The 115,343-nt window shown below is 60.2% G+C and carries 100 protein-coding genes, 3 tRNA genes and 3 pseudogenes (2 of these 106 only partly in view); 58 read left to right on the forward strand and 48 right to left on the reverse strand.

Translation table 11 applies throughout. The features are described 5' to 3' along the window. The 7 genes and pseudogenes from GQA94_RS16025 to GQA94_RS16055 form a co-directional block, all read right to left on the reverse strand. Positions 1–439, reverse strand: partial view of a hypothetical protein gene (locus GQA94_RS16025; RefSeq protein ID WP_199270056.1) — the 5' portion only. Its footprint begins 17 nt before the window's first position; only the first 439 of its 456 coding nucleotides appear in the window; it begins with the start codon at positions 437–439; its stop codon lies beyond the left edge, outside the window. After that, on the reverse strand, positions 430–639 hold the full coding sequence (locus tag GQA94_RS16030; RefSeq protein WP_158188960.1) for a tail protein X: 210 nt from the start codon (positions 637–639) through the stop codon (positions 430–432). The genes GQA94_RS16025 and GQA94_RS16030 overlap by 10 nt, the downstream gene beginning before the upstream one ends. Next, positions 639–827 (reverse strand): DUF7415 domain-containing protein, encoded by a 189-nt coding sequence (locus GQA94_RS16035; protein WP_158188961.1) that lies wholly within the window; start codon positions 825–827, stop codon positions 639–641. The genes GQA94_RS16030 and GQA94_RS16035 overlap by 1 nt, the downstream gene beginning before the upstream one ends. Continuing rightward, entirely contained in the window at positions 827–1,291 is a 465-nt protein-coding gene (locus tag GQA94_RS16040; protein ID WP_158188962.1) for a head completion/stabilization protein, read from the reverse strand. Before GQA94_RS16040 ends, GQA94_RS16035 begins: the two co-directional genes overlap by 1 nt. A gap of 237 nt (positions 1,292–1,528) precedes the next feature. After that, positions 1,529–2,215, reverse strand: a pseudogene (gene gpM / locus GQA94_RS16045) (phage terminase small subunit); the annotation flags it as partial. Between the two features lie 5 nt (positions 2,216–2,220). After that, the gene (locus GQA94_RS16050; RefSeq protein WP_158188964.1) at positions 2,221–3,237 is read right to left on the reverse strand and encodes a phage major capsid protein, P2 family; all 1,017 of its coding nucleotides are present in this window, start codon (positions 3,235–3,237) and stop codon (positions 2,221–2,223) included. A gap of 43 nt (positions 3,238–3,280) precedes the next feature. Then, positions 3,281–4,099, reverse strand: a complete 819-nt coding sequence (locus GQA94_RS16055; RefSeq protein WP_158188965.1) for a GPO family capsid scaffolding protein — start codon at positions 4,097–4,099, stop codon at positions 3,281–3,283. A 156-nt stretch (positions 4,100–4,255) separates the two neighbouring features. On the opposite strand from GQA94_RS16055, the gene GQA94_RS16060 reads away from it, so the two are divergent. Next, complete coding sequence (locus GQA94_RS16060) at positions 4,256–6,019, forward strand: terminase ATPase subunit family protein (protein ID WP_158190136.1); 1,764 nt, start codon at positions 4,256–4,258, stop codon at positions 6,017–6,019. Next, positions 6,019–7,011 carry a phage portal protein gene (locus GQA94_RS16065; protein ID WP_158188966.1) on the forward strand — a complete coding sequence of 331 codons (993 nt, stop codon included), beginning with the start codon at positions 6,019–6,021 and terminating at the stop codon, positions 7,009–7,011. The genes GQA94_RS16060 and GQA94_RS16065 overlap by 1 nt, the downstream gene beginning before the upstream one ends. Here the strand turns inward: GQA94_RS16065 and GQA94_RS16070 are convergent. From GQA94_RS16070 to GQA94_RS16085, 4 genes are all read right to left on the reverse strand, one after another. Then, entirely contained in the window at positions 6,989–7,900 is a 912-nt protein-coding gene (locus GQA94_RS16070; protein ID WP_158188967.1) for an AbiJ-NTD4 domain-containing protein, read from the reverse strand. The genes GQA94_RS16065 and GQA94_RS16070 overlap by 23 nt on opposite strands. Before the next feature lie 696 nt (positions 7,901–8,596). Beyond that, positions 8,597–8,681, reverse strand: a tRNA-Leu gene (locus GQA94_RS16075). A 46-nt stretch (positions 8,682–8,727) separates the two neighbouring features. Further along, positions 8,728–8,803, reverse strand: a tRNA-His gene (locus GQA94_RS16080). Between the two features lie 45 nt (positions 8,804–8,848). Beyond that, a tRNA-Arg gene (locus GQA94_RS16085) sits at positions 8,849–8,925 on the reverse strand. Positions 8,926–9,196: 271 nt separating this feature from the next. On the opposite strand from GQA94_RS16085, the gene folD reads away from it, so the two are divergent. After that, on the forward strand, positions 9,197–10,051 hold the full coding sequence (gene folD / locus GQA94_RS16090) for a bifunctional methylenetetrahydrofolate dehydrogenase/methenyltetrahydrofolate cyclohydrolase FolD (RefSeq protein WP_158188968.1): 855 nt from the start codon (positions 9,197–9,199) through the stop codon (positions 10,049–10,051). Positions 10,052–10,135: 84 nt separating this feature from the next. Here folD and GQA94_RS16095 read toward each other — a convergent pair whose 3' ends face one another. From GQA94_RS16095 to GQA94_RS16120, 6 genes are read right to left on the reverse strand one after another with little or no spacing between them, the layout of a single operon-like run. After that, positions 10,136–11,875 (reverse strand): ABC transporter substrate-binding protein, encoded by a 1,740-nt coding sequence (locus GQA94_RS16095; protein WP_158188969.1) that lies wholly within the window; start codon positions 11,873–11,875, stop codon positions 10,136–10,138. Between the two features lie 43 nt (positions 11,876–11,918). Further along, on the reverse strand, positions 11,919–12,191 hold the full coding sequence (locus GQA94_RS16100) for a DUF2160 domain-containing protein (RefSeq protein WP_158188970.1): 273 nt from the start codon (positions 12,189–12,191) through the stop codon (positions 11,919–11,921). A gap of 10 nt (positions 12,192–12,201) precedes the next feature. Further along, positions 12,202–13,002 (reverse strand): carbohydrate ABC transporter permease, encoded by an 801-nt coding sequence (locus tag GQA94_RS16105; protein WP_158188971.1) that lies wholly within the window; start codon positions 13,000–13,002, stop codon positions 12,202–12,204. Positions 13,003–13,016: 14 nt separating this feature from the next. Further along, positions 13,017–13,880, reverse strand: a complete 864-nt coding sequence (locus GQA94_RS16110) for a carbohydrate ABC transporter permease (protein ID WP_158188972.1) — start codon at positions 13,878–13,880, stop codon at positions 13,017–13,019. Then, positions 13,877–14,974, reverse strand: a complete 1,098-nt coding sequence (locus GQA94_RS16115) for an ABC transporter ATP-binding protein (RefSeq protein ID WP_158188973.1) — start codon at positions 14,972–14,974, stop codon at positions 13,877–13,879. The genes GQA94_RS16110 and GQA94_RS16115 overlap by 4 nt, the downstream gene beginning before the upstream one ends. Before the next feature lie 10 nt (positions 14,975–14,984). Beyond that, entirely contained in the window at positions 14,985–16,067 is a 1,083-nt protein-coding gene (locus tag GQA94_RS16120) for an ABC transporter ATP-binding protein (protein ID WP_158188974.1), read from the reverse strand. 219 nt (positions 16,068–16,286) lie between these two features. Here GQA94_RS16120 and GQA94_RS16125 point away from each other — a divergent pair, with 219 nt between their 5' ends. Continuing rightward, the gene (locus GQA94_RS16125) at positions 16,287–18,155 is read left to right on the forward strand and encodes a sigma-54-dependent Fis family transcriptional regulator (protein WP_158188975.1); all 1,869 of its coding nucleotides are present in this window, start codon (positions 16,287–16,289) and stop codon (positions 18,153–18,155) included. An 83-nt stretch (positions 18,156–18,238) separates the two neighbouring features. On the opposite strand, the gene cysS is transcribed toward GQA94_RS16125, so the two are convergent. Together cysS and GQA94_RS16135 are read right to left on the reverse strand one after the other, a co-directional pair. Beyond that, complete coding sequence (gene cysS / locus GQA94_RS16130) at positions 18,239–19,624, reverse strand: cysteine--tRNA ligase (RefSeq protein WP_158188976.1); 1,386 nt, start codon at positions 19,622–19,624, stop codon at positions 18,239–18,241. Then, entirely contained in the window at positions 19,624–21,294 is a 1,671-nt protein-coding gene (locus GQA94_RS16135) for a glutamine--tRNA ligase/YqeY domain fusion protein (RefSeq protein ID WP_158188977.1), read from the reverse strand. The genes cysS and GQA94_RS16135 overlap by 1 nt, the downstream gene beginning before the upstream one ends. A gap of 346 nt (positions 21,295–21,640) precedes the next feature. Between GQA94_RS16135 and GQA94_RS16140 the strand changes: the two genes are divergently transcribed. Together GQA94_RS16140 and lpxH are read left to right on the forward strand one after the other, a co-directional pair. Then, a complete protein-coding gene (locus GQA94_RS16140; RefSeq protein WP_158188978.1) occupies positions 21,641–22,135 on the forward strand; it encodes a peptidylprolyl isomerase in 495 nt (164 codons plus the stop codon). A 5-nt stretch (positions 22,136–22,140) separates the two neighbouring features. Further along, entirely contained in the window at positions 22,141–22,863 is a 723-nt protein-coding gene (lpxH, locus tag GQA94_RS16145; RefSeq protein WP_158188979.1) for a UDP-2,3-diacylglucosamine diphosphatase, read from the forward strand. A 1-nt stretch (position 22,864) separates the two neighbouring features. Here the strand turns inward: lpxH and GQA94_RS16150 are convergent, their stop codons facing one another. Then, on the reverse strand, positions 22,865–23,470 hold the full coding sequence (locus GQA94_RS16150) for a tRNA-(ms[2]io[6]A)-hydroxylase (RefSeq protein WP_158188980.1): 606 nt from the start codon (positions 23,468–23,470) through the stop codon (positions 22,865–22,867). 172 nt (positions 23,471–23,642) lie between these two features. On the opposite strand from GQA94_RS16150, the gene GQA94_RS16155 reads away from it, so the two are divergent. Next, on the forward strand, positions 23,643–24,503 hold the full coding sequence (locus GQA94_RS16155; RefSeq protein WP_158188981.1) for a universal stress protein: 861 nt from the start codon (positions 23,643–23,645) through the stop codon (positions 24,501–24,503). Between the two features lie 52 nt (positions 24,504–24,555). Here the strand turns inward: GQA94_RS16155 and GQA94_RS16160 are convergent, their stop codons facing one another. Continuing rightward, a complete protein-coding gene (locus tag GQA94_RS16160; protein ID WP_158188982.1) occupies positions 24,556–25,023 on the reverse strand; it encodes a DUF1289 domain-containing protein in 468 nt (155 codons plus the stop codon). A 402-nt stretch (positions 25,024–25,425) separates the two neighbouring features. Between GQA94_RS16160 and acnB the strand changes: the two are divergent. Beyond that, positions 25,426–28,034, forward strand: a pseudogene (gene acnB / locus GQA94_RS16165) (bifunctional aconitate hydratase 2/2-methylisocitrate dehydratase). A 335-nt stretch (positions 28,035–28,369) separates the two neighbouring features. Continuing rightward, positions 28,370–29,956, forward strand: a complete 1,587-nt coding sequence (locus GQA94_RS16170; protein WP_158188983.1) for an ABC-F family ATPase — start codon at positions 28,370–28,372, stop codon at positions 29,954–29,956. Between the two features lie 64 nt (positions 29,957–30,020). On the opposite strand, the pseudogene GQA94_RS16175 reads toward GQA94_RS16170, so the two are convergent. Next, positions 30,021–30,398: pseudogene (locus GQA94_RS16175) on the reverse strand (DUF1294 domain-containing protein); the annotation flags it as partial. A gap of 144 nt (positions 30,399–30,542) precedes the next feature. Next, positions 30,543–31,373, reverse strand: a complete 831-nt coding sequence (locus GQA94_RS16180; protein ID WP_158188984.1) for an undecaprenyl-diphosphate phosphatase — start codon at positions 31,371–31,373, stop codon at positions 30,543–30,545. Between the two features lie 289 nt (positions 31,374–31,662). Between GQA94_RS16180 and GQA94_RS16185 the strand changes: the two genes are divergently transcribed. From GQA94_RS16185 to GQA94_RS16210, 7 genes are all read left to right on the forward strand, one after another. Beyond that, entirely contained in the window at positions 31,663–33,297 is a 1,635-nt protein-coding gene (locus GQA94_RS16185; RefSeq protein WP_158188985.1) for a methyl-accepting chemotaxis protein, read from the forward strand. Positions 33,298–33,671: 374 nt separating this feature from the next. Further along, positions 33,672–33,941, forward strand: a complete 270-nt coding sequence (locus tag GQA94_RS16190) for a hypothetical protein (RefSeq protein WP_158188986.1) — start codon at positions 33,672–33,674, stop codon at positions 33,939–33,941. 150 nt (positions 33,942–34,091) lie between these two features. Beyond that, positions 34,092–34,373: a hypothetical protein gene (locus GQA94_RS16195; RefSeq protein ID WP_158188987.1), complete on the forward strand. Its 282-nt coding sequence runs from the start codon at positions 34,092–34,094 to the stop codon at positions 34,371–34,373. 24 nt (positions 34,374–34,397) lie between these two features. Further along, positions 34,398–34,685: a hypothetical protein gene (locus tag GQA94_RS16200; protein ID WP_158188988.1), complete on the forward strand. Its 288-nt coding sequence runs from the start codon at positions 34,398–34,400 to the stop codon at positions 34,683–34,685. A 20-nt stretch (positions 34,686–34,705) separates the two neighbouring features. Continuing rightward, positions 34,706–35,398, forward strand: coding sequence for a YetF domain-containing protein (locus GQA94_RS16205; protein ID WP_158188989.1), 693 nt, complete (start codon positions 34,706–34,708; stop codon positions 35,396–35,398). Between the two features lie 102 nt (positions 35,399–35,500). Beyond that, positions 35,501–35,665 (forward strand): hypothetical protein, encoded by a 165-nt coding sequence (locus GQA94_RS23270; protein WP_199270057.1) that lies wholly within the window; start codon positions 35,501–35,503, stop codon positions 35,663–35,665. A gap of 115 nt (positions 35,666–35,780) precedes the next feature. After that, positions 35,781–36,884, forward strand: a complete 1,104-nt coding sequence (locus GQA94_RS16210) for a DNA topoisomerase IB (protein ID WP_158188990.1) — start codon at positions 35,781–35,783, stop codon at positions 36,882–36,884. Positions 36,885–36,893: 9 nt separating this feature from the next. On the opposite strand, the gene GQA94_RS16215 is transcribed toward GQA94_RS16210, so the two are convergent. The 4 genes from GQA94_RS16215 to GQA94_RS16230 form a co-directional block, all read right to left on the reverse strand. Then, positions 36,894–37,847 (reverse strand): sensor domain-containing diguanylate cyclase, encoded by a 954-nt coding sequence (locus GQA94_RS16215; protein ID WP_158188991.1) that lies wholly within the window; start codon positions 37,845–37,847, stop codon positions 36,894–36,896. 2 nt (positions 37,848–37,849) lie between these two features. Beyond that, positions 37,850–38,833, reverse strand: a complete 984-nt coding sequence (locus GQA94_RS16220; RefSeq protein WP_158188992.1) for a response regulator — start codon at positions 38,831–38,833, stop codon at positions 37,850–37,852. A 141-nt stretch (positions 38,834–38,974) separates the two neighbouring features. Then, entirely contained in the window at positions 38,975–39,559 is a 585-nt protein-coding gene (gene nfuA / locus GQA94_RS16225; protein ID WP_158188993.1) for a Fe-S biogenesis protein NfuA, read from the reverse strand. An 88-nt stretch (positions 39,560–39,647) separates the two neighbouring features. Further along, positions 39,648–41,924 (reverse strand): fatty acid cis/trans isomerase, encoded by a 2,277-nt coding sequence (locus GQA94_RS16230; protein ID WP_158188994.1) that lies wholly within the window; start codon positions 41,922–41,924, stop codon positions 39,648–39,650. A gap of 243 nt (positions 41,925–42,167) precedes the next feature. On the opposite strand from GQA94_RS16230, the gene metH reads away from it, so the two are divergent. After that, the gene (gene metH, locus GQA94_RS16235) at positions 42,168–45,860 is read left to right on the forward strand and encodes a methionine synthase (RefSeq protein ID WP_158188995.1); all 3,693 of its coding nucleotides are present in this window, start codon (positions 42,168–42,170) and stop codon (positions 45,858–45,860) included. 76 nt (positions 45,861–45,936) lie between these two features. Then, the gene (locus GQA94_RS16240; protein ID WP_158188996.1) at positions 45,937–46,269 is read left to right on the forward strand and encodes a DUF5629 family protein; all 333 of its coding nucleotides are present in this window, start codon (positions 45,937–45,939) and stop codon (positions 46,267–46,269) included. A 6-nt stretch (positions 46,270–46,275) separates the two neighbouring features. Here GQA94_RS16240 and GQA94_RS16245 read toward each other — a convergent pair whose 3' ends face one another. Then, positions 46,276–47,187 (reverse strand): DMT family transporter, encoded by a 912-nt coding sequence (locus GQA94_RS16245; RefSeq protein ID WP_233270173.1) that lies wholly within the window; start codon positions 47,185–47,187, stop codon positions 46,276–46,278. Continuing rightward, a complete protein-coding gene (locus GQA94_RS16250; protein WP_158188998.1) occupies positions 47,180–47,695 on the reverse strand; it encodes a MarR family winged helix-turn-helix transcriptional regulator in 516 nt (171 codons plus the stop codon). The genes GQA94_RS16245 and GQA94_RS16250 overlap by 8 nt, the downstream gene beginning before the upstream one ends. Before the next feature lie 439 nt (positions 47,696–48,134). Here GQA94_RS16250 and GQA94_RS16255 point away from each other — a divergent pair, with 439 nt between their 5' ends. Further along, positions 48,135–50,090 (forward strand): methyl-accepting chemotaxis protein, encoded by a 1,956-nt coding sequence (locus GQA94_RS16255; RefSeq protein ID WP_158188999.1) that lies wholly within the window; start codon positions 48,135–48,137, stop codon positions 50,088–50,090. Between the two features lie 13 nt (positions 50,091–50,103). Here the strand turns inward: GQA94_RS16255 and GQA94_RS16260 are convergent, their stop codons facing one another. Further along, on the reverse strand, positions 50,104–50,406 hold the full coding sequence (locus tag GQA94_RS16260; RefSeq protein ID WP_158189000.1) for a DUF1883 domain-containing protein: 303 nt from the start codon (positions 50,404–50,406) through the stop codon (positions 50,104–50,106). 163 nt (positions 50,407–50,569) lie between these two features. Between GQA94_RS16260 and GQA94_RS16265 the strand changes: the two genes are divergently transcribed. The 7 genes from GQA94_RS16265 (at position 50,570) to GQA94_RS16295 (ending at position 57,610) form a co-directional block, all read left to right on the forward strand. Further along, positions 50,570–51,718 carry an MFS transporter gene (locus tag GQA94_RS16265; RefSeq protein WP_158189001.1) on the forward strand — a complete coding sequence of 383 codons (1,149 nt, stop codon included), beginning with the start codon at positions 50,570–50,572 and terminating at the stop codon, positions 51,716–51,718. Between the two features lie 84 nt (positions 51,719–51,802). Further along, complete coding sequence (locus GQA94_RS16270) at positions 51,803–52,849, forward strand: RNA methyltransferase (protein WP_158189002.1); 1,047 nt, start codon at positions 51,803–51,805, stop codon at positions 52,847–52,849. Positions 52,850–52,950: 101 nt separating this feature from the next. Beyond that, positions 52,951–54,294 (forward strand): leucine-rich repeat-containing protein kinase family protein, encoded by a 1,344-nt coding sequence (locus GQA94_RS16275; RefSeq protein WP_158189003.1) that lies wholly within the window; start codon positions 52,951–52,953, stop codon positions 54,292–54,294. Positions 54,295–54,342: 48 nt separating this feature from the next. Further along, the gene (locus GQA94_RS16280; protein ID WP_158189004.1) at positions 54,343–54,795 is read left to right on the forward strand and encodes a 3-phosphoshikimate 1-carboxyvinyltransferase; all 453 of its coding nucleotides are present in this window, start codon (positions 54,343–54,345) and stop codon (positions 54,793–54,795) included. A gap of 101 nt (positions 54,796–54,896) precedes the next feature. Beyond that, positions 54,897–55,115 (forward strand): DUF2970 domain-containing protein, encoded by a 219-nt coding sequence (locus GQA94_RS16285; RefSeq protein ID WP_158189005.1) that lies wholly within the window; start codon positions 54,897–54,899, stop codon positions 55,113–55,115. Positions 55,116–55,467: 352 nt separating this feature from the next. Beyond that, complete coding sequence (locus GQA94_RS16290) at positions 55,468–57,126, forward strand: nitrite/sulfite reductase (protein WP_158189006.1); 1,659 nt, start codon at positions 55,468–55,470, stop codon at positions 57,124–57,126. Next, complete coding sequence (locus tag GQA94_RS16295; RefSeq protein ID WP_158189007.1) at positions 57,110–57,610, forward strand: DUF934 domain-containing protein; 501 nt, start codon at positions 57,110–57,112, stop codon at positions 57,608–57,610. The genes GQA94_RS16290 and GQA94_RS16295 overlap by 17 nt, the downstream gene beginning before the upstream one ends. A 273-nt stretch (positions 57,611–57,883) precedes the next feature. Here GQA94_RS16295 and GQA94_RS16300 read toward each other — a convergent pair whose 3' ends face one another. After that, a complete protein-coding gene (locus GQA94_RS16300) occupies positions 57,884–58,876 on the reverse strand; it encodes a YhdH/YhfP family quinone oxidoreductase (protein ID WP_158189008.1) in 993 nt (330 codons plus the stop codon). Between the two features lie 10 nt (positions 58,877–58,886). After that, positions 58,887–59,912, reverse strand: coding sequence for a protease SohB (sohB, locus tag GQA94_RS16305; protein WP_158189009.1), 1,026 nt, complete (start codon positions 59,910–59,912; stop codon positions 58,887–58,889). Positions 59,913–60,096: 184 nt separating this feature from the next. On the opposite strand from sohB, the gene GQA94_RS16310 reads away from it, so the two are divergent. From GQA94_RS16310 to GQA94_RS16325, 4 genes are all read left to right on the forward strand, one after another. Further along, complete coding sequence (locus GQA94_RS16310) at positions 60,097–60,810, forward strand: histidine phosphatase family protein (protein WP_158189010.1); 714 nt, start codon at positions 60,097–60,099, stop codon at positions 60,808–60,810. 58 nt (positions 60,811–60,868) lie between these two features. Then, positions 60,869–61,183, forward strand: coding sequence for an SCP2 sterol-binding domain-containing protein (locus tag GQA94_RS16315; protein ID WP_019339209.1), 315 nt, complete (start codon positions 60,869–60,871; stop codon positions 61,181–61,183). 247 nt (positions 61,184–61,430) lie between these two features. Further along, on the forward strand, positions 61,431–62,498 hold the full coding sequence (locus GQA94_RS16320) for a phosphotransferase family protein (RefSeq protein ID WP_158189011.1): 1,068 nt from the start codon (positions 61,431–61,433) through the stop codon (positions 62,496–62,498). A 25-nt stretch (positions 62,499–62,523) separates the two neighbouring features. Beyond that, positions 62,524–63,291: an SDR family oxidoreductase gene (locus GQA94_RS16325; protein ID WP_158189012.1), complete on the forward strand. Its 768-nt coding sequence runs from the start codon at positions 62,524–62,526 to the stop codon at positions 63,289–63,291. A gap of 56 nt (positions 63,292–63,347) precedes the next feature. On the opposite strand, the gene GQA94_RS16330 is transcribed toward GQA94_RS16325, so the two are convergent. Further along, positions 63,348–63,995 (reverse strand): hypothetical protein, encoded by a 648-nt coding sequence (locus GQA94_RS16330; RefSeq protein ID WP_158189013.1) that lies wholly within the window; start codon positions 63,993–63,995, stop codon positions 63,348–63,350. Between the two features lie 208 nt (positions 63,996–64,203). Between GQA94_RS16330 and GQA94_RS16335 the strand changes: the two genes are divergently transcribed. Beyond that, entirely contained in the window at positions 64,204–64,986 is a 783-nt protein-coding gene (locus GQA94_RS16335; protein WP_158189014.1) for a TSUP family transporter, read from the forward strand. Here GQA94_RS16335 and nudC read toward each other — a convergent pair. The 5 genes from nudC to dnaQ all read right to left on the reverse strand — a co-directional run bounded on the left by nudC (position 64,954) and on the right by dnaQ (position 71,667). Beyond that, on the reverse strand, positions 64,954–65,787 hold the full coding sequence (nudC, locus tag GQA94_RS16340; protein WP_158189015.1) for an NAD(+) diphosphatase: 834 nt from the start codon (positions 65,785–65,787) through the stop codon (positions 64,954–64,956). The two genes, GQA94_RS16335 and nudC, sit on opposite strands and share 33 nt — an antisense overlap. Further along, positions 65,787–67,472: a ferrous iron transporter B gene (locus GQA94_RS16345; RefSeq protein WP_158189016.1), complete on the reverse strand. Its 1,686-nt coding sequence runs from the start codon at positions 67,470–67,472 to the stop codon at positions 65,787–65,789. The genes nudC and GQA94_RS16345 overlap by 1 nt, the downstream gene beginning before the upstream one ends. Positions 67,473–67,509: 37 nt before the next feature. Next, the gene (locus GQA94_RS16350) at positions 67,510–68,322 is read right to left on the reverse strand and encodes a crotonase/enoyl-CoA hydratase family protein (protein ID WP_158189017.1); all 813 of its coding nucleotides are present in this window, start codon (positions 68,320–68,322) and stop codon (positions 67,510–67,512) included. 191 nt (positions 68,323–68,513) lie between these two features. Next, the gene (locus tag GQA94_RS16355; protein ID WP_158189018.1) at positions 68,514–70,766 is read right to left on the reverse strand and encodes an Orn/Lys/Arg decarboxylase N-terminal domain-containing protein; all 2,253 of its coding nucleotides are present in this window, start codon (positions 70,764–70,766) and stop codon (positions 68,514–68,516) included. Positions 70,767–70,881: 115 nt separating this feature from the next. Then, positions 70,882–71,667: a DNA polymerase III subunit epsilon gene (gene dnaQ / locus GQA94_RS16360; protein WP_158189019.1), complete on the reverse strand. Its 786-nt coding sequence runs from the start codon at positions 71,665–71,667 to the stop codon at positions 70,882–70,884. A 119-nt stretch (positions 71,668–71,786) separates the two neighbouring features. Between dnaQ and GQA94_RS16365 the strand changes: the two genes are divergently transcribed. The 13 genes from GQA94_RS16365 to GQA94_RS16425 all read left to right on the forward strand — a co-directional run bounded on the left by GQA94_RS16365 (position 71,787) and on the right by GQA94_RS16425 (position 87,848). Then, a complete protein-coding gene (locus GQA94_RS16365; protein ID WP_003300466.1) occupies positions 71,787–72,995 on the forward strand; it encodes a site-specific integrase in 1,209 nt (402 codons plus the stop codon). Further along, the gene (locus GQA94_RS16370) at positions 72,992–74,503 is read left to right on the forward strand and encodes a site-specific integrase (protein ID WP_158189020.1); all 1,512 of its coding nucleotides are present in this window, start codon (positions 72,992–72,994) and stop codon (positions 74,501–74,503) included. The genes GQA94_RS16365 and GQA94_RS16370 overlap by 4 nt, the downstream gene beginning before the upstream one ends. Positions 74,504–74,657: 154 nt before the next feature. Further along, entirely contained in the window at positions 74,658–75,050 is a 393-nt protein-coding gene (locus GQA94_RS16375; RefSeq protein WP_158189021.1) for a hypothetical protein, read from the forward strand. Positions 75,051–76,077: 1,027 nt separating this feature from the next. Continuing rightward, entirely contained in the window at positions 76,078–76,713 is a 636-nt protein-coding gene (locus GQA94_RS16380; RefSeq protein ID WP_158189022.1) for a hypothetical protein, read from the forward strand. Continuing rightward, positions 76,706–77,146 carry a hypothetical protein gene (locus tag GQA94_RS16385; RefSeq protein ID WP_082041292.1) on the forward strand — a complete coding sequence of 147 codons (441 nt, stop codon included), beginning with the start codon at positions 76,706–76,708 and terminating at the stop codon, positions 77,144–77,146. The genes GQA94_RS16380 and GQA94_RS16385 overlap by 8 nt, the downstream gene beginning before the upstream one ends. 284 nt (positions 77,147–77,430) lie before the next feature. Next, positions 77,431–79,383 carry an ABC-three component system protein gene (locus GQA94_RS16390; RefSeq protein ID WP_041013717.1) on the forward strand — a complete coding sequence of 651 codons (1,953 nt, stop codon included), beginning with the start codon at positions 77,431–77,433 and terminating at the stop codon, positions 79,381–79,383. Between the two features lie 2 nt (positions 79,384–79,385). Continuing rightward, positions 79,386–79,979, forward strand: coding sequence for an ABC-three component system middle component 1 (locus tag GQA94_RS16395; protein WP_003298911.1), 594 nt, complete (start codon positions 79,386–79,388; stop codon positions 79,977–79,979). Then, on the forward strand, positions 79,976–82,969 hold the full coding sequence (locus tag GQA94_RS16400) for an AAA family ATPase (protein ID WP_003298909.1): 2,994 nt from the start codon (positions 79,976–79,978) through the stop codon (positions 82,967–82,969). Before GQA94_RS16395 ends, GQA94_RS16400 begins: the two co-directional genes overlap by 4 nt. 428 nt (positions 82,970–83,397) lie before the next feature. Then, positions 83,398–84,225 carry a phosphonate ABC transporter ATP-binding protein gene (phnC, locus tag GQA94_RS16405; RefSeq protein ID WP_003117867.1) on the forward strand — a complete coding sequence of 276 codons (828 nt, stop codon included), beginning with the start codon at positions 83,398–83,400 and terminating at the stop codon, positions 84,223–84,225. Then, positions 84,222–85,085 carry a phosphate/phosphite/phosphonate ABC transporter substrate-binding protein gene (phnD, locus tag GQA94_RS16410; RefSeq protein WP_003117866.1) on the forward strand — a complete coding sequence of 288 codons (864 nt, stop codon included), beginning with the start codon at positions 84,222–84,224 and terminating at the stop codon, positions 85,083–85,085. Before phnC ends, phnD begins: the two co-directional genes overlap by 4 nt. An 8-nt stretch (positions 85,086–85,093) precedes the next feature. Beyond that, the gene (gene phnE / locus GQA94_RS16415; RefSeq protein ID WP_003298907.1) at positions 85,094–85,921 is read left to right on the forward strand and encodes a phosphonate ABC transporter, permease protein PhnE; all 828 of its coding nucleotides are present in this window, start codon (positions 85,094–85,096) and stop codon (positions 85,919–85,921) included. A gap of 8 nt (positions 85,922–85,929) precedes the next feature. Beyond that, positions 85,930–86,940 (forward strand): phosphonate dehydrogenase PtxD, encoded by a 1,011-nt coding sequence (ptxD, locus tag GQA94_RS16420; protein ID WP_003152798.1) that lies wholly within the window; start codon positions 85,930–85,932, stop codon positions 86,938–86,940. Further along, a complete protein-coding gene (locus GQA94_RS16425; RefSeq protein WP_003298906.1) occupies positions 86,934–87,848 on the forward strand; it encodes a LysR family transcriptional regulator in 915 nt (304 codons plus the stop codon). The genes ptxD and GQA94_RS16425 overlap by 7 nt, the downstream gene beginning before the upstream one ends. Here GQA94_RS16425 and GQA94_RS16430 read toward each other — a convergent pair. Beyond that, positions 87,845–88,666, reverse strand: coding sequence for an inositol monophosphatase family protein (locus GQA94_RS16430; protein WP_336507998.1), 822 nt, complete (start codon positions 88,664–88,666; stop codon positions 87,845–87,847). The genes GQA94_RS16425 and GQA94_RS16430 overlap by 4 nt on opposite strands. Before the next feature lie 553 nt (positions 88,667–89,219). On the opposite strand from GQA94_RS16430, the gene GQA94_RS16435 reads away from it, so the two are divergent. Next, positions 89,220–89,510: a helix-turn-helix domain-containing protein gene (locus GQA94_RS16435; RefSeq protein ID WP_036998697.1), complete on the forward strand. Its 291-nt coding sequence runs from the start codon at positions 89,220–89,222 to the stop codon at positions 89,508–89,510. Between the two features lie 413 nt (positions 89,511–89,923). On the opposite strand, the gene rnhA is transcribed toward GQA94_RS16435, so the two are convergent. Beyond that, on the reverse strand, positions 89,924–90,376 hold the full coding sequence (gene rnhA, locus GQA94_RS16440; RefSeq protein ID WP_158189024.1) for a ribonuclease HI: 453 nt from the start codon (positions 90,374–90,376) through the stop codon (positions 89,924–89,926). A 17-nt stretch (positions 90,377–90,393) separates the two neighbouring features. Next, positions 90,394–91,149, reverse strand: a complete 756-nt coding sequence (locus tag GQA94_RS16445; RefSeq protein WP_158189025.1) for a class I SAM-dependent methyltransferase — start codon at positions 91,147–91,149, stop codon at positions 90,394–90,396. A 113-nt stretch (positions 91,150–91,262) separates the two neighbouring features. Here GQA94_RS16445 and gloB point away from each other — a divergent pair, with 113 nt between their 5' ends. Both gloB and GQA94_RS16455 read left to right on the forward strand, forming a co-directional pair. Beyond that, a complete protein-coding gene (gene gloB / locus GQA94_RS16450; protein WP_158189026.1) occupies positions 91,263–92,042 on the forward strand; it encodes a hydroxyacylglutathione hydrolase in 780 nt (259 codons plus the stop codon). Between the two features lie 100 nt (positions 92,043–92,142). Further along, positions 92,143–93,693 carry a LysM peptidoglycan-binding domain-containing protein gene (locus tag GQA94_RS16455; RefSeq protein WP_158189027.1) on the forward strand — a complete coding sequence of 517 codons (1,551 nt, stop codon included), beginning with the start codon at positions 92,143–92,145 and terminating at the stop codon, positions 93,691–93,693. 23 nt (positions 93,694–93,716) lie between these two features. Here the strand turns inward: GQA94_RS16455 and GQA94_RS16460 are convergent, their stop codons facing one another. Next, the gene (locus tag GQA94_RS16460; RefSeq protein ID WP_233270174.1) at positions 93,717–95,162 is read right to left on the reverse strand and encodes an HDOD domain-containing protein; all 1,446 of its coding nucleotides are present in this window, start codon (positions 95,160–95,162) and stop codon (positions 93,717–93,719) included. A gap of 140 nt (positions 95,163–95,302) precedes the next feature. Between GQA94_RS16460 and GQA94_RS16465 the strand changes: the two genes are divergently transcribed. Genes GQA94_RS16465 through fabI form a run of 6 tightly spaced genes read left to right on the forward strand, consistent with a single transcriptional unit; the run spans position 95,303 to position 103,532 of the window. Then, positions 95,303–97,132, forward strand: a complete 1,830-nt coding sequence (locus GQA94_RS16465) for an extracellular solute-binding protein (RefSeq protein WP_158189028.1) — start codon at positions 95,303–95,305, stop codon at positions 97,130–97,132. Beyond that, positions 97,129–99,009, forward strand: coding sequence for an extracellular solute-binding protein (locus GQA94_RS16470; protein WP_158189029.1), 1,881 nt, complete (start codon positions 97,129–97,131; stop codon positions 99,007–99,009). Before GQA94_RS16465 ends, GQA94_RS16470 begins: the two co-directional genes overlap by 4 nt. A gap of 2 nt (positions 99,010–99,011) precedes the next feature. After that, on the forward strand, positions 99,012–100,085 hold the full coding sequence (locus GQA94_RS16475; RefSeq protein ID WP_158189030.1) for a microcin C ABC transporter permease YejB: 1,074 nt from the start codon (positions 99,012–99,014) through the stop codon (positions 100,083–100,085). A gap of 1 nt (position 100,086) precedes the next feature. Continuing rightward, the gene (locus GQA94_RS16480; RefSeq protein ID WP_158189031.1) at positions 100,087–101,106 is read left to right on the forward strand and encodes an ABC transporter permease; all 1,020 of its coding nucleotides are present in this window, start codon (positions 100,087–100,089) and stop codon (positions 101,104–101,106) included. Position 101,107: 1 nt separating this feature from the next. Then, positions 101,108–102,757, forward strand: coding sequence for an ABC transporter ATP-binding protein (locus GQA94_RS16485; RefSeq protein WP_158189032.1), 1,650 nt, complete (start codon positions 101,108–101,110; stop codon positions 102,755–102,757). Further along, the gene (gene fabI / locus GQA94_RS16490; RefSeq protein WP_158189033.1) at positions 102,738–103,532 is read left to right on the forward strand and encodes an enoyl-ACP reductase FabI; all 795 of its coding nucleotides are present in this window, start codon (positions 102,738–102,740) and stop codon (positions 103,530–103,532) included. The genes GQA94_RS16485 and fabI overlap by 20 nt, the downstream gene beginning before the upstream one ends. Before the next feature lie 67 nt (positions 103,533–103,599). Here the strand turns inward: fabI and GQA94_RS16495 are convergent, their stop codons facing one another. From GQA94_RS16495 to tig, 6 genes are all read right to left on the reverse strand, one after another. Beyond that, on the reverse strand, positions 103,600–105,453 hold the full coding sequence (locus GQA94_RS16495) for a SurA N-terminal domain-containing protein (RefSeq protein ID WP_158189034.1): 1,854 nt from the start codon (positions 105,451–105,453) through the stop codon (positions 103,600–103,602). Between the two features lie 207 nt (positions 105,454–105,660). Beyond that, positions 105,661–105,933 (reverse strand): nucleoid-associated protein HU-beta, encoded by a 273-nt coding sequence (hupB, locus tag GQA94_RS16500; RefSeq protein WP_003282502.1) that lies wholly within the window; start codon positions 105,931–105,933, stop codon positions 105,661–105,663. Positions 105,934–106,065: 132 nt separating this feature from the next. Next, positions 106,066–108,462: an endopeptidase La gene (gene lon / locus GQA94_RS16505; protein WP_158189035.1), complete on the reverse strand. Its 2,397-nt coding sequence runs from the start codon at positions 108,460–108,462 to the stop codon at positions 106,066–106,068. A 125-nt stretch (positions 108,463–108,587) separates the two neighbouring features. Then, positions 108,588–109,868, reverse strand: a complete 1,281-nt coding sequence (gene clpX / locus GQA94_RS16510) for an ATP-dependent Clp protease ATP-binding subunit ClpX (RefSeq protein WP_158189036.1) — start codon at positions 109,866–109,868, stop codon at positions 108,588–108,590. A 98-nt stretch (positions 109,869–109,966) separates the two neighbouring features. After that, a complete protein-coding gene (clpP, locus tag GQA94_RS16515) occupies positions 109,967–110,605 on the reverse strand; it encodes an ATP-dependent Clp endopeptidase proteolytic subunit ClpP (protein WP_158189037.1) in 639 nt (212 codons plus the stop codon). An 87-nt stretch (positions 110,606–110,692) separates the two neighbouring features. Beyond that, positions 110,693–112,003, reverse strand: a complete 1,311-nt coding sequence (tig, locus tag GQA94_RS16520) for a trigger factor (protein WP_158189038.1) — start codon at positions 112,001–112,003, stop codon at positions 110,693–110,695. Between the two features lie 310 nt (positions 112,004–112,313). Between tig and GQA94_RS16525 the strand changes: the two genes are divergently transcribed. The 5 genes from GQA94_RS16525 to GQA94_RS16545 all read left to right on the forward strand — a co-directional run. Then, entirely contained in the window at positions 112,314–112,712 is a 399-nt protein-coding gene (locus GQA94_RS16525) for a DoxX family protein (protein WP_158189039.1), read from the forward strand. A 200-nt stretch (positions 112,713–112,912) separates the two neighbouring features. Further along, on the forward strand, positions 112,913–113,314 hold the full coding sequence (locus GQA94_RS16530) for a hypothetical protein (RefSeq protein WP_158189040.1): 402 nt from the start codon (positions 112,913–112,915) through the stop codon (positions 113,312–113,314). Positions 113,315–113,599: 285 nt separating this feature from the next. Beyond that, positions 113,600–114,595, forward strand: a complete 996-nt coding sequence (locus GQA94_RS16535; protein ID WP_158189041.1) for a DctP family TRAP transporter solute-binding subunit — start codon at positions 113,600–113,602, stop codon at positions 114,593–114,595. Positions 114,596–114,642: 47 nt separating this feature from the next. Then, positions 114,643–115,119, forward strand: coding sequence for a TRAP transporter small permease (locus GQA94_RS16540; RefSeq protein WP_158189042.1), 477 nt, complete (start codon positions 114,643–114,645; stop codon positions 115,117–115,119). Further along, positions 115,109–115,343 carry the 5' end (the start) of a TRAP transporter large permease gene (locus GQA94_RS16545; RefSeq protein WP_158189043.1) on the forward strand. It continues 1,061 nt past the right edge of the window, so only the first 235 of its 1,296 coding nucleotides appear in the window; it begins with the start codon at positions 115,109–115,111; its stop codon lies off the right edge, out of view. The genes GQA94_RS16540 and GQA94_RS16545 overlap by 11 nt, the downstream gene beginning before the upstream one ends.

A 115,343-nucleotide genomic window follows, 5' to 3' on the forward strand; every position in this document is an offset into this window, starting at 1 on the left:
TCCGATGTCCAAGGTTGAGGTTGTGGACGTGCCGGACGACTTCGCCCAGCAAGGCCGGGCTGTACCGCTGCGGCAGCGGATAGCCCAGCCCGGCGGCGCAGAATTCGCTGCAGAACATCCGGCGTTTGTTGTCGAGGGTGATGGGCAGAACCTGGCTGCCGAGCAGGCCGAGCCAGTCGTAACCGCGGCCACGGTTGGCAATGAACAGTTGCTCGATGTGGTTGGCATCTGCCCAGGGCACCGGGATCAGGTCCCAGTGGGCCAGGTCGACCTCGATGCGCTTGGCGCGCACGCCGCCATCCATCGCGGATGCCGATAGCCAGCGGCCGTCCGGCATGACCAGTTCGCAGTGGCTGTAGATCGAACGCGTCCAGAGGCGGATCAAGCGGTTGAACAACGTGCCGCGGCCCTTGTAGAGCGCGAGATAGATCAATCCCATAGGTTCACCAGCTGGCGTTGTTCAGCCTGTACGGCTGCGTCTGGCAGCGCGATAAGCGTGCCGTTGGGGATGACCGGGCCGAGGTCGGCCAGGCCGGGGTTCGCTTCGAGGACTTGCTCGACCACGCCGGCGGTGCGCCCGTAGTGCCGCCAGCAGATGGCGTCGACGGTGTCGCCCTGGACGGCGCGAAGGCTGGCCATCACTCATCGCCCTCGGCGTTGGCAATATCCGGATAGACGAATGGGCCGTTGTCAGAAACCAGTGCACCAGGCGAGACGCCCGTTTCGACTTCGCGGCAAATGGCCAAGCCAAGCGGGTGCATGATTTCTCGGTTGATCCGCTCCAGTAGCCCGCGACGGCTGATTTCGTTCCAGTCGATCGTTTCCATCAGATGAGCTCCACGGTGGTATGCACGCGACCGAGGATTGAGCGGATCGCCCAGCGGGCATCGCGGCGGTATTCGTCTGCGGTGGGCGTGAGGGCTTCGGCGCGTTCGGCACCGTCGCCGGTGGCGCTGTAATCGCGGTAACGCTCGGCCAGCTCGGCGCCGGCGCTGCAGTAGATCGCACGGCGATAGAGGTGCAGCAGCTCGGACTCGTTCTGGATCTGGTCAGCGGGCACGTCGGCCAAGCTTTCATGGTCGGCGGCGAGGTTGGCGAACTTGAAGCGCTTGAGCTCGCGGTTGACCTCGATCACGGCGTTGACCGCCGCGGTTTCCAGGCGGGCATCGGTGATGCTGCCGTCAAGGCGCAGCGCTTCGCGCATGTGCTGGCCGTCCAGGGGCGGAAACCAGCCATCGTTGGTGATGGGGTGCGGCGCTTGGCTGCCCCCTGTTGCGATGAATGCGCTCATGAATTCTTCCCTGGTTCGGCGGTGGTCGGGGCGTCACGACAAGGCAAGGAGAAAACCTGTCGATCAGCCCCGAGCCGCCGAGTGCGTGGGGGACGCTCAGTTAGCGGGTGGCTCGCTGGGGCCGGTGTCGGTGCCCTGCTCGCCTTCGTCGGTTTGGTCGCCTTTGCCCTGTTCAGGCTTGGGCGTCTCGTCGTCGACGGGTGGCGCGCCGGTACCGGTCTCGGCTGGCTTGCATTCCGCGTGTTTCTTCAGGAGGCGGTCAACCCGCTCCAGATCCTTTTTGCCGCCGCAGCTGCTGTGCAGGTCGATGGCCTTGGCCAGTTGTGCCTTGGCTTGCTCGAGCAATCGGCCGTCGAGCTGCTGCTCGTCGACTTTGCCCAGCATCGCCTTGCCTGTTGCCAGGTGCAGCTTGGCGCGGGCTTCGTCGGGCATGTCATGCGCGGCGGTGATGGTTTGGGCCTGCTCGAGCACGTACAGCGGGAAGTCGCCGCCGGCCTTCTGCACCTTGAGCGCACCGTTGGCCACCTCCTCGGCCAGCAGGCAACCGGTGGTGCGAGCGAAGCGGTCAGGCATCTTCAGGTTGTGTTTGAGCACATAGGCGCCGATATCGAGCGCATTGGCGAAGTAACCCGCATCGATGCACCAGACCATGAGGGTAGTGAGCACGTCGTCCTCGACCCCGTTGCCGGCAGACAGGACGCCTTCGATGTAAGGCGCGTACTCCGGGATCAGCGTGCGCTTGAGTTCAGCCTTGCCCTGCTCCGACTGCACCTGCTTGAGGCGCAATCGGTCCTGGTTGAGCTGCAGCAGTTGCTGTTCGTAGGCGGTAGCGCCGGCCATGGACTGCTCGGGACCGGCAACGGCCGCCGCGGCGATGGCCGCGGAGACGCGCTGGAAATGGCGCTTGGCTGGGCTCATGGCCATCGCGGTCAGGCCTCCAGCTCGATGTTTTCGATGAGGCAGCCGAGGCCGTAGTCCTCGACGACGTAATCATCGTTGCTGGACTCGAAGTTCTCGATGCGGTTCTTGCTCGGATTCTCCTGGACGTGACGGCGGCGACCACCGGTCTGCCAGTAGATGGCCAGATTTTCCAGGCTTGTGATCAGCATGGCGCTATCCGGCACGTAGGGCACTTCGACCGGCTGCTTACCGCCCATGCGCTTCTGGGAAATGATCATGTCGGTGGCCAGCTTCTCGGAAGCGGGCTGTTCCTTGTTGATCAGTGGGAAGTATTTGTCGTGGACCAGGTTGCTGCCGAGGATGACGACGATGCCGGGGTCCTTGCGATGCCACGGGTCAATCAGGTTGGCGATAGCATCGAAGACCAAGGCGTCGAGGTTGTTGTAGTCGGCGAGTTCACTGGTGCCGATGACGATCTTGCCGGCAGTTTTTCCGTCCTTCAGGACGCGGGCCGCTGCATTGGTGCGGTATTTCTGCAGCCAGCCGATGTTGACGTCCTGCAACAGCGGGTTAGCGCCGCGGTCAGTAGTTGCGGCCGCGCTGGTACCGTTGAAGCCGATCATGATCCGGTCAAGCGCCTGGCGCTTGAGGATGGCGTCGCGCAGACGGCTTTGGAAATCAGGAAACTTTGCCCAGGCGTCGAGCTGGGCATAGCGCACGGCGGTATCGAAGTCCGTCTGGCGGCACTCGTAGCCGTCCTTGGTCAGGTCGGAAACGTCGCGCGGCACACGCACGCCCGCGCCGGTGGTGTCAGTGCGACCGGCAATGGTGCTGCTGACTCCAAGGCCGACTTTCTCACCCTTGAGCTCGTCGACACCGATCATGCCGATGCGGCTCAGGAATTCGCTGGATTCCTGCATGCGGGTTTCCAGCCTCTGCTGGACAGTGGGGTCGACGGCAAAGGTTTTGGTTGCGTCGGATACGCCGCTGAGCTTGGCGAGCTGGCTCAGGTAGGCGTCGAAGTGGTGGCGGGTATCGTTGCGCATTGGATTCTCCGGTATTCGTGGCTATGGCGTGACCGTCAGTCGATCAGCAGTCAGTAAGTGCAGCGGGGTCGCCGCCGCCAACCGGCGGGCGCTTGAACTGTTTGGGGTCGGGGGTTTTCTCGAGCTGCTCTTTGAGCGCCTGTAGGTCGCTGGTCAGCGTGCTGAACTTGGCCTCCAGTCCTTTCCGTGCTGACTGCTCAGCTGAAAGCGCTTCGGCCTGGTCTGCTGAGTGCTTGGCAATGGCTTCGAGGGTTTCGGCCAGTTCGCTGAACTGCTCCTCGTTCTGCTTGCCCTTACCGAGCAGCTCGCTGACCTTCTTGAACAGCCCGGCAACTTTGGATGGGGTGTCGTCAACTTCCTCGAACGTCAACTCAGCCTCTTCCGCAGCAGAGAACAAATTCTCTTTGTCCTGCTTGCGGCTAGTCAGCGTGCCGTGCTGCGCGCTGAACTCCAGCGCTTCGGTGCCCAGGCTCGCCGGGCTGTCGGTGACGGCCAGTCCGACCAGATAGGCCTTACCGGTGTCGGAAAACTTGGGCTGGATCTCCATGGAGGTGTAAATCTTCTGGCCCTTCTTGTTCAGGGCCTGCAGCGCCTCGTTGGGCTGAATCTGTGCGAACAGGGCGAGTTTCTTTTCGCCACCAACTTCGACCTCGTCGACCTTCAGCGCGAGCACGTCGCCATAGGCGCCGAACTGCGAATCAGGCGACAGGCCTTTGATGTGCTCGACGTTGATGCGAGCGCCGTAGGTGTCGCGGTTGTAACTGGCGGCCATTTCTTCGAGCCAGCTGCGTTCGATCTTGCGGCCGTCGGTGGTCGCGCCTTCGACGCCGATGCGGAACCAACGGGAGCGGAATTTCTTCATGGGGGCATGTCCTCAGGCTGGCCGCAGCGGGCGGCGTTAGCGTTGAGGGCATGGTCGGCAGCGGGCGGTGCGCGGGCAATCGCCCCGCTGTGTATGCGCGGCAGGTACAGGGCGCGGCGCTAACGGGCCTCACGCGTGCGCGACACCATCTGCGCCATGAACGCAGCCACCGAACTCCCCGCCCAACGTGATAACCGCCGCCAGGCCAAGTTTTTGTACTGGACGGGTTGGCGCATCACCGATATCGCCGACTACCTGGACGAGAAGGAAAAGACCGTCCACAGCTGGAAGACCCGGGATGAATGGGACCGGGCCGACAACGTCGAACGCATCGGCGGCGCGCTGGAAGCCCGATTGGTTCAGCTGATCCTGAAGGACGGCAAGACCGGCGGCGACTTCAAGGAAATTGACCTGCTGCACCGTCAGCTGGAGCGGCAGTCTCGCATTCAGCGGTACCAGAGCGGCGGTACCGAAACGGACCTCAACCCGAACCTGGCCAAGCGCAACGAGGGGCCGAAGGCAGCGCCTAAACGTAACGAGTTCAGTGAAGAGCAAATCGAAACGCTCGAGGAAGCGTTCAGAGATGGGTGTTTCGATTACCAGTTGGACTGGTACCGCGCGGGTAATCAGCGGACCAGGATGCTTCTCAAGTCTCGGCAGATCGGAGCGACCTATTATTTCGCTCGCGAGGCGCTAATCGATGCGATCACCACTGGCCGAAACCAAATTTTCCTTTCTGCCAGCAAAGCCCAAGCCCACCAATTCAAGACCTACATGCAGGCTTTCGTTAACGAAGTCTTGGGCGTCAAGCTTTCCGGCGATCCCATCGTGCTTTGGAACAATGCGGAGCTGCACTTTCTAGGAACCAACTACCGCACCGCGCAGGGCCGTAGCGGCAACTTCTACTTCGACGAATTTTTCTGGGTACACAAATTCAAGGAGATCAACAAGGTCGCCTCTGGTATGGCCTTGCATAAGAAGTGGCGGAAAACCTACTTCAGTACACCCAGCTCTATGGCTCACGAGGCATACAGCTATTGGACCGGGGAGCGCCGCAACAAGAAGCTGCCCAAAAGCCAGCAAGTCACGATCGATGTCAGTCACGAAACCCTTCATGGGGGCCGATTGTGCGAGGACCGTGTCTGGCGCCAGATCGTCACGATCATGGATGCCGAATCCAGAGGCTGTGACCTTTTCGACCTGGACGAACTTCGTGAAGAGTACGACGCAGAGGCCTTTCAGAACCTGCTGATGTGCCAGTTCGTCGATGACGGCGCGAGCATCTTCCCGCTGAACATGCTGCAGCCCTGCATGGTGGACAGCTGGATCGAGTGGAACGAGGACTACAAGCCGTTCGCCGATCGGCCCTTCGGTGACCGCCAGGTGTGGGTGGGTTACGACCCGGCCGAAACCGGTGACAGCGCCGGCCTGATCGTGGTTGCGCCGCCGTTGGTACCGGGCGGCAAGTTCCGCGTGCTCGAGCGTCATCAGTTCCGCGGGATGGACTTCGCCGCCCAGGCCGAGGCGATCCGCCGGGTGACGCTTCGCTATTGGGTGACGTATATCGGCATCGACATGACCGGCATGGGTTCGGGCGTGGCGCAGTTGGTGAAGCAGTTCTTCCCGAACCTGACCACCTTCAGCTACTCGCCAGAGGTGAAAACCCGCCTGGTGCTGAAGGCTTACGACGTGATCCACAAGGGCCGGCTGGAATTCGACGCCGGCTGGACGGACCTCGCCTCCTCGCTGATGGCGATCCGCAAGACCACCACGGCGAGCGGCCGGCAGATGACCTACACCGCTGGCCGCACCGACGACACCGGCCATGCCGATCTGGCGTGGGCGCTGTTCCATGCCCTGCACAACGAGCCGCTCGAGGGCATGACCGCCCAGAACACCAGCTTTATGGAGATCTACTGATGACCACCGACATTGCCGCCGCACCCGCCCCAGGTATCGAGGCCTTCACGTTCGGCGACCCGATGCCGGTGCTCGACGGACGCGAGCTCCTGGACTATCTCGAATGCTGGCTTAACGGGCGTTGGTACGAACCGCCGCTGTCACTGGATGGGCTGGCGAAGTCGACCAGGGCGAGCGTGTTCCTGCAGAGCGGGCTGAACTTCAAGCGCAACATGCTCGAGCGGACGTTCATTCCGCACAAGCTGCTGAGCCGGCAAGCGTTCGGCCAGTTCGCCCTGGACTGGCTGTGGTGTGGCAATGCGTACCTGGAACGACGCCAGAACATGCTGGGCCAGGCGCTGAGCCTGCAGCCGACGCTGGCCAAGTACATGCGCCGCGGCGCCAATCTGGAAACCTACTACCAGGTGCGCGGGTGGAAGGATGAACACCAATTCGCCGCCGGCACCATCTGCCACTTGCGCGAGGCGGATATCAACCAGGAGGTGTACGGGTTGCCGGAATGGTTGTCCGCGCTGCAGAGCGCGCTGCTCAACGAGTCGGCCACCCTCTTCCGGCGCCGGTATTACCAGAACGGGTCGCATGCCGGCTTCATCATGTACATGACCGACGCGGCGCAGAAGGAAGAAGACGTCGACGCCCTGCGCACTGCGCTCAAATCAGCCAAGGGGCCGGGCAACTTCCGCAACCTGTTCATGTACGCACCGGGTGGAAAGAAGGACGGCATCCAGCTGCTGCCGGTGAGCGAAGTGGCGGCGAAGGACGAGTTCGGTTCGATCAAGAACATCAGCCGCGACGATCTACTCGCCGCGCTGCGCATCCCGCCCCAGCTGATGGGTATCGTGCCGCAGAACGCTGGGGGGTTCGGCTCGCTGCGCGAGGCCGCCGAGGTCTGGGCGGTCAACGAACTTGAGCCGATCCAGGCAAGGCTGGCTCAGGTGAATGAGTGGGTTGGGGAAGAGGTGGTGCGGTTCAGGGAACTTCATCAGGCTTGACCTTGTTCCGCTTGACTTCGAGCGTGTACCGAATGAAAGCCGCACTTAGATGCAACGCTAGTTCGGCGTCTAGCGCGTGAGCTCTAGACGGTACGCGAGCCCCGTGCCGAACCGCTGGCTCATCGTTGCAGTAGTCGTAAAACTTCTCAAACACTGAGATCAAGCGGGGCGGATAATGGCCTTCAGATTTCATCTGAGCCAGGGCTTTGCCTAGTGTCGAAGCCTTCGGATAAAGCACCCTGCACACGCTCTCAAGTGCGCTTATCGACTCTTTGATAGAGTTTTCGGTGTCCTTGCTAGTACCAAGGATGTACTGCTTGGCTTTCAAATAATGCACACGAGCTGGTTGAAACTCGTCTTTCAACTGGCTTACCGCCGCGTCTATTCTTTCCGAAAGATCCTTGGGAAGGGCCATTTCAAAGCTACCGGTAGAATTTAGCCGCCACGCTACTAGATGCTTTTCAAACAGCCGATTCACCTTCGCTTGGTAAGCGGGATACTTAAAAACTTCGAACGAACTTGCGAAATCAATGGACTCATAGTTCGACTCAGCTAGCCGGAGCTGCTCACCAATCAGCTCGACGCAATCGTAAAACTGCCACCACTCAGCGGTATTTAGCGAAAACCGCAGCCCTTCCCAGCATGTCCAAGAATCCCAGTCGCTATCGTCCATTCTTCGGCGAACGATGAAGCACAGCCGCTCATTCAGCTCCTTCATTCCCAACGGCCGAAGCTCATCATTCTTGATACGCGAGTCTTGGTCGACGTAGACCAGTTTCTGAAGTACGTCTAAAGCGAACTCCTCCCGTAACCAGTCGGGCGCATCCTCAACGATCTGCTCTCCGCTCTTACGTGCGGGGTCGTAGCCATACCGGTGCGAAAACCTCATCACGATCCATCCTTGTCAAAGAACGCCGATTCTGTATCGAAGCGCGGCGTCGAAGCCACCCCGGCGCGCGCCGTTGTCCCCCCACCACACCTGCGGGCTTTAGGTGGCTTTTTTTCTGCACACCTGCAGCACGCCACTGCCGGCCCACTGCGACGGCTGGCGAGACGATCACGGCGTAATGAATACCTGCGGAACCCTGCAAGGGTACCCCTCTCAGGCAGGCCCTTAGAGGCCAGAATTCTGAAGCGATTTTGCAAACAGGTAATTTTGGTAAGGCGCCCGTCTGAAAAGGCTAGAGGCCACGTATTTTCTGGGCTTGACCAATTACCTCGAAAGGTAATTTTAGGTAAGGGAAAAGGTAATTTTTTTGCAAGTGCTTGAATTTAAAGGGATTCAGTTTTCAATCACATAACCAGTACTAGAGGTAAGTCGCTTACCTATTTATTACCCTATTATTACCTTTAACAACATATCCTATGGAACTGAAAAACAAGGTGTTTTTGCAAATCAGAAACACACCTTACCAAAATTACCCGTTTTCGATGAGTCAACCAAAATCGCGGGATTCGCCCGGGCGGGGTTGTTTCGGTCTGCCGTCTCTCTTTCCATGGGAACGCACTGGGAACAAACACCCACACCTTCACGCTGCCCCAGAAACGCGAAAGCCCCGGAATCCGGGGCTTTCAGCTTCTTACATGGTGCGGACGGAGAGACTCGAACTCTCACACCTTGCGGCGCCAGAACCTAAATCTGGTGTGTCTACCAATTTCACCACGTCCGCTTGTTGCCAAACGAAAACGCCAGGCAATGCCTGGCGCTTCAGAATATGGGGTGGACGATGGGGTTCGAACCCACGACCGCAGGAGCCACAATCCTGTGCTCTACCAACTGAGCTACGCCCACCATATTGCATGTTGCATGTTGCATTGCTTGTGCCAGAGCCCGAAATGGCGCACCCGGCAGGACTCGAACCTGCGACCATCCGCTTAGAAGGCGGATGCTCTATCCAGCTGAGCTACGGGCGCTTTTATCTGCAACCTATCCGAGCGCAGACTTCAAGCTTCAGCCATTGAAGACCTGGGCCTTCAAAAGCCGTCTTACCCAGCAGCAAGCTGTGCTCGACAAGCGGGGCGAATCTTAATGGCCTGCCTGCATGTCGTCAACAGCAATACCGAAAAAAAATCAGTCTGGTAAAGGAGTTACAGGAATCGATGACCGCATTGCCTTTGCCGGACGATGCCACCGTGCGAGAATGCGCCTCCTTTTTCAATCCTTCTCGATGGTTAATCAAGCGTCATGACCGCAAAACTGATCGACGGTAAAAAGATCGCTGCCAATATCCGCCAACAGATTGCCGGCAGAGTGTCCGAGCGCTCCCAGCAGGGCCTCAGGGTTCCCGGCCTGGCAGTGATCCTCGTGGGCACCGATCCGGCCTCTCAAGTCTATGTGGCCCACAAGCGCAAGGATTGCGAGGAAGTAGGATTCAAGTCCACCGCCCATGACCTTCCGGCGACGACCAGCCAGACGGAGCTGCTGGCACTGATCGATCAGCTCAATGATGATCCGCTTATCGATGGCATTCTCGTCCAGCTGCCCTTGCCCAGGCACCTGGACGCCTCCCAGTTGCTCGAACGCATTCGCCCGGACAAGGACGTCGATGGCTTCCACCCATACAACATCGGCCGACTCGCTCAGCGTATGCCCCTGCTCCGTCCATGCACGCCCAAGGGCATCATGGCGCTGCTCGAAAGCACTGGCGTCGACTTGCACGGGCTCAATGCGGTGGTCGTAGGCGCGTCCAACATCGTGGGTCGCCCCATGGCGCTGGAACTGCTGCTGGCAGGCTGCACCACCACCGTCACCCACCGGTTTACCCATGACCTGGCCGAGCACGTCAAGCGCGCCGACCTCATCGTGGTGGCCACGGGTATCACCGGACTGGTGAAGGGCGAGTGGATCAAGGAAGGCGCCATCGTCATAGACGTCGGTATCAACAGGCAGGCCGACGGCAAGCTGGTCGGCGATGTCGAGTTCGAAGTGGCGGCACAACGGGCGAGCTGGATCACCCCGGTGCCGGGCGGTGTAGGCCCGATGACCCGCGCCTGCCTGCTGGAAAACACCTTGCACGCGGCCGAGCATTTGCATGGCTGAGCGCGCGGGCGTTTGAGTCTGCGAGGCAAAACAACGGCACCCGAGGGTGCCGTTTTTCGTTGCGAGTGCGCGGCGCACCCTGCCTCAGCGCGCCTGCTCCCATGATTTGATCAGTTCGTCATAGCTGACGGTCTGGCCCTGGGGCTTTTCGTTCTCAAGCTTCGGTTTCGGCGCTCCGGGCTGGCTCAGCCAGTATTCCGGATCCCGTGGCTCGTTGAGTTTGGGACCGCACTTGGGCTGTACATTGGCGCGCTCCAACCGCGCCATCATGGTGTCCTGCGCTTCGGCAAGACCATCCAGCGCTTGCTGAGGGGTCTTGTCTCCGCTGGCCGCTTCGGCGATGTATTGCCACCAGAGCTGCGCCAGCCGTGGGTAATCCGGCACGTTGGTCCCGGTCGGCGTCCATTGCACCCGCGCCGGACTGCGATAGAACTCGATCAGGCCACCCAGCTTCGGCGCCGCCTCGGTCATGGCATCGGAATTGACATCGGAGTCACGGATGGGCGTCAGGCCGACGAGCGTCTTTTTCAGCGACACGGTTTTGGAGACGGTGAACTGTGCGTAGAGCCACGCGGCCAGACGCCGTTTCTCGGGTGTCGAGTCGAGGAAGGTCCACGAACCGGCGTCCTGATAGCCGAGCTTCATGCCCTCCTCCCAGTACGGCCCCTTGGGTGACGGCGCCATCCGCCATTTCGGCGTGCCATCTTCGTTGACGACCGGCAGGCCGGGCTTGGTCATGTCCGCGGTAAAGGCGGTGTACCAGAATATCTGCTGGGCGATGTTGCCTTGCGCCGGCACCGGCCCGGATTCGGAAAAGGTCATGCCCTGCGCTTCTGGCGGTGCGTATTCGCGCATCCAGTCGACGTATTTCTGGGTCGCATAGACCGCCGCAGGCCCATTGGTGGCGCCGCCGCGCGCAACGCTCGACCCGACCGGATGACAATCCTCGACGCGGATGCCCCACTCATCAACCGGCAAGCCGTTCGGCAGTCCTTTGTCCCCCGCGCCGGCCATGGAGAACCAGGCATCGGTGAAACGCCAGCCAAGCGATGGGTCCTTCTTGCCGTAATCCATGTGGCCGTACACGCGTTGGCCATCGATCTGCTTGACGTGCTTGCTGAAAAACTCGGCGATGTCTTCATACGCCGACCAATTCACCGGAACGCCGAGTTCGTACCCGTAGCGCTCCTTGAACTGTTGTTTCAGATCGTCCCGCTCGAACCAGTCGGCGCGAAACCAGTAGAGATTGGCGAATTGCTGAACGGGCAATTGGTAGATCTTGCCGTCCGGCCCGGTGGTGAACGAAATACCGATGAAGTCGTCCAGATCGAGCGTCGGCAGCGTGTAGTCCTTGGCTTCGCCTTCGATCATGTCGCTGATGGCAACCGCCTTGCCGTAGCGGAAATGCGTGCCGATCAAGTCGGAGTCGTTGATGTAGCCGTCATAAATGTTCTTGCCGGACTGCATCTGGGTCTGCAGTTTCTCGACGACGTCGCCCTCCTGCATCAGATCGTGGCGCAGACGGATTCCGGTGATTTCGCTGAATGCTCGAGCGAGGGTCTTGGATTCGTATTCATGGGTGGTGATGGTTTCCGACGCGACGTTGATCTCCATCCCGCGAAATGGCTCGGCCGCCTTGATGAACCAGCGCAACTCCTCCATTTGCTGCTCCGGCGAGAGCGTCGAGGGATTGAATTCCGACTCGACCCATTTCTTCGCCGCGTCTTCATAGGCGTCGGCCCATGTCGTTCCCGCAATGCCGGACAACGTCAGCAGGGCCGTGAGCGCCATGCCATGTCGGGTGTTGTTTTTATTGTCGAACATAAACACCTCCTTTGGGTTACTCGGAGGGATGAACCCGGTAGGCTCACCCCCAGCGCATCACTGCAAACAACCAGACGAGAGACAGCGCGGACGCTATCCAGATGCTCCAGTCGGTCAGCCCTATCAGCAGCAGATGCCAATAAGCGCTGCCCAGCAGTCCAATGAACAGGCGATCGCCACGGGTGGTGACGATAGGCAGCACGCCTCGACGTGGCACGCAGGGACGTTTCAACTCCCAGACGCTCATGAATGCCAGCATCAGGCCGATCGCCGCGAAGAACACCGCCGTTGGCAGGGTCCAGGCCATCCAGTTCATAGGCTGTCTCCTATACCCGGCCGAGGGCGAAGCCCTTGGCGACGTGATTACGCACGAACCAGATCACCAGCATGCCGGGCAGAATGGTCAGCACGCCGGCGGCGGCGAGCACACCCCAGTCGATGCCCGAGGCCGAGACGGTCCGCGTCATCACGGAAACGATGGGTTTCGCGTCCACCGACGTCAGCGTGCGCGCCAGCAACAGCTCGACCCAGGAAAACATGAAGCAGAAGAAGGCCGTCACGCCGATGCCCGAGCCGATCAGCGGAATGAAAATCTTCACGAAGAACCTGGGGAAGCTATAACCGTCGATGTACGCCGTCTCGTCGATCTCCTTGGGCACGCCTGACATGAAGCCTTCGAGAATCCACACCGCCAGGGGCACGTTGAACAGACAGTGCGCCAGGGCCACCGCGATGTGCGTGTCAAACAGCCCGATCGATGAGTAGAGCTGAAAGAACGGCAGCAGGAACACTGCCGGCGGCGCCATTCGATTGGTCAGCAGCCAGAAGAACAGGTGCTTGTCGCCGAGAAAGCGGAAACGGGAAAAGGCATAGGCGGCCGGCAGCGCCACGGTCAGCGAAATGACGGTGTTCAGGCAGACGTAATACAGCGAATTGATGTAGCCGCTGTACCAGCTGCGATCGGTGAAGATCACCCGATAGTTGTCCAGCGTGAAACCCTGTGGCCAGAGCGTAAGCCCGCCGAGAATCTCCGTGTTGCTCTTGAACGACATATTGACCAGCCAATAGATCGGCACCATCAGAAACACGATGTAGAGGATCAATACGACTCGCTTGCGCAGGTTCATCGGCGCCCTCCTCGTCATTTCGGGTCGCCATGGGTCATGGCCGTATAGAACAGCCAGGACACCAGCAGGATGATCAGGAAATAGATCAGTGAGAACGCCGCCGCCGGGCCGAGATCGAACTGCCCCACCGCCATCTTGGTCAGCGTCTGGCTGAGAAAGGTGGTGGCATTGCCCGGCCCGCCGCCGGTGAGGACGAAAGGCTCGGTGTAGATCATGAAGCTGTCCATGAAGCGCAGCATCACCGCGATCAACAGAACGCTCTTGAGCTTGGGCAACTGGATGTAGCGAAACACGGCCCAGGCCGACGCCCGGTCGATCCGCGCGGCCTGGTAGTAGGCGTCCGGGATCGCCCGCAACCCCGAATAGCACAGCAGCGCGACCAACGAGGTCCAGTGCCACACATCCATCACCAGCACCGTCACCCAGGCATCGCGGGTATTGGACGCATAGTTGTAGTCGATGCCCAGCTCACGGAGGCCGTAGCCGAGCAGGCCGATATCCGCGCGCCCGAAGATCTGCCAGATCGTCCCGACCACGTTCCACGGGATCAGCAGCGGAATCGCCATCACGATCAGGCAAAGCGACGCCCAGCGGCCACGGGTCGGCATGGTCAGCGCGACCGCGATGCCCAACGGGATTTCGATCAACAGGACGCAACCGGAGAAGACGAACTGCCGCAGCAGCGAGTCGTGCAGCCGGGGATCGTGCAGGATCTGTCGGTACCAGTCCGCGCCGACGAAAAACCGCGTCGAAGAATCGAAGATGTCCTGAACCGAATAATTCACGACCGTCATCATCGGCAGGATGGCGCTGAATGCCACCAGCAGGAACACCGGCAGCACCAGCCACCAGGCGCGGTTGTCCTGGATTTTGTTCATGATTCGACCTCCACCAGGCGGTCGTCGGCATAGAGCATCAACCACTGGGCCGGGAAGCCCAGCCATGCCGTGTCTTTCGGGACGGTCTGGTCTTCCGGCAATCGAGCCTTGATCAGATGGCCCTGCAGGCGAAACGCGACGATCTTGTAGGTTCCCAGGTCCTCGACCCGCACGACCTCGGCCTGCATGCCGCCAGGTGTCGCGTCCTCGGCGACCTGAACGAACTCCGGGCGGATGCCGATCTGCAGGCGGCACGCTGCGAGGTCCGGTAGCCGTGCAACCAACGGACTGGAAAGCGGCAGGTGCAGATCGCCGAATCCAATACCTCCCTGCTCGCCACGCACCTCGATCAGGTTCATGCCCGGACTGCCCACGAAGAAGCCGACGAAGGTGTGCTGTGGCCTTTCGAACAGCTCCCTCGGGGTCCCGAACTGAACGATCTGCCCACCGTGCATCACTGCGATCTTGTCGGCGAAGGTGGACGCTTCCAGCTGATCGTGAGTGACGTAGATCATGGTGATATTGAACTGCTCATGGATCTGCTTGAGCTTGCGCCGCAGTTTCCATTTCAGGTGCGGATCGATGACCGTCAGCGGCTCGTCGAAGAGAATCGCCGATACGTCGTCGCGCACCAGGCCGCGGCCCATGGAGACTTTCTGTTTCTCGTCCGCTGTCAGGTTACGGGCTTTGCGCGCAAGCAATGGATGCAGATCGAGCACCTCGGCGATCTCATGCACCTTGCTGGCAACCCGTGCCTCCGTCACGCCCTGATTGCGCAACGGGAACGCCAGGTTGTCGAACACGGTCATGGTGTCGTAGACGACCGGAAACTGGAAAACCTGCGCGATGTTGCGCGCCTGCGGCGAGAGGCTGTTCACTTCGCGCGCGTCGAACAGGACCTTCCCCTGGGAGGGGCTGAGCAACCCGGAAATGATGTTGAGCAAGGTCGACTTGCCGCAGCCGGACGGACCAAGCAGCGCGTAGGCCCCGCCCTGCTCCCAGACGTGGTCCAGCTCGCGAATGGCATAGTCCGCCGCCCCGCTCGGTTGCGAGCTGTAGCTGTGGGCAAGGTTCTGCAAACGAATCTCCGCCATGGCGCTTTCCTCAGACACGTCGGGCCGGCGCCTGAGCCAACTGCCCGGCCGCATCGAACACAAACAGCTTGTGGGTCGGGATGTACACCCGGATGGGCGAATCCACCGCATAGTCGTGCACGCCTTGCAGGTGCAGCACCAGGCCGAAATGGTCGTTGCGTACGTGCAGGAAGGTTTCCGATCCGCTGATCTCCGCCAGCTCGACCCGGCCTGAAACCTCCAGGTCATCGTCATTGGACGGCACCAGGCCAATGTGGCTGGGGCGAATACCGAACCGGTATTGGCCTTCACCCAGCCCGCGCAGGTCCGCATTGAGCGGAAAATGCATGCAGTCCAGCAAGCTCACTTCATTGGCGCCCATGCGCCCCGCCAGCAGGTTGATCGGTGGCTCGGAGAACAGCTCGGCGCTGAGCATCTGGCTGGGACGGTGATAGACCTCCGATGTCGGCCCACTCTGTATCACGCGGCCTTCATGCAGAACGGTTGCCGTTCCGCCTAGTGCCAGTGCCTCGTTGGGCTCGGTAGTGGCGTAGACGGCAATGCTGCGCCGCGTCCTGAACAGCGCGCGCATTTCCTGGCGCAGTTCCTCGCGCAGCTTGTAGTCGAGATTGACCAGCGGCTCATCGAACAGGATCAGGTCCGCGTCCTTGACCAGCGCGCGGGCCATCGCGGTACGTTGCTGCTGCCCGCCGGACAACTCCAGCGGATAGCGCTCGAGAAACCCCTCTATATGCAGCATCTCGGCTGTTTCACGGACCTTGCGCTCGATGTCCACCGGGCTCAGGCGCGCCTGCCGCAGAGGCGAGGCGATGTTCTCGAAGACGGTCAGCGTCGGGTAATTGATGAACTGCTGGTAAACCATCGACACGTTGCGCTTGCGCACCGGCACGCCCGTCACATCGGCGCCGTTCATCAGGATCCGCCCGGAGTCCGGTGTGTCGAGCCCCGCCATCAATCGCATCAACGAGGTCTTGCCCGACAACGTTCGGCCGATCAGAACGTTGAACGAGCCTGGCTCGAACGACAGGCTGACGTCGTCGACATGAAGGCTGCCATCGACGGATCGGGTGACGTGTTCCAAGGTAATGGACATGCCGCATCCTTGTCTTTTTAGGCAAGGAGCCGAGCGATATCCGTGCCAGGGGCGGCAATGGCGCTAGGCCGGGCGTCCGCTGCGAAACGCCCTGGCTTGAAGTGTTCAAAATGAACAATTGTGAACATTGACAGTGAACAGAAATGAACAAGACTGTTCAAGGCGCGGGCCGTAGCGACAGCGCAATAACAATAAGCACTGCTCGTTCAGAGAGGCAACATGGCCGACCCAGCCCAGCCCATCTCACATCAGGCTCTGGTAGAGGACTCCTGGAGTCGCTGCGAACGCTACGGGCTGAGTCAGCTCAGCATGCCCAGCTTCGGCCAGCCTGAAGAGCAGGAGATCAACGCCCTGCTGGACCGCCAACGCAGCCTGGTGCAGACCACCCAGCGCGAAGTCCTGCCGTACTACGAGAATATCCTTTCGAATTCGAGCTGCCTGATTCTCCTGGCCGACAGTGGCGGTCAGTTGCTGGAGTCCTGGGGTGATCGGCGCTTCGTCGAGCCGGCCCAGCGACGCGGTTTCAAGCCTGGCGCGAGCTGGATGGAACGTGACACCGGCACCAATGCGATCGGCACCGCCCTGGCCAGCGGTCAGGCCGTTCATATCCAGCGCGACGAGCATTTCCTGAAGGCGAACCGCTATCTGTCCGGTGCGGCGTCACCGATCTTCGACGCCGAGCGCCGGCTGATCGCGGTGCTCGATGTCTCCAGCGACAGCTATCTGCCGCCTTCGCATACCCTGGGCATGGTGAAGATGATGAGCCAGTCGGTGGAGAACCGGCTGATTCTCAACCTGTTCCATGACGACTATTTCCAGCTGACCTTCAACACCGGACAGGACAATCTCGACAGCCAGTGGGCCGGTTTGCTGGTATTCGATGAATCGGGGCTGATCGTCTCGGCCAACCGACGCGCGGACAACCTGCTCGGCGTAACGCTGACGCGCAGCCGCATCGACGATCTGTTCGGCGTCCCGCTGCTGCAGTTGCTCAATCAGCCGGAAGATCAGCCCCTGCCACTGCGCGCCATGGGCCGTCACCGCTTTCAGGGCCTGGTGCGACGGCCGCTAACCCCCCGCATCCGGCCGCGTGACTTGCGTACTGCAAACCGCCCGGAACGACTGATCGACCTGGCCAGCATCGACCAGGGCGATGCGCAGGTGCGCAAACTGATCCATCAAGCCCGGATCATGCTGGAAAAGGACGTCCCGATTCTGCTTCACGGTGAAACGGGCGTCGGCAAGGAAGTCGTGGTCAGGGCGTTGCACGCCGCCAGTTCACGCGCCACGGCACCGTTGATCGCCGTGAACTGCGCCGCGATTCCGGGCGAGCTGATCGAATCCGAACTGTTCGGCTATGAGAAGGGCGCCTTCACTGGAGCCCACCAGAAAGGTAGCGTGGGGCTGATCCGCAAGGCTGACCGAGGCGTACTGTTTCTCGACGAAATCGGTGACATGCCGCTGAGCCTTCAGGCCCGGCTGTTGCGCGTGTTGCAGGACCGTAGCGTCCAGCCACTCGGAGGCGGCGAGCCCTTTGCGGTCGATTTTCGCCTGGTCTGCGCGACGAACCGCTCGCTGCGCCATGAAGTCCAGACCGGCCGTTTTCGCCAGGACCTGTTCTACCGCGTCAGCGGCCTGAGCGTCGAGCTACCGCCACTGCGCGCCCGCCGCGACAAGCAGGCGCTGGTCCAACGTCTCTGGGAGCAGCATCGCGAGCCCCAGCAATGGGCGGGTCTAAGTGCCGAGGTGCTGCGGCTGTTCGAGTGTCATCCCTGGCCAGGCAACATCCGTCAACTGAGCAGCGTGATCAAGGTCGCCCTGGCCCTGGCGGGTGATCAGCCGATACGCCCCGAGCACCTGCCAGACGATTTTTTCATGGATATGGAAGGCCATCCGCAAGCGCGCGGGTGCGCAGAATCATCGCCTGAGATCGACGAGGCGTCGCCGAACACAGCGGCGGCTCACCAGCCGCTCCGATCACAGTACGAGGCTTGTCGCGGCAACGTTTCACACCTGGCAAGGCATCTGGGCGTCAGCCGCAACACCCTCTATAAACGCTTGCGCGCCGAAGGGTTGTGGCCGGGTTGACGTGAAGGACACCCTGAGCCGCCGGTGTCGGCCGGCTCATATGAACAAGGCCGCACGAGGCGGCCTGGAGTGAACGGTGCGATTTACTCGCCGAGGCGCCACGTCGTGCCGCCTTTGCCATCCTCCAACACCACACCCATGTCAGTCAGTTGATCGCGAATGCGGTCGGACTCTGCCCAGTTCTTCTCGGCACGCGCCTGCAGACGCGCGGCAATCAGCGCCTCTACTTGCGCAGCATCGACCTTGCCCTCGGCACCGGCCTGCAGGAACGCGTCAGGCTCCATCTGCAACACGCCAAGCACGCCGGCCAGCTCTTTCAGCCGGGCCGCCAGCGCAGCAGCAGCCGGAATGTCCGTGTCACGCAGGCGATTGATCTCGCGGACCATCTCGAACATGACCGCACAGGCTTCGGGTGAATTGAAATCGTCATCCATGGCCTCGCCGAAGCGAGCGACGAACGTTTCGCCGCCCTCGGCGGGCACCTCAGGCAAGCCCCGCAGTGCGGTATAGAAGCGTTCGAGCGCGCCCCGGGCTTCTTTCAGGCTGTCTTCGGAATAATTGATCGGGCTGCGATAGTGGCTCGACACCAACAGGTAGCGCACCACTTCGGGCTGGTACTTTTCCAATACCTCGCGAATGGTGAAGAAGTTGCCCAGCGATTTGGACATCTTTTCCCCATCGACACGTACCGCGCCGGCGTGCATCCAGCTATTGGCGTAGCGCTTGCCGGTCGCCGCTTCGCTCTGCGCGATCTCGTTCTCATGGTGCGGGAACACCAGGTCCGGGCCGCCGCCGTGGATGTCGAAGGTCTCGCCCAGGCAACAGGTGGACATCACCGAGCATTCGATATGCCAGCCCGGCCGCCCTGCGCCCCAGGGCGACTCCCAGCTTGGCTCGCCCGGCTTGGCGGCTTTCCAGAGCACGAAGTCCAGCGGGTCTTCCTTGGCTTCGTCGACTTCGATACGCGCACCGATCTTCAAATCTTCGATCTTGCGCCGCGAGAGCTTGCCGTACCCGACGAACTTGCCGACCCGGTAATAGACGTCGCCATTGCCCGGCGCATAGGCGAAACCCTTGTCGATCAGGGTCTGGATCATGCCGTGCATACCGGCGATGTGCTCGGTAGCGCGCGGTTCGATATCCGGACGCAGCACGTTGAGCCGCGCCTCGTCTTCATGCATCGCGGCAATCATGCGCCCGGTCAGGGCCTCGAAGGACTCGCCGTTTTCCTGAGCACGACGGATGATCTTGTCGTCGATATCGGTGATGTTACGCACATAGGTCAGCGCGTAACCGCGCTGGCGCAACCAGCGCGAGACGACGTCGAACGCCACCATGACCCGCGCATGGCCGATGTGGCAGAAGTCATAGACCGTCATGCCGCAGACGTACATGCGCACCTGATTGTCCATCAGCGGCTTGAGCGGTTCCTTGGTCTTGCTCAGCGTGTTGTAGATCGACAACGCCATCACTGGCCTCCCCAGGAGTCGCGCAAGGTCACGGTACGGTTGAACACCATGGCGTCCGGCCGGCTGTCTTTGCTGTCGACGCAGAAATAACCCTCGCGCTCGAACTGGAAGCGATCCTCGGCTTCGGCAGTAGCCAGCGACGGCTCGGCGCGGCAGCCTTTGAGCACGACCAGCGATTCGGGGTTGATATTGTCGAGGAAGCTGCCGCCCTCCTCGTCCTTGTCAGGGTTGGCCGAACGGAACAGGCGGTCGTACAGACGCACCTCGCACTCGACGCTTTCCGCCGCCGGAACCCAGTGGATGACGCCTTTGACCTTGCGGCCTTCAGGGTTCTTGCCCAGCGTTTGCGGGTCGTAGGAGCAGCGCAGTTCGACCACATTGCCGTCGGCATCCTTGATCGCCTCATCGGCACGGATCACGTAGCTGCCACGCAGCCGGACTTCGCCATTGGGCTCGAGCCGCTTGAATCCCTTCGGCGGACTCTCCTCGTAGTCGCCCGCATCGATATAGATTTCCCGCGCGAACGGCAACTGGCGCACGCCCATGTCCTGCTTGGGATGGCGAGGCAGCTCAAGGGTCTCGACCTGACCTTCGGGGTAGTTGGTGATGACCACCTTCAACGGCTTGAGCACGCACATGGCGCGTGGCGCATTGGCGTCCAGGTCTTCGCGAATGGCGAATTCGAGCATGCCGATATCGACCACGCCGCCCGCGCGGTTCACCCCGATCATGTCGCAGAAGGTGCGAATCGAGGCCGGTGTATAACCGCGCCGGCGGTAGCCGCTGAGCGTCGACATCCGTGGGTCATCCCAGCCGCTGACATGCCGTTCATCGACCAGTTGCTTGAGCTTGCGCTTGCTGGTGATGGTGTAGTTCAGATTGAGGCGCGCGAATTCGTACTGGCGTGGGTGCGCCGGGACCGGCAGGTTCGCAAGGAACCACTCATAAAGGGGCCGATGGTCCTCGAACTCCAGGGTGCAAATGGAGTGCGTGATCCCCTCGATGGCATCCGACTGGCCGTGGGTAAAGTCATAGCTCGGGTAGATGCACCAGGCATTACCCGTCTGGTGGTGATGCGCGTGGCGAATGCGATAAAGAATCGGGTCGCGCAGGTTCATGTTCGGCGACGCCATGTCGATCTTCGCCCGCAGTGCCTTGGCGCCATCGGGAAACTCGCCCGCCTTCATCCGGGCGAACAGGTCGAGGTTTTCCTCCACCGAACGGTCGCGGAACGGGCTGTTCTTGCCCGGCTCAGTCAGGCTGCCGCGGTATTCGCGGGCCTGCTCAGGCGTCAGGTCGCAGACGTAGGCCTTGCCCGCTTTGATGAGCTCGACCGCCCACTCATGCAATTGCGCAAAGTAGTTGGAGGCGTAACGCACCTCGCCCGCCCATTCGAACCCGAGCCATCGGACGTCGCTTTTGATCGCGTCGATGTATTCCTGGTCTTCCTTCGCCGGGTTGGTGTCGTCGAAACGAAGGTTGCACTCGCCGCCAAACTCCTTCGCGAGGCCGAAATTCAGGCATATCGACTTGGCGTGGCCGATGTGCAGATACCCGTTCGGCTCAGGCGGAAAACGCGTCACGATCCTGGCATGCTTGCCGGATTCCAGGTCGGCCTGGACGATCGGGCGGAGAAAATTGGTGGCTGCGGTAGTCTCAGGCTTGCTCATGGTGTCCTTAACGATCTGCGAGTGTGCGGCTCAGAGCGGTTTACAAAAATTGCGAGCGATGGTCAGGCAAAGCGGAATCAGCCGGAAAAAGCGAAATGCACAGTGCGACATGAACATTTCGAGGCGGATTTCAACGCGGCATGGCCGAGCGCAGTAATCGGTAAACACGCTCCCAGGGTAGGCCGGCCAAATCAAAGCGCCTATCATAGCGGACCCGTCAACCCCCTGACAGAGCAAAGCGCCCAGCCGCGCAACGCATTGCAGCCGTGACGTCCACTTTCGTCATCGCGCCATCCACGTTCGCGGCGCGATGGCACCCCTCTTCTTATTCAAGGAAGCCTTTCGAATGATCAAGCTCCATACCAACCATGGCGTCATCACCGTCAAGCTGTACGAAGACAAGGCCCCGGAAACGACCGCAAACTTCAAGGAATACGTCAAAAGCGGTCACTACGACGGCACCGTCTTCCACCGCGTGATCAGCAATTTCATGATCCAGGGCGGCGGCTTCGAGCCCGGCATGAAGCAGAAAGCCACCCGCGCGCAGATCAAGAACGAAGCCAACAACGGCCTCTCCAACAAGACCGGCACGCTGGCCATGGCGCGCACCATGGAGCCGCATTCGGCGTCCGCGCAGTTCTTCATCAACGTCAAGGACAACGACTTCCTCGACCACACCGCGCCAACCGTGCAGGGCTGGGGCTACGCCGTGTTCGGCGAAGTGGTCGAGGGCATGGATGTGGTCGAAAAGATCAAGGCCGTCCCCACCACTATGAAGTCCGGGCACCAGGACGTACCGGTAGAAGACGTCGTCATCGAAAAAGCCGAGATCGTCGAGTAACCACGTTGATCCTGCTGATCTCCGATCTTCACCTGGAAGAACAACGCCCGGATATCACCCGGGCGTTTCTTCGTTTTCTCCAGGCCCGAGCGCCCCAGGCCGAGGCGCTCTACATTCTCGGCGATTTTTTCGAAGTCTGGGTCGGCGACGATGCGATGACGCCCTTCCAGCACCAGATTGCCGGCGCACTGTATGCACTGAGCCAAGCGGGTACGCGCATCTATCTGATGCACGGTAACCGCGACTTCATGATCGGCAACGCATTCTGCCGCGAGGCGGGCTGCACGCTGCTGTCCGATCCGCACGTGACCCAGCTCGGCGGAGAACGCACGCTGCTGATGCACGGGGACAGTCTCTGCACCCGAGACGAGGGTTACATGCGCCTGCGGCGGTGGCTGCGCAATCCGATCAGCCTGTTCGTTCTGCAACACCTGCCGCTCGCCACGCGTCAGAAGCTGGCGCAGAAACTGCGGTCGAGCAGCAAAGAACAGACGCGCATGAAAGCCAGCGACATCGTCGACGTGACCCCGAGCGAGGTTCCAAGGGTCATGCAGCGCCATGGCGTTTCCACGCTGATCCATGGCCATACTCACCGCCCGGCCACTCATTCGCTACAGATCGGCGCAGCGCCGGCCACGCGTATCGTGCTGGGCGATTGGGATCGCCAGGGATGGGCCTTGCAGGTCGACGAGTCAGGCTTTCATCAGGCCCCGTTCGACCTTGACTGAATCAGGCGGCGACCGGCACGCCGCTGTGAAAACGAAACTCAGGGTCCGGGCTTTCGATCAGCTCACACTCACGCTCACGCACCCGAACGATCGTCGCGTCGATATCGCCCGCATCGCCATACAGATACGCCAGCTTCAGGTAGTCCTGGAAGTGACGCGCCTCGGACTTGAGCAACCCGTGGTAGAACCTGCCCAGTTCGTCGTCCAGATGCGGCACCAGCATGGCGAAACGCTCGCATGAGCGCGCCTCTATAAAGGCCCCGATCACCAGTGTATCGGTCAGCCGGTATGGCTCGTGGTTGCGCACCAGCTCTCGCAGCCCGGCGGCGTAACGGGATGATCCGATATTGCGCAGGCCGATGTCGCGCTTGCGAATGATCGACAGGACCTGCTCGAAGTGCCGCAATTCTTCCCTGGCCAGACGTGACATCTTGTTCTGCAGATCGGGCTTGTCAACGTAGCGGAACATGAGCTGAAAAGCTGCTCCAGCGGCCTTCTTTTCACAATTGCCGTGATCGATGAGCATCACGTCCTGGTTGCGCAGTGCAACATCGACCCAGGCCGCAGGGGTTACACAGCCCAGAAATTCATTCAATTCGGGAAGCATGGTGGCGTATTCGCAAAAGTGGAGAACGGCAGTGTCGCCGCGATTCGTAAGTCGCGGGCGGAGCATTATACGAGGCGCACGCCGGACGGCCAGCACGGTTTGACGCGCATCACGACCTTCCGGTTTGCCTTGGCTATAGTGAAGTCATACGAAAACCGGAGCGGAGCCGATCATGCAAGCCATTCGCTGTATCCTCGTGGTCATCGACCCGAGGCTGTCTGAAAACCTGGCGCTGAAACGTGCACGCCTGATCGCCAGCGTCAGCCAGTCGCATCTGCATCTGCTGGTCTGTGACGGCAAGCACGATCATGGCCAGTACCTTGCCAACCTGCGCACGGAGCTCGAGGGGCAAGGTCATGCGGTAGCCACGCATCAGGCCTGGCATGACAGCCTCCACCAGACCATCATCGCCGTACAACAAGCCGAAGGCTGTGGGCTGGTCATCAAGCAACATGTCGCCGACAACCCGCTCAAGCGCGCACTGCTGACACCCGATGACTGGAAGCTACTGCGTTACTGCCCCTGCCCCGTCCTGATGGTCAAGACCGAAGCGCCCTGGACCGGCGGCAAGGTGCTCGCGGCTGTCGATGTCGGCAATGCGGATATCGAGCACCGTACGCTGCATGCCAGCATCGTCAACCATGGCCACGAAATCGCTTCCCTTGCCGAGGGTAGCCTGCACGTGATCAGTGCCCACCCTTCGGCCATGCTGTCGGCCGCGGACCCCACCTTCCAGCTTAAGGAAACCATCGAGGCGCGTTACCGTGCGGCCTGTAAACAGTTCCAGGCCGACTTCGACATCCCCGACAGCCATCTCCATATCGAGGAGGGCCCGGCAGATGCCTTGATTCCTCGCGTCTGCCATGAACTCAAGGCCGTGGTTACGGTTATCGGCACGGTTGCCCGCACCGGTTTTTCGGGCGCGCTGATGGGCAATACGGCGGAGGTGATACTGGATGTCCTGGAGAGCGACGTGCTGGTACTCAAACCCGACGATATGATCGACCACCTCGAGACGCTGGCCCGTCGATAAGGGGGCGCGGCGTCTCGCGGCGAGCAAAGCAATTCGACGCTTGCGCGCCGCGCTAGGCCTTCGGCTCGCTCGCAAACCCCGGTGCGATATAGCGGTGGTAGTGGGCCTCCGAGAGAAGAAAGAACTCCCGGTCGATGGCATCGCGCAGCTCCGACAGAGACCAGTCACGAAATTCCGGAAGCAGCGCGACGCCATAGGCGTCGAGCTGCTGGATCACCCGCGCGCCCCTGGCGATAAGCTGATAGGCCCAACAGTAAGGCGACTGCTCGACGACGAAGCGGATCTGCCGACTTTCCAGTTGGCGCCGCAACAGTTGCGCATCGAAGACTTCCAGCTTGGCCGCCATCACCTGCGCCAGTAGCAGCTCCAGACGTCGCCAGACCGAGCGCTTACCCTCCTCGTCATAGGCATTCCAGCTCACCACCTCATGGTGGAAACGCTTGCAGCCGCGACAGACGAGATCACCGTAAACAGTGGAACACAGGCCCACACAGGGGGTTTTGATGCGCTGATTGGACATAAGGGGCGGTGGATCGAAGGACAGCGCCGCATCTTAGACTTTTGTCCAAGCCGGGTCACGGAGCAATCCATCCAATCGACGCCACTTGGCCATACAACCCCCGCCGCGCGCGGGACGGAACCACCCGCCAGGGTCGCTTCCGGCAACCGACGGGTTTCGACCGCCACGGCGTTTCACTTAACTTTACCGGCCCGTTCCAGTAGAATCGCTCCGCCGTTTTCGGCGCCACAATCCGTACGAAGCTGTTTTCAAAGCGTCACGAGCACAGTTGATCCGGTCATCGCCGGATGCGCAGATCCCTCTCTCCTGCGCATCCGGTATCCACCGGCGTAAAACTTTGAAAACAGCTTCCGGATGCGCGTCCCGAGACACCCAAGGGACCAATGATGAGGGTATATAACTGTGCTTGAAGCCTATCGCAAACACGTAGAAGAGCGTGCCGCCCAGGGCGTCGTGCCCCAGCCGCTGAACGCCGAGCAGACCGCAGGCCTGGTCGAACTTCTGAAGAACCCGCCAGCCGGCGAAGAACAATTCCTCCTCGACCTGATCACCAACCGCGTTCCCGCCGGTGTGGATGAAGCGGCCTACGTCAAGGCCGGTTTCCTCGCCGCCATCGCCAAAGGCGAAGCCACCTCGCCGCTGATCAGCAAGCAGCACGCCGTCGAGCTGCTGGGCACCATGCAGGGCGGTTACAACATCGTCACGCTGGTCGAACTGCTGGACAATCCGGAACTGTCCGACGTCACCGCCAAACAACTGAAGCACACCCTGCTGATGTTCGATGCCTTCCATGACGTCGCAGAGAAAGCCAAGGCCGGCAATGCCAATGCCAAGGCCGTCATGCAGTCCTGGGCCGAGGGCGAGTGGTTCAAGAACCGCGCCCCGCTTGCCGAAAAAATCACCCTGACCGTATTCAAGGTCACAGGCGAAACCAACACCGACGACCTGTCGCCGGCACCTGACGCCTGGTCGCGCCCGGACATCCCGCTGCACGCCCTGGCCATGCTGAAAATGGCCCGCGACGGCATCACGCCTGACGTGCCCGGCTCCGTTGGCCCGCTCAAGCAAATGGAAGAACTGAAAGCCAAGGGCTTCCCGGTCGCCTACGTCGGTGACGTGGTCGGTACCGGTTCCTCGCGTAAATCAGCGACCAACTCGGTGCTGTGGTTCTTCGGTGACGACATCCCGAACGTGCCGAACAAGCGCGCGGCGGCTTCTGCTTCGGCACCAAGATCGCGCCGATCTTCTACAACACCATGGAAGATGCCGGCGCCCTGCCGGTCGAGTTCGACTGCTCCGACCTGGCCATGGGCGACGTGATCGACGTCTATCCCTACAAGGGCGAAGTCCGCCGTCATGGCAGCGATGAGCTGGTCACTACCTTCCAGCTGAAAACCGACGTCCTGCTCGACGAAGTTCGCGCTGGCGGCCGTATTCCGCTGATCATCGGTCGCGGCCTGACCGAGAAGGCCCGCGCTGAACTGGGCATGGGTCCATCCGACCTGTTCAAGAAGCCGGAAGCCCCTGCCGAAAGCACCAAGGGCTTCACCCTGGCCCAGAAAATGGTCGGTCGCGCCTGCGGCCTGCCGGAAGGCAAAGGCGTCCGTCCGGGCACCTACTGCGAGCCGAAGATGACCACCGTCGGTTCCCAGGACACCACGGGCCCGATGACCCGTGACGAACTGAAGGACCTGGCTTGCCTGGGCTTCTCCGCCGATCTGGTGATGCAGTCGTTCTGCCACACCGCCGCCTATCCGAAGCCGATCGACGTCACCACGCACCACACCCTGCCGGACTTCATCATGACCCGCGGCGGTGTTTCCCTGCGTCCGGGCGATGGCATCATCCACAGCTGGCTGAACCGCATGCTGCTGCCCGACACCGTCGGTACTGGCGGTGACTCGCACACCCGCTTCCCGATGGGCATCTCCTTCCCGGCCGGTTCCGGTCTGGTCGCCTTTGCTGCCGCCACCGGCGTGATGCCGCTGGACATGCCGGAGTCGGTCCTGGTTCGCTTCAAGGGCAAGATGCAGCCTGGCATCACCTTGCGCGACCTGGTGCATGCGATCCCCTACTACGCCATCCAGAAGGGCCTGCTGACCGTCGAGAAGAAGGGCAAGAAGAACATCTTCTCTGGCCGCATCCTCGAGATCGAAGGGCTGAACGAGCTGACCGTCGAGCAAGCGTTCGAACTGTCCGACGCCTCCGCCGAGCGTTCCGCCGCAGGTTGCACGATCAAGCTGCCGGAAGAAGCAATCGCCGAATACCTGAAGTCGAACATCACCCTGCTGCGTTGGATGATCAGCGAAGGCTACGGCGATGCCCGCACCCTGGAGCGTCGTGCTCAGGCGATGGAAGCCTGGCTGGCCGATCCGAAGCTGATGAGCGCCGACGCCGACGCCGAGTACGCCGAAGTCATCGAAATCGATCTGTCCGAAGTCACCGAGCCGGTTCTTTGCGCGCCGAACGACCCGGACGATGCCCGTCTGCTTTCCAGCGTACAGGGCGAGAAGATCGATGAAGTCTTCATCGGTTCCTGCATGACCAACATCGGCCACTTCCGCGCCGCCGGCAAGCTGCTGGACAAGGTCGAAGGCTCGCTGCCGACTCGTCTGTGGCTGTCGCCGCCGACCAAGATGGACCAGCACCAGCTGACCGAGGAAGGCTACTACGGCATCTACGGTCGCGCCGGTGCGCGTCTGGAAATGCCGGGCTGCTCGCTGTGCATGGGTAACCAGGCCCGGGTCGAAACCGGTTCGACGGTGGTTTCCACCTCGACCCGTAACTTCCCGAACCGCCTGGGCGACGCGACCAACGTGTACCTGGCGTCTGCCGAACTGGCAGCCGTCGCCTCGATCCTGGGTCGCCTGCCGACCGTCGAGGAGTACATGGTCTACGCCGCGCAGATCGACACCATGGCGGCGGACGTGTACCGCTACCTGAGCTTCGATCAGATCGCCGAGTTCCGCGAATCAGCGGCCAAGGCCAGGATCGACGTCGTCGCTGTTTGACGCCGTGACGCTCCGGTAGAAATGCCCGCCTCGCCGGCTGTTCAGAACAGCCCGAACGATGCGATGGCCTGAAAAGCGACGCCCCGACTGGTTCGGGGCGTTTGCTTTGGTGCACTGCCATACACCTGCAAACGCACCTATGCGACAATAGCCGCACTGTCCGGCATGAATCCCCGCATTCGCCCCAACAGCTCGGCCCTGGTGCACTGATGCTGATGTCAACGCATGCCCGCTGGAACACACTCGACTCGGACCGGAGGTTAACCCCGAGCCGGGCTCGATCGCACTGCTTTCACCCGCACCAGCAAGCCCCACGTTATTGATAGGTAAACTCTTTGATCTCCACCGCTAATATCACCATGCAGTTTGGCGCCAAGCCGCTGTTCGAGAACGTTTCCGTGAAGTTCGGCAACGGCAATCGCTACGGCCTGATCGGCGCCAACGGCTGCGGCAAGTCGACCTTCATGAAAATTCTCGGTGGTGATCTCGAACCGTCCGCCGGTCAGGTCATGCTCGAACCCAACGTGCGCCTCGGCAAGCTGCGCCAGGATCAGTTCGCCTACGAAGACTTCAATGTCATCGACGCCGTGATCATGGGTCACGAAGAACTGTGGAAGGTCAAGGCCGAGCGCGAACGCATCTACTCGCTGCCGGAAATGAGCGAAGAAGACGGCATGGCCGTTGCCGAACTGGAAACCGAGTTCGCCGAGATGGACGGCTATACCGCCGAATCGCGCGCTGGCGAGCTGCTGCTGGGCCTGGGTATCCCGCTCGAACAGCACTTCGGGCCGATGAGCGAGGTGGCGCCGGGCTGGAAACTGCGTGTGCTGCTGGCGCAGGCGCTGTTCTCCGATCCGGAAGTGCTGCTGCTGGACGAGCCGACCAACCACCTGGATATCAACACCATCCGCTGGCTGGAAAACATCCTCACGGCGCGCAACAGCACCATGATCATCATTTCCCACGACCGGCACTTCCTCAACAGCGTGTGCACGCACATGGCCGACCTCGACTACGGCGAGCTGCGGCTGTTCCCCGGCAACTACGACGAGTACATGACGGCGGCAACCCAGTCCCGCGAGCAGCTATTGGCCGACAACGCCAAGAAGAAAGCGCAGATCGCTGAATTGCAGACCTTCGTCAGCCGCTTCTCGGCAAACGCGTCGAAAGCCAAGCAGGCCACCTCGCGCGCCAAGCAGATCGACAAGATCCAGTTGGCCGAGGTCAAGCCGTCCAGCCGTGTCAGCCCCTTCATCCGCTTCGAGCAGACCAAGAAGCTGCACCGTCAGGCCGTGACGGTCGAAAACGTGGCCAAAGGCTTCGACGGCAAGACGCTGTTCAAGAACTTCAGTTTTACAGTCGAGGCCGGTGAGCGGGTCGCGATCATCGGGCCGAACGGTATCGGCAAGACCACCCTGCTGCGTACGCTGGTCGGCGAACTGCAGCCTGATGCCGGCTCGGTGAAGTGGACCGAAAGCGCTGACATCGGCTATTACGCCCAGGACCACGCCGACGACTTCGAGGACGACGTGTCGCTGTTCGACTGGATGGGCCAATGGACACAGGGTGGCGAGCAGATCGTGCGCGGCACGCTGGGCCGCATGCTGTTTTCCAACGACGAAATCCTCAAGTCCGTACGCGTGATTTCAGGTGGCGAGCAGGGCCGCATGCTGTTCGGCAAGCTGATCCTGAAAAAGCCCAACGTGCTGGTCATGGACGAACCGACCAACCACCTGGACATGGAATCCATCGAGGCGTTGAACCTGGCGCTGGAGAACTATCCGGGCACCTTGATTTTCGTCAGCCATGACCGTGAATTTGTCGGCTCGCTGGCGACGCGCATCATCGAGCTGTCGGAGACGGGTGTCACTGACTTCAGCGGCACCTATGACGACTACCTGCGCAGCCTTGGCGTGATCTGAGACCCGTCGCCGCCATGAAAAAACGCCCCGTCAATGCGGGGCGTTTTGGTATGGGCCGCTTGTGTCATGCAGGCGGGGCTTGCAGCAGCAATCCGTATACACGCTGAAAAAACAGATAGTCCAGCCAGACCACCTGATGCACCGTGACGATCCCCCAGAACACCAGCTGGAATGATAGTTTGCGGGTCTTGTGTCGCAGCAACTGCTGGGCCAGCAACGCGCCCGGCCAGCCACCGAGCAGTTCGACCAGATGCAAACGCGCCTCCGGCGTGCGCCAGTCTCGGCGCATGGCGCTGCGCTTGTCGTGCCAATACAGACCGAACGCCAAAACGCTCGCCAAGAGATAAACCACGAGCGGCCCGTACATGCCGTGCAGGGTCATCCGTGTCATTCCAAGCAGCGGCATCGGACACAGCAGCGCAAAGCCGCACATCTTCAGCAATCGACCGTTCCCGCTTTTCAATTGATGCGCAGCTCCATTGCATAGCTCCGTTACAGGGCCAGGGTTGCGACCCCGGTCAAACTCGCTGCGAGCGGCTGGCAGGTCCGGCGCGCTGCCCCGCTGCTCTGCGATAACGCCGCCGAATCAGCCCGCCGCGGTGCTCCAATCGATCAGACTGAACTGCCAGGTCGCCAGGATCACGATGCCGAAAATGATCCGATACCAGGCGAATGCCGCGTAGCTGTGGTTACCGATGAACTTGAGCAACGCGCGAACGGCCAGCATCGCGAAGATGAACGAGGTGACGAATCCGATGGCGAACACGGGGAAGTCGCTCGGCTGGAACAACTCGCGGTACTTGTAGCCCGAATAGACCGCGGCCCCCACCATCGTCGGCATCGCCAGGAAGAAGGAAAATTCGGTCGCCGCCTTGCGCGACAGGCCGAACAACAGCCCGCCGATGATGGTGGCGCCGGACCGTGACGTGCCGGGAACAAGCGCCAGGCACTGTGCGCAACCCACCTTCAGCGCGTGGGTCCAGTGCATGTCGTCCACCGTTTCAGCCTGGACGCGATGCGAGCGCTTTTCGGCCCACAGCATGACCACGCCGCCAATCACCAGGGCAGTCGCCACAGTGATGGGGTTGAACAGGTATTCATGGATGAGATCCGCGAAGGCTACGCCCAGCACCACCGCCGGGAAGAAGGCCACCAGGAGATTGACGGTGAACTTCTGCGCCTGCCGCTCCCTGGGCAGTCCGACCACGACATCGATGATCTTGCGCCGGTACTCCCAGACCACCGCCAGGATGGCACCCAGCTGAATGATGATATTGAACGCCAGTGCCCGCTCCCCGCCAAAGCCGATCAGATCGGCCACGATGATCTGATGGCCCGTACTGGAAATTGGAAGAAACTCGGTGATGCCCTCGACGACTCCCAGTATCAACGCCTGAACGGCAATCCAAAGATCCATCTATGTCCCCACTGGGCGGTGCCGGCCACCGCGCTTGACTATCCAACCAAGGTATATGCCAGACGGCAATTTGAGCGCTGTTCTGACCCTTCGAGGGTAAGTAAATTCACTGAAGCGTCGGCCTCACCTCTCATTTTTTCCGCGAGGTGGCCGAAAAGCTGTTTGATGGTCCATGAATCGACACGGCCGCCCGGCAAACGCCGCAGCCGGCATGAACCAGGCTCTGCCTCCATGACACCGCGCTTCCCATAATAATCAAGATAAAGCTTCAACAGGAGCTCACAACTAAATGAATCTGCTGAGAAACTTCCCAATCAGTAAACGGCTCTGGCTGATCCCGATGGTAGCAGTCGCCATGCTATTCATTCTCGGCCTTCTGATGATCCAGCAGGTGCGGAGCGACCTGTACAAAGGCAAGCAGGTCATGACCCAGAACATCGTCGAGACGGCGACGGGCGTGCTCGATTACTACCAGCAGTTGGAGGCAAACGGCTCGCTGAGCACGGCCGAGGCGCAGAAGGCGGCGATGGATCAGATTCGCCTGCTCCGCTACGGGCAAAACGATTATTTCTGGATCAACGACATGAGCCCGACCATGCTCATGCATCCCATGAAGCCCGAACTCGAAGGCCAGGACCTCTCTGGCACCAAGGATCCGAACGGCAAGGCGTTGTTCAATGAAATGGTCAAGGTGGCGCGCACGCAAGGTGCGGGTCTGGTGGACTATCAGTGGGCGAAGCCGGGTGAAAAAGAACCCGTCCCCAAGATTTCCTACGTCGAGCTGTTCAAGCCCTGGGGCTGGATCATCGGCTCGGGCATTTATGTGGACGACGTCGAAGCGGAGTTTCAGGGCTATGTGGCTCGCTTCTCCCTCATCGGTCTGGCCATCGCCTCGCTGATGGCCCTGCTGGTCGCCATTCTGATTCGCAGCATCATCCGCCCTCTGCGCCACTCGATGCAGGCGATGGCCAATATTGCCAGCGGCGAGGCCGACCTGACTCGCCAGCTCGACGTTTCGGGAAACGACGAGCTGACCACGCTGAGCCGCGACTTCAACACCTTCATCCACAAGCTGCGCACGGTCATCGCCCAGTTGCTCGAGACCGCCGGTTCGCTGGAAAAATCGTCCAGCGCGCTTGGCGGGCTGGCCAGCCAGACCCATCGGCAGAGCTTGCAGCAGTCACAACAAATGGAACTGGTCGCCACCGCGGTTAACGAGGTGACCTACGCGGTGCAGGAAGTGGCGAAGAACGCCGAACATGCCTCGAGCGAAGTAGGCCAGGCGGAAAAGCAGGCCAACCTGGGGCAGCGCAATATCGAAGCCAGCCTGCAGCAGATCGGTCAACTCTCGACCACCATCAACGAAGCCGTGGGCGTGATTCGCTCGCTGGCCGATGAGACCACGCAAATCGGTTCGGTTCTCGAGGTGATCGGGTCGATCGCCGACCAAACCAATCTGCTGGCCCTGAACGCAGCGATCGAAGCCGCACGCGCCGGCGAACAGGGTCGTGGCTTCGCCGTGGTGGCTGACGAGGTACGCCTGCTGGCTCAGCGTACCCAGACCTCCACGGCCGAAATCCACACCATGATCGAACGCCTGCAAAAAAATTCCGGCGCGGCAGTGACTGTCATCATGGAAAGCAGCCGGGCTTCCCAAGCCACCGTCGAACAGGCCAGCCAGGCTGGCGACAGCCTCGGCCAGATCGCTCAGGCGCTGCGCAACCTGTCCGGCCTCAACGCCTCGATCGCCAGTGCCACCTTGCAACAGACCCATGTCGTCGAAGACATCAATCAGAACGTCACCCAGGCGGCGGGACTCGCCCAGGAGAGCACGCTGGCCGCCGAGCAGTCGAGCGCGTCGAGCACGCAGCTCGGTGAACTGGCCGAGCAGCTGAACCGGTTGCTCAAGCAGTTCAAGGTGTAAATCGATAGCCGACGACGCCAGCCGCCGGCGATCGAGCCTCTCCAACCGGGCCCACAAGGCCCGGTTTTCTTTTTCTGGAGGTGCGGTTTTTCGCCACACCACGGCCGCCCAGACGCCACCTCGCGACCGGTGAAAATCCCTGCCGATAACCCGCAAGCCCAGCAATCACGCGGCCCGAGGACGAGGTTCGATCTCGGGCGGCGACATCCACCGGCTGTTATACCTTCGGATAATTGCAAAAACGTGCAATAACCCAGAACTCTGGATGTGACTTATCAGTCCTCTGCGTACATCAATGGATATGTAAGGCCAACGCCGGCAGCCTGGCGGCAGGCTCAATCCGATCTTGGTTATCACACAGAGAGATTTGCCCCATGAATAGCCCCCTTCGTTTCAACGACGCCCTTCTCATTACTGATCGCGCCTTCAAGCCGTTCCAGTGCGTCGCCTGGACACTACTCGAAGGCAACGGCGAACTGAGCATTACCGTCGTGGATGGCAGCGAATCTCGCGCCGTCGGCCACTGCAAGTTGTCCAGCAGCGTTTATTCCGACCCGGTCAAGCTCGGCCAGACTCTGGAACAGGCACGCGCCGACCTGAGCCGCCAGGGTGTCCATCTCGCCCCTTGGCACATGCCGGAATAAAGCAACCATTCGAATGGCAAAGGCCCGGCCGCGCAAGCGCCGGGCCTTTTTCGTTGCGCTCGCCCTGCCCTGTTCGCCACGTCCCTCGTCAAACTGATCCATTCGCTTGTTTCACGGTCCCAGCAATATGTGAATCAAGAGGAGCGAGCCATGAAGGGTGCAGCAGCATACGTCAACGACCAGTGGCACAGCAGCGGCCTGGCGAACCTGCCAGAAGGCGCTGAAGGTCATAGCATCACCTTGAAATTCATCATTCCCCGTGACGAACAGTTCACTGGACTGATCACGCACGTCTGCGAAGTGGCGCAGCAGCGGCTGAGCGAGTTCTACGAGGGCCGCGAGGTGACGTACCGGCCGGTTCAAGGCTCAGTCGTAGGGGACGGCAGCGGCGACGGCATCGACCTCGTGTTCGATGTCGCCCCTGCGCCGTGATCGACCGCACGCCGGAGCACGAACATGACCGTCCAACGACTTTCGCTCGACGAAGCCATGCGCATCAGCGCCATGGCTTTTCTACCCTGCCATGCAGTCACGCGGGCCGATAACGAGGACGCCAGCTATTCGCTGCGGGTGATCGACGCGGCGGGCGATGAAATCCTGTCGATTGCCCATATCGCTCGGTCGCAATACGCCGATCCCGTTCATCTCGCCGGCCTGCTGGAAAATGCGCGAGTCCAACTGAGCAAGGACGGCGTAGCGCTGAGCGCGTGGTCCATGCCGGCACAACCTGGCGTTACCGGTTAGCGCCCCTACCGAGGCAACGAATGAGCGCTTTCGATTGGCAGCGCATGCTGCTGGACGACCTGCCCCTGTTATTCATCGCCGAGGTGGTGCTGCGCGCGCTGTTTGCCTTCGTGGCGGTGTTCCTGTTTCTCAAGATCAGCGGGCGTCGGGGTATCCGGCAGCTGTCGCTGTTCGAGCTGGTGGTGATTCTCACGCTGGGCTCGGCTGCCGGCGACGTGTCCTTCTACGACGATGTGCCGCTCTTGCCCATCGCGGCCGTGTTCGTCACCTTGTTGATGCTCTATCGGCTCACGGTCTGGATCATGACGCGCAGCGAGCGCATATCCAAATGGATGGAAGGTGAACCGGTCACCATCATCAAGGATGGTTTGTATGAGCTGCACAGCCTCGAACGACTGAATATCTCATCCGACGAATTCTTCATGGAGTTGCGGCAGCAAGGCGTGGAACATCTGGGGCAGGTCCGGCTTGGCATTCTGGAGACCGACGGGGACGTCAGTCTCTATTTCGCCGACACGCAATCGGTACGTCCCGGACTCTCGGTACTGCCCAAGCAATATCGGCCGGTTTACCGCCAGGTTCCCGCCAGCGCGCTATACGCCTGCACCCGCTGCGGATTCCCGCAGATCATCGAAGCGCAGCAACCGGCCAGTTGCCCCCGCTGCGGCCACGAGCAATGGAGCACCGCGTTGAGCAATCCACGCATACGATGAATCGTGCGAACCCCCTCCGGTTGCGCCGGTCACTTATAGAGACGGGCATCGCGACGCAGCGTCGTCATCGCCCTTTTCATTTTGCGACTCAGGAGCGTTCACATGATAGGCGACTATTCCTCGGTAAACGACCATCTGGACACTGCACGCAAGCTCGCTGACAGCGCTGAAACCAAGGCGGACCCGGCCATCTACCGGGAAGCGATCGACGAGTTGGTGGCGGCGATACGGCTGTTGATGCGTAACAATCCGGAACGCGAGGACTGACCTAAATCCACACTCGCGCCTTGCGAGGCGCGGCTCATCCGGAGTGGGACAGCGCAGACCACACTCGTCTGCGCGACCCGCCCGCGCTTACCGGAACATCGATGAGGGGTTTCACATGCTGATCGATCAGGGTGGCGAAACTGCTCTGCCATTGGCCGAGGGTATCCGTCCGGTGCCGGCGGACGAGCGTCCCGATACCGGTACCGCGCTGTGCCCCCCGCTTCCAGCCGATCTCCACTACGTAGACGACCGCAGCCCGGGAATCAGCCGTCGGGTGATCAGGAAAAAGTTCGCCTATTTCTTGCCGAACGGTGAGCGCATCCGCGATGCCGAGGAAATTTCCAGAATCAACAAGCTGGCGATTCCTCCCGCCTACACCGACGTCTGGATCTGCCCCGATCCACAGGGCCACATGCAGGCCACCGGGCGCGACGCCCGAGGTCGCAAGCAATACCGCTATCACCCGCGTTGGCGCGAGATTCGCGACAGCAACAAGTACGAGCGCATTCTGGCGTTCGGCGCCGCGTTACCCGGTTTGCGTGCCCGCCTGGAGGACTATCTGGCACTGCGCGGGATGCCGCGAGAGAAAGTCATGGCGCTGGTCGTGCAACTGCTCGAGTCGACCTTGATCCGCGTCGGCAACTCGCGTTACGCGCGGGAAAACCGTTCTTACGGCCTGACCACGCTGCGCACCCGACACGTTGCCGTACGGGGCGCCGCGATCCGCTTTCAATTTCGCGGCAAAAGCGGTGTGGAACATCAGGTTACGCTGAAAAATCAGCGATTGGCCCGCATCCTGCGCCGCTGCATGGAGCTGCCGGGGCAGCATCTGTTCCAATACCTGGACGAAGACGGTGCGCGCCACCCGGTGGGTTCAGGCGACGTCAACCAATTCATTCAAGACCTGACCGGGGGCGACTTCACCGCCAAGGACTATCGCACCTGGGCCGGTAGCGCGCTGGCGCTGAGCGAACTTCGCGCGCGTCAATGGCAGCCCGAAGCCGTTGCCCGTCGCAATCTGGTCGAAACGGTCACCCACGTATCGCGCCAGCTGGGCAACACCCCGACCGTCTGCCGCCAGTGCTACATCCACCCGGATGTATTGCAGGCATTCACGTGCGGCGAGTTGGCGCAACTGCCGAAGGCGCGGAAACGAAAATGGCTGAGCAGCGAGGAAGTCACCCTGCTGAGGTTCCTGACCGAACGCAACCGCCCCTGATGGGCACAGTCAGTGATACAGCGACACCTGATTGCGGCCTGCCGATTTCGAGGCGTACATGGCGCTGTCGGCCCGCTCGATCAGTTGCGTGTAGCCACCGGTGGGCTGGCTGAGGTCGGCAATGCCGAGACTGACCGTAAAGCGGATGCGGTGGCCTTCATGGATGACCTCATGCGCCTCGATGGACTGCCGCAACCGTTCCGCGAACGTGACCGCACCCTCGCTATCGGTATCAGGCAACAACACCACGAATTCTTCGCCGCCATAGCGGCCCGCGATATCGGAGTCTCGCATTCCCTGACGAATGAGTTCGGCGGTCTGCTGGATAACGGCATCGCCTGCCTGATGGCCATAATTGTCATTGATCTGCTTGAAGTGGTCGATGTCGAACATCACCAGCGCGGCGTTGCGGTCGTAACGCCGGTGCCGGGCGTAGTCCTGGCGCAGCATCTCCTCCCAGTGCCCACGGTTGAACAGGCCGGTCAGGCGGTCGGTGCTGGATAACCGTTGCAACTCCTGATTGGCGGTCTGGAGCTGGCGGCGGTTGATGGCCACGTCGGTGACATCGTAGATGATCAGGCATATCTGCTCGATACTGCCGCTGAGTCCCTTCAACGGCATCAGCGTGGTGTTCTGGTACATGAAATCTTCCAGGCCGGTAATCGGCTGGTAGTTCTTGAAGCGCAACAAGTAGGGACGCTGCTCCCAGATCGTGAAGGACGGTGTGCCGAGCGTCGCGACGTTCTCCACCTTGCGACGGAACCACTGCTCGTCGACTTCAGGAAAGAGCTCGAAGAACGATTGTTTTCTGGCGTCTTCCGGCATCCGCCCCGAGCGGTTTTCCATGAAGGTATTCCATACGTCGACGCGATATTCGCGGTCCAGCACCACGACGCCAACGTCGATGCTCTGCACGATGGCCAGCAGCCAGTGAAGTTCATTCAGCTCGATCGAGTCCGACATGCTCAATTCATCAGGTGTGCAAGTTTGCGAGACAGCGGTTCAACCGAGTCCTCGGTGAACAGCAACAATAGGTCGAAATGGACATCGTGGCCTTCCAGGCTGTAGCTGATTTCCACCGCGAGGGTGCTTTTCCAGCGCTCTCGATTGAGCCGTATCAGCTCATCGATCGAGGCATGCTGGCCAAGCACTTGCGGGTGCCCCTGGGAAAACACCACATCGATCTGATCGGCGATGCCGCTGAGGCATGCGCTGATCAGCAGACTCGACAGGTCGAGCAGCATTTCCAGTTCGAGATACTCGTCGGCGCGCATCAGACGTGCCATATCGGCAACCTCCGAGTCGTGGAAGATCAGCAGCGCCTCGCCAGCGATCCCGCCGCCGATATATCCCTGGCACACGGCGGTCAGCTTGTCGCCCTGGGCAGCATCGACCAGCGCCATGTGCAGATCGCCCACGCCGAAGAAATTCACCGTCGGGATGGGCAGCTGGACGAAAACGCCCAGCACTTTTGCCAGCAGCGCGGCCGCACGCCCCATCGCGACATTGACCACCTCGCGGAATGCATCGCGAAACGGAACGACCCCTGCAGCTCTTTCGCCCATTACGGGAAATTCGCTGCCCAACCATCCGAAACTGCCCAAGGTCTGCCGCAGATGCAGCGGATCGGCGGGCTTGCGAACGAACGCCAGCGCGCCCAGTTCGAGCACGCGTCGAACGGCCTCTTCCTGGATATCGGCCGACACCACGACGACCTTGCAGTCGAGCCGCTCGTTGCGAAGCGCCGCGAGTACCTGGTAGCCGTCCATGCCCGGCATGGTCAGGTCCAGAAACAGCACATCGATACCGCCTCGGCGGATGCGTTCGAGCGCCTCGCCACCGCTGGCTGCCTGATGAATATCCAGCGGCCAGGCAGCCGGCAGCGCACGCAGCAATTGCTTGCGCGCCAGCTTCGAATCGTCGCAAATCAACAGGGAAACGGCAGACATGCAGCGCTCGCTCACTCGCCAGGTCTTAGAAACCTGGACAGCTTATCTCAGCAAACGGTCGCCGGGAGCAGTGACACAAAACTATAATGGCACTTTGCCCGTCAGGCGACTGAAACAGCCGCCGTTCGGGCCGTTATCGCCTTAGTAATAGGCGTTTTCGCGGTTGGTGTGATCGGTCACGTCGCGTACGCCCTTGAGCTCGGGAATGCGCTCCAGCAGGGTCTTTTCGATCCCTTCCTTGAGCGTGACGTCAGCCTGGCCGCAACCTTGGCAACCCCCACCGAACTGCAAGACCGCCACGCCTTCGTCGACCACATCGATCAGCGTGACCTGGCCACCATGGCTGGCAAGCCCGGGATTGATCTCGGTCTGCAGGTAATAATTGATGCGCTCGTTCAGAGGACTGTCTTCGTTGACCATCGGCACCTTGGCGTTCGGCGCCTTGATGGTCAATTGGCCACCCATCCGGTCAGTGGCGTAATCCACCAGCGCATCTTCCAGGAAGGGCTCGCTGACCGCATCGATCCAGGCGGTGAAGCGCTTCAGTGCGATGGCAACGTCGTCCGGCTTTTCCTCACCCGGCTTGCAATAGGCGATACAGGTTTCGGCATAAGGCGTGCCGGGCTGAGTGATGAAGACCCGGATGCCGATGCCTGTGGTGTTCTGCTTCTCGAGCAGATCGGCCAGGTAATCGTGTGCAGCTTCGGTAATGGTAATCGCGCTCATGGGAACTCCTCTCGGACATGACGGCAGTGTACGCCAACCCTTGCGCCGGATAAAGTCCTAGTGTTTTAGTAGGAAATACACATCGAGGCTATAGATTCTGATATCGGTTCATGTCGAGCACCCCCGCCTCGACCGGATCGGTTTCCGATAGATAGGCGCCCAGGTCGTTGAAGTGCCGCCAAAAGTCCGGGTGGCTGCGACGGATGCCCCAGCGTTCGACGACTCGGTCGAACGCCGCCTGGTCCTGGGCACGCTCCAACGCACCGACAAACGCTGGCACCTCGTCCGCCGACAAGCTGAACATGAAGTTCGGATAGCTGCTCAGCACGCCGGGATACACGGTCAAGGTATCGCGTCGCGGCTGGTAACGGCGCTGCTCTCCGAACATGAACGCGACGTTCGTATGGGCGCGATTGCGCAACAGGCTGTATATCTCACGCTGACCCTGACCGTATTCGACCCTGAGAACTGTCGCTTCGGGCAACCGATCGATGACCGGCAGGCTCGCCGCGATCCGGTTGGTCAGTCGGCTTAGCGCCTGCTCTGCCAGTTGCAACGGCGCGGGCGCTGCGTCGCGATAGCAATGGCCGTTCAGGCAGCGGTTGATGCGATCCGGGCTGGCATTGATCGCCGCATGGCGTTCGATCAGTTGCTCGGCGAACGCTCCCTTTGAATCGTTCTGCTCAACCCCGAGCGCCGACGGCGTCGTGGTGTCGACATCGGTGTAGGCCCACCAGAGTTTCAGTTGGCCGCTCTTCTCGTACCACTGGTTGAGGATAGGTTGCCGCGCATCGGCTGGCAGCAATCGCAGGAAGTTTACCTCGGCGCCGTTGCGGATCAGGTCGAAGTAGAGCCTGGTCTGCCCCTGGTGTGACACGTTGCCATAGACGTCGAAATTGACCACCAGTTGATAGTAGGTGCGCTCCAGCAGCGGAAAGTCCATCCACCACAACGTCTGTGGGATTTCACCGATCAGCCCTTTGCGAACCGAAGCACTGTCGTGCTGGCGGAACACCGTAAGCAGCGCGTTATCGTTTTCGCTCCAGATGTCGGCCCACTCTGCAGGCGTCTCGGCGTAGGCCTGCGAGCGCAACTGCTCGTACCGGTTTCGTTTTTCCCGATAGGTGTTCCAGAAGTTGAGAAGCTCACCCATGTCGTCGGCCTGCCCAGGCATGGCCAACAACGGCGTGGCACTCGCGCGGTAGGTGGCGTCGGTGAGATACAGATCATGCCGCGGGTCCTGGAACAGCACCCAGAAATTATCGCGAATCACGTCAGTGGCGATCTGGCCGCGACAGACCGGCCCGCGAATGAATGTACGCACGAAATATTCGGCGTTATCCAGCATAAACTGATAACGCGCTTGCGCCGGTATCGCTTCGAAGGTCTCGAAGGGGTTGGCACGGCGCTGGGTGCCGTATCCAGGCAGCGTGTCCAGACGCCAGTCGCTCGAGAAGAACAGCGAGCGCACGCGTTCGAGCCTGGCCTGGCTCAAGGGATAGGTGATGTGGGTCTTATGGACGATCACCCCCTCGATCGGACGAATGCGGTAGAAGAACGCGGTGCCAGGATCGTGGTTCGGCGCACGCGTGGCGATAGGGTCGACCGGTTGGCCGGTCGGGGTCCGCGAGCGCACCAGTTGGAAAAAATGGCCCGTCCGTCCTTCATCGAAATACAGATGGGCAATGAACAGATGCTCATAGAGCCAGCGGCTGACCAGCGCCTGGCGCATGCCGCTGGCGTTGAGCATCTGCTCCCACTGGGCGATCTGGGCCGCCTCGCCGACCGAAGGCCGCACTGGCCGTTCGTCGACACGCGCGCCCTGCTCGATCCAGCGTTGCAGCGTTGTGTATTCGCGCTCGTCCAGACCGGCCACCGCGAAGGGCATACCGGCATGCTCGTTGTCCCGCGCGTAGGTTTCGAACTCGCTCGGCAAGGGGCAGCGGTTTACACGATCGAGGCCTATGTCCAGACCCTCTGGCAGCTTGCGGTTGGCGGCCAGCGGCTGACTGCGCCCAAGCTCCAGCATGCGCGACATCAGCGCCGCCTGGCCGGCGCCGGCATCGAGCACCGAGTGAAACTCTTTCCGACGCCAGGCTGCCTCGCCGTGCGCATCCAGATAAAGACGTGTCGTAGGCTGGGCCTCGGTCCGCGTCCCGTCATAGACCGGAAGCTTGTTGGCGCCTCGCAATGCGCCTTCGCCGCTGCCCAGATTGAGCTGGCAAGGCGAGTCGTAACACGCGTGGCAGGCGACGCATTTGGCCGTGAAGATCGGCTGTATGTCGCGCTGGTAAGACAACGGCTCGCCCCAGGCCACGCCCCACACCGACACCATCAGCACTGCTAGCAGACCACGACAGCTCATGCCCATGCTCCAAAGGATCAGACCGGCATACTAACCAACCTGTCCGGCCAGGGCGAACGTGACCCTTCGCGCCGCCGTCGCGCGAGCGCTGGCCCGCCTCGCAGCGCCCCATGTCCGTTCGCACGGCGAGCTTCGAGCGACCCGACGAACATGAACTAAATTCATACAAACGCGCGAACGATCAAAAAGCATGCAGCTTTGCTATTATGCGCGGTCCTCGCAACCAGCTTCAGGTAGTCCCCCATGTTCGACCGCAACGCCCGTCTCCAGGCACTCCAGCAAGCCCTCAAGGAGCGTATCCTGATTCTCGACGGCGGCATGGGCACCATGATCCAGAGCTACAAACTGGACGAGTCCGACTATCGCGGTGAACGCTTCGCCGATTGGCCGCAGGACCTCAAAGGCAATAACGACCTGCTGATCCTGACGCGCCCGGACGCCATCAGCGCCATCGAGAAAGCCTACTTCGACGCCGGTGCCGATATCGTCGAAACCAATACCTTCAACGCGACCCGTGTTTCCCAGGCCGATTACGGCATGGAAGCGCTGGTGTACGAACTGAATGTCGAAGGCGCCCGCCTCGCGCGCCAGGCCGCCGACGCCAAGACCGCCGAGACGCCGGACCGTCCGCGCTTCGTCGCCGGGGTGCTCGGCCCGACCAGCCGCACCTGCTCGCTGTCGCCCGACGTGAACAACCCCGGCTACCGCAACGTCACCTTCGACGAGTTGGTGGATAACTACACCGAAGCCACCCGCGGCCTGATCGAAGGCGGCGCGGACCTGATCCTGATCGAAACCATCTTCGACACACTCAATGCCAAAGCGGCGATTTTCGCCGTGCAGGGCGTGTTCGAGGACCTTGGCTTCGAGCTGCCAATCATGATTTCCGGCACCATCACCGATGCCTCGGGCCGCACGCTCTCCGGGCAGACCACCGAGGCGTTCTGGAACTCGGTTCGCCATGCCAAGCCGATCTCGGTCGGGCTCAACTGTGCACTGGGCGCCAAGGAACTGCGGCCCTACCTTGAGGAGCTGTCGAACAAGGCCGACACCCATGTCTCGGCGCACCCCAACGCCGGCTTGCCGAACGCATTCGGCGAGTACGATGAAAGCCCGGCGGAAATGGCCCGGGTCGTCGAGGAGTTCGCCGCCAGCGGTTTTCTCAACATCGTTGGCGGTTGTTGCGGTACCACCCCGGCTCACATCGAGGCAATCGCCAAGGCCGTCGCCAAGTACGCACCGCGCGCCATCCCGGATATTCCCAAAGCCTGCCGCCTGTCGGGCCTCGAGCCCTTCACGATCGATCGCAACTCCCTGTTCGTCAACGTCGGCGAGCGGACCAACATCACCGGTTCGGCGAAATTTGCCCGTCTGATCCGCGAGGAAAACTACACCGAGGCCCTGGAAGTCGCCCTGCAACAGGTCGAAGCCGGCGCTCAGGTGATCGACATCAACATGGACGAGGGCATGCTGGATTCGAAGAAGGCCATGGTGACCTTCCTCAATCTGATCGCCGGCGAACCGGATATTTCGCGCGTACCGATCATGATCGACTCCTCCAAGTGGGAAGTGATCGAAGCGGGCCTCAAGTGCATCCAGGGCAAGGGCATCGTCAACTCGATCTCCATGAAGGAAGGCGTCGAGGCGTTCAAGCACCATGCTCGGCTGTGCAAGCGTTACGGCGCGGCGGTGGTGGTCATGGCATTCGACGAAGCCGGCCAGGCCGATACCGCCGCGCGCAAGCGCGAAATCTGCCAGCGCTCCTACGACATCCTGGTCGATGAAGTCGGCTTCGCGCCGGAAGACATCATCTTCGACCCGAACATTTTCGCCGTCGCCACCGGCATCGAAGAGCACAACAACTACGCCGTGGACTTCATCGAAGCCTGCGCCTATATCCGCGACAACCTGCCCTACGCACTGACTTCGGGCGGCGTATCCAACGTGTCCTTCTCGTTCCGAGGCAACAATCCGGTGCGCGAGGCGATCCACTCGGTGTTCCTCTACTACGCCATCCAGAACGGCCTGACCATGGGCATCGTCAATGCCGGCCAACTGGAAATCTACGACGAAATCCCGAAGAAGCTGCGCGACGCGGTCGAGGACGTGGTACTCAACCGCACGCCCAATGGCACCGAAGCGCTGCTGGCCATCGCCGATGAATTCAAGGGCGACGGCAGCGTCAAGGAAGCGGAAACCGAGGAATGGCGCGGCTACAGCGTCGAGAAGCGTCTGGAGCACGCGCTGGTCAAGGGCATCACCACGCACATCGTCCAGGACACCGAAGAGTTCCGCCAGCAATGCGCGCGCCCCATCGAGGTCATCGAAGGTCCGCTGATGGCCGGCATGAACGTGGTCGGCGACCTGTTCGGCTCGGGCAAGATGTTTCTCCCGCAGGTGGTCAAATCGGCCCGTGTGATGAAGCAGGCGGTGGCGCACCTGATCCCCTTTATCGAAGCCGAAAAAGGGGACAAGCCCGAAGCCAAGGGCAAGATCCTGATGGCCACCGTCAAGGGCGACGTCCATGACATCGGCAAGAACATCGTCGGCGTGGTCCTTGGCTGCAACGGCTACGATGTCGTCGACATGGGCGTGATGGTCCCGGCTGAAAAGATTCTGCAGACCGCCATCGCCGAGAAGTGCGACATCATCGGCCTGTCCGGCCTGATCACCCCGTCGCTCGACGAGATGGTCCACGTGGCGCGGGAGATGCAGCGCCAGGATTTCCATCTGCCGTTGATGATCGGCGGCGCGACCACGTCGAAGGCGCATACGGCGGTCAAGATCGATCCGCATTACAAGAACGACGCGGTGGTCTACGTGACCGACGCCTCGCGCGCGGTCGGTGTCGCCACCACACTGCTGTCCAAGGAACTCAAGCCGGCGTTCGTCGAGAAAACCCGCGAAGAGTACGCGATGATCCGCGAACGCACCGCCAACCGCAGCGCACGTACCGAGCGTCTCACTTACGCTGAGGCCATTGCGGTCAAGCCCACGTTCGATTGGAGCGATTACTCGCCGGTCAAACCGAGCTTCACCGGACGCAAGGTGCTGGAGGACATCGATCTGCGCACGCTGGTCGATTACATCGACTGGACGCCGTTCTTTATCTCCTGGGACCTGGCCGGCAAATACCCGCGCATCCTTGAAGATGAGGTCGTGGGTGAAGCCGCCACGGCACTGTTCAGCGATGCACAGGCGATGCTGAACAAACTGATCGATGAAAAGCTCATCAAGGCCCGCGCGGTATTCGGCTTCTGGCCCGCCAATCAGGTCGACGAGGACGACCTTGAAGTGTACGGCGACGATGGCGCGCCGCTGGCCCGACTGCATCATCTGCGCCAGCAGACCGTGAAGACCGACGGCAAGCCAAACTTCTCCCTCGCCGACTTCGTCGCACCGAAAGGCAGCGGCGTCACCGATTACGTCGGTGGTTTCATCACCACCGCCGGCATCGGCGCCGAAGAAGTCGCCAGGGCCTACCAGGACGCGGGCGACGACTACAACTCGATCATGGTCAAGGCACTGGCCGATCGTCTGGCCGAAGCCTGCGCCGAATGGTTGCATCAGCAGGTGCGCAAGCACTGGTGGGGTTACGATCCCGAGGAGCAGCTGAGCAACGAAGAGCTGATCAAGGAGCAATACAAGGGCATCCGCCCTGCTCCCGGCTACCCAGCGTGCCCCGATCACACCGAGAAAGCCACGCTGTTCGCGTTGCTCGATGCCGATGGTGCCAGCCAGGTAACCCTGACCGAACACTTCGCCATGCTGCCCACCGCGGCGGTCAGTGGCTGGTACTTCGCCCATCCCAAGGCGCAGTACTTCGCGGTCGGCAAGATCGACAAGGATCAGGTCGAAAGCTACAGCAAGCGCAAGGGACAGGCGCTGGCCGTGACCGAACGCTGGCTGATGCCCAACCTCGGTTACGATAACTGAGCCGAACATGACCGCGCGCCGGACAGGCGTCGCGGTCATGCGCCTTGCCCACTCCAAGCCAAACACGAAGCCAGCAATGCCTACCGAAACCCGCTACCTGCTCGATGAACTAGAAACCGCCGACATGCTCGAAGTCGACGGGCTGCATGCCTGGCAATTCAGCCTTGATGAAGAACTGCTCGACCGTGCCGAAGCCGCCGCGCTCGCGGGCGAGCCGTTCGCCAGCGACGAGACCGTTGTCCGCATCGAACTGCTCGACGGTCGTGAACGGCGCCACTGGGCGTTCAGCTACAACGAGGTGATGGAAGCGGTCTATTACGCCGACGAACAGTCCTGGGCGCTTGGCGCTGCCACGCAAACACGCATCAGGTGTCTTGGCGCAATCAGCGCAAACGCCGATGACGACTGACAGGCATCACTTCGGACTTTCTCCCCGACGCAGCAGCAGTGCAATGGCCAGCAGTACCATTACGCTGCCGGGCAGCCATTGCCAGCCGATTCGTTGCGGCTGCGCAATGAACAGCAGCACCATCGACACGAACGGCACCAGATAGCTATACGCGGTCACCGCACCCGGCGTGAGCACTGCCGTGGCCCGCTGCTGCAAAAAGAAGGTCATTGCGCTGGAAAATACACCCAGATAGACAACCAGCGTCACGTCTCGCAGGTCCATCCGCAACAGCGCCGACGGCTGCTCCCAGACCAGCCCCAGCAAGCCGATCAGCAGCGCGCCGATCAGCAGACTCCAGAAGGTTCGCAATCCGGCCTCCCGGGCCAGTACGCCGCGATGCAGGCCCCACTTGCTTAATACCGGATACAACGCCGACGCCACACAGCCGAAGAAGAACGCCAGCTCGCCACGGCCAAGCTTCAGTTCGCCAAGGTCGCCGTTGTTTTCCGCCACCGCCAGGCCCAACGCGCCGAACGCGCCCAACGCGAGAATCGCCAACAGCCGCCCGGCGGGTTGCTCTACCCCCAACCCACGGCCGATGCAATAAGCCAGCAGCGGCACGCTGACGAACAAGGTCGCCATCGACAGGGCGCTGATGCGATGCGCCGCCCAGAACATGGTGCCGAAGAAACCAGCCAGACTCAGGCCCATCAGTGCGTACAGCAGCAATCCTGGCCAGCTTGGCCAGCGCGCCTCGTGCCGCCAGAGCAGCGGCAGCAATACCAGCGCAGCGATGCTGAAACGGATGGCCGTCAATAACAGCGGGGGTAAACCTTCACTCATCAACCCTACGGCGGGAAAGGACAAGCCGACGAAGAGCGCCCAAAGCAACATGCCCAGGTGCGCACGGGTGACGCCACGCCTGGGTTCATTCATCGCCCTGCTCCTCCAGGACCAGGAGCAGCGTGCGAAGCCCATTGGCCAGCGCCTGCTTTTGCGCCCGATCAAGCGGCGCCTGCATGCGATGCAGGGTCGCCAGGTACTCATCGAGGCAGCCCAGCAGCACGGCCCGGCCTTCATCGCTGAGGCGTATCAGAAGGCTGCGACGATCCTCCGGGTTGGCGACACGCTGAACCAGCCCCGCCGCTTCCAGCCGGTCGAGACGATGGGTCATCGCCCCCGAGCTGAGCACCGCGGCGTGACGCAGCGCGTTCGGCGTCAGCCCACTCGGCTGACCGCTGCGATAAAGCGTGGCGAGCAGGTCGAACTCACCGTCATGCAGGCCATGCTTGCGAAACACCGCGGCAACGCGGCGGTTAAGGTATTTAGACAACCGATAGACCCGCGCGAATATCGCCATCGGTGAACAGTCATCCTCAGGTCGCACGTTTCGCCATTGAGCGAGCACGCCATCGACATGATCGCCAGCCTCGAGCTTGCGCACTGATATCTCCACAAAAAGAATCTTTATGTGAAGCTAAATAAACAGAACGCGAAAGGCAAGCGGCTATCCACCCTCAGCTACGCGAGGCGACGAATGACGCCGTGGGCGAACGGCTAGGAATGGTTTCGGTCGGCTAAAGACGCGGGTGCGCCCCTGGCGAAAGCGCGTCATTTGCCGGATGCATCGAACACGCCTCTGTCGAGTTGTCGCTGCGGCGCGACAGTTGCGCGCTGTGGACGGCTCAGATGATCACGATGCAGCGCAGCTGCCAGGCACGCCGATCTCACAAAAAACGGGCTAAGAGCAAGCGGAACGGTGTCAGCAACGTTCGTCGGCGGCGTTCAAGTACACCGCACCCCGGACGATAACCGTCTCGGTGCTTGTTTGAAGTACCTCCGCCCACTCCCGGACAGTCGGGGTGTATCGTTTGGAGTCAGTGATGTTTGGAACCCGACCTGGTATTGCTGGGCAGCTTGGGATTGCGCTTTCGGCCATTCTTGCGGTCGTTATAACCGCTAGCAGCCTGTTTGCCCTTCGCTCACTGAGCCACTCGACCGACCAGGCGCACCGCCAGCACCTGGCCAGCGAAGCGAAACTGCTGGCTGACCAACTTGCCACGTTCCACGCCACGCTGAAGACCAGTACGCAGCGGCTGGCGACACTGTTCGAGCGTCGTTTTGAATCGGGCCTGATCCTCGACGCAAGCAGTGGCGGGACCGAGCCATCGCTCTACTTGAACGGTGAGCGCCTGAACGGCACCTTTACCTTGGTCGACGAATTCACAAGTCTGACCGGCGGCGCAGCCACACTCTTCGCGCGTACCGGCGACGACTTCGTCAGGGTGACCACTTCAGTCAAGAAACAAGACGGCTCGCGCGCCGTTGGCACCCTGCTCGAGCGCAAGCATCCCGGTTACTCCAGGCTCATTGAAGGGCAGTCTTATGTAGGTCGCGCAACCCTGTTCGGTCGCCAGTATATGAACCAGTACACGCCGGTTCGCGATGCGGCAGGAACGGTCATCGCAGTGCTATACGTCGGGTTCGACTACACCGACACCCAGCGGGACCAGTTCGACAGCCTTTCGGCGTTCCGCATCGGCAAGGGAGGTTCGCTCGCCGTCCGCGACGAGGGCGGTCAATGGCTGGTCGAACCGGCAGGCGCCACCGACCTGGATGCCTTGACCCGAGCGGCGGATCAATCCGACGCGGCCGGTGGCTTCCAGTGGAGCCAGGGCAACGGCAGATTCGTGAGCATGGTCGCGCCGGTTCCAGGCGATGACTGGCAGGTTGTCGCCACGCTTCCCCAACACGAGATCGATGAACTGGCCTGGAGCGTAGGCGGCCGTCTTGCGTTCGGAAGTGTGCTTGCGCTGTTGCTAGCCGTCGTGGCGTCCATCGTCCTGCTGCGACACAAGCTTCGCCCACTGGGTCGTTTGGTCGATCAAGCCCAAGCATTCGGCGAAGGGCGTCTCAGCGTGCGCATGGCGGTCGATCGGAAGGATGAAATCGGCCTGCTGTCTGCCAGCTTCAACCGCATGGCCGAATCACTGGGAGGGACCGTTTCGCAGGTTCGTGACTCGTCTTCCGACGTAACGCGCCGCGCCGATCAATTGAACACGCTGGCTGCCGGAACCGAGCACCGTTCCGCCGAGCAGTCGTCGCAGATCGACACAATGGTCAGCGCCATCGAAGAATTCAGCGCCACGGCACAGAGCATTGCCGACAGCATGCAGAGGACCGAACAGCTGACCACCGAGAACGTGGCACAAACGCGCCGGGGCACCGAGTCGATGCGAGCGGCTTCGGATGCGCTGTCGCAGATCGCGCGTTCCCTGGGCACGACCGGTGACGTGGTCAATGGGCTTGGAGAACGGTCCCAACAGATCGGCGGCATTATCGGAGTCATCAGCGGCATCGCGGAACAGACCAACCTGCTGGCGCTCAATGCCGCCATCGAAGCGGCGCGCGCCGGCGAACAAGGCCGCGGCTTCGCGGTCGTCGCGGACGAAGTGCGCAGTCTCGCGGCGCGAACCAGTCAGGCCACGCGCGAGATTTCGGAGATGATAAGCGCCGTGCAGGAAGAAACGTCGCGCGCCATGACGGCTATCGCAGGAGGCAATCGCCTCATGCAGGACGGACTGACGCTCAACCAGACGGTTGGCGACGCGCTGTCGATGATCGAAAACCAGGCGGTCAGCACGCTGGATCAGATCGCTGATATCGCCCGGGCAACCCATGAGCAGAGCTCCACAGCTTCGCTCCTGAGCCAGAACCTCCAATCGATTGCCCAGGACAACGCGGCGAACCGCAGCGCGGGTGCCGAGCTTGCCGGCACCGCTCGCGAGCTGAAGAGGCTTGCCGAAACGCTTGATAGCGGAGTCAAACGCTTCAGCTGACACCGCTCGGGGTCTATCTCAGTTCTGAGGGCGAGTTGCGGACGATTTTGATCGAGTGCGTAAGCGTCGGCTTGCGGGTGACGCTGATGGCCTTGCGCGTCACCGTGTCGATGGTGATGTTCCAGAACCCCGTATTGGGCACCTTGATCTTCGCGGGAAATTTGTCGAACGCGCCGCCGTGATAGGCATGGCGGCCACCGTTCTTGAAGCTGCGGAAATTCTTGTCGTTCATCAGACGGATGTTGCAGGGCTGCGAGCATTCGATGACTACGAAGTCGTCTTCGTTGAGGTGTTCGCGCTGGTGAATGAACTTCATGTACCGCTCCGGACCGCGTTTCTGGCAAAGGCGAAGATTACCATGCGCGCGCACCCCGCTGGGCACGCCCGGCACGCTGTTTAATTTGACACAATGGCGTTGCACACCGCCGTTGCGCGCGCCAGCGCCGGCGTTCATCCCTGCTGATCAAGGACACCCGCGAATGTCGGCGGCGCCACTTTGCATCGATGCCACATCGCCCGTTGCCCGCCGCGCGACTCGGGTCGGTTTTTTCATGGCCGGGTTCGGCCTTTCGGTCTGGGCGCCGCTGGTGCCCTATGTGCGCGAGCGCATCGAGATGAGCGATGCGCTGTTCGGCACACTGCTGCTGTGTATCGGCGTCGGGTCGCTGACATGGATGCCCCTGTCCGGATTGCTGGTCACTCGCTGCGGCATCCGCCCGGTCGTGCTGTCCAGCGTGGTGCTGCTGCTTGTCGCGCTGGGCGGGATGGCGCTCACCGAATCGATCTGGATGCTCGCCCTGGCCCTGTTCTGTTTCGGGGGCAGCCTGGGCGTCATCGACGTGGTGCTCAACATCCAGGGCGTGTTGATCGAACGAGACACTGGCAAGCGCCATATGTCGAATTTCCACGGGATGTTCAGCCTGGGCTCCATCTGCGGTGCGCTGGCCCTGACCGGTGCCTTGACGCTGGGTCTCGCACCGGCAACCGGGACCCTGCTGATGATCGCCGTGATCGCGCTGGCAATCCTTGCCGTAGCCGCCGGGTTTCTCCGGGACAAGGCGCCAGGCGGAGGGGTCGCCTTTATTCGTCCTACCGGAGTGGTGCTGCTGGTCGGCGCACTGTGCTTCATCGTCTACCTGGCCGAGGGGGCGGTGCTTGACTGGAGCGCCCTGTACCTCACCGAGCACAAGGCGCTGGAAACCGCAAAGGGCGGCCTGGGCTATGCAAGCTTTGCGTTGATGGTGACGATCGGTCGTTTCGCCGGTGCACCGGTCGTGAACAGCCTGGGAACCGCCCGCGTGATCGGCTTTGGCGGCCTGCTGGCAGGGATCGGCATCGGTCTCAGCATCCTGACCGATCATTGGGGCCTCGCCCTGCTCGGCTACGGCCTGTGCGGGCTGGGCTGCGCGAACGTCTCGCCGGTGCTGATCTCATCCCTGAGCCGGCAGCACAGCATGCCGGTCCATCAGGCCGTCACCGCAGCGACGACGATCGGCTTCGCTGGCGTGCTCGCCGGCCCGGCCATGATCGGTGTGATCGCTCACTATGGATCGTTGACGTTCGCCTTCGGTCTGCTCGCATTGCTGCTGTTCGGACTGATCCTGGGCAGTCGCCGCTTCAAGGACTGAGCCCGACATGGGCGTCGGGCAGCCACCAAGCATCTGCGGCTCGCTACAGACCGCGCCTCGTCCTTTGGCTAGAATGCGCGCCCTATGCGCATCCATGACATTCATCAACACCTTGCCGGCATCGGCGCCAAGCCTGTTCATATCGGTCGGGTCACCCGCGCCTGGCTTGGCGGCCAGCCGCTGGATGTCGGAACCCGGCACCAGAAAACCGAAGACTTCCTGCCGTTATCGGTGCGCAAGGGCTTGCCTGCCGTCAGCGATACCCTCGCTGGCCTGGCTCGGCTGCGCTCCGAACATCCCGGCGGCGACGGTTCGGCCCGCTTGTTGGTGGAGTTGGTCGACGGTCAGATGGTCGAAAGCGTGCTCTTGCCGCGCGGTGGCCTGTGTGTGTCGAGCCAGGTGGGCTGCGCGGTCGGTTGCGTGTTCTGCATGACAGGCAAAAGCGGCCTGTTGCGCCAGCTCGGCAGCGCCGAGATCGTCGCCCAGGTTGCCCTCGCCCGGCGCTTTCGCCCGGTGAAGAAAGTGGTGTTCATGGGCATGGGCGAGCCGGCGCATAACCTCGACAATGTGCTCGAAGCCATCGATCTTTTGGGCACGGACGGCGGCATCGGCCACAAGAACCTGGTGTTTTCCACGGTCGGCGATCGGCGGGTGTTCGAGCGTCTGCCCCATCAGGCCGTCAGGCCCGCCTTGGCACTGTCGCTGCACAGCACCGACGCGGCGTTGCGCCGCGAACTGCTGCCTCGCGCGCCCATGCTCGACCCGGCCGAGCTGGTCGAACTGGGCGAAGCCTATGCGCGCCTGGTCGGTTATCCGATTCAATACCAGTGGACGTTGCTCAAGGGCCTCAATGACAGCCAGCGGGAGATGGACGGCATCATTCGCTTGCTCAAGGGCAAGTTCGCCATCATGAACGTCATCCCCTACAACAGCCTCGACGCGGATGAGTACCAGCGCCCCACCGCCGAGCGCATCCAGCAGATCATGCGCTACCTGCATCGAAATGGTGTGCTCACCAAGGTTCGCAACTCAGCGGGCCAGGACATTGAAGGTGGCTGCGGGCAGCTGCGCGCACGCGCCGAACGAATCGTTCGTACGGGCAGAATCACCGCACTGGCGCGCGTCGACTGAACCTCCGGCGGGCCTTGAATGTCGTAGCGCATTGACCTGCTGGCCATCTGTGCGAGCAGCTACGCCTACCACCGGAGCCTGTCAGGCTCAACGAGAACAGTATGGACACACTGGCACAACTCAAGGACGGCAAACTGGCTGGCGTCACGCGCCTGGACCTGTCGGAACAACTGGATAGCTTTCCCCGGGAGATCTTCGACCTGGCCGACAGCCTAGAAGTGCTCAATCTTTCAGGGAACCGGCTCAGCAGCCTCCCGGCGGATATCGGGCGCCTGCACAAACTGCGCATCCTGTTCTGTTCGGACAATGCATTCACCGAGGTGCCGCGGGGGCTCGGCTCGTGTCACAGGCTCGAGATGGTCGGCTTCAAGGCCAACCGCATCCGCCATCTTCCAGCCGAAGCGCTGCCGCCCGCGCTGCGCTGGCTGATTCTCACCGACAACCAACTCGAGTCCGTGCCTGACCGGATTGGCGACTGCGAAAAGTTGCAGAAGCTGATGCTGGCCGGCAACCGGTTGCGCGCACTGCCCGAATCGTTGGCGCGCTGCAGTCGGCTGGAGCTGCTGCGCATCGCTGCGAATCGCTTGCCTGCCCTGCCCGAGTGGTTGCTGGCAATGCCGCGGCTGAGTTGGCTGGCCTTCGCCGGAAACCCCTTCAGCGACGCGATCGAGGCCGACATCCTGGCGCAGCATCCGGTGCCACCGATCGACCGCAGCCGGATCGTGCTCGCCGAGGTGCTCGGCCAGGGTGCCTCCGGCGTCATTCATCGCGCCGTATGGCATCAAACTGGCCTGGCGCCACAGCCCATGGCGGCGAAACTGTTCAAGGGCGCGCTCACCAGCGACGGACTGCCGCACAGCGAGATGGCAGCCTCCATCGCGGCCGGCGAGCACCCCAACCTGATCCGCGTCGTGGGGCCGCTGGCTGACAGTGCCGATGCGCCGCCCGGCTTGTTGATGGCGCTTATCGATCGCTCCTTTCAGCCCCTGGCCGGACCGCCGTCGTTCGCCAGTTGTACCCGTGACTGCTACGAACCGGCGCGACGTTTTTCCGTCGAACAGGTGCTACGGATCGCGACGGGCGTTGCCTCGGCGGTCAGCCATCTTCATCGGCGCGGCATCCTGCATGGCGATCTCTACGGCCATAACCTTCTGGTCGACCCGCTGGACAGGACCTTGCTGAGCGACTTCGGCGCGGCATCCTTTTACCGGCCGCAGAGCGACCAGGGCATGGCCCTGCAACGCCTGGAAGCCCGGGCGTTCGGCTGCCTCCTTGAAGAATTGCTCGACCGCTGCGATGCGGCGCAGGACGACTCGCGCATCGAGCGCCTGCGAGCGTTGCAACAGGCCTGCATGCTCGATACCCCTGCGCGGCGCCCTGCATTCAGCGATATGAAGCGAGCGCTAGAAACAATCGGCCAGACGAGCCCCGTTCCGGCCAGGTAGTTGCATAGGAAGTCGTTATCTTCAACCGCACGACGGCAACCTGACGCTATGGCTTCTCCCGATTCCGATTCAAGCGACGATCTCGGCCGCTACCCAGCCGCCGAGCGTACCGCGCCGCTCGCCCACGATCCCTTCATCATCGGCCTGAAACAACGCTTGCCCGAAGAGCTTCGGGAAAGCTTCACCGACCAGCAACTGGCCGGGCTTCGCAGTGCCTTTGCGACCCGCTCCTGGGCGCGGCACAAGGTCGACCTGCGCGGCACCTTCAGCCTGTGGAGCAACCAGTACTATTTCGTCCTGGTTGGCGGGCGCAACAAGCGCAACCTCTCACGCGGGCAGCGTAACCTGTCACTGGCCGCCAAGGCCGGTGCCATCACGTTGTTCCTGTTTTTCTCCGTGCTGTTGGGGCTGGTGGTGCTGTACTTGCTCAAATCCGCGCTGGGCATCAACCTGTTGCCCAATTACTCGCTCGGCCTCTGGGATTGGTTCAAGGGCCACTGACGGCGACGCCCGTCGCGTCGTGAGCGGCGCCAGGGCGACACACCCTGACGTCACGGCGATTGCTGACTAGACTACTGTCGGGCCATGGCTTCGAGGTGTCTATGAGCGACGAGCAAGAAGGTAAATCCCTGACCCTTCGGCAGATGCTGCAGAGCGTGCTGGCCGGCGCACTGGGCGTACAGAGCGGGAAAAACCGCGCGCGTGACTTCAGCCACGGCAAGCCCAGCCATTTCATCCTGTTGGGCGTGGGTTTCACAGTAGCGTTCGTGCTTGTGATTCTCGGCGTGGTGAAGCTGGTGCTCTACCTCGTGGGGCTATGAATGGCCCCGCGCTATTGATGGCTGACCCAGAAAACGGCTGTCGCAACCGCCAGGAGAATCAGGACGAAAATAGCGGTGGCGTCCGCCCGACTGTCGGGACTGCGGTGGTTGGAATGCTCGGACACGGCGGTTCTCCTTGTTATCGATGCTCGCGTGTTTTGAGTTAAGACCACGCAGGCGAGGCGCTCAAGGCGCAGCATGCAAATGACTAAAAAGCGGTGTTTCGTTCTAAACATATTCCCAAACATCACTTTTGCGCATAACCGCTAGCTGGTATCTTGCCGCCCTCCCTGAATGGGTGCGCGGCCGTGCGCGCAACAAGCTGTAGACAGCCCTGAGAACAGGACACCCCATGTACGTTTACGACCAGTACGACCAACACATCATCGAGGATCGCGTCCGTCAGTTCCGCGATCAGACCCGTCGCTTTCTCGCGGGTGAACTCGGTGGCGAGGAATTCCGCCCGCTGCGCCTGCAGAATGGCCTGTACATTCAACGCTATGCGCCCATGTTGCGTATCGCGGTGCCTTATGGGCTGATGTCCTCAACCCAGGTCCGCAAGCTCGCCGAGATCGCCCGTCACTACGACAAGGGCTATGCCCACATCAGTACCCGGACCAACGTACAGTTCAACTGGCCAGAGCTGGAAGACGTCCCGGAGATACTCGCCGAACTGGCGACCGTGCAGATGCACGCGATCCAGACCAGCGGCAACTGCATCCGCAATACCACCACCGACCAGTTTGCCGGTGTCGCCCGGGACGAACTGATCGACCCGCGCCCCTGGTGCGAAATCATTCGCCAGTGGTCGACCTTCCATCCGGAATTCGCCTTCCTGCCGCGTAAGTTCAAGATCGCCGTGAACGGTGCCGTCAGCGACCGCGCCGCCATCGAAGTGCACGACATCGGCCTCGAAGCCGTGCGTAACGAGACGGGCGAACTGGGCTTTCGCGTATCGGTCGGCGGTGGCCTGGGCCGCACGCCGATCGTGGGCAGCTTCATCAATGAGTTCCTGCCCTGGCGGCATCTGCTGACCTATCTCGACGCGATCCTGCGCGTGTACAACCGCTACGGCCGCCGTGACAACAAGTTCAAGGCGCGCATCAAGATTCTGGTCAAGGCGCTGACGCCGGAGGTTTTCGCCGAGCGCGTCGAGGCCGAGTGGTCCCATCTGAAAGATGGCCCGAGCACATTGACCGAAGCCGAGGTCGAGCGGGTCAGCAAGTTCTTCGTCGATCCGGCCTACAAGGTCCTGGACGACCAGGACGCAGCCCTCGCCAAACTCGATGCCGAACACCCCGGCTTTGCCCGCTGGCGCCAGCGCAACGTGGTGGCGCACAAGAAGCCTGGTTACGCAGCCGTCACCCTGTCGCTCAAGAGCACCGGCGTGGCACCGGGCGATGTGACCGACAAGCAGCTCGATACCATCGCCGACCTGGCCGACCGTTACAGCTTCGGTGAGGTACGCAATTCCCACGAGCAGAACATGATCCTCGCCGACGTCGAGCAATCACGTCTGTTCGAGCTTTGGAACGAGCTTCGCGAGCTGGGCGTGGCGACGCCGAACATCGGCCTGCTGACCGATATCATCTGCTGCCCCGGCGGGGATTTCTGCTCGCTGGCCAACGCCAAGTCGATTCCCATTGCCGAAGCCATCCAGCGCCGTTTCGACGATCTGGACTACCTGTTCGACATTGGCAACATCGACCTGAATATCTCCGGTTGCATGAATGCATGCGGACACCACCACGTGGGTCACATCGGCATTCTGGGCGTGGACAAGAAAGGCGCCGAGTTCTACCAGGTCTCCCTTGGCGGCAGTTCAGGCCGCCAGGCGAGCCTCGGCCAGATACTCGGCCCATCCTTCGCGCAGGACGTCATGCCCGACGTGATCGAAAAGATCATCGGCGTCTATGTGGAGCAACGTACAGAAGATGAACAGTTCCTCGACACCTTCCGCCGTATCGGCATCGACCCCTTCAAGGAGCGCGTCTATGCAGCGAATCATTAAGGACGGCCAGGTCATCGATGAAACCTGGCATCTGCTGCCCAAGGACGTCACCCTCGACGGCCTGTCCAACTGTGATGACCTGATCGTGCCGCTGCAACTTTGGCTCGACCACGCCCATGCACTGAAAGCGCGTGACGGCGGCCTCGGCGTCTGGCTGGACGCTGATGAAGTGGTGGAAGAAATCGCCGATGACCTCGAACACTTCCGGGTCATCGCGCTGAACTTCCCTGCCTTCACGGACGGTCGCCACTACTCGAGCGCACGCCTGCTACGCGAGCGCTACGGCTATAAAGGCGAGATCCGTGCAATCGGAGACGTGCTACGCGACCAGCTGTTCTACATGCGCCGCTGCGGCTTCGACGCCTTCGCCGTTCGCCCTGACCGTGACCCCTATGATGCGCTGGAAGGTCTGAAGGATTTTTCCGTCGCCTATCAGTCGGCCGCCGATGAGCCGCTCCCGCTGTTTCGCCGCCGTCAAGGCTGACGGCGCGCTGGCCGCTGCAAAGAAAAAACCGCCTTTCGGCGGTTTTTTATTATGAGTACATCCAGAAATTGGGATGCTCGAGCTGAGCGGCTTCGGTGGGCTGCTTCTTGCCGAAGGCCTCTTTGATCTTCTCTGCCAGTGCTTTCATGGTGATTCCTGTTGCGTTGGAATGGCGCTAGCTTCGCTCACTCGATCAACGCAACGAAATCGGTTTTGGCTATCTGATCGATAGCCGTGCAGCCGAAGCCACGCGTGCGGCGGCAGTGTCCTTTGTCAGTCGAGCCGCACCAGCATTCGGCCGGTCTGCTGACCCGCGAGGATTCGCTCGATGGCCGCGGGCAGCTCTTGCAACGAAATCTCCTGGACCAGCTCGTTCAGGTTCGACAATTTCCATTGCAGCGACAACCGATCCCACATCGATGCCTTCACCACCAGCGGTATTTCAACCGAATCGACACCCAACAGATTCACGCCGCGCAGGATGAACGGCATCACGTTGGCCTGGAAATTCGTCCCGGCCGTCAGGCCGCAGCAGGCGACGCTGGCACCGCGCCGAAGCGACTTGACCACATTGAACAGAATGTCGCCGCCGACCGTATCTACCGCGCCCGCCCACTGCTCCTTGAGCAACGGCTTCTCCGTGCCGACCTGAAGCGCGCCACGTTCGATGACCTGCGTGGCGCCAAGCTGCCTCAGGAAATCGGCCTGGTCCGCCTTGCCCGTCACCGCCGCCACCTGATAGCCAAGACGGGACAACAAGGCGACCGCGACGCTGCCGACGCCGCCGGTCGCACCGGTCACCAGCACGGGCGCATCGGTCCGTTCCAGGCCGGCGTGCTCGAGCTTGTCGATACACAGGGCCGCGGTCAGCCCCGCCGTTCCCAGCGCCATCGCCTCCCGCAGGGAAAGTCCCGCCGGACGCTTGATCGCCCAGGCCGCCGGCACGCGGATGTACTGGCCAAAGCCGCCCGCCGTGTTCATGCCCAGGTCGTACCCGGTCACGATGACTTCGTCGCCTTCGGCAAACTGCGAAACGCTCGACTCGGCGACCGTGCCCGCCGCATCGATGCCCGGCGTGTGCGGGAAATTGCGAGTGACGCCCCGGTTTCCGCTGGCCGACAGGGCATCCTTGTAGTTCAACGATGAGTAGCTGACGCGGATCAGCAGCTCGCCACTGGGCAGCTCCCCGATGTCCCGCTCGACGACCCGTGTTTCAAAACGGCCGTCCGCGTTCTCGCTCGTTTGCAGTGCCTTGAAACTACTCATGCGTCGCTCCTTATTGCCAGAATCGCTGTTCATTGAGCCGCGTCCAGCCCTTCAGCACACCGTGCTCGAGGGTGGCACTGGCTGCCATGCCGAACCGTTCCGGCAGGCTCTTCTTCTGTGCGAAGTGCAACTGGAACAAGTCCGCTTCACGGGCCCGGTTTGCCAGGTACTCATCGCTTGTCCTCAATTCGTCGACGAGCTGCTTGCCAAGCGCCGCGATGCCAAGCCAGACCTCCCCCGTCGCCACATCATCGATGGAGACCTGCTGGCGGTAGCGGGCCACGAAGTTCTTGAACAGCTCGTGCGTGGTTTCCAGGTCATCCTGAAACTTCTCCCGTCCCTTCTCGGTGTTTTCGCCGAAGACGGTGAGGGTGCGCTTGTACTCGCCAGCAGTCAGCACCTCGACGTCGACATCATGCTTCTTAAGCAGGCGATGGACGTTGGGCAACTGCGCGACGACACCGATGGAGCCGAGAATCGCGAAGGGTGCGCTGAGAATCTTGTGTCCGATACAGGCCATCATGTAGCCGCCGCTTGCCGCGACCTTGTCGACACAGACGGTCAGCGGTACGCCGGCATCGCGGATACGCACCAGCTGCGAGGCGGCGAGACCGTAACCGTGGACCATCCCGCCCCCGCTCTCCAGACGCAGGACGACCTCATCCTGAGGCGTGGCGAGGGTCAGCAGGGCCGTGATTTCATGACGCAGGTTTTCGACCGCGGAGGCCTTGATGTCACCGTCGAAATCGAGCACGAAGACGCGCGGGCGAATTTCCGGGCTTTTCTTGGCCAGCTTGGCAGCCTTGGCTTCCTGCTTGCGTTGCTGCTTGAGCTGATCCTTGTCGACCAGGGATTGCTCGAGACGCTCGCGCATCGATTTGTAGAAATCGTTGAGCTTGTGAACTTCAAGGTGGCCACCCGCCTGTTTGGTCCTCCCGCGCCGCAGCGTGGCGATCGCGATCAACACCACCAGCACAGCGGCTACCAGCGTGACGGTCTTCGCCAGAAAGCTTGCATAGTCAGCAAGAAATTCCACAGATCCTCCTCGGATTACCCACGGTCGCCAGCAGAACACTCGGCATGGCGTAAAGCGGTCAAGCATACCGATTGCACGGTCGCCTGAGCCAGTACAAGCCGATTCAAACAAACGTATGATTTATCGTTGACACTCCTGGTTGATCCCCCTACCCTCGCGAAAAACAGGGTGCCGGAGCAGACCAATGGGCAGTATTTACCTGATCAGGCATGGTCAGGCGTCGTTCGGCGCAGAAAACTACGATGTCCTGTCGCCGCTTGGCTTTCAGCAAGCCGCTGCCCTGGGTGATTATCTGGACCGGCTGGGTGTACGTTTCGACCGCTGCGTGAGCGGAGAGTTGAACCGGCAGCAAGATACCGCACGAGCGACCCTTGCCAGAATGAGCCATCACCCGACCAATCGACTTCCGACCGTCGAAATCGACTCGGCATTCAACGAATTCCGGGCCGATGAGGTGATCCGTGCGCACATGGCCGACCTGCTCGCGGTCGAGCCCGACGCAATGCAGATTTTCGGCAATGCCGCCAACCACCGGGCCGAATTTCAACGCCTGTTCAGTTATGTGATTGGGCGATGGGTCTCCGGCGAGCACGAAAAGGACGGCCTGGAAAGCTGGCAGAGCTTCATCGATCGGGTCCAGGGTGGATTGAACCGCCTGCTCGATCAAGCGAGCAAAAAGGACCGGATCGCGGTCTTCACATCTGGCGGGACCATCACCGCACTGCTTCAATTGATCATCGGCGTACCGCCTATCAAGGCGTTCGAATTGAACTGGCAGATCGTCAATACCTCGCTCAGCCATCTGAAGTTTCGCGGCCAGGACGTGGCACTGGCTTCGTTCAACAGCCACGGACATCTGGAACTGCTGAACAATCCGGAGCTTGTCACCTATCGATAGGCTCCAACCCAACTGCAGCGCGCGCTGCATCTTTCCCACGATAAAAAGGACATATTCGATGAGCAATGTCGACGAAACCATCCAGGGCATGAAGGCCAAGTTCAACCCCAGCGCTGCCGCCGGCCTGGACCTCGTGTTCCAGTTCAACATCACCGACGCGGAAAACTATTATCTGGTCGTCAAGGATGGCACTTGTGACTTCCAAAAAGGCGAGTCGGCCGATGCCAACGTAACGCTGATCATGGACAGCGAAACCATGCAGGGCGTCATCAGCGGCGAAACCGACGGAATGCAAGCATTCATGGCCGGTAAACTGCGCGCAGAAGGCGACATGATGCTCGCGCTCAAGCTGAGCGAACTGTTCCCGGCGTAATACCCGAGGGAAGTAACGAAAAAGCCGAAGTCCTGCGACTTCGGCTTTTTTGTGCGCTTGTTTTATGACGTTCGTGCATCAGGCGCCTTGATTACATGGCAACACCCTGGCCAATGAAGACTGACTTTGCTTGGTGATGCTTCGGCGGCCGCATTAGATTACGAGTGCCGAATGGTCCATTGCGCCGCAGCGAACGGCTGCCACGAATCGGCTCATCGGGGCATCGAACACACGAAAAGGGACAAGCATGGCGCTAACAGATCAGACCAGCCACATACGCGAAGGCGAAGAACTGCCTACCGAGGTCATCGACCACTACCTCAAAGCCCACATCCCGGGGCTGGAAGGCACGCCGCTCATTTCGCAGTTTCCGGGTGGCGCGTCCAACCTGACGTACCTGCTCGAGTATCCCTCGCAGGAGTTCGTGTTACGCCGCCCTCCGTTCGGCCACAAGGCCAAGTCCGCGCACGACATGGGCCGTGAATACCGAATCCTCAACCAGCTCAACGCCGGCTTTCCTTACTGCCCGAAAGCGTATGCCCACTGCACTGACGAGACATTGATCGGCGCCGAGTTCTACGTGATGGAGCGCGTCAAGGGCATCATCCTGCGCGAAGACATGCCTGCCGAGCTCGGATTCACTCCGCAGCAGACCGCGGCGCTCTGCAAGAGCTTCATCGACAAGTTCGTCGACCTGCACAACGTCGACTACAACGCCTGCGGCCTGGGTGACCTGGGCAAGCCGGAAGGTTACGTACAACGTCAGATCACCGGTTGGATCGATCGTTACGAACGCGCGATGACGCCCGATGCGCCCGGTTGGGAGCCGGTGAAAGCCTGGCTGCGCGACAAGATGCCAGCCGATCATCACAAGCCCGGCATCGTCCACAATGACTACCGTTTCGACAATGTCATCCTGAATCCGCAGAACCCGATGGAGATCATCGGCGTCCTGGATTGGGAGATGACCACGATTGGCGACCCGCTGATGGACCTTGGCAACACGCTCGCCTACTGGATCGAAGCGACCGATCCGCCGCCCATGCAACTGATCCGCAAGCAACCCAGCAATGCCCCGGGCATGCTGACGCGCCAGCAGTTCGTCGATTACTACGCCGAGCGTGCCGGCATTCGTATCGACAACTTCGACTACTACTACACCTACGGCCTGTTCCGCCTGGCGGCTATCGTGCAGCAGATCTACTACCGCTATTTCCACGGCCAAACGCAAGACAAGCGGTTCGCGAAATTCGTGCAAATGAACGCGCTGCTTGAGCACGTGAGCCTGCAGGTCATCGACAAATCGAAGCTGTAAATCCAGTTACCAAGAGGACCATTCCATGAGCAAAACCACCCTGTTCGATCTGGACGGAAAGATCGCGTTCGTCTCAGGAGCCAGCCGTGGCATCGGCGAGGCCATTGCCAAACTGCTGGCCCAGCAAGGCGCCCATGTCATCGTCTCCAGCCGCAAGATCGAAGGATGCCAGGCCGTTGCCGACGCCATTGTCGCCGCGGGCGGCAAAGCGACCCCGGTCGCTTGCCATATCGGTGAGCTGGAGCAGATTCAGACGGTCTTCGCGCAAATCCGCGAGCAGTTCGGCCGGCTGGACATCCTGGTCAACAACGCCGCCACCAATCCGCAGTTCTGCCATATTCTGGACACCGACGTTTCCGCGTTCCAGAAGACCGTCGACGTGAACATCCGTGGCTACTTCTTCATGTCGGTCGAAGCCGGCAAGCTGATGCGCGAGCACGGGGGTGGCAGCATCATCAACGTCGCTTCCATCAACGGCGTAACGCCGGGCAATTTCCAGGGGATCTACTCGGTCACCAAGGCGGCCGTGATCAACATGACCAAGGCCTTCGCCAAGGAGTGCGCCCCGCAGGGCATTCGCTGCAATGCGCTGCTGCCGGGCCTGACGGACACCAAGTTTGCCTCTGCACTGGTCAAGAACGACTCGATCCGCGAAGAAGCGCTGCGTCATATCCCGCTGCACCGTGTTGCCGACCCAAGCGAAATGGCCGGTGCCGTGTTGTACCTCGCCAGTGACGCATCGAGCTACACCACCGGATTGTCGCTCAACGTGGACGGCGGTTATCTCGCCTGAGACCGCAACGAAAAAAGGGAACCTTCCGGTTCCCTTTTTTTGCCCAAAAACCAAGCTTACCAGTCCCGCATCGCCTGTTCGGCCGCCTCGTTCGCTGGCTTGGCCATCAGCCCGGCTGGTGTCATGGCCACCTTGTATTCGGCGCCATCGGCGATTGGCAGATAACTGACCCGTCGCGGCTGCGCCTCGATCATCAGCGATGTACATTGGCAACGCTGCAGCCACGCCCAGAAATCGACTCCGGCCCGGCTGCGGCCAAGCTCCACGTATGGACGGCGCGCCTGCTCCTGCTGCTCGACGGCAAGATAACGCCCGGACAGTTTCTCCAGCCGGTAGCCCGGCTTCAAGCCGATCAGCGCCGCAAGCCCCTTCCACTCCAGCGCACGCATATCGAGCTGCCACAGGTCGCCCTCCAGGGTGACAAAGCGGATGTCGTGCCCCTCCTCCACCGTTACCTGGTAGCGCTGCTGACCGTCCGCCTTGAAGGACAACGACGCCAACGGGGTACTCTGCACCAACGGCCGATACGTGGTCGCATCCCAGGCTATCAGGCCGATCAGGCCGCCCAGTGCGAGCACGAGCATTCCGACGGTCCCGCGCAACCAGCCCAACAACCAGTCGCCGCTGCTCAGCATACGCACCGCTATCAGCGAGGTGATCAGCGCCAGCAACGCGACGACCACGGCAAGCCCCAGATATTGCATCGCCAACTTCCCGGACAAATTTGACGGCGCATTATCGACAGGCCCGCGCAGGCCAGCCAGCACCAGATTGGCACACTGGCTACGGGTCGACATTCTGCCGCGATCGGACCCTAGTAAGTACGCAGGCGACGCTGGTCATTGGCTTGCGGCCGCGCAAGCGGCATGATGCGCGACCTGATCTGACCGATAGTTCGACGAGTGCTGCCGCATGCCGATGCTTGAATTCGCCATGGACCCGTGGGTACTGGCCGCCCTGATGACCGTCGCATTCGTGGCCGGCTTTATCGATGCGATTGCCGGCGGTGGCGGCCTGCTGACCCTGCCCGCATTGCTCACGGCCGGATTGCCACCGCATCTGGTGCTAGGCACCAACAAACTGTGCGCGACCTTCGGGGCGGCCACCGCCAGCTTCACGTTCTACCGAAGGAAGCTGTTCGATCCCAGCCAATGGCGCTCCGCGCTCATGGCCACGGCGATAGGGGCTGCGTTGGGCGCGGGCATGGCCCACCTGATCCCAGCCCGCTGGCTCAATCAGTTGCTGCCCCTGGTGGTTTTCGCCTGTGGGATGTACCTGCTGTTCGGTCGGGTACCGACCGCGCCACGGGACGATGTGCCGGTGATCGGCAGGCGCCGGCAGTGGCCTCAAGGGCTGACATTGGGCTTCTATGACGGCGTGGCCGGACCCGGCACTGGTGCGTTCTGGACGGTCAGCAACATGCTGATCTATCCACTCGACCTGCTCAAGGCCAGCGGCGTGGCACGCAGCATGAACTTCGTCAGTAATGGCGTGGCCCTTGCTGTGTTCATCTACAGCGGGCACGTTGCCTGGACATTGGGAATCGGCATGGGACTTGCCCTCATGGGCGGCGCCTACCTGGGCGCACGCACAGCGATTCAAGGCGGATCGAAGTTCATTCGACCGATCTTTATCCTGGTGGTGCTGGCGTTGAGCCTGCGACTAGCCTGGCAGCACTGGATCGGGGCGACCTGAGCGACGGGCCAGATAAAGCTCGATTAGATAGCGAGCAATGGATTTGGGCGCAGGCAGCGCGGGTAGGTCGTGAATGGAAAACCAACCGGCGTCTTCGATCTCTTCGGGCTGCATCACGATGTCGCCCGAGGCATATTCCGCATGAAAACCAAGCATCAGCGAATGCGGAAATGGCCAGCCCTGACTGCAGACGTAGCGCGGCTCATGGATCGAAACCCCGACTTCTTCGTGCACTTCGCGCCGCACGCACTGCTCGACCGACTCGCCCGGCTCGACGAACCCGGCCAGCGTGCTGTATACCCCCGGAGCGAACCGGGGCGAGCGGGCCAGCAGCAACTCGTCGCCGCGGGTCACAAGAACGATCATGCTCGGCGAGATGCGCGGGTAGTGGTGAATGCCACAACGCTCGCATTGCATTGCCCGCTCCGCCGGGTGCTGGCGCATCGGGTTGCCGCAACTGCCGCAGAAGCGGTGATGACTGGCCCAGGTGCCGATCTGTGCGGCAAAGCCAAGCATGCGGAACCGGTCGGTGTCGTCGTCCTGCATCATGAGCTGGCGCAGGCTCTGCCAGGCTGCGCCGGGCACTTCAACGGGATGCGCCAGCTCCAGCAAGAACACCTCGTCGCCGTCGAAGTAACCCAAGCCCTGCTCGCTCAACAAAGGCAATTCGAGCCGCTTGAGCCAGCTTCTGGGAAACAGCACGCCATTGGCATCGAAGAGAAAGCCCTGCTGGCAATGCACCACCGCCCAACCGCCGTCCCCGGCGGGATCGAGCCGTGCAGGTTGCCAGCGCAGGCTCATCAGGCCGCCACCGGAAGGCCCAACGCCCGCACACTCTCGGACGCAATGTCGAGGACGCTGGCACGCGAATCGTCGCGTCGCAGTATGGCCCCACCGTCAAGGTAGTACTCCAGACTGGTCAGGGCATCGGCCAGGGTTTCGAGCATCTGTTCCGCAGGCATCTGCGTGCCTTCGAGCATCTGCTTCTGGATGAAGTCCGCGCAGGCGCCGATCAGCTCGGCCGCCCGATCCTGCTCAAGGAAACGCAACCCACCGCGCACCGCCATCAAACTGAACGGGACGTTGGCCAGGTGCAGCTTTTCCCCATTGGACTCCAGGTAGGCGGTGATCGCGCGCTTGGCCAATGCCAGGCCGGCGGTCGCTTCGCCGATGACGACGATGCAGGCTTCGGTAAGCTGGTGGTTGGCGAAAGCCTCGGCCTCCTGGCCTGGCTGCGCGATCTGAGGTCGCGAATCACGGCGCTCGCCACGCTCCAGGCTAGCGACCATGCTCTCGACGTAAAGCACCGCGTCGGCCAGCTTCAACAGGGCCTGGGAATCGGGTTTGTGTTCGGCGCTCCAGCCGGAAACCGTGGTGAGCTGCCCATGCAGGGTGCTCGAGGCAGACGATAGCCCCACCATGCCCAGGGTTTTTGCCAGCTTGCCCAGCAGGCTGTGCAGTTGGGTGTACGACTCGGCCGGAGCCGTCTGCCGCTCGATGAGGTCCAGCAGATCCTTGAGGCTCGCCAGTTCTTCGCGAATCGCCGACGACAACGAACGCATCACCGCCTGGCCCGGGCCGGCCAGGCGCTGGGACTCGTCCTCGAGCAGATGATCGGTGAAGGGAAGCGAGCCTAGCGAAAAGATTTCCCTGACCTCGGTCGCCAGAGGCCCGCTGCTTTCGGCCAGCGCAACCAGGTACAACAACTCCTTGAGCAAAACCCGTGGTGGTTCGTAAGCGGCCGTATTGCTGTTGATCTGCCGAAGCTCGCGGTCGAGCCTGGAGAACAGTTGCTTGCGCGACTGACGCGCCAGGAGCTGGCCGTCCAACTGGGCCTCCAGCGCGGCACTGCCCAGCCAGCAGAGACGCCCCGCAGGGGTATTGGCGAACAGCAGGTCCAGGCGATTGAGCGCACGCGCCATCAGTTTGAGGCTGGCCGGGGCGTTATCTTCACGAATGAAACCCAGCAGCCCGACCTGATACATCTGCCGCAGTCGTCGCGCCTCGGTCGCTCGTGCCTCGGGCTCTCGCACCGCCGCAACGATCGGTGGCCGTGCGTGATCGAGCCTGGCACTGAAGAAAAAGCTTTCCGGTAGCGCAGACTGCCCACTGACGAGGCGCAATGCATTGATCGGCGGCAGGAGCAATTCGGGCATCTCCTGGCGGCTGGCGTCAACTCCTTCCAGGTAGCGACCGAGGACGTACAGCGCATTGCTCAGCGCCGCCAGTTGGGTATCGCGCTCCTCGCCTGCGCCGACAGGAATGTCGGTCGCCAGCTGGAGGATTTCCTGCGCGAGCAGTTCGGCCCCGGTCAATTCGATGAGCTTGAGGATGCCGCGAACCTGCTTGAGATTCTCGACCGCCTGCTGCAACAGACTGCCGTTGTTTCGATCGATGATGAAATGCTCGAGACTCTGCTCGGCTTCCTCCATGGTTGCGAATAGCTCATCGCGGACCAGGCTGAGTGAAGTAGCTCCGGTAACCATGCCTAGCGCACCTCCCGCGCAACGTTTGAATGATGCATCAGTCGGCGAATTCCGGCTTCTGTTTGCTCATATGTGCCGCCATGGCCACCTTGAGATCGGCCGACTGAAGCATGGCCGCGTTCCAGGTAGCGATGTATTCGAGCCCGTCATCCACACGATGATCGCGCATATAACGGATCATTTCCTTGGTACCGCGAATCGCCACTGGCGATTTCGCTGCAATCTCCGCCGCCAAGGCGAACACCGCGGCCATGAGTGTCGGCTGGTCGGCATAGGCACGATTGACCAGGCCCATGGACTGCGCTTCCTGGCCATCGACGCTGCGACCGGTGTAGGCGAGTTCGCGCATCATTCCGTCACCGATGATCCGCGGCAGCCGTTGCAGCGTGCCGACATCGGCGGCCATGCCCATGTCGATCTCCTTGATCGAGAACTGCGCGTCGAGGGTGCTGTAACGCATGTCGCACGCGGCAATCAGGTCGATGGCACCGCCGATGCAGTAGCCCTGAATGGCGGCGATCACGGGCTTGCGGCAATGGTCCACGGCGTTGAAGGACGCCTGAAGCTTGAGAATCTGGCGGCGCAGGTGCTCGGCGTTACGCCCGACGTCGCGCCCCAACGCCGTGGCGGCCTGCGCCAACATCTGCAGGTCGATACCGGCGGAAAAATGCTTTCCCTCGCCCGACAGCACCACCACCCGGACCTCGTCCGTATCGTCGATCCATTTGAAGATGTCGACGATTTCGCTCCAGAAGGCAGCGTTCATGGCGTTGATCTTCTCAGGCCGATTGATCGCTACATGGGCGATCCTGTCCTTTAACTCCACACGGAAGGCTTGGTACTCAGTCACGCTATCATCCTCGACAGCCGAGGCACTCAGTGCCTGAACAGATTGGACAGCCCCATCGCTGGGGGCTGTTCTTAGCCGAACAACTATAACAACAGCCGGATGAAAGTCGATGCGAGACGTTGTGAAGCAGCCCACGCCCTCGCACATCATCCGCTTTGACATCCGCCGGGACCGGCTCTCCGAACGCTCCGCTAGCCCTCGAGGATGCAATCGACCGTATAGCGCGTTCCGTCCGGATGTTCCTCATGCTGCAGTCCGTGAACGTCCGCGTCGAACCCGGGGAAACGCGCGGCAAAACGCTGAGCGAACGCAAGATAGTCGAGTATCGAACGCGTTTCGGCCGTGAAACGTTCGCCCGGCATGATCAACGGGATACCCGGCGGATAAGGCACCAGCATGACCGCGGCGATACGCCCTTCGAGCGCTTCGATGGGCACCGCCTCGACTTCCCCTCGAACCAGTTTGTCGTAAGCATCGGACGGTTTCATCGCCAGTGCCGGCAAGGCCGTATACATCCGTCGCATGGCTCTTGCCGTGGCATTGTCCCGATAACAGTCATGCAGCGAATCGCATAAATCTCGCAAGCCCATCCCGACGTACTGACTGCCACCGGACGGTACGATGCTGGGCAGTGCATCGCATAACGGTACGTTATTGTCGTAGTGCCTTTTGAACTCCAGCAGTTCAGTCAGCAACGTGCTCCATTTACCTTTGGTGATGCCCATGGAGAACAGCACCAGGATCGAATACAGCCCGGTCTTCTCGACCACCAGCCCCCGCTCCCAGAGAAACTTGCTGACCACCGCAGCCGGGATGCCCCGCTCGCTCAGCTTGCCGCCAGCAGTCAGGCCGGGCGTGACCAGGGTGACCTTGATCGGATCGAGTAGCACGTAATCATCGGCAACCTCACCGAAACCGTGCCAGTCCGCTTCGGGCTCCAGCAACCAGTCACGGGTCACCAACTCGTCAGCGCCATCCGCCGCGCCGGGTTGCCAGATGCTGAACCACCAATCGTCTGGCGCCAGGTGCTGACGCAGATTGGCCAGCGCGCGGCGAAAGCTCAGCGCTTCATCGAAGGTTTCCTGGATCAGCGAACGGCCCGCCGGGCCTTCCATCATCGCCGAAGCCACATCGAGCGAGGCGAGGATGCCGTATTGCGGTGAGGTCGAGATATGCATCATGAAGGCTTCATTGAAGCGATCCCGGTCCAGTTGCCGCTGTTCGCTGTCCAGCACATGGATCATCGAGGCCTGGCTGAAAGCCGCCAACACCTTGTGCGTGGAGTGCGTGGTGAACACCAGCGGCCCCTGCTCGCGCGTATCCATGCCATAACGGCCATCATAGAACTCGTGAAACGCAGCGTAGGCGTACCAGGCTTCGTCGAAGTGCAGGACGTCGACGCTGTTGCCCAGGGTTCGCTTGATCAGATTGGCGTTGTAGCAAAGGCCGTCGTAGGTCGAGTTGGTGACGACGGCCAGCTTGACCCGGGCCGGTCGTCCGCGCGCCAGCGGGTTTGCATCGATCTTGGCCTGGATCGACGCCGGGGAGAACTCTTCGAGCGGAATCGGCCCGATGATGCCCAGTTCATTACGCGAGGGCGTCAGATAGAGCGGAATCGCCCCAGTCATGATGATCGAGTGGAGTATCGATTTGTGACAGTTGCGGTCCACCAGAACCAGATCGTCCCGCGCCACCATCGAATGCCAGACGATCTTGTTCGCCGTCGAGGTGCCGTTGATCACGAAGAAGGTATGGTCTGCCCCGAAGTTGCGCGCCGCCCGCGCCTCGGCAGCCGCCAACGGCCCGGTGTGATCGAGCAGCGAGCCAAGCTCGGGCACCGATACCGACAGGTCGGAACGCAGCGTATTCTCGCCGAAGAACTGATGAAAGGCCTGGCCGACCGGACTCTTGCGAAACGCCACGCCGCCACCGTGCCCCGGCGTGTGCCAGGAGTAATTGGAGTCGCCGGTGTGCTGCACCAGCGCGCGAAAAAACGGCGGCAGCAAGCCATCCAGGTAGCTCCGGGCCGCCCGCGCCACTTGCCGGGCCAGGAAGGGAACCGTGTCCTCGAACAGATACAGCAGCCCCCGCAACTCGTTGAGGTCGGCCATCGCCTCGGCGGGTGCGTTCTCGATGGTGATCTGCTCGCCAAGCGCGAAGATCGGCAACTGCGGTGCGCGACGGCGCGCGACGCGAATCAGGCCCACCACATCCTGCAGCAGCCGCTGATTTTCGCCAGCGCCCTCGGCGGCCACCAGGATACAAGCCAGCCCGTGGTGCGTGGACGCGACGATGCGACCTTCGGCAGCGCTTCCGGTGGGCAGGATATGAAAGCCGTCCCGTTCGAGTTCCGCGGCTATCTCGCGGACCCGCTCGCCAGCGACGGTATCGGCCTTGATGTCGCGGTGAACGATAAGGATGGGGAATTTGAGATCTTTGTACATGGGTACTTCCTGAAGGCGTTCCCCTCCAGCGTAGAAGCTGCGCACCCAAGCACCAAGCGTAAAATCCGAGGACGCTGCGCCGGCGCGGCAAAACACACGCCGGCCAGCGTCCGGATCAGGCCGGCAAGGCTTCGCCTTCGATCTGCGCCGGCTGTTCCATCTGAACCCAGAGCGGCGGCGCGCCCGCTGCCTTCTCGATGGCCTGCATGCGGGCCGCATGCGCTGCGATTTCTTCGGCGCTGGCACGGATGACCAGCGTACCGGGCCGATCAGCCGGCAACCGGCGGATTGGCGTGGCCTGCTGGCGGCCACCGTTTTCAGCGTCGCCGCCCTCGCCTGCCAGCGACAGGTTGGTCTGTCCGCCCGTCATGGTCAGGTAGACGTCGGCGAGGATCTCGGCATCGAGCAGTGCGCCGTGCAGATCGCGGCCGGAGTTGTCCACGCCATAGCGCTTGCACAGCGCATCGAGGCTGTTGCGCTGGCCAGGGTGGCGCTCACGTGCCATCAGCAGGGTATCGAGAATACTGCAGTGATCGCTCAGCTCGGCGCGATCCTGCTGTCCGAGCAAGGCGAACTCGTTATTGATGAAGCCCACGTCGAACGCGGCGTTATGGATGATCAACTGTGCGCCCTTGATGAATTCGAAGAACTCATCGGCGACATCCTTGAACCGGGGCTTGTCGGTCAAAAATTCATTGGTAATGCCGTGAACGGCGATCGCGCCTTCGTCGACCTCGCGATCCGGCTGCAGATAGACGTGATAATGCCGACCCGTAAGGCGTCGGCCGATGACTTCGACACAGCCGATCTCGATGATCCGGTGCCCATCGGTCACCGGCATGCCGGTGGTTTCGGTGTCCAGCACTACCACCCTGTCAGTATTCGATTTGTAAATCGTCATAGCGCACTTGCCCCAAAGTAGTCACAAACACTGGCATCCAGCTCAAAATTGCTCGCGATGCCCAACGCAAAGATGTAAACCAAAAATCGTCTTCCACTCAACTGCGCAAAAATGTAAACATGCCCTACACAATCAAAACCTTCATGACAAGGTCCGGCGAGCGGTTTTCCCAGCTTTACGACACAGAGACGCCAGGCCTCCCTTTATTCTACCCGACAGCCTTTGTCGCTCGCTTCCTCCGCTCAGCCACTCACGAGACGCAGAAAGTCTATCTGGCCGTGATCAAGCGCATCTGCGAATGGGAATTTACCAAACAGGTGGACCTCGCCAACTGTTTCCATAGAAGTAAGTTTCTCACCTGTGCCCAGATTGATGACCTTGCTAACCATCTAAGAGCCAGCAAGCTCGGAGGAAAAGGCGAAGTCATCGGAAGCCCGAAGTACAACACCTATGTCGCCTATGCAACAGAGTATCTTCGCTGGCTTGCCCAAGAGGTTATTACGGACTGGAACACAGTAAACGTAAGAGCATCAATCGAAGCTCAAAGCGATATGCTCTTAAAAAAGAAAATCCGAAAAAGCGGTTCAAAATCCTCGCAAAACCGTCGTGTAGTTACCAAAAGCCTGACCACTGCCTCCAGCGGCAAATTATTGAGCCTGTTCGAGCAACCATTCGAAGGCATAACGCGCACTCAAGATCTAGGATCCAGGATACGGAATATCGTAATGCTCCGTATTCTCTACGAAACTGGCATGCGCGTCGGCGAGCTACTAGGCCTCAAGCTAAAAAACTTTAGCAATGCAACTGGCGAGGATAGTGCCACCTTAGAGATCACCCGCAATCACCATGATGAATTCGATTCAAGACTGAACCAGCCAGTTGCTAAAACACTCGGCCGTACGCTTCCAATATCGGAAAGCCTCGAGGCACAACTTGATGAATACTGCAACAACTGGCGAGCTGAAGTCGAAGGTGTCGGTTTCTCTGACGAAGACTTCATTTTTGTAATCCATCGAGCCGGGCGAACCCTAGGCCAAGCACTCCCTAAAAGTTCTTTCGACTCCGGACTTTCTAACCTCAAAAAATCCTTTCCGGCACTAACACCGATTCACCCGCACCTTTTACGCCACGATTGGAACTATCGATTCTCAATGAAAGTAGATGCGATCGGCATGTCATTTGAAGAAGAACGACAATTAAGAGAGTATTTAATGGGCTGGGCCCCCGGCTCAGCCATGTCAAACCGCTACAACTATCGACATGTGCAAGAAAAATCGCTCGAAGTCGGCTTATCCATTGCATCTGACTCAGCGAGGGGCCTACAGTGAATAGCACGCCAACACATGCAAACATCTCAACAGAGCTTGACATCGATCTACAACGCACGGATCGCCCTGAGCCTCATGGAGATTTGTTTTATTGGGATAATGACACTTTAGTTAGAACAGGTCAAAAACGGATCGACATGACCCATGGCCTGTCGCGATTACTCTCATCAATCAAGACCTCCTTCAAACTTCACCTAATCTCCTTCAGCAAACAGGGAACTTATTCAGCCACCTCCTGCACGACTTTCTTCATGAACTTCAGGGCAGCATTGAACTCCAACCCTCCTGAAGAATTCAACGCAGGCTGGATAGCGCATTCCATTGCCAGACCGGGATTCCATGGCGCGAAAAGAGTCGCCATCGAATTTTTCCTGCACTGGAAGGAGCGTTACGATTCAGCCATTAAGATAGACGCATTGCACTTGCTGCAAGAAACAGCTGCTCGCCCTAACGGCCCACGTAACGTGCTCTCAGACGACCCTGAGAAGAGCTGGCTAACCGAGGATGAATACGAGTCCTTGTTGATGTCCACTTGGAACAACTACGACACAGGAGTCTCTGACACCCAAGTAACACTAATTAAAATCTTGTCTATGCAATACGCGCGAAGGCCAAATCAAATCGCGCTACTAAAAGCTGGCGATATAAGGGGCTTTGATGAATCAAAAGAAATCGGACTAACGGGCCGAATCATCGATTTCCCAGGAATCAAAGACCAAGCAGCCGAGACTGGCTTTCGAGACAGCAAATTCGAACCACACCCACTGGCAGATCACGTATGGGGGCTTTGCCAAATTCAGCGCCAAGAAGTCAGAGAACTTTATGAGCATACTCTCGGCCTCTCTCTCACGGACGACCAACTAAATCTACTACCTTTCTTCTGCAGTGAAGAACGCATTAAAGAAGCCCGCAGCCTGATTGAAACCCACCTCAAACTAGAGCTTCTTGACAGCCTAGACTCTCCTCATTTCCATCTTGAACGGCATTCAATTACTGAGATATTAAGATGGAAGAGAAACACCCCGTCCTGCGCATATGGCGCAGCTAAGGGTCAGTACTCTAAATGCCCGAAGGCACCAATCAGCCCCCGCACCAGTCGGGTAATGATTATTAATGCGACCCGAATGCGTCATACACGAGCACGTCAACTTGCGCGAAAGGGCGTACCAAAAAATTTGCTTTCGCACTGGCTGGGCCACACAACAGAAAGAGCACTCGAAGCCTATTATAACGACCCAGCGGAACAGGCCCGTGTCATAGACGAGGCCATGGGTCCGGCCTTGGCACCGCTAGCAATGGCTTTTGCTGGAGCTTTGATCGATTCAGATGAGCAGGCCACAAGAGCCACCGATCCGACTAGCAAACTCGAGTTCTCACGCCCTGGAGAGCTACTTAGCGTCGGACGCTGTGGCAAGCACAGCTTCTGCGCTACGACCTCGGTTCCTATACCTGCTACCGCTGCAAGCATTTCGAACCTCTCGTACATGCGCCACACCATGAAGTACTAGATGCTCTGCTACAGAGGCAGTCTGAGGAGAATCAAGCGTTAAGAATTGGCGGGCAGCGAAATCTACTTATTCCATTGATCTCTCTGCCGACATTCTTGCAGTAAAAATTGCATTACCGCTGCAACAACCGAATTGTCGAACTGGGGCTAACTCAATGACCCAGATTATCCAATTTATTCCAAAGCACGAAATATCAGCCAATCAGAACCTAGACGACTTCATCAATTTTGCTCATAACGAATTAACGCTTTGGTCCGACCTGCGCGGCTTTACTTGGACAGCTGATAGGTGGCAAACAACGCACACGGGCATCCGTTTTATAAACTTTGAAAATAAAGACCTACCACCCAAGTCCCGAAGCCAGCCAATCCATTTGATGCATCCATCCTTTATCGAATTCGCCAAGGCATTTCTCCGATACAAACACACCTGCACCAACCAAGGGAATAAGCAGAGACATCGCTGCATTACGACTGATCGAATTTTCGTTGCGCCAAACATGGCAACACCGACATCACTAAATTTGACCAGCGGCATTGGGAAATAATCGTCTGCACTTTGGAGTCAAGCACTATACAGCAATCGCTCTGCAACATAGTGCTTTCCATTCTAAAATCGTTATCAGATCTCTTCATAATACAGGTCGACCCGCGTTTTTGGAGGCACCCTTACCTAGGTGCGCGCAGTTACGATTACTTAAATGGTTCTCAAGCACCTGCTGAAGTAAAGGCTCAGAAAGCTCCTGATCAGGATGCGCTACTTGCGATTGCAGAGGTATTCTCACGTGGCGCCTATGAAGTGCAGATTGATAATGACGTTATGGTCACTTGCATTACCGCTTTACTACTAAGTGCACCCATGCGTATAGGTGAGACCCTGCGCTTTCGCATTGATTGCTTGCGAGACGATCACGACAAAAACGGGGAGATTCAATACTATTTAGTCTACTGGGTCCCAAAGACCAAAGAGTTTGCACGCAAACCAATTCCGAAAACACTAATAAATATCACTACAGACGCAATAAATCGGCTAGTAAAAATCACTGACGAAGGCCGCTCCTTGGCCCGTTACATGGAAACCAACCCATCGAGATTCTACGCCACGCCAATTGCCCTAATGTTCAAGACAACGAGCCACTCTCGGTAAAGCAAGTAATGCAGGCTCTAGGTTTTACCGATCGAACCTGCTGCCAATCCCTTATCCATAGACTAACCGGTAGTTGGTCATTGTCCGGATTTACTCTAGACTCGCTTTGGAAACTTATACTAATAGAGCACAAAGCACCAACCCATATTTCCCTACCAGGAGCCACACCAGGGATCTACCAATCCTCCATTGAAAATGTCTGAGTCACTGCTATGCCTTCGTCGCAACCAATTGCGCTTGCGGAGCACTGCAAGTCCCGTTCTGTTAGCGCCATTTGATCCTAGTTTTTATGGGAAGCGCCTGGACACTGGAAACGCCGCGGCCGAGTCCATTAACTTTTTCGCCTATCACGGATACAAGGCATTTAAGTTAAAGTCACACAGCATTCGCCACCTAATTATAGACTCGCTCGCAGCAGCGGCATTTCATTGGATCTGATCACGGAGTGGAGCAGTCGCGCCACCAGTCGGCAGACGCGCACATATTTGAATGATGACCCGCTCACGTTCGTCGCCAAAGGAGCAGACATACTAGGTACGGTCCAGAAAAATGAGCCACTTCAACCGGTTACTGAAGAACATGCAGAAAAATATGGCCATGGTCCATTCCATCGCAGCCGCTACGGTATTTGTCGTCGTAGCTGGCGAGCTGGCCCTTGCAACAAATTCGCAGACTGTCTTAATTGCTCTGAGCTATTGATGTGTAAAGGAGATAGGCTGGCCACTGATACGATTCAACATGATCTAGATAGCCTTAGACAGACGTACGATGCCGCACAGCAGGCGATATCAGATGGAGAAAGGTCGGCGTCGCGCTGGACGCTTGTTACGGCCGCACAAATTAAGCAAATCACTAATTTGCTTTCAATTTTGAATGATATATCGATCCCGGATGGGAGTCCCATCGAAATAGAGGGCAGGGACTTCAGCCATGAACAGACAATTGTTTCCGAAAAAGCCGAAGCAGCCGCGATCAGGCTGCCTGACAAACAAATGCTTGGAATAACTTATGGCGATGACCTTCTAGCTTGCCTAGAACTTCTCCGGAGCACCGACAATGCCTAAGATCATCTCTGACAAGAATGAAAGGCAGATCGCGCAACTTGTTAGAAACTGGCCGACTGATCATTCACTGAACTGGAACAGCATCTGCCTTGGTGCTCAAGAAATTTTAGGCTGGGGAGCCCCACCAACTCGTCAAGCACTCAATAAAAAACTGCTGATTAAAAGCGCCTACAAAGCAAAGAAAGGTCAACTCAAGTCCGTCGAAACAAAACTCGATGGGATGTCGAAACCAAGAAGCACACTAGATGCGATGAAAAAAATTTCCCGACTTCAAGCTGAGAATGACGCTCTGAAGGCACAACTTTCCACAATGGCTGAACTCGCCAACCGACTTATCTATAACGCATCTATAGCAGGACTTTCACGAGAGAGACTCATGACCCCGCTCCCTACAGTCCATGAGCCAAAGAAAAAGCTCAAGCCCAGAAAATAGCCTGCATGCCTCACCAGTCCGACCAGCCAAGCTAGTTCTTGACTGCTCGCAATTGGCCGATAGCTGCGTGTCACTAGCGTCCGCCACCGGCCAAAAGCAGCCTGTCGTAACAAGCCTGAACCAGCAGCTTTCTTACAGACTGCTCGCCGGCTGGACTCTAAAGCCAGCTGCCACTGAATACGGGGAGACGGCGGGAGCCCTGTTTCTTCGGCCAAACCGTCTCGCTAGTATGTGGACACCTGCCACTGGTGCCTTGGGTGCCGAAATGTTTGAAGGGATTCAGAATGATCCGAAGGTTCCGGCTTGAGCAAAAAGGCCGCTACGAGAAGCTGGTAATAGCTCAACGTTTGTCGGACATGGTGGACAACTACCTGGATGGGCGCCCTGCACCGTTGCTGATCGGTGCCGAACAAGGTGGTATCGGCGAATGGGATGACGTGGTCATCTACCATGCGGATGAGCATTATGAGCACTTCCAGATCAAGCGGCAGACGACCCCCTTCAGCGATAAGCACATCGATAAAGCCGACTACATAAAGTCCTATAAACCCAAGGCCGGCAACAAGGCAGCAGCAAGTGCAACGCCAGTTGTCCCGTCCGATAGCGCCATCGACTCTGAGCTCGATAAGGCCATGAAGAGCTTGTCTGCCTGGAGTCTCACACCCCAGTCCAAGCAGCCGCCAGTCCGCGCTTTTTCACTCATCCTGCTCGGCCTGGAAGTTGTCATCAAGGGCAAGCCAAGTGACTCCATCACCGCCAATCACCTGCACGAGTTTTGTCGACTCTGCAAGCAGGACGGTCTTGATCTGGCTGCCCTATCTAGCCGCCCCGATACCCCAACGCAAAACGTCTATAAATGGTTGACGACCTGGTGTGGCTTTACCGACTGGGATCATGTTCGACAAACCATGCGGACACTTACGATCCATGCCGTAGGGAGCGAAGAGAACCTTGAAGAGCGTGCGTGCGAGTCGTTAGGACGGCACTTTAATGATTCGCGGGCAACCCTTGAGAAGCTAGTGGGGTACATTTCTACAAGTACCACGGATGTTAACGCCATCAGCTGTCATGCGATGGCTAACCATCTCAAAGACGCACGCCGGTCAGATGCTGTGACTTGGACGCAATACCTCATGAGGCCGCAGGCTGGATCCAGTTGGATGGTCGCCGGTACCCACAGCTTGAATGGTACGACGAGCTTGCCAGCGGCCCATGCTGCCACGGAAGTTGTCGGTCACCACTGGACAGCGGGCGGTAACAACAGAAGGCTGCGGTTGCACGCTACCTATTGCCCGCCTACGCCAAATACCGTGGCCCTCCACTCGGCCATCCTTCGGCTGGCCCTGCACTTGAAGAGCGGGAGCCATTGCCTGCTTCTGGGTGAGCCGCTTTGGCGCCAAGGCGCTGGGAACGAGTTGGGTAGAACGCTTGGGATCAGCGAGAGTGATCTTGATGAGCTTCCTTGGATAGACAATTCAGAGGCGCTGTCCTGCGCGTCGGGTCGCGAAATCTCGTCGATCCTGGAGGCGCGAGATGAATCTTCAGCACTTCACCGGGCAATGAACAATCTTGTGTGGGAGCAGCTACAAGCCCGCATCACGGCCAGGTTGAACTCGGTATCCGACATGCCATTACTGGCAGCATTGGAACCGAAGTGGCGCTCTTGGGCCGCTGAGCTAACAGCCGACGCCGCTGCGCGTGAGTCACTGTTAGAACAACTCATGTACCCCAAAACAGAAGGCTTAGACGGGAAACACGCGCTGCGCGTCGGGCCTCGTACTGCAGACCTGCTGGAAACCGCCATTCTGATGCTGCTTCTGGTTTGCGTCGCAATCGGTAACGACGATGGCAATTGGCGCGAAATCCCTGACGTTGGGGATGTTCTCAGCATTGCATTGCAGAACTGGTCAGGCGCTTCAGGCGATCACAGTGGCGCCAGGCCTGTTGCCGATGACCTGATGGCCATTTTGGGGCCTTCGCCAGCGTCGGTAGTCATTCTCGCGGGAGTCGAAGGGTCTCCCACGAGCCTACTCGAGTCCGGTATGGCTGATGATTTTGAGACCAGTAACAGCATGGCGGCTGAGCGCCAGCCCAGATTGCTGGTGACACGATTTGGGGTGCTCAAGCACTTGCGTAACGGGACACTCGCCCAGCTAAAGCAGCAATTCCAACGTCATTGGGATGCTTGGCGCGACGCGCGTGAAGCAGCAATCGAAGCTTATAGGGAAGGACACTAATCATGCTGACACTGCAGGAAGTGGCTGGCGCAATCATTCAGCGTGTAGAGGGTCGGTATGACGTGTGTCCCCGGGACGTAACGGAGCTAATGCTGCCTGAGGTCGACTACGACTCGCATGTTCTTCGACTCAAGCGCTCCCACATCGAACGGGCGGGCTGGCGGACGGTTCTGCTCATCGAGCTTCCACTGACGGCCCTTCAGGCAGCCAACCAGTGGGCAGCCGATGTCCGGGATGTGCTGCCCGAACCTGAGACTGCAGACCTCTATATGTTTCTGATGATCAGCGGTATCGCCAAGGATGACGCTGCACGGATTGAGACGGATGACAGATTTTGCCGCAAGGTTGTTGTGCGCGAATCTGAAGCAGCTGGTGATTTTCTTAACCGGACATTCTTGGCGGCCTTGGATCCCGCTGGCGATGTCGAGACGCTGAGCGATCCATTGGTGTCGGCGCTGAACACGCTGTCCAATGCATACCCTTGGTCTGCTCCACACATCGCTGCTTGGAAAACGCAGTTTCTGACCAACCAAAACGGAGCGGATGTGGTGCGTGTTCTTACCGACTCGCTGGGTGAAAGCGAGGTTCAGTCGTGAGCAAGTTGAATTCAATCACCCTGTCGAACCTGCGCAAATTCGGGTCGGAAGTCACCATCGAGCTGAGTCCCGGAGCGACTATTTTGCTCGCGCCCAATGGTACTGGCAAAACAACGGTATTTGAGGCGATCGAGTTTGGCCTAACCGGGAAAATCGCGCGTCTCCGTGACGACCTTGCCCACATCATTCGTGATGATCAGGCGGCAGCGACAGTCAGTCTGAGTTTTTCTGAGTTAACTGCGACATCACGCGTGACTGCAGCGGGCGAGGTCAGCCGGGACGGAGACTTGAGCAGCGTCTTCCCTAATGTGTCTGCAAATGACATCCCATTCTTGCTGCGTCTAACTCACCTCTTGGATCAGAGGGAGAACGGGTGGATCGTTAATGCAGAAGAAAAGGAAGCCGGAACCCAGTTGGCGAAGCTGCCGATTGGTCGCGACGGTTCTAAAGCTCGCGCCAACCTCGCTGCCGTTCGACGGTCGCTGACGGAGCAAAAAGCCCGTGCGGAAGAAGTGTTGATTGGGCATGAGACTGATTTGAGCGAGTGGACTCGCCTACTTCAGGAGCGTGACATAGCTGCTGCCGGTGCAGTAGGTGCATTACGACCGCTCGATCGAATTGCCGACGCTCTCTCTGACGCTGCAAACCAGACGCAAAGCCTGAGCCAGATTCCACCTGGCTTATTGACCGGGCCTGCAAGCCAGGAGGGGCTGACGATTGCACACTCCGCACTGACCGAGATCTTGCAAGGGAAGGTCGAACGGACTCGGGCGCATATTTCAAGCCTTGCCTTGGTAAACGATCTTGTTGAAAGCTTTGTTGCGGCGCAGGAGCAGCTCGAAAAGCTCAATGAAGACCTCGCGGCAGCTAGTCAGACACTCGATAAACACGCGAACACGAGGGCTGACGGCAATGCCGCCTTGCAGGAGCATCAGGCCAGTATCCACTCTGCACAGCAAGAACTTACCAGCATCGGGCAGCAACTTGAGCGTCTGATTGGAGAAACCACTGCAAAACAGGAGATCGCTCACCGAAATGACGCGTTGACGTCAGCGATTGCTGCCCTACGCGAGGCTGAAGAAAATTCTCGTGTACTTCGCGAGCAGCATGAGCGCAACCAACGGGTTCGCAACCAGCATGCTCAGATTGACGCCCAGCTTCATGGCATCAACCAGACTGAGCAGCGCTTGGAGGCGAGCCGTCTAATGCTTGCCGACTGGCAGGCCACTGAGCAGCAAATCAGCGAGGTTGTTCAGCAAATCACGGATCTCGGAGTGCTCATCGATAAACAGAGCATCGATCGGGATGCCGAACGTTCCTCGTATGAGACGTGTAAAGCTGCGGAGGCCACTGCCCGATCATTTTATGAGATGCTCAGTTCTTCCGCCGACGCAATCCGTCAGGCCGTTGCATCCATAGCGCAACATCTTCCCGCTGACCAAGATCAATGCCCGCTTTGCCTGGAGCCGCATGGTGCAACCAAGCTTCAGTCCCGTGTGGCTCAAGCCCTTGAAGCGATCAATCCGAGTTTGACTGCAGCTGAGCAGCGATTGCGAGCTGCTGTGGAAGCGTTGACGGCCAGTGAGGTCGCGGTTGAGAAAGCGCAGCAAGCACTAGACTTCAGCCGAATGGAGCTGGGTGCTTTGGAGTCCAGCCGCCAGGATCTGGGAAGACGAGTTGCGCAGTTTCGTACCGATCCGATTTTGGCTAGTGACTCGCTCCCATTGGCAAGGGAGTCGCTCAGGCAGCAACTCGATAGTATTGCTCCTGCCAAAAAGCGTTTGACTGATCAGCGAGCGGCTTTGGACGCTCTCCCTTCCCCTGAAGCCTTTGAACAAACCGAGGGGGCCTTCAACTCGGCACAGCAGATGCTCGACTTGGCCCGAGTTCAACAGAGCGAAGCGTCTACGCGGCTGGATCAAGCAGTTGCCGCACTGGCCGCGCTCACCTCTGGAGAACCGCTGGCTCGTACGCTTGAGCAACTCACTGCAGAAAAAGCGCAGCTGGAACAGCAGATCAGCGATCTGAACGGGAAGGTTGAGACTGTGCAATCCGCCCTAGACACCCAGCAGCATCAGTTGGTTGAGTCATTAACCGCAGTCAAGGAGATCGAGGAAGAAATCCGAAGGGTTCAAACGCTCCTTCTTCAAATCCGCGCGAGCTGGCAAGAGCAGGATTTGACCGGCGACCCACTTGCGGAAGCTGCGCAGGCCCGTGAAGCGACACTGCGCGCTACGTTGACCCTCCTGGAGGGGTATGTTTCAGCACTCGAAGGCATTGGGGTGGAGATCTCTGCTTGGGCCAAGCTGAACGATTCACAACTGGCTCAGCGGTTGATTGATGCTCAGCGTCTTGACCGATCAGAAGAGGCCTTCGAAGCGTACCTCAATGACAGCATCAACGCGGCACGCTCCAGCTTCTTGCAGTTGTCCTTGATCTCGGACGCGATGGATTTGCTGGACGGCTCACTCAAGAAAGAAATTGAGAATGTTCAGAAGCATGTCGGCAAGGTGGTACCCCGCTGGCAGGCGCTGCTAAAGCGTGTCGTGCGAGAGTCCAGGTTCCACGAGGCAAGCCTGAAATTCTTCAACTCGTATAACAAGGATCGTGCCGGCGTTTCTGTACCGCTTGGCAATAAAGCGGTACCGGTACCTGATATCGCGAGTGAGGCACAGTTGACGGATCTTCAACTGACCTTCCTGCTCTCAATGGCGATGAGTCATCAGTGGTCTCCTTGGAAAGCACTGTTATTGGATGACCCGACTCAGCATCACGACCTGGTACATGCCTCTGCGGTTTTCGATTTGCTGCGTGACTACATCGTTGATCATGGTTTCCAGGTCGTTATCGCTACCCATGATGCTCTGCAGGCTCGTTACTTCATGCGCAAGCTGCAAAACGACGGAATTGAGGCCAAGATCTGGACGCTCGTGCCGACTGAAGATGGCGTCACTGCGCAAGCAGGGAGCTGGAAACAGCGCATTCAATAATGCAGATATCTTTCCGGGCCTTGATTTAAATGTAAGCTGGGCGCAAGCCAAGTCCTCACGGAGGTTGGCTTTCGCGCAGCGGTAGGTACGCATCTATAGATCCGCCATCTTGGGGCCGAAACAGCTCTTGGGGTATGACTGCTTCTGGCCGCTAGTGTGCGCTCTCTTGCTTGGATGGCATTACGTTCTGGCCCAACGTTACTGTAGCGAATCCGCAGCAGTATCAATCAAAGCCTCCTGTATCCCGCGTGAAGAAAGACGCTACGTTGCGCCCGTTCTTCCACGGCTTCGCTTGCCGCCCCGCTACGGCAGATTCGAAGCATTCATCGAAATGTCATCATTTAGAAGCAGTGCGTTAACAAGGAATTTCTACCCTTTGCATCGCGAACCGCAATTGTGCGGCCAGCAATATTGCGAAAGGTGATCAAATGACGCCCCATCCGATACAGGACGCCGTGCTGCGGGTCGACCGGTTGAGCGTCGTCTACCCAGGCGGCGTGACAGCCCTACGCGATACCTCGATTGCATTTCGGCGTGGTGAGTTCACCGTGCTGCTTGGTCTCTCGGGCGCAGGCAAGTCGACCTTGCTCCGTAGCCTCAATCGACTCGTCACGCCCACTCGCGGCAGTGTCACCAGCGAGCTCGGTGAGCTCGGCAGCGGCTCGGCCTTGCGTCAGCATCGTCGGCGTACCGCCATGATCTTTCAGCACCACCAGCTAATCGAACGTCAAAGTGCACTGGCTAATGTGCTTACCGGTCGGCTGGCCTTTCACAACACGCTCCGCTCGCTGTTTCCTCTGCCGCGTGCCGATCAGGAGATTGCGCTCAGTTGCCTCGCTCGGGTCGGTCTGGCAGACAAGGCGCTAAGCCGGGTGGACAAACTGTCCGGTGGCCAGCAGCAGCGGGTAGGCATCGCGCGTGCGCTAGCGCAACAGCCCGCGATCATTCTTGCCGATGAGCCGGTAGCCAGTCTCGACCCGGCCACTTCGGTCCGTGTTCTCGGACTGCTGCGCGACATCTGCAAGGAAGACGGCATCACCGCCATCGTTTCGCTGCATCAACTCGAATATGCCCGCCGCTTCGCCGATCGCGTCGTCGGGCTGGCCGATTCTCAGATCGTTTTCGATGCCGCGCCCTCGGAACTCACCGATGCGCAGCTTGAGCGCATCTATGCAGGCCGCTCTACGACTCAGCCAGCAACTGCTCCGGCTGAAACCCCTGTCATGCTCGCACCTTCACTGGAGATGTCCCGATGAAACGCTTATCCGCTCTCTTATTGACCTGTTTGCTGTCCGCTGTTTCAAGTCTGTCCGCCGTAGCGGCCGATGCCGATCCGGATGTGCTAAAGGTTGCGCTGCTGCCGGACGAAAACGCCTCGGAGTTGATCAAGCGAAACCAGCCGCTGAAGGATTATCTGGAAGAGCATCTGGACAAGAAGGTGCAGCTGATCGTAACCACCGACTATTCCTCGATGATTGAGGCGATGCGCTTTGGCCGTATCGACCTGGCGTATTTCGGTCCGCTGTCCTACGTCATGGCCAAAAGCAAAAGCGACATCGAGCCCTTCGCTGCCATGGTCATCGACGGCAAGCCGACCTATCGCTCAGTGATTATCGCCAATGTGGCGTCAGGCGTGAATGAGTATGCCGACCTTAAGGGCAAGAAGATGGCCTATGGTGACCGGGCATCGACGTCCAGCCATCTGATTCCCAAAACCGTGCTTCTTGAGACGGCCGAGCTGACGGGTGGGCAGGACTACGAACAACATTTTGTGGGCACGCATGACGCCGTTGCCGTCAACGTGGCGAACGGAAACGCCGATGCGGGTGGGCTGTCGGAGGTAATTTTCAATCAAGTAGCCGAACGTGGCCTAATCGATCCGAGCAAGGTGAAAGTACTTGGTTACAGCGGCGAATATCCCCAATACCCCTGGGCGATGCGCTCGAACCTGAGCCCCGAGCTGAAAACCAAGGTGCGGGATGTATTCGTCGGTATCGACGATCCCGAAGTGCTGCGCAACTTCAAAGCCGAGGCCTTCGCGCCAATCACCGACGCCGACTACGATGTGATTCGCAACATGGGATCGCTGCTCGGCCTCGACTTCGCCACGATGTGAGCACCGATATGTCTACTCATCATGACGTGCAGGCGCTGCCTGCAGAGCAACGCGAGCACATCCTTCGAGGCTTCGGCCTCGGTTGGTGGCGCCAGCTGGGGCAGGTGGCAATTGTACTCGGAGTGGTGCTGTTGGCCTGCTGGTACGTGGGGCTGCTCGATGCCACCACGCTGCTGAACGGGCTGCCCTCCATCGCGACCCTGGCAGGCGAGGCCATGCCGCCAGACTTTTCGGGCTATCGAAGCTGGATTCGCCCGTTGATCGACACGCTGGCGATGAGCATCGCCGGCACGGCCATCGCAGTGGTGTTCTCGCTGGTGGTGGCCTTCGTTGCAGCGCGCAATACGGCGCCGCACCCCCTTGTGTTCGGTGTTGCCCGGGTGCTGCTCAATGCCCTGCGGTCGGTGCCGGAGCTGATCATGGGCATCATCTTCGTTGCAGCCGTAGGGTTCGGCGCCTTGCCGGGCGTGCTTGCCCTGGGTCTGCATTCGATCGGCATGGTCGGCAAGTTCTTCGCCGAGGCCATCGAGCACGTCGACGAAGCGCCGGTGGAAGCCGCTCGGGCGGCGGGGGCTACGCCGATGCAAGTGCTGCTGCACGCGGTTTTGCCACAGGTGACTCCGCAGTTCGCCGACGTGGCGATCTACCGCTGGGAATACAACTTTCGCGCCTCCACCGTGATGGGCATGGTTGGCGCCGGCGGTATCGGCTTCGAACTCATGGGCTCGCTGCGCATCATGCAGTACCAGGAGGTTGCAGCAATCCTGCTGGTCATCCTGGCCATGGTCACGCTAGTAGACGCCTTCAGTGGCGTGCTGCGCAAACGTTTCAAATAGGACAAACCATGCTGCCGAAACTCGTTATAACTCACCGAGTACACGATGAGATCCTGCAACTGCTGGCGCCACATTGCGAGCTGATGACCAACCAGAGCGACAGCACGCTGACGCGCGAGGAAATTCTGCGCCGCTGCCGCGATGCTCAGGCGATGATGGCGTTCATGCCCGATCGGGTCGATGCAGAATTTCTCCAAGCCTGCCCCGAGCTGCGTGTGGTCGGCTGCGCGCTCAAGGGCTTCGACAATTTCGATGTGGACGCCTGTACTGCCCGCGGGGTCTGGTTGACCTTCGTGCCTGATCTGTTGACGGTCCCGACTGCCGAGCTGGCGATCGGACTGGCGGTGGGGCTGGGGCGGCATCTGCGCGCAGCAGATGCGTTCGTCCGCTCTGGCGAGTTCCAGGGCTGGCAACCACAGTTCTACGGCACGGGGCTGGATAACGCGACGGTCGGCATCCTTGGCATGGGCGCCATCGGACAGGCCATGGCTGAGCGCTTGCAGGGATGGGGCGCGACCCTGCAGTACCACGAGGCGAAGGCTCTGGATACACAAACCGAGCAACGGCTCGGCCTGCGCCAGGTGGCGTGCAGCGAACTCTTCGCCAGCTCGGACTTCATCCTGCTGGCGCTTCCCTTGAATGCCGATACTGAGCATCTGGTCAACGCCGAGCTGCTTGCCCTCGTACGGCCGGGCGCTCTGCTTGTAAACCCCTGTCGTGGTTCGGTAGTGGATGAAGCCGCCGTGCTCGCGGCGCTTGAGCGAGGCCAGCTCGGCGGGTATGCGGCGGATGTATTCGAAATGGAAGACTGGGCTCGCGCGGACCGGCCGCGGCTGATCGATCCTGCGCTGCTCGCGCATCCGAATACGCTCTTCACTCCGCACATAGGGTCGGCAGTGCGCGCGGTGCGCCTGGAGATTGAACGTTGTGCAGCGCAGAGCATCATCCAGGCGTTGGCAGGTGCGCGCCCAATCAACGCTGCGAACCGTCTGCCCCAGGCCGAGCCTGCCGCATGTTGAATCCGGTCTGGCTGAAGAGCCTGGTAGCGATCGTTCAAACAGGCAGTTTTCAGAGCGCGGCGAGGGCGTTGGGGCTGGCCCAGCCGACGGTGTCGCAGCACTTGCAGAAGCTTGAAGAGCAGGTCGGCGTAACGCTGGTGCAGCGCAGTCGTAGAGGCTGCCAGCCTACCACACGTGCGCTGGCCTTCATGCCGCATGCGACCGCCTTGCTCGACATGCACGCCCGGGCGCTAGAAGCCCTGCATGGAAATAGTGAGCGCGTCGGGGCCAGCTCCAACATCGGCACCTACCTTCTCCAGCCATTCGTGCGCAGCTATCTGACGACCGCAAATGAGAGGGGCGAGGTGGATCTGCGCATCGCCGCCAACCCGGATGTGGCCGACCAGCTACTGGCGGGCCAGCTCGACGCCGCGATCATGGAATGGTGGCTACCTCACCCCGACTTCGAACACCGCCTCTGGCGGGTCGAGCCGCTGGTACTTATCGTCAGCCCCGACCATCCGCTGGCTGAAGCAGGGTGCATAGAACGCGATCGTCTGGTGGACCTGCCGATGCTGGGAGGTGAACCGGGTAGCGGTACCGGACGGCTTCTGACCGAATACTTTGGCGAGCTGGGCGTGCCTCGCAGCGGTATGCAGCTAGGCAGCACCGAGGCAGTCAAACAAGCAGTCAGGGCGGGACTCGGCGTGTCGTTGGTGATGGCTTCCGCAGTACAAGACGAAGTTCGCAGTGGCGCGCTGGTAGCTCTTCCCATCCCGGGGCTTGAAAAGCGTCTCCAACTGATCTGGCGCAAACCGCCCGGAAATCTGCACCCGCCGGGATTTGTGCGGCACTTATTGGCCGATAGCTACAACTCGCTAGAAGCTGTTATCAGCTACGCGCCCGCGATGCCTAATCTCACCGTCTAAGCGAAAACCTGACTCCAATCTCTATCTACTAGGACAGTGCATGCCTGCGGCGCTCCACCGAAACATCGACTCGAAACCTTTGAGAGCTTCGCAACAGAGTCATAGGTAATAGGTTCGCCAGATTGATTGATCAGGACGCCGCCAGCTCCCCGCAGAATTGCGTGTCCAGCCACCACATCATGAGCAGATGCAGGAACAACTGAGACTGCCGCAACACCATCTCCAACGGCGACCGTAGCCAGTCGGTAGGCAATACTAGGCATCGGTAAGCACACAGAAGGAGCGCAAAGCGCTGCGTTGACCTCTGGCCTCGCCAAAGCTCCCGTACTTACCAGCACGTTGCTGTCCGCTCCTAGCTGGAGTGTACTAATCGAGCTTTTCAAAATCTGTCCATTTCTACTGATGCCGGCCAGCCCCTCGCACCAAGCGATACAGTCTGGTCCTCTCCCGTTCGTGACCGGCGCATGAACCACGCCGAGGACAGGCTCTGCCCCCCTCAATAGGCCGACAGAGAGCGCTGTCCCTCTGAAGCCCCGAAGGAAATCCCGGGTGCCGTCGTTAGGATCAACTACCCAACAATACTCAGCACCAGTCAATGTTGAGCCCGTTTCCTCCCCCCAAAAATCGCAGTCCAGAGCAGCCAGAAGCTCTTCTCTCAGCAGGGCTTCAATCTCTACGTCGACCTCCGCCTTGTCCCCATATCCACGTGGACCCGATGCAAGCTCACATTCCGCTGCTAACAACTCTCCGGCGCCGAGAACAATCCGAATCGTGCAGTTCAAGAGATCAGTCAGAATCATGACGGGACCCTGTGTCATGCCTAAGCATGGGCTGCTTCAAGATTCAGCGACCGCGCTAGGCGCTGCCGAACAATATATTCTCGCCTTAGTTCCCCCTACCGCCCCTTCGTGGCGACTCTCCACGTAACACCTCCCCGTGCCGGTTTTGAACTCATAGCCAAACACCTGCTTTGCTTGATCGTGAACTTTCACCAGCTCGGTTAGCGGCTCCATGCTCCAGCTGTCCGTCCCGTTCAAGCGCGCAGGTACAACCAATGCGACCGACGCAATCTGCAGATCTGGAGACTGCTCCCCAAGAAGTGACTCAAAAGCATCCTCGTTCGGGATCAAGAGCATCGTGTCCCAGGACACACCATCGCTGGCTTCGCGAACCGTCACGTAGAACCATGGACGATGCTGCCTGTGCTCCACGTATTGCCACATTTGATAGTGGTCCCCAAATAGAGGCTCGAACGGGATTTCAGCATGCCTATAGGTAGTAAACATCTGTGGATACTCGAAATTAAGCTATATATAGCATAGCCGAATTATCACCAAGAAGGCTTCATCGTTCCCTTTGCGAGAGTGCAAAGTGGAACTGAACAAAGCACTTGGATTGGTAATGAAAGACATTCGGCAATCGCGCGGGCTGCCACAGGAGGGCCTTGGCCCAAGCCAGAGCTATATCAGTGCGCTTGAGCGAGGGAAGTGGAAAGCATCACTAGATAAGGTGGAGCAAATCGCAGGAATTTTGACCCTTCATCCCGCAACACTCCTTCTTCTCGCCTACCTGAGAAAGGACCCCTCGCTTGATGCGCAGGCGTTACTTTCGCAGATCCAAGCTGAGTTAGATGTCCATCAAAGCAACCTTGGTGCACGTTGAATTAAAACCCAAGGCAGGATCTAAAACCGCCGCAGTCAGATCGACACAGGTAGAAAACTGAAAACCCCAGCCTGAGACCGTCCCTGTAAGACCTCAAACCTAGGCCCAGGTGAGCCTCAGGCGCAAAAAGCATTGAGGCTTTTACCTTGCCTATGCATCATGACCTAATGGCGATGAGTATCTGAAACACTGGGGGTCGCCCCCCAAATCCAAAATGTAAACGATGGGCCCAATTAGAGGCGCACGGTTTACATTTTCCCCTGCCAGCTCTTAACGAAAGAAACTGATCCACCAAAACACCAGCCTTAAACCCGCATTTTTAGAGGAGTAGAGATCAAAAGAGGGGGCTCAGCGCACGTTTACAGTGATGCGCACTGGGTGGAACAACACTACGCTACGCATGTTTCACTCACTCAAGCGGTTTGTCGTTTGGCCTCTACCACGCCGCGATTGGCCAGCAGATCGGCGCGTTCGTTGCCCGGGTGGCCGGTGTGCCCGCGCACCCATTGCCAGCTCACCTGATGACGGTTGACCTGCTCGTCCAGCTGGCGCCACAAGTCGGCGTTTTTCACCGGCTGCTTGGCAGCGGTTTTCCAGCCGCGTTTCTTCCAGTTGGGCATCCAGTCGTTGATGCCCTGCATGACGTACTGCGAGTCGGTTACCAGCTTGACCTGGCAAGGTCTTTTCAGCTCTTCCAGCGCGCGAATCGCCGCCATCAATTCCATTCGATTGTTGGTGGTTTCCGCTTCGCCGCCCCACAGTTCACGCTCGACCCCCTTGTAGACGAGCAGCGCGCCCCAGCCACCGGGCCCCGGATTACCCTTGCAGGCGCCGTCGGTGTAGATCTCGACCGTTTCATCACTCATGAAGGATTGTTCGCCCTTTACTGTTCGGCGTCACGGCGGCTGACCTTCGCCACCGGCATTGGCAGCAGCTGGCCCATACGCTCTCGACGACTCTGTCTCAACGGTCGCAGGCCAACCATCAGCTTACGCGCCACCAGCAGGTAGAAACCGCCAGTGGGCATCTGCAACCGCTGGCCAGCGACCTCCAGCCCCGACAATCGCGCCTGCCACTGCCCCGACGAAAGCGGCGGACAATAGCACCCGAACCGACGTTTCTCCAGCGCGAATCCGAGCAGGTTGAGCCAGTCACCGACACGTGTCGGGCGAATGCAGCGGGCCTGACGAAAGGCTTTGCGCGACAGCAGGCGCGTCGCGCCCCAAGCGCTCCACGGATTGATGCCCAGGATGAGCAGATGCCCGCCCGGCCTGACACTCCGCGCCGCTTCGCGCAGCAAGGCATGCGGCGACAGGCTGAAGTCCAGACCATGCTGAACCACCACGACGTCAGCGGCATGTTCGCCAATCGGCCAGGACTGTTCTTCGCAAACGATCTCCACACCGTCCAGTGGCGGACCGAGCCGGACGCTACGCTTGATTTTCTGCGGCTCGATCGGCGTATTGGCAAAAGGTCCGTAGTGCACCAGATAGCTGCCGAAACAGCGCGACAGTTCCTGCCCGATCGCGCGCTGTTCCTGCTCAAGCAGTTGTCGACCCTGGGGGCTATCGAACCAGGCGCTGGCGTCGTTCATGAGCGACAGCCAATGCTCATCCGATTTGCTACAAGACTCACTCATGGTTGGCCTCCGTTCATCGGTCGGACCGATCCGATAGGCGCTAACCGATCGGTTCAAGTTTCCAATCCGGCTGTTAGGATGCGCTTTTGCTAATGACTTGGCGACCCGTACATATGTTGAACATAGACGCTCTGCCCGCCTTCACCGACAACTACATATGGATGCTCCAGGACCCTGAACAGCGTCTGTGCGCGGCCGTGGACCCGGGTGATGCAGGCCCCGTCCAGGCTTGGCTGGAGGCGCGCCCCGGTTGGCGGCTGACCGACATCCTGGTCACCCACCATCACCACGATCATGTCGGCGGTGTACAACAGCTCAAGGCCGCGCATGGTGCAAGGGTCCATGGCCCGGCTGCGGAGAATATCCCGGCCCGGGACGTGGCGCTGGTCGATGCCCAGCGTATCCGCATTCTCGACCATGAACTTGAGGTCATCGAGGTGCCAGGGCATACCAGCGGTCACATCGCCTATTTCCACAGTGACGCCCAGACCCCCTGGCTGCTGAGCGGCGACACCCTGTTCGCCGCAGGCTGCGGTCGTCTGTTCGAGGGCACCGCCGAGCAGATGTACCGCTCATTGCAGCGGCTGGCGGCGCTGCCGTCCTCCACGCGTGTGTATTGCGCCCACGAGTACACGCTCGGCAACCTGCGGTTCGCGCAGGCAGTCGAGCCGAACAATCGGGCAATTGCCGAACGACTCGAGCAGGTCGTCCGTTTGCGCGAGGCCAAACGCATCACCCTCCCCTCTGAACTGTCCATCGAGCGGGCCACCAACCCCTTCTTGCGCAGCGCCGAGCCAGTCGTGGCTGCCGCAGCAAGCCACCATGCGGGCCGCCAATTGGCGACCCCGGAACGCGTGTTCGCGGCGCTGCGCGCGTGGAAGGATACGTTCTGACGAAGCTCGACCAGTCTTCAAAAACCACGGCGGCGGGTTGACCCACCGGGACGGCATTCCTACACTCCCTCGAATTTTGCGCCAGGGAAACCTTCAGCCAATGCCGCCTGAATCTTCGAACAGCCCTCATCCGGACGCCTTGGCAGCCTCCGGGCGGGCCCTGGCGCTGGCCGTCTGTCTCGCGATCACCGGATGCCAAAGCACCGCTTCGCGCACGCCGGCAGACAGTGAACCGCAAACACGAGCTGTCCCGTTGGTCCAGGAGACCTTGTGGCTCACGGACAAGAAACCTTCCGAGCCGATTCATTCGGACGTATGGGATCGCATGCGGCACGGCTTCAAGTTACAGGACTACCTGGACAGCAACCCGCGCATCGAGCAGCAGCGCCTGCTGTTCTCCAGCCGCCCGAACTCCATCGAAATGGCAAGCGAGCGAGGCAGCCCCTACATCCACTACATCGTCGAGCAACTCGAAGAGCGCGACATGCCGCTCGAGCTGGCGTTGTTGCCCATCATCGAGAGTGCCTACAACCCCTTCGCCTATTCGCCCGCCCAGGCAGTGGGCCTGTGGCAGTTCATTCCGTCCACAGGCCGGCATTTCAACCTGCAGCAGACCAGTTGGTACGACGGCAGACGCGACATCACCGCGTCCACCGCCGCGGCCCTGCGCTACCTGACCTACCTGCATGGCCTGTTCAATGACGACTGGCTGCTGGCCCTGGCGGCGTATAACGCCGGCGAAGGCACCGTCAGCCGCGCCATCGAGCGCAACCAGAAGCTCGGCTTGCCGACCGACTACTGGAATTTGCCACTGCCTCGCGAGACGCGCGATTACGTACCCAAGCTGCTGGCCCTCTCGCAGATGGTTCAAAGCCCCGAAGCCTACGGACTCAATCTGAACCCGATCGCCAACGAGCCCTATTTCGAAGTGGTAGCCCTCAAGCAACGCATGGATCTGGCCAGGGTTGCCGAAATGGTCAATCTTGAAGAGGACGAGATCTACCAGCTGAACCCGGCGTTTACCCGCCGTATCACCCTGGACGGACCGCAGCATCTGCTGGTTCCGAGCGACAAGGCCGAGATGTTCGCCGCCAATCTGGCCCTGATGAAACCGCAGGACCTGGTCGACTGGCAGCAATACAAGGTCCGCCCCGGTGACACCCTTGGCGCAATCGCCAACCGGCATCGGCTGTCGGTCAACGTCATTCGCGACATCAACCGGCTTCGCGGCGATCGTCTGCAAATTGGTCAGGTGCTGAGCATTCCGCAGTCGGCAGGCTCGGGACAATCCCGCGAGCTGCTGCATGCCGTCGCACGTAGCCAGCCTGCGCCTCGCAGCTATCGGGTGCGCCAGGGCGACAATCTCTGGGATATCGCCAAAGCGCAGAAGGTCTCGGTCCGTGACCTGCAGCGCTGGAACAACCTGTCGGGCAGCAGCATCAAAGTAGGCCAGGCGCTGTTTCTTCAGGCCGCCGGCAGTAACCAGCGAGCCAAGCCCGCGCCGACCTATTACAAGGTCAAGAAAGGTGATTCGCTGTATGAAATCGCCAAGCGCTTCAATGTTCAGATCAACAACCTGAAGACCTGGAATCCCAGGGACAGTGTGATGCTCAAGCCCGGCCAGACGCTCACCCTGTATATCCCCCACTGACCGCAGCAGCGGGCATCGGTCGCTCAGCCACGCCTGCCGAGCACGTCCAGGCAGCGCCCGGCCAGTTGCGTGAATCGCTGGAAGGCGACGAACTGCTCGTGCTTCAAAGCCCGTCCGGACAGGCGGTTGTCGGCATAGAGCACCCCGATTTCACGCGTACCCGCCATCAACGGCGCAATGAAAAACATGCCCTTGCCCAGTTGCTGGCGTAGCGGCGCGGTCACCAGCTCATCGAGCTTGTAACTGGCCGGCACACCCATCCAGAGCGGCTGACGCTGACGAAGCACGTAGCTGAAGATATGCGCCTGGCCCGAGGGGTCTGCAGGCAAGACGAAGGCGTCCAGCCACGGCTGGGTTTGCTGTCCGGCGACGCAGCGGGCCCGGAACGTGGTGTGCTGATCAGCGAGGACGGTCAACATCACCCGCTCGAGCCCGGCCCCTGCGTGCAGCCCTTTGAGCAGCGCCTCGAGAATCAAGCTGACGTCGCCTCGACTCGCTGCCATCATTCCGAGGTCCTGCATCGCCTGCTGCATCAGCGAAAGGTCCGGCTGCAATTGGCTCGCCGCGCGCTGTGCCTGCTGCGACTGAACCTGCTCCGGGTCGGTCGAGGGGATCAGGCTGCACAATCGGCTGGCGCCGAACGTCGTCGCCACGTTGACCGCCTCATCGGCGCTGGCGAGGATCTGCTGCATCGCGTCCGCTTCGGATATGCCACTGAACTCGGCCAATTCCTTGACCAGGCTTTCCATTTGCGCACAGCCCCAGCCGTTCAGCGCAGCCGAGCCGATGCGAACTCCCAGGCTTACCGAACGCACCGCGGGGTCACGCAGATTGGCGGAACTGTGAGCGAAACCGGCAAGCTCACCGATATTCCAGCTTTTGATCAGCCCGAGGTTCAATTGGCGAAAACTGGTGCCCAGCACCCGCTCGACCGCCGCATCGTGATCCGTATCGCTCGAGGCCAGGGCCTCGCCAAGGGCGTCAGCCTGCTCGCCGCCGCACCCCCAGAAAGCAAGCTCGCCGACCTCATGGAGCAGCGCCGCGATGAAGACTTCCTCCTCATGCTTGCTCAGCACGTAGCCGGCGATGTTGCGTGCCTGCACCGCCGCATGAAACGACCGTGCCAGCAGTTCCTGCAATTGCTGACGAGGCGCACGGTCCAGTAGACCATCGATCAGGCTGACCGAAAGACTGATCAGGCGGACGTTATCGAAGCCGATCATGACGATGGCCCGAGAGATGGTCTTGATGGTTTCCTGTGACGGATTGTAATAACTGCTATTACCGACCCGGAGCACCTTGGAGGTCAGCGCCGCGTCGCGCAGCAGCACGTCGGCAAGCTGTTGAACGGATGCATTCTGCTGTTCCGTGAGGCGCTGCAGGTCCTGCACGACGGCCGCCAACGCAGGCAGCTCGGATTGGTTCAGGCGGTCGATCCATGACTGCAGACCAAAGCTCGTTTCACTCAAATTCGGCGACCTCGCCCAGCGATCACGCGGCTAAAAGGAAGGCAGTTTGCCCAGATAGTCGGCCTTTTTCCAGCGGATACAAGCTGTTACTGTACTCGGCCGAAAAGACCGAAAGCGCCATGGATCGGATTCACCATTTGATGCGACCCATCCTATTGTTACTGAGCTGTCTGGGCTTGAGCTTTCCGTCGTTCGCGACCATCAGCGAAAGCCACGGCTACGCACAGTTCGGCACCCTCAAATATGCAGAAGATTTCACCCACTTCGACTGGGTGAACCCCGACGCGCCAAAAGGCGGGCGCGTCCGCCTCATGGCATCCGGCACATTCGACACGCTCAACCCCTACACTTTCAAAGGGACCAGTCCCAATGCGACGCCGGGCTTCTTCCAGTACGGCATCAGCGAGCTGAACGAACCTTTGATGGTCGGCACCGGTATCTACGATCCCTCCGGCGACGAGCCGGCGTCGGTTTACGGGCTGATCGCGGAAACCATCGAGTACGCCGATAACCATAGTTGGGTGGTTTTCAATCTGCGCGATTCCGCGCGCTTCCATGACGGCAAGCCGATTACCGCCTACGACGTGGCCTTTTCCTATCGATTGCTGATCAAGGATGGTCATCCGCGTTACCGCACCGACCTGCAGGGCATCAAGCGCGTCGACATCCTCAATCGCCACCGAATCCGCTTCGTGTTCGACAAGCCCGGTCAGCCGTTACTGATCATGCGTCTCGGTGAGCTACCGGTCCTGCCGCAGCATTACTGGAAAAATCGCGACTTCCGCGCCACGACCTTCGAGCCTCCCCTGGGCAGTGGCCCGTACCGCATCAGCGAGGTCCAGCCAGGCCGTCGGCTAAGCTTCGAGCGTGTGAAGAACTGGTGGGGCGAAGAGCTGCCAGCCAACCGTGGCAAGTACAACTTCGATCGCATCGATGTCGAGTTCTACCGCGACACGACGGTCGCATTCGAAGCCTTCAAGGTCGGTGAATTCGATTTCTATATCGAACACCAGGCGAAAAACTGGGCCAACGGCTACCAGTTTCCGGCCGTGCTGCGCGGCGATGTGATTCGGGCGGAGATACCGCATCGGATTCCCACCCAGACCCAGGCCCTGTTCATGAACGGGCGCCGACCGGCCTTTGCCGACGTCAGGGTCCGTCAGGCATTGGGCATGCTGTTCGACTTCGAATGGACCAACCGTGCCCTGTTCTACGGTGCTTATCGGCGCAGCGAAAGTTATTACCCGAACAGCGAGTTTTCAGCGACTGGTACACCCGAAGGCGGCGAATGGCTGCTCCTGTCGCCTTTTCGCGATCAGCTACCGGCCCAGCTGTTCACCGAGCCGTTCGAACTGCCGAAAACGGACGGGCGCGGCATTCCACGCGACACCCTGCGCGAGGCGCTGGCATTGCTCGGCGACGCGGGCTGGAAGCTGACCCCCGAGGGTCTTCGCGACCGGTCAGGGCGCGCTTTTCATTTCGAGATACTGCTCGTCAATCCGCGACTCGAACGCATCCTCCAGCCCTACGTGGAAAATCTGGCACGCATTGGCATACACGCCCGCTTACGTAGCGTTGATGGTGCGCAATACAAGCAGCGCCTGGATCAGTACGATTACGACGTGATCCTGACGACGCTGGCCCAAAGCCTCAGCCCCGGACTGGAACAATGGCTGTATTTCCATTCCAGCCAACTGAACGTGAAAGGTGGTCGCAACTATGCCGGGATCGCCAACCCGGTGGTCGACGCCCTGATCGAAACACTGCTCGGGGCCAAAACCCGTGAAGAACAGGTCGCCGCGGCACGTGCCATCGACCGCGTCCTGCTCTGGCACCACTACACCATTCCCAACTGGTACATCAGCTACCACCGCCTGGCATATCGCAATCGGTTCGCCCACCTCACCACACCGCCCTATACCCTCGGGCTGCGTGCGTGGTGGTTGAAGGACCTGGAGAAGGCTCAATGACTAAAACAGCTCGTTTGTCGATCCTGCATGCAGGCTTCCTCGCGCTTGCCTGCGTGGCGGGCGTGGCCGAGGCGGCCTCTCGACATGCCTTGACACTCTATGGCGAGAAGCCGAAGTACCCCGCCGATTTTTCGCACTTCGACTACGCCAATCCGGACGCGCCAAAAGGCGGGACCCTGCGTCAGGCCGGCTTCGGCAGTTTCGATTCGCTCAACCCCTTCATCAACAAAGGCGTCGCCGCAGATGACATCGGCCTCATCTACGACACGCTGACGACCAATAGTCTCGATGAGCCTTTCACGGTTTACGGCCTGCTGGCGGAGAAGATCGAAAAGGGCCCGAATAACGAGTGGGTCCGTTTTTACCTACGGCCCGAGGCACGCTTCCATGATGGCGAGCCGGTCGAGGCCGAGGACGTGGTATTTACGTTCGAAACACTGGTCAGCAAAGGCGCGCCGCATTACCGCGGTTATTACGCTGACGTCGAGAAAGCGGTGGTCGAGGGACCTCGTCGCGTTCGGTTCGATTTCAAACACGCCGGTAACCGCGAACTCCCGCTTATTCTCGGGCAACTGCCCGTACTGCCCAAGCACTGGTGGGCCGAAAGGGATTTCAGCGCCGGCAGCATGGAGCCCCCGCTGGGCAGTGGACCCTATCGGGTAGAGCGCGTGGATGCAGGCCGTTCGGTACGTTATGCCCGCGTCGAGGACTACTGGGGCAAGCATCTGGCGGTCAATCGAGGCTTCTACAACTTCGACCACGTGCATTTCGATTACTACCGCGACAACACAGTGGCGCTGCAGGCCTTCAAGGCAGGACATTTCGACTACTGGCTGGAAACCAGCGCGAAGAACTGGGCCACCGCCTACGACACCGCAGCGGTCAGGGACGGGCGGATCATCAAGGAAGAAATCGCCAACCACAATCCGCAAGGCATGCAGGGCTTCATCTTCAACACTCGCAAAAAGCATCTGCAGGATGCCAGGGTGCGAGAAGCGCTCGCGCTGCTGTTCGACTTCGAATGGACCAATCGCCAGTTGTTCAATGGCGCCTATACCCGTACCACCAGCTATTTCGACAACTCGGAACTCGCCTCCTCGGGACTGCCGGGCGCGGAGGAACTGCGCCTGCTCGAGCCCCTGCGCGGCCAGATACCCGATGAGGTATTCACCCAGCCCTTCACGCTGCCGCGGACCAACGCCGACGGCATGATCCGCGACCAGCAGCGTCGCGCCTACGAATTGCTCACCGACGTGGGCTGGAAAATCGAGAACGACCGGATGGTCGACACCGAGGGCAAGCCGGTCAAGCTTGAGTTTCTGCTGGTACAAGCAGATTTCGAACGGGTGCTGCTGCCCTACAAGCGCAACCTGGCGGGCCTGGGCATCGACCTGGAAATCCGCCGCGTCGACGTCTCGCAATACATCAATCGGCTGCGGTCGCGCGACTACGACATGATCGTCAGCGGTTTCGGCCAGTCCAGCTCGCCGGGCAACGAGCAGCGCGAATACTGGCACTCGGCGAGCGCGGACAATCCAGGAAGCCGAAATTTCATCGGACTGAAGAGTCCGGCCATCGATACGCTGGTCGAAAAGCTCATCGCCGCCGACTCGCGAGATGAGCTCATCACCCGCACTCGCGCCCTCGATCGCGTGCTGCTATGGGGCCATTACGTCATTCCCAACTGGCACATCAAGACCTGGCGTGTCGCCTATTGGAACCATCTCGCCCATCCGCAAACCACGCCTCAGTCCGACATCGGCCTGATGACCTGGTGGCACAAGCCCGACATCGACATGCCCGTCCCCGAGGCCGTCGACGACGAAGCGGCGGCTGACACAGGCGCCGCCGGCGCACCGCAGCAGGCAGGGCGATAAGCATGCTGGCCTATATCTTTCGGCGATTGCTGCTGATCATTCCGACGCTGTTCGGCATCCTGCTGATCAACTTCCTCATCATCCAGGCCGCACCCGGCGGGCCGGTCGAGCAGGCAATCGCCAAGCTTGAAGGATTCGAAGGCGCGACGAGCCGTATCGCCGGGGGCGGCTCCGAAGTGGCCACCGGCGGCAACAGCTACAGAGGCGCGCAAGGCCTGGATCCGGACCTGATCGCCGAGATCGAGCGACTGTACGGCTTCGACAAGCCGGCGGCGGAACGCTTCTGGATCATGCTCAGCAATTACCTGCGGCTGGATTTCGGTGAGAGTTTCTTTCGCGACGCCACGGTCACCGAGTTGATCGTCGAGAAGATGCCCGTCTCGATCTCACTGGGGCTCTGGAGCACCCTGATCATGTACCTGGCGTCGATACCGCTGGGCATCGCCAAAGCGACTCGCCATGGCAGCAAGTTCGACGTCTGGACCAGTTCGGCAATCATCGTCGGCTATGCGATCCCAGCGTTCCTGTTTGCCATTCTGTTGATCGTGCTGTTCGCCGGTGGCAGCTACTGGAACTGGTTTCCGTTAAGGGGGCTGACCTCGGGCAATTTCGACGAACTGACGCTCACCGGAAAGATCATCGACTACTTCTGGCACCTTGCGTTGCCGGTCACGGCGCTGGTGATCGGCAACTTCGCCACCCTGACGCTGCTGACCAAGAACAGCTTTCTCGACGAGATCAACAAGCAGTACGTGATCACGGCACGGGCGAAGGGATTGAGCAAGAATCGGGTGCTCTACGGCCACGTCTTCCGCAACGCAATGTTGATCATCATCGCCGGTTTCCCATCGGCATTCATCGGCATGTTCTTCACCGGCTCGTTGTTGATCGAGGTGATCTTCTCGCTCGACGGCCTTGGCTTGCTCAGCTTCGAAGCCGCCATCAACCGCGATTACCCCGTCGTGTTCGGCACGCTGTTTCTTTTCACCCTGCTCGGTCTGGTGGTCAAGCTGATCGGTGACCTGACCTATACGCTCGTCGACCCGCGAATCGATTTCGAAAGCAGGGAGGCCTGACATGCCGCTATCGCCGCTCAATCAGCGCCGCTTCGCCCTGTTCAAAGCCCACAAGCGTGGCTGGTGGTCGCTGTGGCTGTTTCTCACGCTGTTCATCCTCAGCCTGGGGGCCGAACTGATCGCCAACGACAAGCCGATCGTGGTGCGTTTCGATGGAGGCTGGTATTTCCCCGTATTTAAACGCTATCCCGAGACCGTGTTCGGCGGCGAGTTTCCCCTGCAGGCTGACTACAAGGGTCCGTACATCCAGGAGCTGATCGAAAAGAAGGACGGCTGGATGATCTGGCCGCCGATCCCGTTTCATCATTCGAGCATCAACTACGACCTTCAGGTTCCGGCACCCGCCCCGCCCTCATGGAACAATTGGCTGGGCACAGACGACCAAGGCCGCGATGTGTTCGCCAGAATCATCTACGGTTTCCGCATTTCGGTGCTGTTTGCGCTGACGCTGACGTTGATCAGCTCGGTGATAGGCGTCGTCGCCGGCGCGCTGCAAGGGTTCTATGGTGGCTGGGTCGACCTGGTCGGGCAGCGCGTGCTGGAAATCTGGTCAGGGCTGCCCGTGCTCTACCTGCTAATCATCCTGGCCAGCTTCGTGCAACCGAACTTCTGGTGGCTGCTCGGCATCATGCTTCTGTTCTCCTGGATGAGCCTGGTCGACGTCGTCCGTGCCGAGTTCCTGCGCGGGCGTAACCTCGAATACGTTCGGGCCGCGCGAGCGCTGGGCATGCGCAACGGCGCGATCATGTTCCGTCACATATTGCCCAATGCGATGGTTTCGACGATGACCTTCATGCCATTCATCCTCACCGGGGCGATCGGGACGCTGACGGCACTCGACTTCCTTGGCTTCGGCCTGCCTCCGGGCGCGCCCTCGCTGGGCGAACTGGTCGCACAGGGCAAAGCGAATCTGCAAGCGCCATGGTTGGGCATCAGCGCATTCCTGGTCCTGGCCATCATGCTGACCTTACTGGTGTTTATCGGCGAGGCTGCCCGCGACGCCTTCGATCCGAGGAAATAGCATGGCCGAGAATCTGATAGAAGTCCGCGATCTCGCCGTCGAGTTCGTCACTGGCGGTCGAGCACAACGCGTCGTCGAAGGGGTGAGCTTCGATATCCGCAAAGGCGAGACCTTGGCCCTGGTGGGTGAAAGCGGCTCTGGCAAATCCGTCACGGCCCACTCGATATTACGCCTGCTGCCCTACCCGCTCGCACAGCACCCCGCCGGCGAGATTCGTTACGCCGGTGATGACCTGCTCAAGGCAAGCGAAAAACGCATGCGGGGCATACGCGGCGACCGGATCGCCATGGTCTTCCAGGAGCCGATGACCTCGCTCAACCCGCTGCACACGATCGGCAAACAGATCAATGAAGTCCTGCAGATCCACAAGGGGCTCAATGGCAAGGCGGCCACGGCACGCACCTTGGAACTCCTGGAGCTGGTGGGAATACCAGACCCGGCCAAGCGCATCCGAGCCTATCCCCATGAGCTGTCGGGGGGGCAGCGCCAGCGGGTGATGATCGCCATGGCGCTGGCGAACGAGCCCGAGCTGCTGATCGCCGACGAACCGACCACCGCGCTGGACGTGACGGTGCAGTTGAAGATACTGGAATTGCTCAAGCACCTGCAGGCGCGCCTGGGCATGGCATTGCTCCTGATCAGCCATGATCTGAACCTCGTTCGCCGAATAGCCGATCATGTATGTGTCATGCAGAGCGGTCGCGTCGTCGAACAAGCACCTTGCGAACAATTGTTCCGGTCACCGCAGCATCCCTACACACGGGAACTGCTCGCCGCAGAGCCTAGCGGCGGACCGGTAGCGGTTGAAGCAGCGTCGCCGACATTGCTCGAAGTGAAGGACCTGCGGGTCTGGTTTCCGATCAAGAAGGGGCTGTTCAGAAAGACCGTCGACCACGTCAAAGCGGTCGACGGCGTCACGTTCAGCTTGCCCAAGGGTCAGACGCTGGGCATCGTCGGCGAAAGCGGCTCGGGAAAGTCGACGTTGGGGCTGGCTATCCTGCGGTTGCTGTCCAGCACGGGCGAGATCCGTTTTCGGGATGTCGCGCTGGAACACATGTCACAGCGTCGGGTACGCCCGTTGCGGCGCCAGATGCAGGTGGTGTTTCAGGACCCGTTCGGCAGCCTCAGCCCCAGGATGTCAGTGGGCCAGATCGTCGGAGAGGGGCTCAGTATCCATGGAATGGGAACTGCGGAAGAGCAAGCGCAGGCGATCATCGATGCGCTGGTCGAAGTGGGTCTCGACCCTGAAAGCCGCCACCGCTATCCCCATGAGTTTTCAGGGGGACAGCGTCAGCGAATCGCCATTGCCAGGGCCCTGGTCCTCAAGCCTGATCTGATCCTGCTTGATGAACCGACCTCGGCATTGGATCGAACCGTACAACGGCAGGTGGTAGAGCTACTACGCTCGCTACAGGCCAAGTACAACCTGACCTACCTGTTCATCAGCCATGATCTGGCGGTGGTGCGGGCGCTCAGTCACCAGATGATGGTGGTCAAGCAAGGCAAGGTCGTCGAACAGGGAGCGGCCGAGGCGATCTTCGCCGCTCCTCAACATCCGTATACACAGCAGCTGCTGGAATCTGCCTTTATGGTCCCAGCCGCTGAAGAACCACCAGAAGAGGGACAAGCACATGGGTTTTCTTACCGGTAAGCGCGTACTGATCGTCGGCGTCGCCAGCAAATTGTCGATCGCCTCCGGCATCGCCGCGGCCATGCACCGTGAAGGCGCCGAACTGGCTTTCACCTATCAGAACGAGAAACTCAAGGGTCGCGTCGAAGAGTTCGCTGCAAGCTGGGGCTCAGGGCCGGAGCTGTGCTTCCCATGCGACGTCGCCAGCGACGATGAAATCGTCCAGGTATTCGAAGAGCTGGGCAAGAAGTGGGATGGTCTGGACGGTATCGTTCACTCGGTAGGCTTCGCCCCGGGCGACCAGCTCGACGGCGACTTCACCGAGGTCACCACCCGCGAAGGCTTCCGTATAGCGCACGACATCAGCGCCTACAGCCTCGTCGCGCTGGCCAAGGCCGGACGCCCGATGATGAAGGGCCGCAATGGCAGCATCCTGACCCTCTCCTACCTGGGCGCCGAGCGCACCATGCCCAACTACAACGTGATGGGCATGGCCAAGGCCAGCCTCGAGGCCGGCGTGCGTTACCTCGCGGGCAGCCTCGGCCCGGAAGGCACGCGGGTCAACGCCGTCTCGGCAGGTCCCATCCGCACGCTGGCAGCGTCGGGTATCAAGAGCTTCCGCAAGATGCTGGCGGCCAACGAGAAGCAGACGCCGCTGCGTCGCAACGTCACGATCGACGAAGTCGGCAACGCCGGCGCGTTCCTGTGCTCGGACCTGGCGTCCGGTATCAGCGGCGAAATTCTCTACGTAGATGGCGGTTTCAATACCACCGCGATGGGTGCGATCGAAGACTGATCACCGGCCATAAAAAAACCCGCATTCACATGCGGGTTTTTTTTGCCTTAGCGAGAGGCCAACACCATCAGAAGGTTTCGATCTCAGCGTCGGCATGCAGCATCTGGCGATAAGCCGCGAAATCCAGCTGCCCACTGCGCGAGGCCAGGAAGCGGCGATAGTTCTGCTTGTCCTCCTCGGACAGCGCGGCTTTCGGCTCGCTGACGCCGCTCAGGCGAACGACAACGAAATCGCCGCCAGAGAGGCGGACGCTGCCAAACGTTGGCTTGTCGCTGGTCTCAGGCTTGGGCATGCGGAACACCTGCTGGAGCACCGCCGGATCGACGCCTTCCTGGTTACGCGAAGCGGCTTCGACCGGCTGCCATTGCTGGTCGGCCTGCTCGCCATTACGTAGCGCAGTGATCAAGCGCTCGCCCGCCTCTTGCGCACGCTCGGCAGCCTTGCTGCGCTGCAACTGAGCCACGATGTCGCCTTTCACTTCATCGAACGGAATGACTTCCGGTTGCAGATGCTGCTTCACACGCACCGCAACGACCGTATCCGGGTCCAGCTCGATGACCCCGCTGTTGGCACCGTCAATCAGCACCTCATCGCTGAAGGCTGCCTGGATGATCTGCCTGTTGGCGGTGAGGCCAGCCCCACCTTCACGCCCGAACGCCTCGGTGGTCTGGACGGACAAGCCCAGCTCCTGCGCAGGCTGCACCAGGTCGGACGATTCGAATGCGGTGTCCTCCAATTGCTTGCTCGCCTCGACAAACCGCTGCTCGACCTGCTGCGCCTTGAGTTCACGGACCAGTTCGGGCTTCAGGCTTTCCAGCGTGGGAACTTCCGGCGACTGAACGCCCAGCAGCTTGATCAGATGCCAGCCGAAGTCGGAACGTACCGGCGCCGACACCTGCCCTTGCTCGAGTGCATACAGCGCCTCTTCGAAAGCAGGGTCATAAACGCCTGGGCCTGCAAAACCCAGATCGCCGCCGTCATTGGCCGAGCCCGGATCTTCGGAGGCTTCCTTGGCCAATGCCGAGAAATCCTCGCCTGCAGCCAGCCGCTCGGCGATCTGTTCGATCTTCGCCTTGGCTTCGGCATCGCTGGCGTCATCGGCTTCGATCAGGATATGCGCCGCGCGGCGCTGCTCCGCGAGATTGGCGATACGCTGCTGGTAGAGCTCGTTCACTTGCTCATCGGTGACGTCGACCTGGTCGAAGAAAGACGCCTTGTTCAGCTCTACATACTCCAGAACAACCTGCTCCGGCGAGCGGTAGCGGTCGGTGTTCTGATCGTAATGTTCGCGCGCCTCTTCGTCCGACACCTCAACCGCGGCCACATCTGCCGGCACGGTGACCGTTGCGAAATCGCGGGTTTGCTGCTCGAGGCGAGCAAAACCTTCGATCTGCTCGTCCGTGACGAAGCCGGAGCCGGAGATGCCCGCGCGAAGCTGTCCGATCAGCATCTCCTGCTTGAGAAGCTCACGGAACTGGAGTCGCGTATAGCCCATCTGCTGAATGACCTGATCGAAGCGCGCCGCGTTGAACGCGCCGTCTACGGTGAACTCGGGCGTCTGCAGAATCATCTGATCGAGCGCAGCCTCGGAGAACGCGAAATTCGCATCACGCGCGCCCTGAAGCAACAACGCTCGATCTATCAGCGCGCGCAGGGAAGACTCGCGTACCAGCTTGTCGTCCAGCAGCGAGGGATCGAAATCGCCCCCGAACTGTTGAGCCAACTGCCGACGCTGCATGTTCATGGCCTGGTTGAGCTCGTCCAGCGAGATTTCCTCACCGTTGACCTCAGCGGCATTGCGGCTGTTGCTGGCGGCACTGAAGATGGCGTCGAAGCCGGTCAGTGCCAGCAACATGATGATGATGCCGATGATGGTTTTGGCAATCCAGCCTTGTGAATTGTCCCTGATATTCTGAAGCATGCGTCCCCCAGGAGTCAGCTGCGCAATCGTCACTGCAGCACGGGTGAATCCGGAAAAAAGAAAGGCGCATCCAGGGATGCGCCTTCTCGGAGCTATTGGAGCGGTTGGGCTTTATCCCCCAAGCCCGAACGCAACAGGCAAGACCTGTTCGAAGACCGCTCCAAGCCAGGGCCAGCGCTAACTGACGACCGGCCGGATCGAAAACGCTTAGTTGACAGCGTCTTTCAGAGCCTTGCCAGCTTTGAAGCCCGGGATCTTGGCCGCAGCGATGTTGATCGGCTTGCCAGTCTGCGGGTTACGACCAGTGCGAGCGGCGCGTTCCTTGACAGCGAAAGTACCGAAACCAACCAGTACCACGGAATCACCAGCCTTCAGGGCGCCAGTGACGGATTCAATCACTGCATCCAGCGCGCGGCCAGCAACAGCTTTCGGGATATCAGCAGATGCAGCGATGGCATCGATCAGTTCCGACTTGTTCACTCTAAGTCCCCTTATTTCTGTTGAGTCGTATCTTTAATTTTGGGTGTAAGCAAAGCGGTGCTGAAATAGCAGCAACACAGTGGGCCGGCTTATATCAAGGCCGCCGAAAATGTGTCAACAAAGCCTTTCAGACTAATGCGTGCTGATTCGCTCCTTGGAATCAGACTCGCGCTTGTCGTCCTTTGCAACGATATCGGGAGCCGCATCGGGCAAGGGCTCCGGCGCGTATTGCAGCGCAATTTGGAGGACTTCGTCAATCCACTTCACCGGTTTAATCTGCAGGTCCTGCTTAATATTCTCAGGAATCTCTTTCAGATCACGCTGATTTTCTTCGGGAATGATCACCGTCTTGATACCACCTCGATGCGCGGCGAGCAGTTTTTCCTTCAAACCGCCGATCGCCAGAACCTGGCCTCGCAAGGTGATTTCCCCGGTCATCGCCACTTCGGCACGAACCGGAATTTGCGTCAGCGCCGAAACGAGCGCCGTGCACATCCCGATCCCCGCGCTCGGACCATCCTTGGGCGTGGCACCTTCGGGCACATGGATATGGATGTCCTGCTTCTCATGGAAATCCACTGCGATACCCAGACTCTTGGCACGACTGCGTACCACCGTAAGCGCCGCGGTGATCGACTCGCCCATGACGTCACCCAACGAGCCGGTCTTGGTCAGTCGGCCCTTGCCAGGCACGACCGCTGCCTCGATGGTCAACAATTCGCCGCCCACCTGCGTCCAGGCCAGGCCAGTGACCTGCCCAACCTGATCCTGCTGCTCGGCGAGCCCATAGCGGAACTTGCGTACGCCAAGGAAATGCTCGAGCGTTTCGGCGGTAATCTTCACCTCGAAGCTCTTCTGTGCCGCGTGTTCCTTGACGACCTTGCGGCAGACCTTCGCCACCTGCCGCTCCAGGCTACGAACACCCGCCTCGCGCGTGTAATAACGGATGATGTCGCGAATGGCGTCCTCGTCGAACGAAAGCTCGGCCTTCTTCAATCCGTTGGCCTGGATCTGCTTCGGAACCAGGTAGCGAATCGCGATATTGATCTTCTCGTCTTCGGTATAACCGGGAAGGCGAATGATCTCCATGCGATCCAGCAACGGTGCCGGAATGTTCATGGAGTTGGCCGTGCAGAGGAACATCACGTCGGACAGGTCGTAATCGACCTCCAGGTAATGGTCGTTGAAATTATGGTTTTGCTCCGGATCGAGCACTTCGAGCAACGCCGAGGCCGGATCACCGCGCATGTCGTTGCCCATCTTGTCGATTTCGTCGAGCAGGAACAGCGGATTGCGGACGCCGACCTTGCTCATTTTCTGGATCAAGCGGCCCGGCATCGAACCGATATAGGTCCGGCGATGACCCCTGATCTCGGCCTCGTCCCGCACGCCGCCCAGCGCCATGCGTACGAACTTGCGGTTGGTGGAGCGCGCAATGGACTCGGCCAGCGAAGTCTTGCCGACGCCCGGAGGGCCAACCAGGCACAGCACCGGTCCCTTGAGCTTTTTCACGCGCTTCTGGACGGCGAGGTATTCCAGGATACGATCCTTCACTTCCTCGAGCCCGTAATGGTCCGTGTCGAGCACCTCCTCGGCCTTAGCCAGATCGAGGCGCACCTTGCTGGCGGCTTTCCACGGCACGTTGACCAGCCAGTCGATGTAGGTCCGGACCACCGTGGCCTCAGCCGACATCGGTGACATCTGCTTGAGCTTGTTCAGCTCGGTCGTCGCCTTGGCGTGTGCGTCCTTGCTCAAGCCGGCGTTTTCGATGCGCTTTTTCAAGTCATCGATTTCGTTATGCCCTTCATCGATGTCGCCCAGCTCTTTCTGAATGGCCTTCATCTGCTCATTCAGGTAGTACTCCCGCTGGCTGCGCTCCATCTGCTTCTTGACGCGGCCACGAATGCGTTTCTCGACCTGCAGCAGATCGATCTCGGCATCCAGCAACGCCAGCACGTGCTCGACGCGGGCCGGCAGATCGGTGATTTCGAGAATCGCCTGCTTCTGCTCGATCTTCAGCGCCATGTGCGCCGCCATGGTATCGACCAGGCGCGCCGGCTCGTCGATGCTCGCCAGCGATGACAGCACCTCGGACGGAACCTTCTTGCCGAGCTGGACGTACTGTTCGAACTGGCTCAGCAGGCTGCGGGTGAAGACTTCCGCCTCACGCTCCTCGACTTCCGATTCGTCAATCAGCGATACCTCGGCGCGGCAGTGATCGTCCACCTCGTAGAAGCGCTCGATGACACCACGCTGTTCGCCCTCGACCAGTACCTTGACGGTGCCATCGGGCAGCTTGAGCAGCTGCAGAACGGTGGCGACGGTACCCACGCGGTACAGCGCATCTTCAGCCGGATCATCGTCGGCCGGATTCTTCTGGGCCAGCAGCAATATCTGCTTGTCACCGGCCATGGCGGATTCGAGGGCCTCGATGGATTTTTCCCGGCCAACGAACAGCGGAATCACCATGTGCGGGTAAACCACGACATCGCGCAGCGGCAAAAGGGGCAATTCGATGGTTGTCTTCATAAATTCAGCTCTACGACGGCCATACGGCGGTAAACGGGAAACACCCTGGCAATCAAGATGAGGGCACGCAGGGCAAAAAACAAGGATGGAAGAAAAGCAAAGGGGCCCGGAGGCCCCTTGTGCTGTTACGCGTCTGGCGCAGCCTTCGCAGGCGGCTCACTGTTTTCGTAGATCAGCAACGGCTGAGAAGTGCCCTCGATCACGCTCTCGTCGATGACCACCTTGCTGACATCCTTCTGCGACGGGATCTCGTACATGGTATCCAACAGGACGCCCTCAAGGATCGAGCGCAGCCCGCGGGCGCCAGTCTTGCGCTCCAGCGCACGAGCGGCGACAGCCTTGAGCGCATCGGTACGGAACTCCAGGTCCACGCCTTCCAGCTCGAACAGCTTGGCGTATTGCTTGGTCAGCGCATTCTTGGGCTCGGTCAGGATCTGAATCAGCGCGGCCTCGTCCAGCTCATCGAGGGTGGCGATGACCGGCAGTCGCCCCACGAACTCGGGGATCAGACCGAACTTGACCAGGTCATCAGGCTCCACGGCCCGCAGCGATTCACCGATCTTCTTGCCCGGATCCTTGCTACGCACCTCGGCATTGAAGCCGATGCCGCCCTGCGTGGAACGACCCTGAATCACCTTTTCCAACCCCGCGAACGCACCGCCACAAATGAACAGGATGTTGCGCGTGTCGACCTGCAGGAACTCCTGCTGCGGATGCTTGCGGCCACCCTGCGGCGGCACCGACGCGACCGTGCCTTCGACCAGCTTGAGCAGCGCTTGTTGGACGCCCTCGCCCGATACGTCACGCGTGATCGATGGGTTATCGGACTTGCGGGAAATCTTGTCGATCTCGTCGATGTAGACAATGCCCATTTGGGCCTTTTCGACATCGTAATCGCACTTCTGCAGCAGCTTCTGAATGATGTTCTCGACATCCTCGCCGACGTATCCCGCCTCGGTGAGCGTGGTGGCGTCAGCGATGGTGAACGGCACGTTCAGCAGCCGTGCAAGCGTTTCGGCAAGCAGCGTCTTGCCCGAGCCGGTCGGCCCGATCAGCAGGATGTTGCTTTTGCCCAGCTCGACTTCTTCTTTCTTGTCGCGCTGGTTGAGTCGCTTGTAATGATTGTAAACAGCCACTGCCAGGATTTTCTTGGCGCGTTCCTGACCAATGACGTACTGGTCGAGAATGCCGCTGATTTCCTTGGGCGCAGGCAGTTTTTGCGCGCTGCTCTCGGCCTGTGCTTCTTGCACCTCCTCACGGATGATGTCATTGCACAGGTCGACGCACTCGTCGCAGATAAAGACCGAGGGGCCGGCAATCAACTTGCGTACTTCATGCTGGCTTTTGCCGCAGAAAGAGCAATAAAGCAGCTTGCCGGAATCCTCGCCGTTGCGGGTATCAGTCATTCGATCGATCCAATCGGGAAGGCTTGAAACACAAGATGAAGGCAATCGTGGGCTTTTTCAAGCCCACGCCACAGCCGGATATCGCCGCGCAGGCGAGATCAGACTGCCATTTGCCGCTGAGCCAGAACCTGGTCGATCAGTCCGTACTTGACGGCCTCTTCGCCACTCATGAAATTGTCACGGTCGGTGTCGCGAGCGATGACTTCCATCGGCTGGCCAGTATGCGCCGCCATCACTTTGTTCAGGCGCTCACGAATCGTGAGGATTTCGCGCGCATGAATCTCGATGTCCGAAGCCTGCCCCTGGAAACCGCCCAGCGGCTGGTGAATCATCATCCGCGAGTGGGGCAGGCAATAACGCTTGCCAGCCGCGCCGCCGGTCAGCAACAGGGCGCCCATGCTGCAAGCCTGCCCGATGCAGATCGTGGACACATCCGGCTTGATGAACTGCATGGTGTCGTAGATCGACATGCCAGCCGTAACCGAACCGCCCGGGGAATTGATGTACAGGTGAATGTCCTTCTCGGGGTTTTCCGCCTCGAGGAACAGCATCTGCGCAACGATCAGGTTGGCCATGTAATCCTCAACCTGACCGACCATGAAGATCACCCGCTCCTTCAGGAGACGGGAATAGATGTCATACGCGCGCTCGCCACGAGCGGACTGCTCGATGACCATCGGCACCAGGCCGCCAGCCGCCTGGATGTCTGGTGCTTGCATAAACGAATTGCCGGACATGTCCAACGATACTCCCTATGTCACGCCGCAAAGACATAAGCCAGCACGAGGCTGGCTTATGTATGTGCATTAAACGGTTAAAGAGGTTCAGGCAGCTTGCGGGGCTTCCGCAGGCTTCACTGCTTCTTCGTAGGAGACCGATTTGTCGGTCACTTTAGCCTGCTGCAGGACAGTATCTACAACTTGTTCTTCGAGCACAACAGAGCGGACTTCGTTCAGTTGCTCGTCGTTCTTGTAGTACCAGGACACGACCTGCTCCGGCTCCTGGTAAGCGGACGCCATCTCCTCGATCAGCTCGCGAACGCGCGCGTCGTCTGGCTTGAGCTCATACTGCTTGACCACTTCGGCAACGATCAGCCCCAGCACGACGCGACGCTTGGCCTGCTCTTCGAACAGCTCCGCCGGCAGTTGATCGGGCTTGATGTTGCCACCGAACTGCTGAACGGCCTGAACGCGCAAGCGGTTCACTTCGTTGTCGACCAGCGCCTTGGGCACCTCGATCGGGTTGGCACTGACCAGACCTTCCATGACCTGGTTCTTGACCTTGGTCTTGATCGCCTGGCGCAGTTCGCGCTCCATGTTTTTCTTGACCTCGGCGCGGAAGCCTTCCAGGCCACCTTCCTGAACACCGAACTGAGCGAAGAACGCTTCGTTCAGCTCCGGCAGCTGAGGTGCCTCGACACTGTTGACGGTCACGGTGAACTCGGCGGTCTTGCCGGCGAGGTCGAGGTTCTGGTAATCCTCGGGGAACGTCGGGTTGATGACCCGCTCTTCACCCGCCTTCGCGCCCACCAGGGCGGATTCGAAGCCCGGGATCATGCGACCGGAGCCCAGGACGAGCTGGGTTCCCTGCGCCGAACCACCGGGGAAGGCTTCGCCGTCGATCTTGCCGACGAAATCAATATTCAGCTGATCGCCGTCTTCAGCGGCGCGATCGGCCTTTTCATAACGGGTATTCTGCTTGCGCAGGATATCGAGCATGTTGTCGACGTCCGCCTCGGACACCTCGGCCTGCAGGCGTTCGATCTCGATCCCGTCGAAACCGGACACCTTGAACTCGGGGAAAACTTCGAACGTCGCAACGTATTCCAGGTCCTTGCCCTTCTCGAACACCTTCGGCTCGACCGCGGGCGCGCCGGCAGGGTTCAGTTTCTCGGCAACCACGGCTTCATAGAAAGTAGCCTGGATCAGATCACCCAGCGCTTCCTGGCGCGCGGCAGCTTCGTAACGCTGACGAATGACGCTCATCGGCACCTTGCCGGGACGGAAACCTGGGATTTTTGCACGGCTGGCGGTCTGTTGCAGACGCTTGTTGACTTCGGTCTCGATGCGCTCGACCGGCACGCCAATGGTCATGCGGCGCTCAAGAGCGGAGGTGCTTTCAACAGAAACTTGCATGGATTTTCCTCGTTGCACAGACATAAGCCGGCATTCCGGCCCCAGAATGGGCAAGCATTCTAGTGGCTCGTATCACAGAAGTCACCCCGCCCGTCAGGGTGCGTTCATCTACAGCCTCATGCCGGCTTTTCTACGTGTTTTCCAGCATGAAGCCACCGACAGGCGGCGCTCGCCGAGCCGGGCACCTGGCCCGCCGATGCACGCCCGGCTGCGTTCGTTTGCCCCACGCCAGAGCAGTCCTTTGTTCACTGGTCTATGTTATTAGAAACGCTCATGCCAGAGCCCTGGCGCCGCAGAGAAGAGACGAGTCATGACTGATGATATTGGGAAGCTGGTACTGAGGGTTTCGGTGGGTGTACTGATTCTCCTGCACGGGATCGCCAAGCTGCAAGGCGGCGTCGGGGGCATCGCCGGCATGCTGAGCAGCCACGGGTTGCCCAGCTTCCTCGCGTACGGTGCGTACCTCGGGGAAGTGCTCGGGCCGGTGCTGGTGATCATCGGGCTGTTCTCGCGCGTGGGCGCCGTGCTGATGGTCGGCAACATGCTCTTCGCCTTTGCGCTGGCTCATATGGACGAGTTGTTTTCAATCGGCCAGATGGGTGGCTGGGCGCTCGAACTGCAGGGCATGTTCCTGTTCGGCTCGATTGCCATCGCTTTGCTCGGCGCGGGCCGCTACAGCGTCGGCGGAAACCTGGGCCGTTTCAATTGATAGGTGAATAGGTGGGCTGCCGGCGACTGACAGCACCGGCGACCAGATCAGCCGAGTGCTGCTCAGTCGTCGACAGCCCAATCCAACCCTAGCCATTGAAGTCGAACCCTTTCCCGCAGCGCTACTTGGGTGCCGCCCCGGTTGCTCATTTCGTCGATGAGATGCGCAACACCACGCTTTGCCCGCTATGATCAGGCCCCATGACTGCTTCGGTTCCAATCCGTCAACCCTGCCCCCCAGCGGCCTGCATCTGTCGCCGTGAACGGTTGCAGGAAAACCCCGACAGCGACCTGCGCATCCTTCGTCTGACCCGGCACGAAGAGCATCGTCTGCTGGATCGCCTGGAGAATCTGGCGAGCCTTCCTGATCTCCAACGCCTGCAACAACGCCTGTATGAGCAGTTGGGCATTCGCCTGGACATCGCACCCGGTCCCAACGAGGTGCGCAGCATGCGCGGGATTCGCATCACGATCGCCGAGCAGCCCGGTCTTTGCCGCAAGACTCGCCAAGCGATTCCAGCGGCCATTCGGCGGGGGCTGGAGAAACACCCGCAAATCGCTTACGAGCTGCTCAACACCCATGACCTGCTGCGCGACGCCTGAACTGCCCCGACGAAAGACGAGGCCTTCGGTAATGGCGCTCTGTAGCGCCTTCTGCGATAGTTGTCCGATCAGTCGATAACCACTGGTTGCCTCCCGCCCACAAGGCTTTGAGGCGTTGTGACGCATTGCGAGCCTCGCTGCCCTCACCCGTGCGCAGCAGCCGCGTCTTTTGTCGCGCTATCCGCGCGTCCCCTGGCTCACCGCCATCGTTGTGCCCGCCGCTGTTCACCAGCGCCTGGCCGTTCGACATAACAACCAAAAGACCGATCCGAACAAGGACGCACCATGAAACTGACCCGTTGCTTTACCGCGCTGGCCGTCGCTGCCGCGCTGTCCGCCAGCTTTACTGCCGCAGCCCGCGAATACTCCGTTTCCACTGTGCTGTCCGATGCCTTCCCCTGGGGCCAGGCCGCGCAGAAATGGGCCGACCTGGTGGAGGAGCGCTCCAACGGCGAGATCACCCTGCGCGTATACCCCAACGCGCAACTGGTAGCGGGCGATCAGACCAAGGAATTCTCCGCCATGCGCTCCGGCCTGATCGACATGGCGGTCGGCTCCACCATCAATTGGTCCCCGCAAGTGCCGGAGCTGAACCTGTTTTCGTTGCCCTTCCTGATGGCCAATAGTGCGGACCTGGACGCGATCACTCAGGGCGAAGCCGGCAAGCAGGCCTTCGAAGCCATCGAGAAACGCGGCATCGTCCCACTGGCATGGGGCGAAAATGGCTTTCGCGAGATTTCCAACTCGTCCAAACCCGTGAAGACACCGGCAGATCTGGCCGGCCTGAAAATCCGCGTGGTCGGCTCGCCGCTGTTCCAGGACACCTTCACCGCCCTGGGCGCCAACCCGACCCAGATGAGCTGGGCCGACGCCAAGCCGGCGTTGACCACAGGCGCAGTCGATGGTCAGGAAAATCCGCTCTCGGTCTTCGATGTGGCACGCGTCGACCAGGTGGGCCAGAAGTACCTGACGCTCTGGCATTACATGGCCGACCCGCTGGTCTTTGCCGTCAACCAGCGCGTCTGGAAGCAACTGCCCGAAGCCGATCGTGAACTCCTGCGCCAGGCGGCAATCGACGCCGGCAAGTGGGAAATCGAACTGTCGCGCAACGCCGAAGCCAAGCGCCTCGAAGATATTCGTTCACGCGGCGTCGAGGTGACGGAACTGACCCGCGAGGAGCATCAGGCATTCGTCGAGGCGACTCGCGTGGTACACGAGAAATGGGCGCCCAAGATCGGTGCTGAACTGCTCGAGGCGGCCCGGGCGGCCATCGCAGAGTAAAACCGTTTCGCCCGGCGGCGCGGCGCCGCCGGGACCAGAGGAAAACCATGAACAATCGACAGGACGCGCGCCTCGAGCGCGTGCTGGCTACCCTGGCCCTTGTGATCATCAGCCTGATCAGCGTGGCCAACGTGGTGGTGCGCTATTTCACCAACGCTTCCTTCGCCTTCACCGAAGAGCTCTCCGTCTTTCTGCTGGTCATCCTGACGTTTGCCGGTGCCTCGGTGGCCATGCGCAGCAACCGGCACATTCGCATCGGATTGATCGAACGACTGTTCCCGCGCCTGCGCGCGCCGCTGATCATCATCCAATGGATTGCAAGCATCGCGGTACTCGGGCTCGTGGCCTGGTTCGGCGGGCTGTTTGCGCTGGAAGAATATCAGTGGGAGTCGCAGTCGCCCGGCCTCGGACTGCCGAACTGGTGGTACGTGGTCTGGCTGCCGTTGCTGGCCCTGGCGATGGCCGTGCGACTGACCCAGATGACCCTCGACCGGTTGCGCGGGAGGTTGTCCGATGAGCCCTGACGTGTGGATGCTCGCCAGTTTCCTGCTGCTGTTGCTGATCGGCGTACCGGTGGCTTTTTCCCTTGCGCTATCGGGGGCCGTCGGCATCCTCGCAGGGCTCTCGCCGGACATGCTGGCGACGCTCGGTACCAATACCTACAACGGGGTCGCCAAATACCCGCTGATCGCGATTCCGCTGTTCATCCTCACCGGCCTGGTGTTCGAGAAATCCGGCGTGGCGCTGC

Source organism: Stutzerimonas stutzeri (assembly GCF_009789555.1).
GTDB classification, from domain to species: Bacteria; Pseudomonadota; Gammaproteobacteria; order Pseudomonadales; family Pseudomonadaceae; genus Stutzerimonas; species Stutzerimonas stutzeri_R.

Bases quoted from the DNA above. Each gene is read 5' to 3' on its own strand.
- GQA94_RS16030 (WP_158188960.1), bottom strand. From the start codon at position 639: ATGGCCAGCCTTCGCGCCGTCCAGGGCGACACCGTCGACGCCATCTGC.
- GQA94_RS16035 (WP_158188961.1), bottom strand. From the start codon at position 827: ATGGAAACGATCGACTGGAACGAAATCAGCCGTCGCGGGCTACTGGAG.
- GQA94_RS16040 (WP_158188962.1), bottom strand. From the start codon at position 1,291: ATGAGCGCATTCATCGCAACAGGGGGCAGCCAAGCGCCGCACCCCATC.
- GQA94_RS16050 (WP_158188964.1), bottom strand. From the start codon at position 3,237: ATGCGCAACGATACCCGCCACCACTTCGACGCCTACCTGAGCCAGCTC.
- GQA94_RS16055 (WP_158188965.1), bottom strand. From the start codon at position 4,099: ATGAAGAAATTCCGCTCCCGTTGGTTCCGCATCGGCGTCGAAGGCGCG.
- GQA94_RS16060 (WP_158190136.1), top strand. From the start codon at position 4,256: ATGAACGCAGCCACCGAACTCCCCGCCCAACGTGATAACCGCCGCCAG.
- GQA94_RS16065 (WP_158188966.1), top strand. From the start codon at position 6,019: ATGACCACCGACATTGCCGCCGCACCCGCCCCAGGTATCGAGGCCTTC.
- GQA94_RS16070 (WP_158188967.1), bottom strand. From the start codon at position 7,900: ATGAGGTTTTCGCACCGGTATGGCTACGACCCCGCACGTAAGAGCGGA.
- folD (WP_158188968.1), top strand. From the start codon at position 9,197: ATGACCGCAAAACTGATCGACGGTAAAAAGATCGCTGCCAATATCCGC.
- GQA94_RS16095 (WP_158188969.1), bottom strand. From the start codon at position 11,875: ATGTTCGACAATAAAAACAACACCCGACATGGCATGGCGCTCACGGCC.
- GQA94_RS16100 (WP_158188970.1), bottom strand. From the start codon at position 12,191: ATGAACTGGATGGCCTGGACCCTGCCAACGGCGGTGTTCTTCGCGGCG.
- GQA94_RS16105 (WP_158188971.1), bottom strand. From the start codon at position 13,002: ATGAACCTGCGCAAGCGAGTCGTATTGATCCTCTACATCGTGTTTCTG.
- GQA94_RS16110 (WP_158188972.1), bottom strand. From the start codon at position 13,880: ATGAACAAAATCCAGGACAACCGCGCCTGGTGGCTGGTGCTGCCGGTG.
- GQA94_RS16115 (WP_158188973.1), bottom strand. From the start codon at position 14,974: ATGGCGGAGATTCGTTTGCAGAACCTTGCCCACAGCTACAGCTCGCAA.
- GQA94_RS16120 (WP_158188974.1), bottom strand. From the start codon at position 16,067: ATGTCCATTACCTTGGAACACGTCACCCGATCCGTCGATGGCAGCCTT.
- GQA94_RS16125 (WP_158188975.1), top strand. From the start codon at position 16,287: ATGGCCGACCCAGCCCAGCCCATCTCACATCAGGCTCTGGTAGAGGAC.
- cysS (WP_158188976.1), bottom strand. From the start codon at position 19,624: ATGGCGTTGTCGATCTACAACACGCTGAGCAAGACCAAGGAACCGCTC.
- GQA94_RS16135 (WP_158188977.1), bottom strand. From the start codon at position 21,294: ATGAGCAAGCCTGAGACTACCGCAGCCACCAATTTTCTCCGCCCGATC.
- GQA94_RS16140 (WP_158188978.1), top strand. From the start codon at position 21,641: ATGATCAAGCTCCATACCAACCATGGCGTCATCACCGTCAAGCTGTAC.
- GQA94_RS16150 (WP_158188980.1), bottom strand. From the start codon at position 23,470: ATGCTTCCCGAATTGAATGAATTTCTGGGCTGTGTAACCCCTGCGGCC.
- GQA94_RS16155 (WP_158188981.1), top strand. From the start codon at position 23,643: ATGCAAGCCATTCGCTGTATCCTCGTGGTCATCGACCCGAGGCTGTCT.
- GQA94_RS16160 (WP_158188982.1), bottom strand. From the start codon at position 25,023: ATGTCCAATCAGCGCATCAAAACCCCCTGTGTGGGCCTGTGTTCCACT.
- GQA94_RS16180 (WP_158188984.1), bottom strand. From the start codon at position 31,373: ATGGATCTTTGGATTGCCGTTCAGGCGTTGATACTGGGAGTCGTCGAG.
- GQA94_RS16185 (WP_158188985.1), top strand. From the start codon at position 31,663: ATGAATCTGCTGAGAAACTTCCCAATCAGTAAACGGCTCTGGCTGATC.
- GQA94_RS16190 (WP_158188986.1), top strand. From the start codon at position 33,672: ATGAATAGCCCCCTTCGTTTCAACGACGCCCTTCTCATTACTGATCGC.
- GQA94_RS16195 (WP_158188987.1), top strand. From the start codon at position 34,092: ATGAAGGGTGCAGCAGCATACGTCAACGACCAGTGGCACAGCAGCGGC.
- GQA94_RS16200 (WP_158188988.1), top strand. From the start codon at position 34,398: ATGACCGTCCAACGACTTTCGCTCGACGAAGCCATGCGCATCAGCGCC.
- GQA94_RS16205 (WP_158188989.1), top strand. From the start codon at position 34,706: ATGAGCGCTTTCGATTGGCAGCGCATGCTGCTGGACGACCTGCCCCTG.
- GQA94_RS23270 (WP_199270057.1), top strand. From the start codon at position 35,501: ATGATAGGCGACTATTCCTCGGTAAACGACCATCTGGACACTGCACGC.
- GQA94_RS16210 (WP_158188990.1), top strand. From the start codon at position 35,781: ATGCTGATCGATCAGGGTGGCGAAACTGCTCTGCCATTGGCCGAGGGT.
- GQA94_RS16215 (WP_158188991.1), bottom strand. From the start codon at position 37,847: ATGTCGGACTCGATCGAGCTGAATGAACTTCACTGGCTGCTGGCCATC.
- GQA94_RS16220 (WP_158188992.1), bottom strand. From the start codon at position 38,833: ATGTCTGCCGTTTCCCTGTTGATTTGCGACGATTCGAAGCTGGCGCGC.
- nfuA (WP_158188993.1), bottom strand. From the start codon at position 39,559: ATGAGCGCGATTACCATTACCGAAGCTGCACACGATTACCTGGCCGAT.
- GQA94_RS16230 (WP_158188994.1), bottom strand. From the start codon at position 41,924: ATGAGCTGTCGTGGTCTGCTAGCAGTGCTGATGGTGTCGGTGTGGGGC.
- metH (WP_158188995.1), top strand. From the start codon at position 42,168: ATGTTCGACCGCAACGCCCGTCTCCAGGCACTCCAGCAAGCCCTCAAG.
- GQA94_RS16240 (WP_158188996.1), top strand. From the start codon at position 45,937: ATGCCTACCGAAACCCGCTACCTGCTCGATGAACTAGAAACCGCCGAC.
- GQA94_RS16245 (WP_233270173.1), bottom strand. From the start codon at position 47,187: ATGAATGAACCCAGGCGTGGCGTCACCCGTGCGCACCTGGGCATGTTG.
- GQA94_RS16255 (WP_158188999.1), top strand. From the start codon at position 48,135: ATGTTTGGAACCCGACCTGGTATTGCTGGGCAGCTTGGGATTGCGCTT.
- GQA94_RS16260 (WP_158189000.1), bottom strand. From the start codon at position 50,406: ATGAAGTTCATTCACCAGCGCGAACACCTCAACGAAGACGACTTCGTA.
- GQA94_RS16265 (WP_158189001.1), top strand. From the start codon at position 50,570: ATGTCGGCGGCGCCACTTTGCATCGATGCCACATCGCCCGTTGCCCGC.
- GQA94_RS16270 (WP_158189002.1), top strand. From the start codon at position 51,803: ATGCGCATCCATGACATTCATCAACACCTTGCCGGCATCGGCGCCAAG.
- GQA94_RS16275 (WP_158189003.1), top strand. From the start codon at position 52,951: ATGGACACACTGGCACAACTCAAGGACGGCAAACTGGCTGGCGTCACG.
- GQA94_RS16280 (WP_158189004.1), top strand. From the start codon at position 54,343: ATGGCTTCTCCCGATTCCGATTCAAGCGACGATCTCGGCCGCTACCCA.
- GQA94_RS16285 (WP_158189005.1), top strand. From the start codon at position 54,897: ATGAGCGACGAGCAAGAAGGTAAATCCCTGACCCTTCGGCAGATGCTG.
- GQA94_RS16290 (WP_158189006.1), top strand. From the start codon at position 55,468: ATGTACGTTTACGACCAGTACGACCAACACATCATCGAGGATCGCGTC.
- GQA94_RS16295 (WP_158189007.1), top strand. From the start codon at position 57,110: ATGCAGCGAATCATTAAGGACGGCCAGGTCATCGATGAAACCTGGCAT.
- GQA94_RS16300 (WP_158189008.1), bottom strand. From the start codon at position 58,876: ATGAGTAGTTTCAAGGCACTGCAAACGAGCGAGAACGCGGACGGCCGT.
- GQA94_RS16310 (WP_158189010.1), top strand. From the start codon at position 60,097: ATGGGCAGTATTTACCTGATCAGGCATGGTCAGGCGTCGTTCGGCGCA.
- GQA94_RS16315 (WP_019339209.1), top strand. From the start codon at position 60,869: ATGAGCAATGTCGACGAAACCATCCAGGGCATGAAGGCCAAGTTCAAC.
- GQA94_RS16320 (WP_158189011.1), top strand. From the start codon at position 61,431: ATGGCGCTAACAGATCAGACCAGCCACATACGCGAAGGCGAAGAACTG.
- GQA94_RS16325 (WP_158189012.1), top strand. From the start codon at position 62,524: ATGAGCAAAACCACCCTGTTCGATCTGGACGGAAAGATCGCGTTCGTC.
- GQA94_RS16330 (WP_158189013.1), bottom strand. From the start codon at position 63,995: ATGCAATATCTGGGGCTTGCCGTGGTCGTCGCGTTGCTGGCGCTGATC.
- GQA94_RS16335 (WP_158189014.1), top strand. From the start codon at position 64,204: ATGCCGATGCTTGAATTCGCCATGGACCCGTGGGTACTGGCCGCCCTG.
- nudC (WP_158189015.1), bottom strand. From the start codon at position 65,787: ATGAGCCTGCGCTGGCAACCTGCACGGCTCGATCCCGCCGGGGACGGC.
- GQA94_RS16345 (WP_158189016.1), bottom strand. From the start codon at position 67,472: ATGGTTACCGGAGCTACTTCACTCAGCCTGGTCCGCGATGAGCTATTC.
- GQA94_RS16355 (WP_158189018.1), bottom strand. From the start codon at position 70,766: ATGTACAAAGATCTCAAATTCCCCATCCTTATCGTTCACCGCGACATC.
- dnaQ (WP_158189019.1), bottom strand. From the start codon at position 71,667: ATGACGATTTACAAATCGAATACTGACAGGGTGGTAGTGCTGGACACC.
- GQA94_RS16365 (WP_003300466.1), top strand. From the start codon at position 71,787: ATGCCCTACACAATCAAAACCTTCATGACAAGGTCCGGCGAGCGGTTT.
- GQA94_RS16375 (WP_158189021.1), top strand. From the start codon at position 74,658: ATGACCCAGATTATCCAATTTATTCCAAAGCACGAAATATCAGCCAAT.
- GQA94_RS16385 (WP_082041292.1), top strand. From the start codon at position 76,706: ATGCCTAAGATCATCTCTGACAAGAATGAAAGGCAGATCGCGCAACTT.
- GQA94_RS16390 (WP_041013717.1), top strand. From the start codon at position 77,431: ATGATCCGAAGGTTCCGGCTTGAGCAAAAAGGCCGCTACGAGAAGCTG.
- GQA94_RS16395 (WP_003298911.1), top strand. From the start codon at position 79,386: ATGCTGACACTGCAGGAAGTGGCTGGCGCAATCATTCAGCGTGTAGAG.
- phnC (WP_003117867.1), top strand. From the start codon at position 83,398: ATGACGCCCCATCCGATACAGGACGCCGTGCTGCGGGTCGACCGGTTG.
- phnD (WP_003117866.1), top strand. From the start codon at position 84,222: ATGAAACGCTTATCCGCTCTCTTATTGACCTGTTTGCTGTCCGCTGTT.
- phnE (WP_003298907.1), top strand. From the start codon at position 85,094: ATGTCTACTCATCATGACGTGCAGGCGCTGCCTGCAGAGCAACGCGAG.
- ptxD (WP_003152798.1), top strand. From the start codon at position 85,930: ATGCTGCCGAAACTCGTTATAACTCACCGAGTACACGATGAGATCCTG.
- GQA94_RS16425 (WP_003298906.1), top strand. From the start codon at position 86,934: ATGTTGAATCCGGTCTGGCTGAAGAGCCTGGTAGCGATCGTTCAAACA.
- GQA94_RS16430 (WP_336507998.1), bottom strand. From the start codon at position 88,666: ATGACACAGGGTCCCGTCATGATTCTGACTGATCTCTTGAACTGCACG.
- rnhA (WP_158189024.1), bottom strand. From the start codon at position 90,376: ATGAGTGATGAAACGGTCGAGATCTACACCGACGGCGCCTGCAAGGGT.
- GQA94_RS16445 (WP_158189025.1), bottom strand. From the start codon at position 91,149: ATGAGTGAGTCTTGTAGCAAATCGGATGAGCATTGGCTGTCGCTCATG.
- gloB (WP_158189026.1), top strand. From the start codon at position 91,263: ATGTTGAACATAGACGCTCTGCCCGCCTTCACCGACAACTACATATGG.
- GQA94_RS16455 (WP_158189027.1), top strand. From the start codon at position 92,143: ATGCCGCCTGAATCTTCGAACAGCCCTCATCCGGACGCCTTGGCAGCC.
- GQA94_RS16465 (WP_158189028.1), top strand. From the start codon at position 95,303: ATGCGACCCATCCTATTGTTACTGAGCTGTCTGGGCTTGAGCTTTCCG.
- GQA94_RS16470 (WP_158189029.1), top strand. From the start codon at position 97,129: ATGACTAAAACAGCTCGTTTGTCGATCCTGCATGCAGGCTTCCTCGCG.
- GQA94_RS16475 (WP_158189030.1), top strand. From the start codon at position 99,012: ATGCTGGCCTATATCTTTCGGCGATTGCTGCTGATCATTCCGACGCTG.
- GQA94_RS16480 (WP_158189031.1), top strand. From the start codon at position 100,087: ATGCCGCTATCGCCGCTCAATCAGCGCCGCTTCGCCCTGTTCAAAGCC.
- GQA94_RS16485 (WP_158189032.1), top strand. From the start codon at position 101,108: ATGGCCGAGAATCTGATAGAAGTCCGCGATCTCGCCGTCGAGTTCGTC.
- fabI (WP_158189033.1), top strand. From the start codon at position 102,738: ATGGGTTTTCTTACCGGTAAGCGCGTACTGATCGTCGGCGTCGCCAGC.
- GQA94_RS16495 (WP_158189034.1), bottom strand. From the start codon at position 105,453: ATGCTTCAGAATATCAGGGACAATTCACAAGGCTGGATTGCCAAAACC.
- lon (WP_158189035.1), bottom strand. From the start codon at position 108,462: ATGAAGACAACCATCGAATTGCCCCTTTTGCCGCTGCGCGATGTCGTG.
- clpX (WP_158189036.1), bottom strand. From the start codon at position 109,868: ATGACTGATACCCGCAACGGCGAGGATTCCGGCAAGCTGCTTTATTGC.
- clpP (WP_158189037.1), bottom strand. From the start codon at position 110,605: ATGTCCGGCAATTCGTTTATGCAAGCACCAGACATCCAGGCGGCTGGC.
- tig (WP_158189038.1), bottom strand. From the start codon at position 112,003: ATGCAAGTTTCTGTTGAAAGCACCTCCGCTCTTGAGCGCCGCATGACC.
- GQA94_RS16525 (WP_158189039.1), top strand. From the start codon at position 112,314: ATGACTGATGATATTGGGAAGCTGGTACTGAGGGTTTCGGTGGGTGTA.
- GQA94_RS16530 (WP_158189040.1), top strand. From the start codon at position 112,913: ATGACTGCTTCGGTTCCAATCCGTCAACCCTGCCCCCCAGCGGCCTGC.
- GQA94_RS16535 (WP_158189041.1), top strand. From the start codon at position 113,600: ATGAAACTGACCCGTTGCTTTACCGCGCTGGCCGTCGCTGCCGCGCTG.
- GQA94_RS16540 (WP_158189042.1), top strand. From the start codon at position 114,643: ATGAACAATCGACAGGACGCGCGCCTCGAGCGCGTGCTGGCTACCCTG.